We start from the raw sequence: 99,564 nt of genomic DNA on the forward strand, positions 1-99,564 counted from the left end.
GCGATGCCGTGCGAGCGCTGGGCTGGTATCGGCAGTTCCGTGAGATTGTCTTGATGTTCGCCATCACCAACATAGAACCGCTGTGTGAGCCGCTGTGACCGTGACTCAGCATCTATTCAACACAGCATTTCGCTCATGTCCTCATTCAGACGAGAGGAGATCCCTTGGAGGGCGTCAAGAATCCCGGAGCTATCAGGCATATTACAGCCATTACATGGGGGAGTCAAAAGTATTCACGACGAACAGTGAGGAGCTTATCGGGACAGCCGAAGGAAATGAGGATCGTTAGTTGTGCTGCTCTTCCTTTCGCTGTAACTCCGCCTCAATGCGTTCTAATACGGAAGAGGCATGACTCCGATCCTCGGAGTCTCGATCCTTGGAGTCGTCAATCTGCTCCATCTCATGCTCAAGGAAGACAAGCTGGCGGAGAGTGATATCCACATAAAGAATAGGCACCGTGGGTTAATAAAAGCCAGTGAGTCTTTACTCCATATCAAACATCTCCCGCCGCAAGTCTCGTTTCTCAGATTCAGTCCGGGCGTCGTAGTGTTTGTCCAGCGTCGGGATGCTAACGTTCATCCGGTCGCTGATCAGCTCCTTCCGGTGCCCCTCATTGAGCCAATGGGTGATAGCCCCTCGTCGCATAGCGTGGGGCTTGTGAGAGCCGGGACATTGCGCTGCCTTGTTGTATTCTTGGACGGCGACACACTCTGACTGTTCTCGATCGTGGGGACACTCTCCGGTGTAGTGACACGGACGAGTCAGTCGGCGGATGTGGGTTCGGAGATTAGACATTGCCATACGACCATGCTTTGAGGCGAAGAGAGGATTTCGACCGTAGTCGTCTTCCACCTCGATGTGGTTCATCCGAAGATAATCGTCCAGAATTTCGCACACCCAATCGTGGAGATTTACTTCTCGTTCGGCAGGTTGCTTGTTTTTCTGTGGAGTACCTTCGTCGGGATCGTGAGACACCTCAATGTATTTCTCGTTGGAATTGTAGTCGCTAACGTCTAACGACCGAGCGTTTCCGAGACGCATCCCTGTGTCCCATAGCAGAGCAAAGAGAGCGTGGCGAGTCGTTGCGTATTCGAAGTCGTCTAAGTATTCGAGAATCTGGTTAGCTGTTTCTGGTTCGATTTTTTCAGACCGCACTTTTTCATCGGGATCGTTAAGAGCCATGTTTTCAACGACCCACGAGTCGATTAGTCCCATCGAGTTTGTCCACTTGAGGAAGCTTCGTAGAGAACACAGATCATTATAGAGCGTCATTTCATTGACGCCGCCCTCCTCTCGTCGGTGCTGCTTGAAGTCAGAGATGTGGAAGCCGTCTATATCGCAGATGTTGTCGAGGTCAATTTCCTCGCAAAAGTCGAGGAATAGCCCGAGGGATGAGGCGTTGTTGTAGTAGGTGGACTCAGCCCATTCGGGTTTCTTGTCGGTGAGGTATCGGTCGATCGCGCGTTCCGGTTCCATCTGAGTTCGGGATTCGGACATGGTTGAATCGAACCCCGCGATGGTGGCTTGGGAAAGTATGGGTAGCCGGATTCACACTCCTTCGGTGCTGCGCCGGAGTGCGGGCGTAATCGCACGAAGGCGGGCAGGCCGGCGGTTCGAATCCGCCCCAACCCATACGCTTCCTGCGTTTTTTTGAAGGAAACAACGCCCACCACGTCCTGCGATTTTGGGGTCAATCTCCTTCGGGTCACCTGCGGTCGGCGCATCCGCATCGCCGCCTTCTGCCGGTTACAATAAAGGAGAATCGCCGCGATTGTAAAAGTACCGAGCGGGGGTTCTACCGATGCGCGTGATAGCCTTAGCAGATAGAATACGACCTTGCCGCGACGCAGGCCCAGTTACGCCATGAGTCGGTGAAGACTACGCTGAAATACGACAATGTCCCGGTTGAAGACCGGCAGGATGCGCTTGATAATATGGGCTGATACCCTAATCTGATTCTCGCGCCGCCAAAGATGACTACAGAGACCAGATGTTGAGAGCGACTTCAGCGAGTTCAGAGGTTCGTTCTTGGATAGTATCGAGATTCCAGTTTTCGTAGGTCTCTGCGACAGAGCGAGTCATAGCGATGTCCGACGTGGTGTACTCACTCTTTTTTGTCTCAAAGGAGTCGTTACTCGCTCGAATGTTCTTGTCTGATTCAAGAAGAGTGAGGTTCCCGAGCCGGTCCCGGTGCTGTTCGAACGTCGCCTGAGTAGTGTTCAGCGCGGTAACCCACGCACTATGGCGGGTTGCGGTGTAGGCGGAGCGAGGTGCTATGTGTTCGATGTCGTAGTCCCCCATCCGGTCCACGTTCCCGCTGTAATGGACTTCCTCGATTCGTTTGAGCATATACTTTGTCCGGTTATTGAGCTTGACCCGTTTGTTCTCGATACCAGCCGTAAATTCGGCATCACTCGGGTACTTGCCACGGAGGTATCCTCGCATCTCTTCCACGGGGTCGCTTTCATCGAAAACTGTCGAACAGAGTTCAGAGTAGATACGGTCCAGTTGTCCACCAGTCGCGTAGTTAGCGACCTTCCAACGGACCAAGAATCGCTCAAGAACACCGAGTGCTTCCATAACCTTGTTCGGATTGTTGAACTCCCGAAAGATGCGCAGAAGGAGCGTACGAGCCTGAACGGACTTGATGTGGTGAAGGTGTGTCAGTTTCTCGTTAATGGCCTCGTTTCCTCCGTCGTCGTACCGGTCAATATCTGCGTTGATTATTTGTAGATACAGCTCCGATTGGTTTGCTGCGTCAGCCAGATAGGATTCAAGCGAGAGGTCATCTGATTCGCGAACGTCGCTAATGATTCCTTGAAAAGTGTCGAAGAGTTTGTAGTCGGAAACGTCGTCGGGATAGTCTGGAGCCGGTGCCGACATGATATAGTGACGGAAGAACCGGCTTGGCTTGTTGAGATACGGAACCGTGTTGTCAACGGTCGTCTGCCACGACTGCTTGACCGCCTCGTAATCAACATCGTCATTTTGTGCGGCAATACTGAAGATATGGTTCTTCATAAGGTCAACCGAGGAGAGTTCCAGCCCCCGCTCGTTCAGAGTCTCGAACAGCCGGAACGCCGACTGCTCCTCGGTACACTCGATTGAAACGAGGGTGACTGAACTCAACAGCCGCTTCCGGAGTGTGTCTGTCTCCTCTACGGTTAGACCGTGAATCCGCGAGCCGAAAAATTCGAGCGCCTCGTTCAGGGTTTCGTTGTCAACCTGACCGAAGTTACAGTTGAGTATCGCTGAGAACGGGTCGTTGTCGTATCGGCTGAGAGTGAGGTTTTGATACTCCTGCTGGTCAAGGTCCTGCTCGAACAGGCACTCATTACGAATCGCGTCGGCCTGCCCACTCTCTCCCTCATCAAGGTACTTCTGACGCATTATGGCGAGCATTGTGAGGATAGTCGCCATGCGCTGTTGCCCGTCAACAACTTCGAGCCGGTCCAGTTCGTTCAGTCCCGAGGAGCGTTCGATGACGACGATAGAACCGAGGAAGTGCGTTTTGCCCTCGTCGAGCGCTTGGAGGTCTTCCCATAGGGCACGCCATTGCTCCTCTCCCCACGAATACTGGCGTTGGTAGTCCGGAACAGTGTAGCGGTAGTTCCGGGAAAGAACGCTCTGGATGGTATCCTCGTTAGCAGAGATACCGAGACTTCCGCTCATAGTCTTTTGAATACAAGTCCCAATAATAGGTATTTCTGTTGAATATTCTCTTAGAAAGGCACTTTACGTTCCTGACACTACTCTGAATCTCTGACGTTGTGGTTTCAGAGGTTCAGAGAGTATTCAGGCCGCGGAATCTCAGAACAAGTACGCGTTACTGTTCCGGAACGACGAACTCCGTCTTGATTTCACCGTCTCGCTCGAAGTTAGCGAACTTCGCCTCCGGGTCCATGCGAAAGAGGCGAATGTAGTGATACAGGTCCTGTGACGACGAAGCAGAATTAACCCATAGCACGACTCCCGCGATACCCGCAAGAAGACCGTCAAAGACGAACATAGCACCTATCGAGATGAGTCCAATCACAACGAACGGTGCGATAAGCATCAACATGTTCTTCCAGACCGGAATTCCGGTTGAGAGTGCGACTACGCGAGGATTTTTGACGGGCCACATCTCGTCAAATCCGAAGTCCGGGTTCAGATTCAGATACTTGGCAACCTCGTAGTGTATTAGCTCGTGAATTGGCGTCACGATACCATAGAGCAGGACAGCGAGTCCCACCACAGCTATGGCAACACCCGCAACGAGAGTTGGAAGAATTGAAAATCCTATACTCGCGGCGAAGTTGAGCCAAACCCCGAGGTATGCTTCGGCACCGACTGAGATTGGCTGGACAGTACTGATTCCGAACAGTCCTGCCAGTAACAGCCCAAGGACAAGAACGGCGCGGTCACTTCGGTTGTACTCTTCTGGTTCCGTATGACCAGTGGGGGGCCAGTTTTCCGGCATATGTAAATTAGTCATCAACTCAATAAATAATTTGCGACGACATACCACGATTTTGCGTAGATTGAATCCGATTTTACGTATGCTAACACGCTATCGTGCTGGCAAAATTGGATAGAAAGAGAGTGCCCGATGAACGGTACAACAGTCAGAATACTTCGAGGTAGTCCTCAACACCCCCACGCACCTCTCCGGTCAGGCCGGAGTAATTTTGACAGAATGATAGCACTGAGCCAAGGTTTGTTGGGAGCTGAGTTCGTTCCTCCAACTCCTCAATTTCTTGTCGAGATTCATCGGTATCTTCATCGGTCACAGCGGGCTGGTCAGCCTTTGAGGTGCGTCGCATCAGAGGGGCGGTCTCCTACATTGCCAAGGAAATTATACCACATCGCGCTGGAAGCCATATCCTGAGTTTGGAGGCCAAAAAAAAGAGACTGGGGAGACGTTGGAACTGCGCAGTCGAACTTGACAATCATCGTCTAATTGAATAGATAAGAGTATATTCAACTAATCCTTTTTTACTCTCCTATCACTACAATCCAGCAGACTGTTCGGCTGACGCAGATGCCCCACGCGCGTACTATATTTTGCTGCTATTATTACTCAGCTTTGAACGTTGTCGTGTTGACACTATTTGGCCCGAAATCGGAGGAAAAGACGTTCTACGAGGAGTCTACGGTATCGGCCGAACTGGAGAGTGATTCACAGAGGATGATGAAGGCAGCGCTCACGGCGTTTGAACCTCTAGTGGAGAGTAGAGCGTCTGCGGCTGAACTCTCTTTTCCATGCTCACACCGTCTCAGCCGCCATTTTCGGTCGATTAAGTGTTAGATACTCAGCGTTCAAAGCTGAGTTATTACATACTACAATATTGTGTTTCTACCGCTGTTAGAATTGACATGCTGTCCTCGATAACGCCGCCGGTACAATACGTTTAGAGATAGTATATTACTCTGTAACAGTTAGAACTAACAGACTATTCTTACCGCTGTTAGAGTTAACATGCTGTCTTTGATAACCCAGCTGTATCTAACGCTACGATAGTTATCAGTCAGTCCAATCAAACCTAAAATGAGATATTCTTCAAGGTACAGATGCTCTCTTACGATGTGAGCTATCAATCATGCCTCACTCTCAGATGATTAACGGAAGGTTGAGAATATGTTTTTCTCATGACAAGAAATCCAATCTAAGCAGCCCCAGCCGGCTCTTGTTGGCGTTGAGAATGTACCATGTAGCTCGCACCATATTCAAAAAGAATTGTCTCACGTCCCGCACAGCGTCTCTCAAGAAAATTATATTTTAAGACGTTGAGAGCCGCTTCAATATAGAATATACTAATCGAAGTAGAATATCAATCATAACAAAACATGCGTACTATTTGGGTATGGCCTCCATCAACTACTACGACTCTCCGGCAGCGTTATCGAGGAAACCATCGCGAGTTGGCAAGCAGAGTTCACCGCAGGACATATCATGGTCGCAGGGAACAGTACGTTCATGCCCGTTTCGCTGGATGAGCTGGAATCTCATCTCTTCAAATGCGCCGACATAATCCGTGATGCTGTTGACCCGACCGATTATAAAGAGTACATCTTGCCGCTCGTCTACTACAAATCTATCTCTGACGAGTTCGAGAAGCAGTACGCTGAGAACGTCAAGGAGTACGGCGAGGACTTTGCGCGTCAAAACGACCTGTATAGTATTCCTATCGTTCCTGAGGGCTACATGTGGGACGACGTGCGCGCTGTCTCAGACAACATTGACCAAGCCCTGAACGAAGCGTTCGATGCGCTGACTGAGGAGAACCCTGAACTCACGGGCGTCTTCCGGGCTGACTATATTGACGCTGACGCACTCGACGACGACCGACTCGGGAAGCTCGTTGAGCATCTGAACACATACGACCTTGACCGAGACAGCATCCCGCCGGACATGCTCGGGGAGGCGTACATGGACTTGGTGCGCCACTTCGCAGAGGAGGAAGGCAAGTCCGGGGGCCAGTTCTTCACTCCCCCGCACATAGTCAATCTCTGCGTCCGGCTGGTCGATGAGTTTGAGGACGGGATGACATTCCACGACCCCACAGTTGGCTCAGGTGGGATGCTAATTGAGGCCGCTCGATACTACCGCGAGGAGCAGGGTGGCGACCCGACGAAAATGACGTTCACCGGGCAAGAAATCAACCCGGACATTGCGGCCATCGCTAAAATGAATCTTTCCATCCATGGGTTGGATGGCGAGATAGAGCGAGAAGACTCTCTTTCGAGTCCCGCCTTCACCGACGACGAGGCGAACGAACTCACGCGCTTCGACCGTGTTCTCGCTAACTTCCCCTTCTCGGCTGATTGGGCGAAAGACGACCTCCAAGACGACCCATACGGACGTTTCGACTGGCACGAGAAATTGCCGCGTGCCGACCGAGGCGACTACGCCTTCATTATGTCTATGGCGAAGCAGCTCAAGCGTCCCGACCGCGATAACGCAGGGGGAAAGGCCGCTATCGTCATCCCTCACGGCGTGCTGTTCCGCAAGCACGAGTCTCGGTACCGGAAGCATATGCTAGAAGAAGATATCGTAGAGGCCATCGTGGGGCTTCCCGAGAACCTGTTCCAGAACAACTCGATTCCCTCTGCTGTTCTCGTATTGAACAGGGACAAGCCAGCCGAGCGTGAGGATGAAGTTCAGTTCATTCACGCTGCCGACGAGGATTTCTACGAAGAACTGTCGAACCAAAACGAACTCACCGAGGACGGACTTGACCACATCATCGAGAACTTCCGTGGGTGGACGACCGAAGAGCGCGTGAGCCGGACGGTGTCGCTTGATGAGATTCGAGAGAACGACTACAATCTTAACATCGCGCTATACGTTGATACCACGGAACCGGAAGAGGATATTGACGTGAAGGAAGAACTGGCGAAGTTACGCGATTTACAGGCCGAACGCGACGAGATAGAGGCGAAGATGAGTCAGCATATGGAGGCGTTGGACTATGAGTGAGGACGCTACGTTAAACGAGTTTGTCGAAGCAGAGCTCGATTCCTCTGAACCAGAGGCAGAGGATTTGGCTCGGAAGACAGTCTGCGGTATTCCACCACAGGATTGGACTGTCGCAAGATTAGGCGAAATGGTTCGTGTAGTTAGTGGGAACTCTCTACCTACGGAGTATCAGAACGGGAAGGAAGGCGAACATCCAGTTTACAAAGTTTCTGATATGAACGCTATCGGAAATCAAAAGTACGTCACTAACACTTCGAACCGCCTATCAAAAAAAGATTTAGAAGAAATAAATCACACTCTCTATCCAGAAGGAACAACAATTCTCCCCAAGGTCGGAGCCGCGCTTTTGACAAACAAGCGGAGAATGCTTACTGAACCCTCCTCATTCGATAACAACGTGATGGGATGGATTCCAGACGAAATCAATCCAGAGTTCCTCTACTATGTATCTTGTATGATTGACATGAAGGCAGTCGCACAAAAGGGGGCTGTCCCCTCAATTAGTATGGCTATCGCCAAATCTCTCAAACTTCCTTCTCCACCACTCCCCGAACAGCGCAAAATCGCCACCGTTCTCTACACCGTTGACCAAGCGATTGAAAAAGCGGAGGAGATTGATACACAGCTACACCGAGTAAAGAAGGGAGCTAAACAGAGATTATTCACTTTCGGAATTAACAAAGAGGAGACTCAAAGCCACCATATTGGCGACTTCCCGGAGAGTTGGAAGTTCGACAAAATCTCGAATTTAGCAGAGATTGAACGCGGTAACACGCCTCGAACATCCCACGATGAGTACTACGGAGGGGATATTACGTGGGTGACTCCCGATGACCTCTCCGACCTAAATGAGGACGGAAATGGAAAATACATCTCTGATTCAGGTCGGAAACTCACACCAGACGGTTTGGAAAGTTCTTCCCTCACAGTTGTTGAGCCGGATTCTGTTATGTTCACGAGTCGTTCGTACGGAATAGGACGGACGGCTATCTGTACCGTTCCGGCGGCTACTAATCAGGGAATTACCGCGTTTGATTGTGGTGAAACTCTGGATACCGAGTTTTTCTACTACTACCTCAACTACATAATGGATTACGTAGTCTCAATAAGTGGGGGCAGTACCTTCCCTGAAATCAGCAAGAGCGCGACTGGGAACATCGACGTACCTGTTCCCGGAATGGACGAACAGAAAGAAATTGCTTCTATACTTTCGCAGTTCGATGAGCAAATCCTACATAACAGAGAAGTGATGAGTCAACTCAAACAACTCAAGAGCGGTCTATCTCAAGACCTTTTCGCAGGAACTGTCCGAACAACCGACACTAACATAGAGGTGCCCGAGGAAATCGCCAAGTATGGTTAGCATCCCATCCGAGGGCGGTGTCGAACGGTCGCTTCTCTCGTGGCTTGACGGCCTCGGTTGGGAGACACACGGACAAGATGGCGGGCGAGGTGCGAACGTTCTCGATGAAGCGTACGAGCGCGACAGTCACGAGGTCATATACTGGAACCTCCTTGCCGAGCAGGTCGTCGCGTTGAACGAGGACGTGACAGAGGGGAACGTGGATAAATTCGTTTCCTCGCTCCGCCGTGACCTTGACTCGGACAACCTGGTGGACGGTAATCGCGCGTTTCATCAGTTGCTCACTAAGGGGAAGAAATTCAACGTCCAACGCGATAAGGGCGCAACAGAGACGGTCATCGTAGACCTCATCGACCACGACAGCCCCGAAAACAACCGCTTCCACGCGGTCAATCAGTTTTCTGTCTCCCGAGAGACGACCATCCGGCCCGATGTGACTCTGTTCGTCAACGGGATTCCCCTCGTAACGATGGAGCTGAAAAGTCTCGCGCAGGATAACGACTGGCACGACGCCGTTCGTGACCTGTTGGAGTACGAGGAGGACGCACCCCGCCTGTTCATCCCCGGTCTGTTCAACGTCGCCGCCGACACGATGGAGTTACGATACGGCGCGGTTGGCGCTCCGAAAGAGTTCTACGAACCGTGGAACGACGCTGTAGATGAATTCAAGGACGACAACGCGATGAGGCAAGCGGTACGGGCACTCTGTAATCCCGATACGCTTCTTGACCTCGTGAAGAACTTCGTCTTCTACGAGCGTCGAGCTGGAGGAGACGCCAAAATCGTCCCGAGATACTATCAGTACTACGCTGTCAACCGCATCCTCGATAGAGTCCGAGAGGGTGAAGACAAGCGCGGCCTCATCTGGCACACACAAGGGTCGGGGAAGTCGTTCACGATGCTGTATGCCGCCGAGAACTTGTTGTCGCGGCCAAATATAGCTCGGAACCCGCAGGTCTTCGTCATCGTGGATACTGACAAGCTGAACTCGCAGATGCGCGACCAGCTTGCCAACCTCTCGTTGTCACAATGGACGAAAGCTGAGAGCATCGACCACCTCCAGCGCCTTATCGAGGAAGGAAGCAGTCAACTCGTCCTCACGACTATCCAGAAGTTCGAGGACGTAGACCCCGACATACAGGGGAACGATGAGGTCATCATCATGAGCGACGAGGCGCACCGCTTCATGGAAGCCGACCTCGGGAGCCGAATTAAGGCCGCCTTCACGAACTACTCTCACTTCGGATTCACCGGCACTCCCGTTCGAGAGGGAGACCGACCAGAAGACCGGAACACGTTTGACGAGTTCTCTCCTGAGAACGAGAAGTACCTTCACTACTACTCGGTCAAGCAGGGTATTGACGACGGGCTGATTCTTCCAGTCTACTTCACACTCCGACACAAGATGGAGTGGGATATTGACGAGGCAGGGCTTGACGAAGAGTTTGAGCAAGAGTTCCGCGGAATGACGACCGATGAGAAGCGCGAGGCTATCCGAGAGAACGTCACGGCAACGACGCTGGCGGAACTGGAACCGCGCGTTGACCGTGCCGTCGAGGAAATTGACACTCACTACGATACGCAAGTCTCCCCGAACGGATGGAAGGGGATGGTCGTCACACCAAGTCGACGCTCGGCGGCGATGTATGGGGAACGACTCACCGAGCTGCGAGGTGAAGAGGAGGTGGAAGTTCTCTATACCTCAACGAAAGACGATTCCGACCTGATTCAGCAGTTCCACACGGACTCAGAAGAGCGCGACAGCATCGTCAAGGAATTCAAAGAGGAGGGGAATCCGAAACTCTTCGTTGTCCACAATATGCTCCTCACGGGCTTCGACGCACCAATCCTCAAGACAATATATCTCGACCGAAATCTCAAGAATCACAGCCTCCTCCAAGCAATCGCTCGGACAAACCGTCCTGCCGACGGCAAGGAGAACGGTGAGATTGTCGACTTCCAAGGCGTCTTCGAGAACATTGACGAAGCGCTTGATTACGACGCCGAGACGAAAGCGTACGCCGCCCGCGACAAGGACGAACTCTACGATGACCTCGTTGAGCAGGTTGAGCGGGTGATGGATATTTTCGAGGGCATTGACAAGGACGATACGCAAGAGGCGACCTCAGCGGCCATCGAACGCATCAGCACACATCCCGAGCGCAGAGAGTTCAAGCAAGGTTTCCGCCGACTCCAGAACCTCTACGAAGCCGTCGCACCAGATGGGCGACTCGTAAGTGAGGGTATTGAGCGCGACTACAAATGGCTTAGTCGCATCCACGTTGCGTTCAAACGCACAACCTCGGGCGACGACGACCCCGAAAAGAAGATGCGAGAGAAGACGCGAGAGATAATCAACAAGCACGTCGATATTTCTGAGATTAAGCGTGATTTTCCGACGTACAAGCTCGGCGAAGATTATCTCGAAGACGTTGAGGGGATAGATAATCCCGGTGTGAAAGCCGCGCAAGTGGCCCACGCCACGCGTGAACACCTACATCCGCGAGAGAATCAGAATCCCAGATACAAACGGTTGAGCGAGCGCGTGACAGACATCGTTGAGCGGTGGCAGGGTGAAGAGATGAGCGACCCAGAAGCCGTTGAGGCCCTGAAGTCTGTCGAGGGCGAGGTGTTATCAGTCAAAGCCGAAGCCGATAAGGGGGCGAGGGAGGCCGCAGAGTTCGCTATCTATACGCACCTGACTGAGGAGACGCCCGACGCAATAGAGTCTGAAGAGCAGGCTGAACAAGTCGCAGAAGAGATTGTCTCACAATTCCGCGAACGTGTTGACCGAAGTTATGCTGGGTGGAAGACCAACCCGCAGACAATCTCGGAGATAATGCGAATTCTGTTAGACGTACTGGTAAAACAATACGACCTCGGTCATCTCATCAAGGATAGCGACGGCTTCGTAGACGCAATCCGCGGCTACCTAATTCAGAATCATGGCTAAAACCCAACAGCAAGAGGTTGACCTGTTGGGCGAGACAGTCGAGTACGACGTTCGGCGGAGCTCAGACGCGACTAAGCCGCGTATCGACGTGGATATTCACGGTGTGACTGTCGTGATTCCTGACGCCGCCGACGTTCGACCGAAGGAGATTCTCCGCGAGAACGGCGCATGGGTCATGGAAAAACAGCGGGACTTCGAGAGACACCGAGAGCGGATTCCAGACCGCACGTTCGAAGCCGGCGAGGCGTTCCCGCTTCTCGGCACGAACCGTGAACTCGTCATTGAGCCAGCTCGGAGTCACACTATCACCGACGATAAGATTCGACTCAGGAAAAGCACGGTCGAACAGTCCACGGTCGAGCAGGTACTCGAAAACGTCTATCGGAGAGAAGCCCGTGACCACTTCTCTGACCGTGCGAGCCACTACGCGGAACAGATGGACGTTGAGTACGACCAGATACAGGTGAGAAATCAGAAAACTCGGTGGGGTTCCTGTTCCACGACAGGGACCATTAGCCTGAACTGGCGATTGATGTTGGCACCGCCCGAAATAGTTGACTACATTATTGTCCACGAACTCGCGCATCTCCGAGAAGCTAACCACGACGAAGAGTTCTGGTCACTCGTTGCTGAGCATGACTCGAAATATGACTCTCATGCGAGGTGGCTGGATGAAAACGGTACTCAATTGATTTTTTCGGGTGAGGACGTTTGATTGTGTCATATCACATAATAACAGCTAAAAACTGGATTATGATAGAATGTGTGGTAATATGCTCAAAAATAACATAGAAAAGCACAAATGTAGTATTTATGAATTAGATATACCAGATAGGTGAACCACACAACAAGATTCTTTATTTAAGATTCATATGCTCTAAATCAGGATGGGGGGACCAGAACTATTTGAGCCATTTGAGACAACTATGCCGAAGCAGTTAGCAGACACTACAGGGTTTGTGAAGGCGGGCCGGAGGCATGTAGAAGCAGGACCAGTACGCTGCCAGAATGGAACAGATGTAATCGCAATGCTGGTCGAGGAGGACCAAGCAATAATCTTATCAAAATTTGCTATCGCTAATCATTACTTGGATTATGTGTATGATTTAGATGTAAAAGAAGAAATATCAGATGAGTATATAAAAATATACAAAGATAATAGTACTTTGAATAAGTATGAATCTGATGGAATTGTCAGAGGCTGTCAATTTGAGGCGAAAATTAGTAATATAACTAGAGACGGCCTTGGAATCGTTACTGGCCCTCTTAATAATAGAACTGAGATTGGTCCCGTTACAGGCGGAAAGGGAACAAAAGTACAATTAGAGTACATTGGCAACGGTTGCGCATACTGTTATGATGATTCAATAAAGGCACCAAACTATTCTCAGTGGTGTAGGATAGCACCTACAGGACTATTTGACGGGTTTCAATTTCAAGCTGAAATTAGTAGCATAGATGATTCCACGATGGGTAGTGTAAGTGGCCCAAATGGGAGTCAAATTAAAATTGGTCCCATAGTTGGGGAAATTGGACAGGAAGTCAAGTTAGAATATATAGGGAACGGTCATGCGTATTGTCACGACAAAGCCTTCCAAGCAGAAGATTATGCTAGTCGGCTGAACATATCCGCCGAAAAATACGATGAGTTATCTATTGATAAGGGAGAGGTGTATACTGGTCGAGTTCTCTCCGCTCATCAGAGCCATATCACCGTTAAACTGACTGAGAGCGGTATTCATACTCATATACAGAGTACAGAGAATGAAGAAGGGGAGATAGTAGACGTGCGTATTACGGGTTTCACACATCAGGCAACTACAGGCGAATTAGTAGAAACAGACATCTCCGATAATGGAAGTGGGGGACAAAATAGGTCTGCTGATTCGAAAAGTGGTAGGGAAGCGGAACAAAATGGAGAAGTTGATACGAGCAAGACAGAGTCTAATGTTACTGAAGGAGTCACAAGAAAAACAACCAATGAGTCAACCGATAAGGATAGCTCCAACACACGATATGAAAGTGAAAAAGATACGGCAACCTCAAAACGAGGAGAAGCAACATCTACAGACTCAGATAATAGCAGTAATATAGACGAACTTCGAAAGATAGCGATTCAGGATGCTGTAGAAGAAGTCACTAATGAATCATCAGCCGTCCGGCAGAATACTGCTACATACAATCGGTCACAGGCAGTAAAAGAGTATGTCAAGTCACGAGCAGATGGAGTCTGTGAGGGGTGTCATGAGCCTGCCCCGTTCACAAGTAAAACCGGAGAGCCATATCTTCACGCACATCATATCCACGAACTGAGCGATGGCGGCTCAGACACTCCAGACACCGTCATAGCTCTTTGTCCAAACTGTCACTACCGAGTCCACCACGGCAAAGATGGAAAAAAGTACAACAAAGAACTCCTGAGAATCGTTCAAAGTAAGGAGAACAGCAGCGCATAGATTATTTCATATTTCTCAACTCTGTTTGTCACCGATAACGCCCGCCACGAATCTGGTAGCTGCTCTCTCATATTTCTGTCAGTTTATTAAATTACTTACATATATGCGATAGATTAGAAAGCCAATACGAGAGCAGAGTCTCACCCGATATGCGATTAATCCATAATATGGCATAGATTTAACATGCTATGTTACTCTCATGTTAGTGACTGTCCTGCTACCGGAAAAATTCCATTAAGAAGCTATGGATATTGACCTTCCCTCTGACAACAACAGGCCAGAGAACGACTCTGTCTTCGGTGGGCGTATAGACCTCTACGAGGCCTACTGGCTCTACGTGGACGGTGTACGGTACGTCGGGCCGGTATTGAAACAGTCTGAGGCCACAAAGGACGACGAAGACCGCTCTCCACTCGCCCGCCACTACAACCATTTTTACGAAAAGAAAGAGGAACACAAAAAGAAATGCCGCGACCTTCCCAAAGGTCTTCGAAAATATAAGCAACACTTCGAGGAGCCGCGGGGCAATGTAGTCAAGGTACCCAGAGACCGGCTGAACGACCTTGGGATTAATTGGGAAGAAGGGGATGACCCAATTTGGCTCCCTCCGGAATATGAGCTGCCAGCGGTCTGGGAAAACGGCCTTGAGAATATGGGCCAATCAGAACTCCGAGAACTCGTCAGAAAGCTCCGTTCCGAGAATGACGAGTTACGTGACCAGCGCGACGAGCTAAAGGAGAAGTTGGCAGAGGTCCGTCGGTCACTCTCTGTGTACCTCGATAAGGAGCAGAGAAACGAGAAAGAAGATGCTATCACCGATTCGGTGGTGACCTGCGAAGACTGTGGGGCCACTTTTGAGAATAAAGCGGGATTACACGGCCACAAGTCACATTGTGACGCCACAGAGTCGACTGTAGATGCTGGAGACTTGGAACAGCTCGCTGAAGAATTGCCAGAGCTAAGTGACCATCAGTCATCGGAAGGCCATGGCAACGCTACTCCTGAAGAAGAGCTGGAAAATCTTAACCATCTGTTGAAAGGTAGTCTTTGATTGGAGAATTTGACTGTTGTAGTAGATATTAGACACATGGCGATACCGTCCGCGGGAAGGGTGCCGGGACAGTCGTTCTGTCTCCACATTTAGGACCCACTATCAGCCAGTATATTTCCAAACGCAATACTTGTATTCACTTCCTGCCTTGTTCTTTCATTGCTTCTGACGTGTCGAGATATGAAGATTTAAAACCTTGGAGTGTCTTATGTATGGTGGAGGCAAAATTTCTGTTTGGCGGACTCCGTTACCCTCACCATCCGGTCTATAACATGCGAGTACGCATGTCAACTGAATGGTCTATTGAGACTTAGTGAGTTGCGGGACTGTCTCTGATGTGTAAGTGGCAGCTGTACTTCTACTGTGTATCACTACAGTACTACTACAACACACCACACACGCCACGCACTATGTTATGGTGCGAGAATCGCAAGATAGCACCGGGGTAGTACAGTCAAGTAGACTAATGCGTATATAAAAGAATACTCCTCACTCAGAGATTCGGCTCTCCGACAAAGCACCAACGCGGCGAGAAGTCACTTTTCGCTTGAACTGACTCCAGCTCACAGACACAATGAGTAAATCATCCAGTAACAACTCCACGAATAGCACTTCAACTACGTACATCCCTGACGCATGGGACGACGTTCCGTGCGTCCAGTACGGGTTTCCCGAAGGCGAAGGACCAGTCCGCGCTCCGAAGCTCTCTACCATTTTTGAACCTATCCCCGAAAGCGCAGAGACTGCCAGTCCGGTGTACATCTTGACACGCGACCAGTATGAGCGACAAGATGGCTTTGAGAGCGGCTACGAAGTTGCGGGTGATTACACATCAATCGCTACCGAACTCCAAGATGAGTGTGAAGCTGACAACCGCGTCCTCTATCCAGTCCATATTGAGAGCGACGTGTATCATGAAGAGGGACCAGCTACTCTCATCAACTGGTTCCGTAAGTTCACCGAAGACTATCTTGATGTGCCATTTCACACCTGTAAACTGTTCTTTTCTGGTAATCGGTCGATTCACGTTCATGTCCCCCGGCTTGTCTCTGGTGAAGACCAACGGAAGCAACTCAAGGAACTGGCTGAGAGATTCTGTACCGAGGAAGAGGCGGAACTGGACTGCGGCCTGTACTATGCCAAGCGAATGTTCCGGCTTCCCGGTGTCGAACACTCGAAAAGGACTCTACCGAAGGTTAAAATCCAGCCGGAGTGGGACCACGAAAGAATTGTACGGGAGGCCAGCACAACCGCGTCAGAGACACCTGAGTCGTACGAGGCTGTTCTTCGTCGGGTGTTCGCTACACAGCCGTCGCTAACAATTGACGCTCCACAGACGAGTCTTGACCCGCCTCATGACCTGTTCAGAGTCTTCGATAGCGATGAAACTGTACTGGAACTTGAGACTGGGGAGCAAAGCATAGAGACACCGCTCATAGAACAACAAGAGTATCCTGAGAACCAAGCGGAGGTAATTAGATGGTGCCAGTACAACGCTAAAGAGTTCTCACCGTACGCGCTCGCCAAGGGAAACTCACGGAGCGTTGCGGCTCTGAAAGTGAAAGGCGGAGCCTTCACCCGTGATAATGTACGTAACGGAGCGACACTGGTCCCCGCATACTTCTACGGGGCACGAGGATGTGCCGGTGAGAAGTTCACAAAAGAAGACGAACACGCTCCACTCCAACTATCGGGCCACGACTCCGAGAAGTGGGACTACGAGGCCGGCGACGACGTAGTCATTATTGGCGGTCAAAGCCGGAACTCTCGCATCTTCCGCGTGGAGTCACGGCAAGCGACCGTTGTGGGGCACGCTCTGACAGGGGATGACGCAAGCCGGCAAGCCGCGCTGGACTTTCTTGAGGATGAAGGATATGAAGTTGGAGAGGCTGGTACCAGCGAGAAGGGCGAACTCTCAAAGACCGTTGGGCCGCGAAAACGCGCCGGCCACAGCCCATCGGTTCAGGTGCCACACACAGAAGCCGCCGTACTCCAACAGCAGGCCGAACAAGACGGTATTGAGACGTTGTCACATATGGAGCGATGGAGAGTCGCCTGTCGCGTTCTCAACTGGGGATGGGAGCCAGCGTGGGAGTGGTTCGAAAACCAATTCGAGGGTAACTTCGACTCAGATATTACTCGGGAGCAGTTCCAGAGTGTCATTAAAACGTACCCCGATGACTACGACCACGTGGAGGTACCAAGTAAGACGTGACATAGGAAGTAATCTGTAGTATGCTCTGAAGTATTGGTTTAGCTATTACCGTGACCGTATGTTATCTTGCTATTCCCTTTCTACTTCACTATACCACACACGCACGCACTATGTTATAGTTGCGAGAATCGCATGACAGCAGTTGTATGGTCGTTCACAGGAGGAGGTTTAGTATATAAGAGATATGGATTCAGACAGTCTTGGAGTGACATCTTACAAACGGTCATATTATTTATACTATTGTGTCGGTGTGATTCCACACAAAATCTGGTGAGACTTAGACAATTTTCTGCGCGGCTGGCTACTAAAGAGACCGGGTAGGGGGTCGGTCTAATGTTCTAACCCACAACTATTACTATTGGACATCTCCATACTGCCCGTTTCAAAACACACGTCCGTTAGAAATTTGCGCGCGATGCTACTCACTTGTCTGGAATCCACCAAACCGTATTCCGACCTCCTATCTCTTTCGCAGTTAATCGGCCTTCCTCACGGAGTGATGAAAGACGCTTATATGTCGCACTCCGTTTAATCGGCAGCTGTTCGGTTACTTCCGCAGTCGAAAGGACTGGGTCGTCCGTATCTTCAAACAGTTGTAAGATTTCGGTATCGGTCGCTCGCGGCTTTCGGCCAGATTTTGAACCATCACTCATGGCCTGCTCTTGGTCTCGAAGGGTCTAAGTAACTACTGTCTAAGGGACTAATCTTAATTACGCGCACGCTAAGACCCGTATTCGGTGGTTTTAAGTATTTACCGTCTAAGGTAGTAACACGAAGGACGCTCGTCTCTCGGGGCGTTGTGGTTCTGAAAACGCCCGGTGCGCCAACACCGGACGAGTGGCCTTCTGGGTCACAGAACGCCATGATAGACTACGACACCGCCGTTGAAAACGTCACCGCTGTTGAACAGACGCCGCTCGCCGAGCAGGCCGGGGAGCAAACAAAGCTGGAAGCCATCGGGAACTCGCCTGCCTTCCCGATGCTAACCGTTGAGAGTAACACGAAGGTCATCCCCAACGGCTCGCAGAGTTGCCTAATCGGGCCGAGAGTTCCTCGCGCCGGCTGCTTCGGGGTGAGCCAATGAGCGACCATAAGAACGACGAGCGCACCGTGCGCTGTCCGGTCGAAGGCTGTGACAGCACGCCGCTCGCCCGAGGTGTTAATCTACACATCCTACGGTCGAGTGGTGACGGCCACGGACCACAGGGTGAAGTTCCGGACCACATCTCGCTGGACGACTTAGAGACCGTCGGCGAGCGCGAAGTCGAGATGGACTATCCCGAGGAGCGCCACACCGAGAAGCACGCGAGGCTCTGCCCATACTGTTCGGAGACCTTTTCGGGGATTTCCGGGCTAATGATTCACTTGGGGCAAACTGCCGGTCGAAAGAACCACCCCAAGAACCCGAAGGAGCGACACAAGGCCGAGGATTTCCCCCGCGTCGAGGTGGACTCCGAGGGAAATGTGGAAACGGCAGTTGAGTCTACGGAAGGTACTTCGACTGATAGCCTCGATAACGCCGCCGTTCCCAAGGCCCGAGTGTTCTCCTTGCTTGCCGAACTTGTCGCCGATGGTGAGGCAGAGACAGCCCATCGAGTGCGCCGCGCCCTTATCGGAGACGACAACACGGTCAATCCCGGTCGGAAGGAACAGCCATACTCAGACCTGTTTGATGCCCTGCTCGCACAGGGCCGCGCAGAGGTAACTGACAGCGTCATCAGCGCCGCTCTTGAAAATGAGGGAGTGATGGTCGCCTGTCGCGGAGAGTCGGCGCTCCTCTCAGCAGAGCAAGCCCGCGGTGTTGCGGCTCAGTTGGAGGGGTTCAGCAGGAGGGAGTACTGGGGAGACGATGACATTTTGGCCCTCATCAGGTTCCTGCGTCACAGCGTAGATGTTCTCAACCGCGACGAGACGCAGCGGGGGCTACACGAAGAGTTTGAAAATTGGAGATGAGTAGGTGACTTGAGTTAGTGTAGCTACGACAGTTATTTCTTGAAAAGTTCTAATTTAAAAGCCATCTTACGACGGTAACCGCTGACATTTCTTCTATTATATCCTAATCCATATTGAATAGTTCTCGGCGAACCTCTCGTTTTTCTCCCTCTGTTCGCTGGTCGTAGTGTTCTTCGAGAACGTCGGGAGAGACATCCATTCGGTCGGACACCAGCTCCTTCGAGTGACCTTCGTTAAGCCAGTAGGTGATAGCCGACCGGCGGATGGAGTGAGGCTTCACACCTTCAGGGCATTTGGCAGCCTTATCCCACTCGGTTGCTTCGCAGGTTTCTATCTCTCGGTCGATGGGACACTCGTTCGTGTAGCAGCACGGTCGCGTCATCCCTCTTATTTGACGACGTAGCGTCGTTCGAGCCGGTCTACCTTTGCTGGTAGTCAGCAATGGTTTTCGCCCGGCGTTATCGGTGAGGCCATTGCGAGGTCCAGCAATATAGTCGTCAGTTATCTCGGCGACCCAATCATGGAGGTTTACTTCTCGTTCGGAGTCTTTGTCGTTTTTCAGCGGCGTCCCTCGGTCTTTATTCAGAGATTCGGTACTACCGGGTCCGGGGCGGTGGTGAAGCTCAACGTAGGCTTCGGCGGAATGGTAGTCGTCTAAATCAAGCGAACGGATTGCTCCGATTCGAAGCCCGGCGTCCCACATGATGGCGAACAGAACGTGTGGATATGTGGCATACTCATACTTGTCGAGATAGTTGAGTATCTGCTCCGCAGCCTCGGGGTCGATGGTTTCGGTACGGGAAGCGCGACCTCGGTCGGGGAGCATGATGTTTTCCGAGAGGTCGTCAACGAGACCTTTGGATTCGCACCACTTGATGAAGGTCCGAAGCGCCACCATCACGTTGTAAAGCGTGGTGTCAGCAACACCATCGTCGTCCCGCCTGTTCATCTTGAAGTCGGAGATGTCGAACTGGTCGATGTCTCCAATGTGGTCGATGTGAGATTGGTAGTCACACCACTCTGTGAAGGAGCCGAGGTTCGACTGGTAGTTGTAGATAGTCGAATCTGAGAGGTTTGCTTTGCGTTCTTGGATGTACCGTTCGACTGCTTCTTCCGGGGTGAACTTCCGTGCCATTGTTGGGTCCCCGGCAGTTGCGCGGGTCAGCGGTCTACCCTCGGTGACGACGCTCAAGCGTGGAGCGTTCTGCGTTGCGGTGCGCCGCGGAGGGCGGTGAAACCGCCCGACTGCGGCGAGGTCGGCGGTTCGAATCCGCCCCAACCCATGCGTCTTCCTGCGGTTTCTGAAGTAGACAGCCTTCGCTGTGTCATTCAGTCTGGGGAGATAGCTCTCTTTCCAGCTATCTGTGTTCAGTGTACTGGGTCGGTCAGGCCCTTCGATCAAAATAAGTCTGTAATTCTTGTCAGCACAAAGTCACAAACCGACAGTAACAACCAATGATCGGTCACAGCCGCCATGGTCCTCTATCAGCTAGCAAACGTGGCTCTGTTGAATGCTTCTAAAGACGAAGTGGATATCGTACTGTCGCAAACGCCCAGTTCATTCAGCACCCTCTGCGAGGGGCGTAGCTATCCCGAGCAGATCCGCGCTCGCATTCCAGAGACGCTGCGCCGCATAGGTGCCCTGTGCCGGAGCGGACGGCTGTGTCGGCCGTTGATCGCTGAAGTATCGTCCAGAGATCGTCGCTGTCCGCGGCGAGAGGGCGGGCACCAGAATCTCGGCCGCCCCCTCGGCAACGCTCGTGACGATCGGGAGACCGTCGAGCGCTTCGAGGACGCGGGGGATCGGTCCAGGGAGGAACCGACTGAACCCACTTCCCGGGATCGCACCGGGATGGATGCTATTCGAGACAACGTCTCGGTCGGCGGCGTCGAGCCGTCTAGCGAGTTCACTCGAGAAGAGAATATTCGCGAGCTTCGAGTGGCTGTACGCCCACATGCCGGAGTACTCGTCGAGCGTCTGAACCCGCGAGAGGTCCAGTGACGTCCCCTGGTGCGCGGCCGAGGCCGTCGTGACGATTCGACTGCCGGCGGTGAGATGGTCGAGCAGCTCCGCGGTCAACAGGTACGGGCTGAGGTGATTGACGTGGAACGTGTACTCGACGCCGAGGTCGGTGAGCCGCCCGCTTCGGAAGAAGCCGCCCGCGTTGTTGATGAGGAGGTCAAGGCCGTCAGTCGTCCGGCGGACGGTCGCGGCCAGTTCTCGGACGGCGTCGGGGTCAGCGAAATCGGCCCGAACGAACTGACCGTCTGACCCGAGCGCGTCGAGTTCGTTCACGACCGCCGCCCCGGCCTCCTGATCGCGACCGTGGACGATGACATCGGCACCGAGACGCCCCAACGCGAGCGCCGCAGCGCGGCCGATGCCGCTCGTCGAACCGGTCACGAGCGCTCGCGTTTCGGAACAGTCCACGTCCGCAACGCCCGCGATAGCTTCGGGCTGCGTAGTCATACGAACCATTCGTCCTATAGGCACTTGAGGCCGTCTGCCCGGGGGCTGGCGACACGTCCGCGATCATGTTGAACTTCATCGCGGTCGGGGTGGTGGGGTGGCTGGTCCAGAACCCGTTCCGCGGCGAAGGCAACGCGGCCCCGAACACGGAGCGAATTCCGGAGTACGTCTCCCTACCCGGCGTCGTGTTCGACAGTTCCGGCTTCTCGATCGTCGGGTCCGGAATCGCGCTCGCGACCGTCGTCGTGATCTCCGTCGTGGTGGAGCGCAGCCGATTCGGATACGACATGGTGACGAGCGGCCACCAGGAGTCGGCGGCGACGTACTCGGGCGTCGACGCCGAACGGACCGTCGTCTCGACGATGACCCTCTCGGAGGTGGTGGCGGGAATCGCCGGCGCGGTGTTCGCAATTATGATCCAAGGCTGCTACACCGACCTGAGCGGCATCGGGACGTACGGGTTCGACGCGATCGCCGTGAGCCTGCTCGCCGCGAACAACCCGATCGGCATCGTCCCGGCAGGACTACTTTTCGGCGGCCTCGAGTCCGCCGGGTCCCACATCGGGATCTACACCGACGTTCCGGTACAGCTCATCGACGGGGTCATCGGGCTCGTCATCCTCTTCGTCGCCGTGCCGGAACTGTTCCGGACGGCCGCCGTGCGGACCGGGGTAGGGGGTGACCGCCGATGAGTCTCGCGGGCTACGCAGACGGCAACCGACTCCGGATCGGGGGCGGTGCCGCCCTCGTCGCCGCGGCCGTCGCGGTGGCCGTCGCGCTGGATCTACCGATCGGCGAGATCGTCACGATCGGGTTCGTGGAGCGCTCGCTTCAAGCCGCGACACCGATCGCGCTGACGGCCATCGGCGGTCTCTACGCCGAGAAGAGCGGCGTCTTCAACATCGGCGTCGAGGGGTTCATGATCTTCGGGGCGGCGACCGCGGCGACGACGATGTGGATCATCAGCGGGGGCGATCCGGGGCAGAGCGATATCTGGCTCGCGATCCTCGCCTCGGTGCTGGTCGGTCTCGCGTTCGCAGTGCTGTTCGCGGTCCTGTTGATCAGATACGAGGCGGACCAGATCGTCGCCGGGTTGGCGCTCTGGTTCGTCGGGCTCGGCTTCGGGCCGTTCATGGCGGTGCTCGTCTGGGACAGCCGAAACAGCCCGAGCCTCGAGAGCATCGACAACCTGGCTATCCCCGTGCTCACAGACGTCCCCGTGCTCGGGCGGATCCTCTTCGACGCGTCACCGCTCGTGATGATCACGGCCGTCGTGGCCGTGGCCGCGTGGAAGTTCCTCAACGACACGAGGTACGGATACTGGAGCCAAGCGGCCGGGGAGAACCCGGAAGCGCTCGACACGGCCGGCGTCGACCTGACGCGTGTTCGATACGCGGCAGTGATCTTCTCCGGCGTCATGGCCGGCCTCGGCGGCGCGGTACTGCTCGCACAGGCGGGGTCGTTCACCGGCACCGGTGACACGATGGTCAGCGGCCGCGGCTGGATCGGCATCGTCGCCTACCTGTTCGGGAACTACAACCCGCTCGGAGCGGCCGCCGCAGCGCTCGTGTTCGGGGCTTGAACATGTTACAGATCCAGCTACAGACGGTCGGCATCAACGTCCCGAACAGGCTGGTTAATCTGTTCCCGTACGCCGGCGTGATCCTCGTCCTGACGATCTGGGGCTCCACGCGGACCCCCTCCGCCGTCGGCGAGACGTACGAGAGCGAGGAGTGAGCACCGACGGGCGAGTGCCCGTTCTCGGTGTCTGATCACGGTTATTACCACGGTCGAGACCGGAGGCGCGAGGCCGACATTCGCTCATAAACACTACCCGAGTGCTGCGTCTTGGTTCACGTTCAGTTACATTTCTATAGGGGACTTATTACTATGTAATTATATATCTAACAGTAAGGCGTCACATGAGTGAGAAAGTGAACTCAATCCGCATTTTACATGTCGACGATGATCCCGACCTTGCGGAATTGGTCAGTACCTATCTCCGAAGAGAGGACAGTCATTTCGAGGTCGTATCCGCGGGGAGCGCGAGTGACGGACTCGACACACTCGCTGAAACGGACATCGACTGCGTTGTTTCCGACTACGACATGCCGGAGCGGAACGGGATCGAACTTCTCGAAGCCGTTCGCGAGCGGGACGCCGATCTTCCATTTATACTGTTCACGGCGAAAGGAAGCGAGGACATCGCGAGCGATGCGATTTCGGCGGGCGTTACGGATTATTTACAGAAGGGAGTCGGCACCGATTAGTACGCCGTTCTGGCCAATCGGATCCGAAACGTCGTCGACAAGTGGCGAGCCGAGCGGGAGGCCGAACGGACCAAGCGGCGCCTCGAGGCGATCGCCGAAAACTCAAGCGACGCCATCCTCACCGTCGACTCCACGAACACGATCCAGTTCGTAAACCAAGCGACCGAAGACCTGTTCGGGTACGACCCGGAGACCCTCAGAGGCGACTCGCTGTTCACCTTGATACCGGAGCGGTACCGAGACGGCCACCGGCAGGGAATGGAGCGGTTCCTGGAGACGAACGACCGGTCGCTGGACTGGACGGCGATCGAATTCTCCGCCCAGCATCGAGAGGGACACGAGGTGCCGGTCTCGATATCGTTCAGCACGTTCAAGGAGGGCGGCGAACGCAAGTTCGTCGGCGTTCTCCGAGACATCTCGGAGCGTGTTCGGATGGAAGACGAACTCCGAGAGCGAGAACGGCGGTTCCGGCAGATGGCCGAGAACATCCAGGAAATGGTCTGGATGACCGACCCGACGAAGGGAGAAGTGCTCTACGTCAACCCCGCGTACGAGGAGATTTGGGGCCGGTCGCCCGACGCGCTGTACGAGGACCCGCAGTCATTTGCGGACGCCATCCATCCGGAGGACCGAGACCGAGTCGAAGAGATCCTCGATCCGCAGTCGACTGGCTCCTACGAGGAGGAGTACCGCATCGTCCGGCCGAACGGAGAGACGCGATGGGTGTACGACCGGGCCGTTCCGGTGAAAAACGAGGCCGGAGAAGTGTATCGGACCGTCGGTATCGCCTCGGATATAACTGAGCGGCGAGAACGCGAGCGTGAGTTTGATCGCGTCGTCGAACTCCTCGATCACACGGAACGGGTCGCCGATGTCGGCGGCTGGGAGGTCGACCCGAAGACGGGAGACGCGTTCTGGTCCGACCACCTGTTCGAGCTCATCGGCTGGGAGGGCGACCGAGCGCCCTCACTGGAGGACATCGCCGACATCTACGTCGAGGAAGACCGGCCGAGGGTTGAAGCCGCGGTCGAAAACGCACTTACTCACGGGGAATCGTTCGCGATAGAGGCCCGCCTCCAGCGGTCTAACGGCGAGGATCGGTGGATGGAGATCCGCGGCGACCCTCACGTCGAAAACGGTGAAGTCACGACGCTCCGAGGGGCCGTTCACGACATTACTGAGCGGAAGCAACGAGAGCGGGCGCTTCACGAACTGTACGACGTCACTTCGGACCCGGATCTGTCGTTCGACGAGAAAGTACAAGCGCTTCTGCGGCTCGGTCGGAGGGAGTTAGGAACCGAGTACGGGACCCTCTCGAGCATTCACGACGACGAATACGTCTTCGAGTTCGTCGACACGGACCGTGAGACGATCCAGCCCGGCGACGTAGTTCCGGTCTCGGCGACGAACTGTGAACTAGTAGCGAGCACCAGACAGACGGTCGTGATCGGCGACGTCGAACGGGATGCGCCCGAGGAGACCGGCCGGGCGGGATTCACCGAGTGGGGGATTTCGTCGTACATCGGAGCCCCGGTGTTCGACACCGGTGACGTGTACGGGACGTTCTGTTTCTACGACACTGCGGCCCGGGCCGATCGGTTCACGGACTGGGAGGAGACGCTGGTTGACCTGATGAGCAACTGGGTGACGGTGGAACTCCAGCGAAAGCGGACGACGGAACAGCTCCGAGATCAGAACGAGCAGTTGAGCCAGTTCGCGTCGATAGTTTCGCACGACCTACGGAACCCCCTGAACGTCGCGAAGGGCCGACTGGAGTTGGTACGAGAGGAGGACGACGGTGAGCATATCGACGCGGTGCGCCGGTCTCACGAGCGGATGCAGGACTTGATCGACGATCTGCTTGCGCTCGCTCGCGTCGGAGAACAGATGGGCGAGTTAGAGCGAGTGAACCCGGCGGATGTAGCCAGCGATTGCTGGCGGACAGTCGCTACCACTGAGGCGACGCTCAGAACGGCTATCAGCCGGAGTGTTCGTGCCGATGAAAGTCGGTTTCGCCAGTTGTTCGAAAATCTCATCAGTAACGCGATCGAGCACGGAGGCGAGGACGTGACGGTTACCGTCGGGGAACTGGACGACGGGTTCTACGTCGAAGACACCGGTGTGGGGATTCCGGAAGAGAACCGTGACAGCGTGTTCGAACCCAGCTACTCCACCACGCGAAACGGGACCGGCTTCGGACTACACATCGTGAATCAGGTGGTGAAAGCACACGGATGGGACATCCGGGTGACTACCGGAGCTCGGGACGGCGCCCGGTTCGAAGTCACGGGCGTCGAGTTCAGTTCGGAGTGACCCGTCGCGGGTTCAGCTCCCGAGGCGTCGCCCCGCGACGCGGAGCGGCACGGCCTCTCAGGACTGCTGGTTGGGGAAGACCATCACCGGTACGGCCGCCTCTCGGATGAGTCGGTTCCCGGGGTCGCCCGCCAGCGTCTGCTTCCACGTGTCCATGTCGCGCGGCGTGAAGGCGACCACCGTCGCCGCGGTCATCTCGACCGCGTCGACGAGCGCCTCCGTGACCTCGCGCGCTTCGAGCGTCACCCACTCGAACTCGAGGTCGCGGCGATAGAGGATGTCCGAGAACGTTTCGTAGGTCGCCCCGGCGAACTGGTCTCGACCGGTCTTGATCGTCGTCTCGGCGTCGGTCCCCCGCGTGACGTGTGTCACGATGAGCGTGGTCCCCGCGTCGAGATGCGGCCGGATCGCACGCGCCGTCGCCTCCGCGTCTTCGGGACTCGCTATCGGGACGAGAATGCGTTCGAAGAGCTCGTCGTTCACAACGGAACTGTCTCCCAGACGAACATAACTCGTGGGGGACGTTCCCGAGGTGCGGCTCTCCGTGTGCGGCGGGCACCGACACCCCAGTCGGACTCAGTTGACCTCGATGATCTCCACGTCGAACGTCAGCGTTTCGCCGGCGAGGCGGGGGTTGAAGTCCACCCGAACGATCTCCTCGTCGACGTGAACGACCTCTCCCTGACTCCCGTTCTGAGCCTCGAGATACGAGCCCTCCTCCGGCGTCTGTCCGCCGAGCATCTCTCTGAGCTCCGCGGTCTCGAACTCCTGGACGTGTTCCTCGCTGGGTTCGCCGTAGGCCTTCTCCGGCGGGATCGTCAGCGTCTCCGTGTCTCCCGCCTCTAAGCCGATCAGTCCCTCCTCCATCCCCTCGATGACCTGCTCGGCCCCGATTTCGACCGTCAACGGCGTGTACTCTCTGTCGGGTTGCGCTTCGGCGAGCCCCGCCTCCTCGGCGACGGACTGCCGGGTGGTGTCGAACACTGTTTCGTCGTCGAGTCGGCCCGTATACTCGATCGTCACGGAATCGCCGGTATCGATCGTCATACGCGTTCGAACAGCGCCGCACGGAAAGTCTGTGGCATTGCGCGACAGGAGCCGGTGCGGCACAGTGCGGCGTCGCCGTGTCGGCGGTCAGGGCGGGCGCCGACGGGTGGCTCGCTTCGTCACTGCGATCCGACCGACCGCCGGAGCGCGCGCTGTGCGCGGTACAGCGTGTACGCAACGGAGACCCCGACGAAGACTACCGCCGCACCGACGGCAGCGAGCACCGGACCGGACGCCGGCTCCTTCAGGTCGTCGCCCGTGCCGCAGTTTCCGCAGCCGTCGTCGCCGCAGTTCCCACACCCCGGCGCGTCCGTCGAGTCGTCGTCCGCCGAGTCGGCCGTCGATCCGCCCCGGTCGGCCGCGGTGGCCTCGTCTGCGTCGGGGGTGGCACTCGTCTCGTCCGGTTCGCGAGAGACGCCGTCCGGCCGCGTCTCGCTCGGCGTTTCGTCCGGGCCGTCGTCCGTGGCGACCGGCCCGGCGGTCACTTCGACCGAGTCCGTGGCCTCGCCACCCGAGTCGTCGGGCTCGTCGAACAGGTGCGGCGCGTGCGAGCGGAGCGCCTCCAGCCCAGCCTCGATCTCTTCGCGGTCCTGGTGGCCCACCGCGAACTCGGACAGCTCGTCGACCATCTCGCGGGCGCGCTCGGATCGGTCGTTCTCGACGTAACTCCGGGCGGCGTCGAACATTGCTCGGCCGAGCCAGTGTGCGAACACCGGGTTCTCGTACCGGTCTTCGAGCGCTTCGAGGCGTTCGAGCTTCGTCTCGCCCGCGTCGATGTCGCCGTCGAAGAATGACGCGCGCGCGGAGAAGAACGCCGCCACCGCCGCCCACGTCGCACTCGACGGCGTCGAGAGTCGCTCGTGGTGCGCGGCCGTCTCGCTCGCCCAGTGTTCGACCCGACTGATGTCGGCCGCCTCGAAGCCGGCGCGCGCGGCGTTCGCCGTCGCGACCGGGAGCCAGCGGGTGATCGACTCCTCCCGGGCCGGGTACCGGTCGGCGAGCGCTTCGATCCGACCGATCCGGTCCTCGATCGCTTCGACGTCCGTCCGCTTGGCGTCGGCGTTCGTTCGGCCGGCGAGGACGCCGGCCAGGCCGGCGGCGACGTCGCCGTCCGGGTGGGTTCGAAACAGCTCCTCCGCGCGGGCGACGCGGTCACCTTCGACCGCCGAATCGGGATGGTCGTCGCCCGTGTCGGCGCCGGCGTTGCGGCCCAGCGGCACGTCAGCGGTCTCCTCGCTCTCGGGTTCCTCGCCGAGGTACAGTTCCGCGTGAGCGTACGCCCGCAACAGCGCGGCCGCGACGTCCGGCTCGGGATGCGCGTCGTACAGCGTTTCGAGACGGTCAACCAGGGGTTCGATCCGATCGCGACGATCCCCTTTCCCGTTCGCGTGGATCGTCTCGGCGGTCGCCCGAGCCAGCGGCGCCGCGATCGCCGGCTCGGGGCGGCGGTCGTACAGCGTTTGGATTCGGTCTCGGTACGCCTCGATGCGGCCGGGGTCGATCGCGGTCTCGTAGAGGTCGTCACGGTCCCGCACGCTCGTCGCGTTCGCGAGGGCGTTCGCGAGGTGGACCGCCGTGTCGTTGGCTCCGCCGTGGCCGCGGAGCCGGTCCAGCCGCGCGATCGTCTCGGCCTCAGCGTCGAACGCTCCGCGTTCGCCGTAGGCGTCGGCGAGCGCGACGAGGGCGTCGGTCAATCGCGCGTGATCGTCCGGGCTCCTCTCGGCCGGTTCCGTCGCGGCGATCGCCTCGACGCGTCGCTCTAGCTCGTCGACAGACCGTGTGTCGCTGGCTACCATATGTGTTGACTTACCCTTGGCGTCTTCCGACGTAAACGCTCGCCTTCGAGCGTGGCGTCACCTGCTGTCGTTTTCCCCGCGCGTCCCGCTCCGTGCTGCCGAGCAGTTTCCGGTCGTCAGGCACTAGCGCTGGCTGCGTCGGCACTCCGCTTGAGCCTGATAATGAGACTAATCAGGAAGGTCCCTATCATCACCAAGAGCACGTTGACGGCCCCTCGGATTGCCGGCGCCGGGAGCGAAGTGGCGGTGGCGCCCTGTATAACGCTCACCGTCCCCACACAGATCAGCACGGCGATCACGTAGGTGACGGTGGCATCGAGGACGGTCCCGTGCGTTAACCGACGCGCCCGGATCGCCTGTCCGAACGAGACCCCGTAAACGGTGAACGCACCCGCCGCGGTCGCGACGATCACCTCCGCGACCACCGTCGGTCCGAGCCAGACAACGAGCGGGAACTGGATTAAGGCGAGCAGCATGAATCCAGTCTCGATCCGTCGGGCCGTCGACAGCGAGATCCGGGTTCCCTCGGTCGATGTCGCGGGCTGAGCGTAGTACAGTTCTCGGAGTGACAAGGCGAGGAAGACGGCAAAGAACAACTGTGAAAGGAGTCTGAACGCGACGAGAACCGTTCCAACTGCCGGGCGAATCGTCTCGGCCAGCAACAGCGCCGAGAACACTCCACCGACGGCCGTCGACAACGCGACGTACCGCCACACGAGCGTGTCATGCGGTTCGTGTCGCGCTGTTACCAGCGCGTACCGCGCCGTTCCGAGGCACGCGGCCAGCACGAGGACGAGGGCGACGAACCGAGTGACGCTGACCCCGAGTACCGGTGACGAGGTACTAACGACCGCTGGTCCCGGCTCTAACGCGCTCGACCCGAGAGTCGCCGTCATCAGTTCGTTCCCGCCACGTTCGACGACGCGGTCACGCATTGCTGGTCACGATAACAAGTCTCGTTTGAACGCTGCCACAGAGGCGTATCGCTCCATCTTCGCTGTTCTCAGCGACTTCAGCAAGACTGTGGACAGTCCTTCGGGGATACCGGTCACGACGTCTCGCGTGTGAACGGTCCCGTCGTCGCGGGTCGGCGCGGCGCCCGTCAGTAGCTCGTGCCCGATCATACCGAGCCCGTAGATGTCGGTCGCAGTGTCGACCCCGCCGAATCGGTCGGGAGCGACGTGTTCCGGTGCCGCGTACGAGTCGGGTATCTCGGAGAACGTAGTCTCCGGCCCGAACACTTCCCGCAGTCCCCAGTCGCTGACCCGCGGAAAGGCCCACGCGTCAGGGTCTTCGACGGCGTTGACCGCAGTAATCACGCCCGGCCACATCGCACCGTGAAGCACGCCCGCAGCGTGTGCGTACTGAACCGCGTCGGCGATCTGTAACAGAATCCACCTGGCTTCAGCCGGTGAGACCGGCGTCTCTCTCTCGGTGAGGAGCCCCGGTGCGCCCCGCTCAGAGACGAGCCACGGTACGGGGCGCGTTCCGGCGTCGACGACGCGTGCGACAGCGTCATGATCGTCGATCCGACGCCACCGCTCGATCGCGTCCCGAAAGGCGTCGTCATGCATACCGCTGGCGATCACACCCCGGCGGCACGTCGCGGTGAATTCGCGCCCGCTCGTCGCGAATTGGATGCGCTCGGCGTCTGAATCGCCGGCTGCTTCAGCAGCCTCTCTTGACCTGTGTTCGGTCAGCGATCGGTCGAGTCGGGGTGGCTTCGCAGGGGGCTCGTTTGGGGGATGTCCGGGCGTCGGCGACGCGTCCTCGCCGTCCGCGGAGCCGGTCGACTCCTCTCGGTCCGCCGCGACGGCGGGTTCGGTCGGTGAGATCGCTTCGTCCCCTTCGTCCGCGATCACTGACCCGCCGGATTCGAACTCGGGGGGTTGATAGCCGGCGACAGTCCGGATGGCAAGTGACTCGTCAATCAACCCGGCTTCGACCGCCCCGTCGATGATCTCGGCGACCGCCTCCTGGTTGTGGTCGTCGAGCACCGCGAGAGTTCGAAGCGCGACCGACCGGGCCGCTGGATCGCGAAGCGCTCGTCGGAACCGTCCGGCACAGGCGTCGACGAGTTCGGGCGTCTCCGCGGACACGAATCGAAGTGCCCACGACGCGGCTCGTTGAACTTCCTCGTCGTCGTGCTCGAGCTGCGCCACGACCCGCGCGGTCCGCGCGGCGTCGAACGATTCGGGATCTGTGAGCGCCGCCTCGAGCAGCTCGTTCGGGTCCGGCGTCAAGTCCGTTCGGTCCATGATGATACTCTACCCAACAGCACGTCGTCACGTGGTCTGCTCAACCTGAGAGAGTCACGCTAATAAATCACGCTACATCACCCACGGTCCGCTCGATCTCCACCAAACGACTTCGGGGGTCGAAGACCAAGGTGTACCGACATGAGTGTTCCGCCCGCTACTGTCGAACGAACCTCCGGCGACCCGTTGATCGTACACGTCAGTGATATCCACGGCTACCTCACGGACGCTCGAAGCGCGCTGCTCGCCGTCGGTGACTCCGGGCAGTATCCGGACCTCGTACGGGCCGATGAGTCTGACCGGCTCCACTGGGCGGACAACGATTACGTACTCGTGGTCAACGGCGACGTGATCGACCGGGGGCCGGCGAACGAGGAGTGTCTCGAGATGGTCTGGCGACTCCAAGAGGAAGCCCCGCCCGGGCGGGTCCGATACCAGTTAGGGAATCACGAGTTGGCTATTCTGCTCCCGTCGTTCGTCCGGTGGCCGGGTGCGTATTCCACCGGCCTCGACGCGGCGGACCGGCGCGAGTTTCTCCGGCGAGCCAGCGAGGGAGCTGTCACGGCCGCCTTCGAGGGATATCAGTATCGCTACAGTCACGCCGGACAGAACGAACCGTTCGACGTGACGAGGGTAAACGACGTAGTCCGGAACGCCGCGAGCGAGCTGTTGGCCGTCGACGGCGACGACAGAACGGTACAGAAGCGGCTCGAACGACGACACGGCCGCGTGTTCGCTCTCGGCAGCGACGGCGGCCGTGGCCCCGATGCCGGGCTCTGCTGGCTGGACTTCACGCACCTGGATCCGTCGGCCCCACCACAGATCGTCGGCCACACGAAGCGAGTCGACCCCGTTCGGAACGGCAACGTGGTCTGCGGGAATATCATCCGGATGAACCACCGCTCGGCAGGGGGCGAGGGCGTCCTGATCGAGAGCGCTGATTCGCTGGAGGTCGTCCGCCGAAAACCCGACGGGTCCGTCTCCGTCTCATCGGTCTGACCGGCGCGCGCCGCGCTGTAGCGGGCGATCGGCGCAGGTGGACCCGCTCCGCGTCTGTGCGTGACAACGCCCGCTGCGGCGACTGCCCAGTTCTACCGGTGTACGGGGCGAGCGCCGCGACGCGCGGCCCCGAGACCGTCCACGGGGCCGAAAGCGTCGACGGTGCGTTTCGGATACGGCTGAAGTGATCAGTCGTCCCCGATGGTGGCCTCAGCGTCGTCCGGTTCAGGTCCCGGTTCGGAGCCGCCGGGGTCCGGCGTCCCGCGAACGTCGCCCGCACGCCACGTCCCGCGTCGGAACCACAGCCACGCGATGACCGCCCCGGCGACGTTCGAGGCGAAGAACGCGATCCAGATGCCCCGGACGTCGGGCTGGCCGAGGAACCACAGGTCGGTCGGGAGTATGCCCTGCGAGGCCACGTAGGAAACGGGCAGCCGGATGACGGCGAGCGCCGTGATAGAGATGGCGGCGGCGATCAGGGTCTTCCCGGCGCCGCGGAAGCCGCCCGTGAACGCCCGCTGGATCCCGATGAACCCGAACGAGAGCGCGACGTACCGGAGGAACTGCGCACCGACATCGAGCACGGCCGGGTCGTCGGTGAACACCGAGACGATTGGTGTCGGGACGAAGAAGATGGCGACGCCGACGACGCCGAGGATCCCGAACAGTCCCTTCGCGGCCACGTAGTTGGCCTCCTGTGCGCGGTCGTACTTGCCGGCCCCGACGTTCTGCCCGGTCATCGTCTCGACGCCGCGCGCGACGGCGATCGCGGGGAGGAAGATGACGGAGAACACCCGCGTTCCGATACCGAACGCGGCGACGACCGAGGTCGAGAACAGCCCCACGACAATCAGCAGGGCGTTGATCGAGAGCGCCCGACCGGTCCCCTCGATCGACGCCGGGACGCCGATTCGGAGGATCTTCCGGAGATACTGGAGGTCGGGCTTCATATCGGCGACGTTGATCTGAATCCCTCGCGTTCCCGACAGCATGATGTAGAGGCCGACGAGCATCGCCAGCGCCCGCGAGAAGATTGTGGCGATAGCGGCGCCCTGAATTCCGAGTTCCGGGAACGCGATCGGGCCAACCGCCCAACCGTTGATCAGGAACGGGTCGAGGATCACGTTGATGACGACCGTCCCGAACATGACGAGCATCGGCGTGATCGTGTCGCCCGCGCCGCGCATCAGCGAGATGAACACGAAGAATCCGAACATGAACGGCAAGCCCAGCGCGACCACCTGCATGTACGCCGTCGCGCCGGGGAGGACTTCGGGCGAGGCGCCGAGGAACGCGAGGAACTCCTCGACGAACGGATACCCGATCGCTCCGAAGATGACCGAGGCGATGAACGCGAACGAGACCGTCTGCGAGGCCGCATACTCGGCTTTTTCCGTCTCCTCGGCGCCAGTGTGCTGGGCGACGAGGACGCTCCCGGCGACCGAGAGCCCCATCCCGAGCGAGATGAGCAGGAACACCATCGGGAACGCGAAGGAGATAGCCGCCAGCGCCTCCGTCGAGTACTGGCCGAGCCAGAACGTGTCCGCCAGGTTGTAGGCGGTCTGCATCAGGTTCGTAATGACGATGGGAAGCGAAAGGAAAAACAGCGGTTTGACGATGCCGCCCTCCGTCAGGTTGAGCTCCTCTTGGCCTTTGAAGAAGCTCACGCGACCACCTCCGATCGGGGCTGCCAGCCGAGGTGGAGTTCCAGCGTGTTTTCGAGCATCCGACGCGTGTCGTCAAGCGACTCACCGAGCGCCACGTGTCGGGCGTGTGCGCCGTTGATCGTCGTCGTGACGAGCCTGGCGACTTCGTCCGGGTCAGTCTCGGCGAAGTGTCCGCCGTCGACACCGTCGGCGACGATCTCCCTGACGACCTCGCACACGATGTCGTCGAGTTCGAGGAACCGTTCCCGGTACAGTTCCTGGAAGGGTGCTTGGGCTTTCAGCTCCATCATCGCCACGGGGAAGCCGTCGGCGGCGGGATCCGACGGTGTGAAGGCGTGGTCGAGGAACGCTGTGAGCCGGTCGCGCGGGTCGGTCGCCTCGAACGTGAGTTTCGTCTTGAACCGCTCGATCAGGTCGTCGAGGAACGCGTTCAGCAACTCCGCTTTCGTGTCGAAGTGGTAGTGGATCGCGGCGGTGGTCATCGACGCCTCGTCGGCGATTTTCTGTACCGTGAGGCCGGCGTACCCGTGCTCACACAGCACCGAATTCGTCGCGTCGATGATCTCGGATTTTGTCTCCGATCCCATTTCGTTCTGTCTCAACTTACTAACTGATTAGTTAAGGGCCTTCTGATGCGACGGCGGAGCCGAGGAGTCGGTCGCTGCGACTGCGAGAGTCGAGTGGATCGGTGTCGTGTGCGGCGTCACATCGCCGAGGCCGACCTTCGGTGTGATCCAGGACCCGGCGCCGACCGGCGGAGCGGCTAGAAGCGCGTCCGGTACGCTGTCGCCGTTGAACTCCGACAGCGCTCGACAGACCGGACCGCGTCGTACGCGTTTCCCGTCGATCGCGTTCCGCGCGTCACCCAGGCCACTCACCGGCGGCGTGACAGAAACCGTGTCAAACTTCACGTCGTGTCGCCGCAATCGTTCGCTCGACATGAATCCGGAGCTGATGGGGGTGGGGGTCGCACCGAGTCTCGTCGGCGTCGCGCCGGTGGGGACCTGAGCCTCTCCGGGCCGACGTCCCCGACCACCCCGCTGGGGCCGGTGGGACGGGCGCTCCTCTTTGCCGGCCTCGCCGGGATACGACTCAGTCTCGGCCCCGATCGGTAAGTCCCGCCGGTCGTCTCTGGACCGGCGTGAGACGGGCCGCCCGGTCGTCGGGAGGTATGTGTCGAGAGCGGACGGACTACGCACCCGGCGAACGCCCCTAACGGCGAAGTGACTCACTGTTCAGCGGGGGCCCACCGGTGAAGTCTCGGCCGACGGTCGCGTGGGCCCTCGGAGTTGTCGGGCAATAGATCGAAGCGAGAACCGAACGAGTGCTTGTGTGTCTACGACACATTTCTGCCGAATGTTTAATCCAGCTAACCGCGAACTGGTGGACGGAAAGAGAGTCGCACGCTCCCTTTCCCCCCCTAATGACCGACAGCTCGGCGCCGCTCGGACAGTGCCCGAGCTGCGACCGCGAGATCCCCGCGGCGTGGAAGATCATTGAGTACGATCACGGGGACGGGAATACGGGTGTCTTCGCGGAGTGTCCGGACTGCGATGCGGTGGTGAAACCACGGTAGGCCGGTCCGCTCCCTCGACGTAGTCGGGGAGTTCCGGTCTCGGAGACGGCTTGGTCTCAGATCGCGACCTCACAGACGCGTCTCAGAGAAATGGAGTGGCCCCCCCGCCCGTGTGTGCGTGAACGATGAAAATCGGCACGTCGTTCATCGCTGGTCCCGTTAGCTTATGTACAATTCGCACAATACAGTCTCGACGCCGGCGAGACGACCGGCAGAGATGACCTCACCGTGCGACGATCGACGCCGCGGGACCTCGCCGTGACGGAGACGAATCTCGCCAACGACGAGAAGAGCCGCCGGCGCACGGGATGAGCGGGCCTGTTCAAGCCGGTGGTTCCAGTCGCCCTCCGTTCCAGCGCACCGGCGGATTCGTGACTTCCGGGTCGACCGTTAGCCGCTGGGCGACGCGATGACTTCGGACGACATCACCGCACCCAAAGCGCTACTCGACGTGCTCTTGGAACAGGGACTCGGGGTCGGCCTCCATTTCTGCCTCGACGTCAGCGGACAGTTCGCCGACCGAGAGTTCGTCGAGCGCCTCCTTGAGCTCCTCGGCCCGTGGGAGGGCGAGTATTTTGCAACTCACGGCGTCCCCAGCCGTTTTAATGAGGGTGTCGAACCCGAACACGTACTCCTGCGTCGTCGCGAGATCCAGCATTATCGGATCGACGATAGCCGACGCGAAGTCGTGGACGAACTCCGGAGGGGTATGCTGGTTCGACGTGCCGAGCACGTTCGCCCACCCGTCGACGAATCCGCTGATCATGATATTGCTGATCTCTTCGATCGCGCTCTCGTGAATTCCGTCGAATCCGTCGGTGACCGCTCCGGTACCCATCGCCTCTGCGATTGTTTCGGCGGAGGGCTCGTCGAACAGGACAAGGACGTAGCCGGTGGGGAGGCCGGTTAGCTTCGCAACGACGCCCACCTGCTGCTCGTCACCGAGTCGCGGTCCGATCTGTTCGACCTGAAGGAAGCTCATGCGGCTGACCGTAACCGACGTGTCGATCCCGGTCATCATCGTTATGCTGTCGCCTGCGGTGTCGCCGCCCTTCGCGGCCATTCGGCTGAACACCTGGAGCTTGTCCAGCGGTATCGGCGTCGACTCGCTGGTGAGCCGGGTATCGAGAATATGCCTGAACGACGCCTCCTCGAGGAATACGTACGCCGTCGTTTCGACGACTGCGCTCGACGTTTCGAACGTTGTGTTCACCGTCAGCACCTGATTCGACGCCTGATCGATCGGCGTCGCGTCCGGGATGATGTCCGTCCCGCCTCCCGTCAGGTACGTCGGTGGGCGCTGATCGATAGCCTGGTTCAGATAGTCCGCCCACCCGTCGATGAACCCGCTAAGCATGATGTTTCCGAGTTCCGTGAGCCGCGATTCGAGACCGATCGCCTCGGCGCCGTCACCGGGAAGGCTCTTCGCGAGCGTCCTCGCGCCCGCCTCGTTGAAGACGAGCAGTGCTGTCCCAGCGATACCCCCGGAGAATTCGCTCGAAATGCCGATGAGATCCTGATTGTGAAGGTCAGCGATGATATCTCGACGCCGGAGGAGATCGATGCTCGTCGCTTCGACCGTCGGCCGGACACCGGTCAACTGTCCGAGTGAGTTCGCGGCCTGTTTCGACCCGTCATGAGCGAGGCGATTAAACTCTCCGAGGGCGTTAACCTCAATCTTCATATATGGTATGTTAATTGACAAGGCAGCATTTTAACACTTACCCCGGCGTTCCGCACCGCGGAAGCGAACCCTGAGAGCTCCTCGAACGGTGACGCGTTATACGGGCGCCGAGTGAAGGCAGCATCGGTAACCGCAGCATCGATGAACGCGAAGCGGCCACCCTCGGCAGTTCGTTCGGAGTGACGCGTCGTCCGCTGCGGAGATTCACTGTGCGTCGGAGAATCCGTAGGCTTTCACTCTCTGAACTCCACCGTGTAGCCGTTGTCGCGGAGCGCCTCGACGAGTTCGTCTCCGCGCTCGATCGTGAACTCGTGGAACGAGTTGTCCGGGCTGTCCGCCGAGTACAGCTCCGAGTCGATGTTGTCCGGGACCTCGTTCTGATGGGTGTCCTCCTGGACGACGACCGGCTGACTGGGAACCCGGGTAGAACTGCTTTCCTCTGTCATTTGAACATATCTTGTTACAGGTGTTCGGATATTTGAATTTCGATCCGGGTTCGGATCGGGACCGGCGTCCCCACGAACGAATACGGCCGGATCGGTGCCGACGGCGGACGGGTCGACCAGAGCCGTCGACTCCGAGAGCGAGAGCTGCCGGAGCCGGTGCGCGTCACCCGACACTTTTCGTGGGGGCTCGTGTCGTGTGACGTATGGACGTTGATCGGGCCCGCGGTGTCCTCTGTGGGATCGCCTGTGGCGACGCGCTCGGTCGGCCGGTCGAGTTCATGTCCGCGTCCGGGATCCGTACCGGTCACGGGCGACTCGACGAGATGGTCGGCCACGGAACGTGGAACCAGCCCGCCGGGACGATCACGGACGACACCGAGCAGGCGCTGTGTATCGCGCGGAGCCTCGTCGAGCGGGGAGAGTTCGATCCGGCGGACATCGCGGAGCGGTTCGTCGCGTGGTACGACAGCGACCCGTTCGACATCGGCCGGATGACGATGAAGTCGTTGAGCCGACTCAAGCACGGCGGCGAGTGGGACGAGGCGGGCCGGCACGTCTGGGAACACAGCCCGGAGGGGCAGAACGCCGGGAACGGGAGCGTGATGCGGTGCGCGCCGCTCGCAGTTCCGTACGCGGCGGACCGAGAGCGACTCGTCGAGGTGAGCCGGGATTCGTCGCGGATCACGCACGCCGATCCGCGGTGTACGTACGGGTGCGGGATCCTGAACCTCACGGTGGCTGGGCTCCTCGACGACGCGGACGCGCCGTTACGGGATGCGCTCGACTACGTGGGTACGGACGCACCCGCTGAACTCGTCACGGCGCTTCGGCCGCTCGCTCGGGGAGACTCGCTCGACGACCTGGAGACGTCGGGCTACGTCGTTCATTCGCTACGGACGGCACTCCACGACGGGCTGTCCGCCGAGAGCGCCGAGGAGGCAATCGTGACCGCGGTCAATCGCGGCGGAGACGCCGATACGATCGGGGCGATCGCGGGTGCGGTCGCGGGTGCGCGGTTCGGCGCATCGACGCTTCCCGATCGGTGGCTCGACGCCGTCGGCGAGGCTGACGAACTCGAACGGATAGCGGACCGGCTCGTGGAGACGGCGTAATCCCTCTCTTGGCGTTCGACAGGGACGGACGGTGAACCGGCGGCTCACACGTCGCCAGCGGAACGGAACGTCCGGGGGCAGGTCGTCGCGCAACGGGCGGCGAATCGGCGCCGGGTCGGCGGCCGAGGGACGCACCAACTGACTTATAATACAGCAAAAAGTGAATCAGGGCACGGAGGACCGAGTGTGTCACAGGAGTTTCTGATCCCACTCGTCGCCGGCATCATCGGACTCGGCGTCCTCGCGCAGATCCTCGCCGCTCGGCTCCGCGTCCCGAGTATCATCTTCTTTCTGCTCGTCGGGGTGACGATCGGTCGACCGGGGCTCGGGATCGTGACGAGCGAGAGCTTCGGCGACTCGCTCCCGGCGATCGTCGGGCTCGCGGTCGCGATCATCGTCTTCGAGGGGGCGTTCCACCTCGAGTTCGCGCGCATTCGGCAGGCGCCCCGGGCGGCGGTCCGACTCGTCACGGTCGGGGCCGGCATCGCACTGGTCGGGACCGCGGTGGCCGTCCGGGTCCTCGAAGGGCTCCCGTGGGAGCTCTCGTTCGTGATCGGGGCGCTGCTCGTCGCCACCGGCCCGACGGTCATCTCCCCGATCCTCGAGGTGGTCCCCGTCCGCGATCAGGTCGCAGCCGTCCTGGAGACGGAGGGGATCGTCAACGACGTGACGGCGGCGATCACGGCGGTCGTGCTCTTCGAGACGGTGAACCCGACTGTCGCGGGCGAGGGACTGATTCAGGGGTTCGCGCTCCGCCTCGGAGAGGGGCTGCTCGTCGGCCTCATCGTCGCGGGCATCCTCTACTACCTGCTCCGGTACGTCGACCTGTCGCCCGGGGCCGCGCCGCGGAACGCACGGCTGCTCGCCCTCGCCGGCGCGCTCGCCGCGTACGCGGGGGCGAACCAGCTGGCGAGCGAGGCCGGCGTCGCCGCCGCCGCCACCGCCGGACTGGCGCTCGGGAACGTGGACATCCCATACAAGGAGGAGATAACCGACTTCAAGGGCGACATCACGCTGCTCGTGCTGGCGTTCGTGTTCATCGCGCTTGCCGCGCAGCTCCCCCCCGCGGCGATATTCGACGTGGGGCTCGCGGGGCTCGGCGTGGTCGTCGTGGTCGCGGTGGTGATCCGGCCGCTGCTCGTGTTCGTCTCGACCGTCGGCGACCGGTTCACCCTCTCCGAGCGGCTGTTCATCAGCGCGATCGGGCCGCGCGGGATCATCCCCGCGTCGGTCGCGACGCTGTTCGCCACCGAGCTTCGGGCGGCCGCCACAGAGCTCAACGACCCCGCGCTGGCGCAGCAGGCGGACCTGCTGATCGGGACGGTGTTCCTCGTCATCTTCGTGACCGCCCTCGTCCAAGGCGGGCTGGCGCGGTACATCGCACAGTACCTCAACGTGATACCCATGAGAGTCATCATCGTCGGAGGCGGACAGGTGGGCCGCGCGCTCGCCGAGCGCCTCGAAGACCGCGGCGAAAACGTCGTCATCATCGAGGAAGATGAGGCGACGGTCGAATCGCTCCGCAACGACGGCTTCGCCGCCGTGATCGGCGACGGGACGGACACGGAGGTGTTGCGCAAGTCCGGCGCGGAGAACGCCAAGATCCTCGTCGCGGCCACCGGAGACGACGACACGAACCTGCTCGTCGCGCAGCTCTCGAAGACGAACTTCGGCGTCGAGAAGATCCTCGCGAAGGCGAACAACTCCGACAACGTCGACGCGTTCGAAGACCTAGGCGTGGGTACGATCTCGGCCGCGATGTCGGCCGCGTGGGCCATCGACAATCAGATCGAGCGACCGGACCTCGCCCACTGGATGACCGACATCGGGGAGACCGGCGATGTCCAACAGATCGAGGTCACCAACGAGGAACTGATCGGTAAGGCCGTCCGCGAGGTGGGTCCGATGCTCCCCGACGGCTGCCTCATCGCCGTTCTCAGCGACGGCGACAGCGAGTCGGTCGCGGTGCCGAGCGCGGACACGGTGGTAAACCGCGGCGACCACGTCACGCTGCTCGGTCGACGCGAGGCCGTCCGAGAGGGAATGGAGTTGGTTCAGCCCGACTGAGCCGGGGTGGGAGACGATGCGCCTCCGCGCTCGGCGAGACTCACACGGAAGAGAAGTACGACTGGCCGAACCGGAGGAGGTCGCGGTCGAACTCCTCCGGGTCGTCGACCCGGAAGTGAAAGAGTCGGTTCCGCATGTCGCCGATTTCGAGCACGAGCTCGCGGATCACGTCCTGCTGGTCGTCGAAGATCGGCTCGAACTCCGCCCAGTGGATGGAGATGAACTGGGCGTAGTGCGCGTAGCTACAGTGGTGGACTGACGCCGGCGTCGGCAGCGGGTGGTCCTTGTCGAACGTCGCGGCCAGCTCGTCTGACAGCGCGTCGCCGAACGCCCGCGCGAGGAGCTCGCGAAGCCGCATCTCGATCGACTCGATCAGCAGGAACGGTTCGAGCATCCGCTTCAGCCGCGTCAGGAGGTCGTAGTCGGTCAGGATCTGCCACGCCTCGCCCCCGTCGACGACGATGTACGTGTGCTCCGCGAGCGCGTCGAACACCGCGAGGACGGTCTCGTCCTCGCTGACCGTGTGCGCGTCCTCGATGGCCGCCCCGACCGATATCTTGTCCAGCGTCTTGTGGCCCACGTCCAGCTGGTGGAACGCGAGCAGCGTCCGGACGACGGATCGGTAGGTGACAATCCCGACGAGCTCGCCGTCGCGTTCGACGCCGACCTGCGTGTAGTCGTTCTCGAACATCCGGCGGAGGGCCGTTTCGAGCTCGAGGTCGTACTGGACGGTCCGGAGTCGGTTGTCGATCGGGAGGTCTGCGATAGTGTACATGATGCTGTCGTGTCGTCGCGGGGGGAGCTACGCGCCTCCGCGCGGTCGTGTCACCGCTCCGCTCACGGGTGACGCCGGAGTTCGGAGTCGATGTACGAGGCGAGCGAGACCCGGGTCGCCGCCGCGGCGCTCTCGCGATCGGTCGTCGCGCGGGCGTACATCGCGCCGTTGACAGTCGCCAAGACGTGCTCTGCGACCCGCGACGGGTCGACGTCGCGAAACGTCCCCTCGTCGATGCCGCGCTCGACGATATCCCGGATGGCGGCCGCTAACCGGTCGTCGATCCGCGTGAACTGCTCGCGGAACACCTCGTTCGTCACGGCCTGCGACCGGAGCTCGACCAAGACGGCCTGGAGCTGGCGCTGCTCCTCGTCCGGTTGGAGCGGCAGGAGCTTCTCGATGACGTGTTCGAGGTCGGCCGTCGGCTCGTCGCCGGTCTCGGTCGCGACGGTCGCTTCGAACCTGTCGACGGCGAACTCGAGAAACGTTGCCAGGAGCTCGTCTTTGGCGTCGTAGTGGTAGTAGATGGCGGCCTTGGACTTGCCGAGTTCGGCGGCGATCCGCGAGATCGACAGCCCGGCGTAGCCGTGTTCGAGCAGCGCTCGGTAGGTCGCCTCCATGATCTCCGCTTCGGCGGCGCTCCAGTCCCGCTCGGGTGCGTCGGCGGCCATCGTCACTCGTCTCCCCGCTCGTCGACCCGTCCGGTGCCGGCGTCGTCGAGGGCTTCGAACTCGGTCGTACACCAGTGACAGAACCCGATGTCCGGGTCGACAGGCTTCCCGCAGGCGGGACAGGTCGGCGATTCGTCCGCCTCCGTCTCTCCCGCCGCATCGCTCGCCCGAGCGTCGTCGGACCGACGCTCGGCGTTCGCGACGAGGTACGCGTCGAGGACGCTGATACCGGTGACGAGGACGAGCGGGAGCAGCGAGAACGGGTCCACGAGCGTCCCCGAACTCACGGCGGACAGCGTCGATTCGGGGACGAACAGGACCGTCGCGGCGAAGCTGGCCGAGAGCCACCCGAGGGCGCGGACCCAACGCCGGAGGTACAGGTGGCCAAGCCCGGTGGCCAACGTCCCCAACAGGGCGGCGAGCAGCGGATTCTTTCGGAGCGAAACGCGTGCCATACTAAATACTGAACGTTCGGTAGGTAAAAGTGCTTCGTCCGCGTCTCTGGGTGTGTGCCGAGAGCGCTTTCCGCGGTCTCAAAATCTTCCACCTGCCAGAAGTCCCGTCATACGGCGCTAGAGGCGGCTTCCGAACACCGACGGGGAGCCGTCCCCTTCGACGCCAAACGCGGACGAAAGGTTGATACTTACCGAACGTTCAGTAGGAGTTACGGGCGAACCGACGCCCGCGTTCGACCAATGACCCGCAATCCCCGATCCGCCGACGAATCGACGAAACCGTGGCACGACCGCCAGCTCGCTCACTGGGACGAGTCGGCCCTCTACGAGGCCGTCACCGAGGCCGTCTCGAACGCCACCGGGACGGCCCGCTCGACGGTCGCGTCCCGGTACGACCGCGCGCACGCGGCGGCCCTCAGCCGACTGTTCGGCGAGGGCGACGGGGAGGCGACGCCCTCGACCGGGGTGGTCAAGTTCGTTCTCTCGGAGTGTGTCGTCTCGGTCCACAGCAGCGGACGGATCTCGGCCAGCCCCGCCGACGAGACGCCCGCCGCGGACGGCTGAGACGTCGCGGAGCAGCCGTGGCACCGAGTCGCTCGCGCCAATACGCTCTTTTCGCTGGTCACCCACCGGTCCGGACGGGCGACCGGAGGCGATGGTCGGCCGTTACCGCTCGACGCTGTCGGTCCCTGTTCCTGAAGGGATTTGAGGCGCCGGCGGGACCGAGACATCGAATCGTGAGCGGAGTCGGCGGGAAGACGGCGCCGGTCACCGGTGCGGGCTCGGGCATCGGCCGCGCCTCGGCGCTGCGCTTCGCCGAGGAGGCGGCGAGCGTCATGGTGGCGGACATCGCGACGACCGAGAGGCCTGACCGACTCCGTCGACGGCGGACAGCCCGCGGACTGAGTCGTCTCGCCCGCGTTGCCCGCGTCGCCCGCGTCACCAGTCGCGAGACACCGGCGTCTCGCTCGCGTCGACGTTCGACAGCAGCCACGCCGCGGCCGCCGAGAGCGCGTCGTCGTCGGTGGCGGTCACCTTCAGCCGGTTGTGGTCCGCCTCGCGATCGGGGTAACAGCCGACGGCGACATCGAACCGGTCCATCGCCTCCCGCAGCGCGGGCACGATGTTCGACTCCGGTTCGACGGTGTACAGGAACCGGGAGCGGCGGTCCCCGGCGAACTCGTCGGCGACCGTCTCGAAGGTCGCCTTCAGCTCGTCCGGGATGCCGGGCAGGACGTAGACGTTCTCGACCACGCAGCCGGGCGCGAGCCCCGCGTCGGTCACCAGCGGGCGGCTCCCCTCGGGGACCGCCGCTTCGGCCTCGACGTCGACGTCGAACTCGCGGTCGGGGACCCGCTCGCGGATCGCCGCCAGCCGGCGCTCGACGGACTCGCGCGTGAGGTCGGTGACGGCCATTTCGCGGTCGAACGCGTCCGCGACCGCCTCCACCGTCACGTCGTCGGGGGTGCTGCCGATGCCGCCGGTGACGATTACGGCGTCGAAGTCCGCGGCGTACTCCCGGACTCGGTCGGCGATCTCTCCCCTGTCGTCGGGGATCGAGAGGATCCGTGCCACGGCGACGCCGCGCTCGCTCAGTTCGGCGGCGAGCCAGTTGGCGTTCGTGTTCACCGTGTCGCCCGAGAGCAGTTCGTCACCCACCGTGATCAGCGCGACCTCCATCAGCATCTCCTACGGTCGGGCGACGGATGTACGTTTCCCGCACCTGAAGGCGCCGCGGTAAGTCCCGACGGAAGCCACCAGAAGGGCTAACTACGCGATCCGTGTACCTCGACGCATGGCCCTCCACGCAGTCGAAAACGTCGAGAAAGCGCTCGGTGTCACTCGAGCGTTTCTGACGCCCGTCACCGTGCGCCGCTGGCTGAAGCTCGCGGTCGTCGTGTTCTTCGTCGGCGGTGGCGTGAGCTTCCCGACGACACAGTTCAGCACGTCGGCTCCGACGGGAGAGGTTTCTCCCGGCGAAATTCCCTCCGGGCTCCCGGTCGAGCTGCTGACGCTCGCAGCCGCGGTCGTCGCCGTCGGCCTCCTGCTCCTCGGGCTGTTCGGCCTGGTCGGAGCGGTCATGGAGTTCGTGCTGATCGAGTCGCTCTGTACCGGCGAGGTGTCGCTCCGACGCCACTGGCGCCGACGCTGGCGGCAGGGGATCCCCCTGTTCGGGTTCCGAGTCGCGATCGGACTCCCGGTGCTCGCGCTGTTCGGCGGCTGGGTCGCACTGCTCGCCGTTCCCGTCCTGACCGGGCGCGACCCCGCGCACTCCGCCACGGCGTTCCTCGTCGGGCTCCCGGTGCTGGCTCTCATCAGCGCCGGGTACGCGTTGGTCTCGGGGTTCACGACCGCGTTCGTCGTGCCGCTCATGATTCAGTCGGACTCGGGCGTCGTCGCGGCGTGGCGTCGCCTCTGGCCGTCGGTCAGGGCGGCGTGGAAACAGTACCTGGCGTACGTCGCGGTCGCGTTCCTGTTGACGGTCGCCACCGGGGTCGTCGTCTCGATCGCGTTCGCGCTCGTCGCGTTCGCGCTCCTCGTCCCCCTCCTCGTCGCGGTCGCGATCGTACACGCGACCGTCTCGGTGACGTCGCCGCTCGGACTCGCCCTCCTCGTCCCGCTCGCGGTGCTGTTCGGCGTCGCGTTGCTCGTCGTTGGGACGCTCTCACAGGTCCCCGTCGTGACGTACCTCCGGTACTACGCGCTGCTCGTGCTCGGCGACATCGAGGAGTCGTTCGACATCCTCGTCGACGGGCGGCCGTCGACCGAGGATCGGTGACGAGGTCGCTCCCCCGGCACCGAGCGTCGAGCGACTCCGCTTCGGGGCCGCTCGCATGCGAGAGCCCCGGGTCGGTGGAACGGATCGAGCACTTCGCCGACCGCGTCCGCGTGATCGCCGCCGCGCGTGCGTCTCACGCTCTCGGGCCGGGTGCCGGAGCGGGCCCCGCCCGAGGCGCCTCGGAGGACGGCTCCGAGTAGGCGATGACGGTCAGAACAGCGACTCCAGCTCCCCGTCGCTATCCATCAGCTCGGTGAAGCGGTCCTCGCTCTCGTCGGTGATCTCGCCCAGATTCTGTTGCGCCTCGACCGCGACCTGCTGAAGCTCCTTCACTCGCGGGACGTTCGTCACGCCGCCGAGCAGGACGAGCCCCGCGACGGTTCCCTCGCCGCGTCGCGGGTAGTCGCCGCCGCGGACCTCCATCGACCCGGTCTGTTCCTCGAGCCACTTGCGACCGTGCTCGATGCCCTTCCGGTTGAGATACTCCGGCGGCCCGGCGACGACGAGCAGCGCCCGCTCCGTCCCGCTCACCTCACACGGCAGAGTGAGCCGACCGAGCGTCGCCTTCCGGACGAGGCTCGTGATCCGATTGGTGGCCTCCGTGCTGTCGATCCCCTCGTTCGAATCGTTGCCGAACCGCGAGAGCAACCCCGACCGCTTCGGTTCGTCGACCTCGACGTCGGCGTACCCCAGCGACGAGATGCCGCCGCCCTTGAGCGTGTTGATGATCTCGGAGGAGTCGACCACGCTCTCGGCGACGTCGCTCCCCTCGGTGATTTCGCCGGCGCTGAAGAGCACGCCGAACCGCTGGACCAACTCCCTGTTGATCGCGTCGAACCCTTCTCCGACGGACTCGCCCGAACTGCGCCACGCGTCGTTGTCGAACAGCATGAGGTTGTCCACCTCGTCGACGAACGTCTTGAGCGAGCGGGCGGCGTTCAGCGTGTAGATCCCGCCCTCGTCGCTGCCGGGGAGGATGCCGAGCCCGTAGACGGGTTCGGTGTAGATCCGTTTGAGGTTCTTCGCGATCACGGGTGCGCCACCCGATCCCGTCCCGCCGCCCAGCCCCGCAACGACGAGGAACGCGTCGATCTCGTGGACCGGCACCGAGTCGAGCGCCCCCTGGATCTCGTCGATGTCCTCCTCGGCCACTTCCGCGCCCAGTTCGTTGTCCGCGCCCACCCCGTGGCCCTTGACCCGCGATTGCCCGATCAGGATCCGGCGGTCCTCCGGGAGGCGGTCGATCCCGTTGAGGTCCGCCTTCGCCGTGTTGACGGCGATCGCTCCCCGAACGATGTCTGCGCCCGTCTGTGCGTCGTAGGCCAGGAACTCGTCGACTACCTTCCCACCTGCCTGTCCGACCCCGATCAATGCGAGTTTCACGTGAACACACCACATGTATCTACGCGGGTCGGACTGATAAAGGTTAGAAGCCGCCTCAGCGTAGCGTGAGCGACTGCTTCCCCGGTACAGGAAGCCGCGGTGTTCACAGGCGGGAGTGGCGTCACGAGTCGTCGTCCGCGGACGCGTCGGAGTCACGCCGTTCGGTCGACGGATCGGCACTGACGCTCGGACCGTCGGCAGGAGTCGCCCCGGTGTCGTCGTCGCCGCCTTCGTTACGAGCCTGCTTGAGTGCGTCGACGGCGCTGTCCGTCGATTCGACCCGGGTTTCGGTCACGCCGCTCGGATCGAGTTTCGGCTCCGCTGCGGCCTCGGTGCCAGTTTCGTCGGCGGCCGAGCCGTCGGTCTCGTCGGCGGCCGGGGTATCGACCTCGGCGTTCGCGTGTGGGTCCCCGTCTCCGTCGGCGTCGGCGTCGCCGTCGCCGTCGCCGTCGCCGCCGAGGCCGAGCCACGATCTGAGTGTGTCAAGCAGTCCCATCGTTAGTAGTGTTTAAACAGGGCCGCGCGAACGTCGTCTTTGGTGCGCGCGGTCTCAACGCTCCCGTCCGGCAGTTCGACCTCGTAGCGGGCGTCGCCGTCGGCCGAGTCCCACTTGTCGCTGTGCGTTTCGAGCAGGCTCAACATCGCGTTGAGCTGACCGTCGTCTCCGGCTTGGTCGCCGGCGTCGGACTCGGCGGCGGTATCACTCTCGTCGCCGCCGTCCTCGGCGTTGTCGTGGTCCGCTTCGGAACTACCGTCGTCGTCGTCGTGGTCCGCTTCGGAACCGCCCTCGGCGGAGTCGGTGTCTGCTCCGGAGCCACCGTCGTGGTCGGCGTCGGGTAACTCGACGTCGACCGGCGCGAACGGGGCCGTGTAGCGCCGTTCGGCGACGTCGAGGATCGCCGTCACGAGCTCTCCCTTGGTCATGCTGCTGCGGCCCGAGACGTCGTACTCCGCAGCGATGCTGTACAGGTCCATCGGGTCGTCCGGGTTTGCGTCGCTGTGGCGGCGATTACGCTCGCGAAGCCGCGCTTCGAGCCGCTCCCGCGGAAACCCGCCGTCGTCGTCGTCGGCCTCCGATCGGTTGGTATCGACCGCCGCCCGGCGGTCGGGGTCGTCGACGGCGTCGGCGAGGTCGAGGAGGTAGGCCACGGTGTCGGGCAGTGTGACCGAGGTGTATCTGTCGGCGTGCGCGTCGGTGAGCTCTTCGCGCAGCGCGGCGATGCGGTCGCGTTGGTCGTCAGTGATGTCAATCGATGGCATGGGTCAGGACTCCTCGTGGAACCGCCGGAGCGCGTCGTCCCAGCTCTCGACGACCGTCCGATCGCCGGAGTGATCGGCCTCGACGCCGACGTAGCCGCACGCCTCGCACGCGAGCGCCTCGACGCCCGCCAGCGTGAACGCGGTCAGGCTGTCGCCACACCGTGGACAGTCCGGCTCCACTGTTGATCAGTTGAACCTCAGTCGCGGAGTTGTTAAGGACTAGGGTCGGGGGGAACAATGATTACAGTCGGGGCGGAACGCTCCCGTATGAGCGAGGCGACCGACTCGAACCAACTCCTCCGGTACTACCGACGATACATCGGCGACCCCGACCGGACCGTCGACGTGTACGCCGGGTTCGGCCTCTTCTTCGTCGGACTGGTCGCGGGTGCCGTCAGCGTCGTGGTGTTCCTCTACAGCGCGACGTTGCCGGCGGCCTCGTCGTCCTCGTACGCGATCCGCGAGGTCGCCGGCGTCGCCAGCGCGGTCGGATTCCCGGCGCTGCTGCTCGGAATCGTTGTCCTGCTGCCGGTCGACAAGCGGATGCTGTACGTCGCCGCCGCGGGCTCGGTGATCGACCTCGTCGCGGTCGGCCTCTTCGTATGGGCCTACCCGCAGGACTGGAACGTGACCGTGCCGCCGGACTACAGCGCGCAGGTCATCGCCCTCTACAGCGTCGGTATCGCGCTCGTGGTCGCCGCGACCGGCGCGGCCCTCGTCGCCCACCGGGTCGAGCGCGCGGTCGACGAGACGGGCGAGGCCGAGTCGACCGAAGCGGACGCTGAGGAGACGGAGACCGTCAGCGACGAGCAGGTACGGTCCGACATCGACAGCGCGCTCGACGACGCGGAGCTCTCGTGGGGCGGCGTCAGCCGCACGGAGACGCGACGGCTGAACCTCGACACGAGCGCCATCGATGACATCGACAGCGAGAATCTGCCGGACTCCGGGATCGAGACCCGGACCAGCGACGGCAACGTCTCCGACGCGGTCTCACAGCTACAGGGCCTTCAGGGCGGGGAGGTCGAGACCGCGAGCGGCGAGGGGACCGACGACCAGGCGGCCGCGCTCCGGGAGCTCCGCGAACAGCAGCGCGAGGAGGAGGAGGCCGAGGCGGCCGGCGAGGGGCTCATCGACCGGATCCGCGGGCTGTTCTAGGCATCCTGTCTTCCTACGAAAACTTATGTGGATTCGCTTTGAGGTTGGCGTATGGCCAAGGGACTTGACGTTGGCACGATGAATATTCTCTCCGCGCGTCAGGAAGGCGCAGAAACCGTCTTCGTGCAACAGCGGAACTCGTTCGTCGAGATCGAGTACAGCGACATGGCCGAGCAGATGCTCTCCCGGAGCGAGGTCCTCCACATCCGAAAAGACGATCAGGTGTACGTCGTCGGCGACGACGCGCTCAACTTCGCGAACATCTTCAACCAAGAGACCCGTCGCCCGATGCAACACGGGATCCTCTCGAGCGACGAGTCCTCGGCGATCCCGATGATCAAGCTCATCACGGAGCAGGTCGTCGGCGAGCCGTCGCGGCACAACGAGCGGCTCTACTACTCCAGTCCGGCCGACCCCATCGACTCGGACCTCTCGACGCTGTATCACGAGAAAACGCTGGAGTCGATGCTCGGCGACATGGGGTACGACCCGGAGCCGATCAACGAGGGTATGGCGGTCATCTACTCCGAGCTGGCAGACAACAACTTCACCGGGCTGGGAATCAGCTTCGGCGCGGGGATGACCAACGTCTGTCTGGCGTACTACGCGGTTCCGGTCATGAAGTTCTCCATCGCCCGCGGCGGCGACTGGGTCGACGAGCAGACCGCTCAGGCGACCGGGACGCCGGTCGACAAGGTGACCTCGATCAAAGAGGACGACTTCGAGCTGGACTTCCGGACAGACGTGGGGGGCGTCGAGGGGGCGCTCGCCATCTACTACGAGAACCTGCTCGACTACGTGATAGAGAACATCACCAGCGAGGTCGACGAGGAGGACATCGAGGAGGGCCTCGACGTTCCGGTCGTCGTCACGGGCGGGACCTCGAGCCCCAACGGCTTCGAAGATCTGTTCGCCGACCACCTCGAAGACGCGAACATCCCGTTCTCCATCAGCGGCGTCCACTCGCCGGACGAGCCGATGTACAGCGTCGCCAGCGGGGCCCTCGTGGCCGCCCGCTCCGAAGAGGAAGAGGAAGCCGAAGAACAGGAGGTCGAAGAGCCCGCCGCCGAGGAGTAGCGCCGCCGCGGCTTTTTTTTAGGCGTGTCCGAGAGCGCGCAGACTGGAGTCCGCGCGTACTGACGGCTGCGCCGTCGTGCACTGCTCACGCTCGGGTACGTGAACCTCCCCGATCCGATCCAAATTATAATGAGGAATCGGGTCGTCGGTCGTGAGGTGACACGCGACACCACGCGCCGCGCGGTCCTCGCGAGCGTCCTCGCGGCCGGCAGCGCCGGACTGGCGGCGAGCGACGCGGCCGACCTCCTCGACTCGTTCGCCCCGCTGTCGGGCGAGGCGTGGGACGCCGCCGACCGGTCCCTCCCGGAGACCGTCGAGAGCCCGCACGGGGCGGCGACGGTCGCCCGCGACGAGTTCGGCGTCCCGCAGATCGAGGCGGACGAGGAGCCCGCGGCGTACTTCGCGGTCGGCTACTGTCAGGCGTTCGACCGGCTGTTCGCGATGGATCTCCAGCGGCGGGTGATGCGCGGCCGGCTCTCGGAGGTGATCGGGGAGGCGACGCTCGACAGCGACGAGTTCAACGTCGCGATGGGGTTCGCCGACGCCGCCGCGGCCACGTGGGACGCGGTCGCCGAGACGCGCGCCGGGCCCCTCGTCGAGGCGTTCGCAGACGGCGTTAACGCCGCGAGGGAGGACCTACCGCTCCCGCTGGAGTTCGAGCTGATCGGCTACGAGCCCGAGCCGTGGACCCCTGTCGACTCGATGCTGATGGAAAAGCAGATCTCGTGGACGCTCACGGGGAGCTTCGCCGAACTACGGCGCGCGCTCGTCGCCGACCGCCTCGGATCCGAGCGCGCCGAGACGCTGTTTCCGACGCGGTACGACCACGACGACCCGATCCTCGACGGGACCGAGACGCGGCTCTCCGAGGGGAGGGGCGCCGAGAGCCTTCGCGGGGCGGGCGAGCGCGCGCCGAACCTAGAGGCGACCTCGAACGTTGGGGGCGGCGCCGACCCCGTCGACCCCGAACTGACCGACTGGCTCTCCGGCTTCGAGTCGCCGACGGGGGTCGGCTCGAACAGCTGGGTCGTCTCCGGAGAGCACGCCGCGAGCGGGAGCCCGATCGTCGCGTACGACCCGCACCTCTCGCTTCAGGCGCCCCCGCTGTGGTACGAGCAGTCGGTCGACACCCCCGAGCGGTCGGTGCGGGGCGCGACGTTCTCGGGCGTCCCGTTCGTCATCGCGGGCGCGAACGACCGCGGCACGTGGTCGTTCACCAACCTCGGCGCCGACGTGCTGGACTGCTACCGGTACGATATCGACGAGGCGGGCGACCGCTACGAGTACGACGGGGAGTGGCGCCCCTTCGAAGTCGACGAGCGCGAGACGATCCCGGTCGCCGGGGGCGAGGACCGGGAGGTCCGGGTGCGGCGAACCGTCCACGGCCCCCTGATAGAACGCGAGGATCAGACGGTCGGCGTCGCGTGGACCGGCCACACCGCGACGCGCACCACCGTCGCCATCGAGGCGTACGGACGCAGCGAGGGGATCGACGACCTGCTCGACGCGACGCGCAACTTCGATCTCCCCACGCAGAACCTCGTGTACGCCGACGCCGACGGCCGCACGCTCTACTTCGCGACCGGGAAACTTCCGATCCGCCGCACCGACGGCGAGGTCGTCGACGGCGACCGGGTGTTCGACGGCTCCGCCGGCGAGGGGGAGTGGGCGGGGTTCGAGCCGTTCGGTGAATCGTCGTGGGAGGGGTTCGTCCCCTTCGCGGAGAAGCCGCACGCGATCGACCCCGACGCGCTGTCGACCGCCAACCAGCGCCCGATCGACGACCCGATCCACTACGTCGGCGTCGACTACGCGACCCCGTACCGCGGCGCCCGGATCGCCGACCGTCTCGAGGGGACGATCGACGGGGGGGAGGGGTCGACCGACCCCGACTTCCACCGCGCCCTCCAGAACGACGTGCGCGACGGGCGCGGCCCGGAACTCGTCCCCGAACTGGTCGCCGCGGTCCGCGACCGCGACGACCCCGATCCGCCGCTCGTCGACGCCGCGGACGCCCTCGACGAGTGGAACTACCGAATGCGACGGGACTCCCGGGCCGCGCTGCTGTTCGCCCGGTACCTGCCGAAGTTCCGCGAGCGCGTCTTCGAGCCCGCCTTCTCCGACGGCGGCCTCGGCGAGTCCTACTACCCGAGCGACTGGACGCTCGCGCGGCTCCCCGACGACGACCCACTGTTCGAGGGGCGCTCGCGCGGCGACCTCGCGGCCGCGGCCCTCCACGACGCGCTCGACGAGATCGGCGAGGAGGGTTGGGAGACGTACGGCGACTACAACACCACGCGGGCGATGACCCACCCCCTCGGCGGCGAGGCGGCGTTCCTGAACTACGACGAACTGTCCGCTGACGGCTCGCCCGCGACGGTGAAGAACTACCGCGTCGAGTCCGCGGTCGGGTCGAGCTGGCGGATGGTGGTGCGCCCGGGGACCGACGCGACCGCGGTCCTCCCGGGCGGGAACTCCGGGGACTACTTCTCGGAACACTACGACGACCAGCTCCGGCGCTGGCTGGGTAACGACCAGCGCCCGATGCCGCTCGGCGCGGGCGGCGAACCGGCGGTTCGGTTCGACCCCCCGACGGAGGGGTCGCAGTGAGCGACGCGCCGTCCCCGAACGACGCGCCGGCCCCCGACGACTCCTTGCCCCTCCTCGGACGCGTCCGGACGGAGCCGCGCTCTCACGCGGTCGCGCTCGTCGCCGCGCTGGGAGTCGGCGTCGCGCTCGCGACGGTCCACTGGCTCGGGCTGATCGCCGCCGGCGCGCTCGCGTCGCTCGTCGCGCCGACGGTCCGGCGGGGCGTCGCGTACGCGCTCGGTGCGGGTATCGTCGCGCTCGCGGCGTTCGCGGTCGGTCTCGGTTCCGCGGCCGCCGCGGTGCCGGGGATGCGTCCGGTCGTCTACCTCACGGTCGGCGAGGGACTGGCGCTCCCCCTGTTCGGGTCGCTCGCGCGCGCCGTCGTCTCGTGACTCAGTCCAGCCGCTCCACGTCGGTCACGGTCTCGTCGGTCTCGACGTCGCCCGTGTTGCGCGTCTCGGTGGGTTCGAACAGCAGGATCTCGGCCTCCGGCTCGGCGACGGGGCGGTGGTCCGTCCCGCGCGGGACGACCGTGAGCTCGCCTTCCTCCAGCACGACATTGTCCGCCTCGCGGAACTCGATCCGGAGCCGCCCGGAGTGAACGAAGAACAGCTCGTCGGCGTCCGCGTGGCTGTGCCAGACGAACTCGCCGTCCGCCTTCGCGAGCTTGACCGCCTGTCCGTTGAGTTCGCCCGCGAGCCGCGGGGACCACGTCTCCCCGAACGAGCCGAACGCCTCGGCGAGGGCAACCTTCTCCATACCGCCGATCGGCGGCGGAGCGGGAAAGTCGCTGTCCCCGGCCCGAGAGCTATATACCCCTCCGGAGCCGTCCGGTGTGGCGGATACGTCTCATATAAGCGTTTACGGGAGGTGTCGCCGTGCCGCGACACATGGCAGCGATTCACGCGGACGAGGGGAGCGATCCGATCCGGGCGGCGCGGGCCGCGCTCCGCGTCGAGCGGCGCCGGGTCGTCGACGAGCGCGAGGCGTTCCGGGCGTTCCGGAGCCGCGTGTCGTCGATTCCGGGCGAGAGCGGGGGCACCGGTCCCGCGGACGCCTCCGCGCCCGGCGGGTTCGCCGGCGTCGCCGACGCGATGCGCAGTGCGGTCGGCGACTGGGCGGGCGGTCGCGGCGACGCGGCCGCGGCCCCCGGCTCTCGGCTCGTTACGGTCAGGGACGCGTATCGCGCCACGGTGATGTCGGTCCCGCACTACGCCGAGGAGTACGACGACACCTACGAGCGGAGCGTCGCCGAGGAGTTCGGCCCCGAGCTGGCGTACGCGCTCACCCGGACGGACTGCTTCCGCGAGGAGTACAAGCGGTCGGTGCTGAGCGCCGCCGAAACCGCGGTCCAGGAGCGCGAGGCGTTCCTCGACGCCGTGGAGTCGGAGCTGGAGTCGATCGATCGCGCGGCGTCCCGCCTCGACCCGATCCGGTCCGAGATCGCGGCGATCGACGATGAACTCGGCGACGAGGGGGACGACGCGGCGGCCGGGTTCGGCGCGCTCGACGCCTGCCGGACCCGGACCGCGGCGCTCCGCGACGACTGCGACCGGATCGCCGCGCGCCGCCAGCGCGTGCTCGCCGAGCACACGCGCCGGCTCGCGCTCGACGGCGACCTCGACCTCCCGGGGTACTGCTACCAGGACCTCGACGTCACGTATCCGGTGTTGGCGGCGGTCGGCGCCGTGGGCGACCGGCTCGAGGCGCTCAGAGAGCGGATCGAGCGGGCGATGGCGCTGGCTCGGTGACCGGTCGCCCCGCCGGCTCACCGCCGCCGGGACCCGGTAACATCCGTGTCCGCGCCGATTCAAGTCGGTCCGGGACCTACGGGGTAACATGACCGACGGACCCGACTCGACAGACGGCGAAACCGGCGACGGCCCCGCGCCGACGCCCGGAATCCACCACGTGACCTGCGTGGCCGGCGACCCGCAGCGGAACCTCGACTTCTGGGCCGAGACGCTCGGCCTCCGGCTCGTGAAGCGCTCGATCAATCAGGACGCCCCCGGGACGTACCACTTCTTCTACGGCGACGCGGAGGGGACGCCCGGCACTAGCATGACATTCTTCCCGTGGACGGAGCTCCCGGAGGGCGAGGTCGGCGCCGGTCAGGTCTCGCGCACCGCGCTCCGGGTGCCCGAGGGGAGCCTCGACTACTGGGAGGACCGGTTCGACGAGCGCGGCGTCGACTACGACGCCCGCGAGGAGCGGTTCGGCGAGGCGGTCCTCCCCTTCCGCGACCCCGACGGGCTCCCCGTCGAGCTGGTCGCGGTCGAGGTTCCCGACGACGATCCGACGACGGCGTGGACCGCGTTCGTCCCCGAGTCGGCCGCGATCCGCGGGTTCCACTCCGTGACGCTGTGGCTCGGCGACGCCGAGCGGACCGAACGGCTCCTCCGGACGATGGGGCTGACGGCGGCCGAGACGGAGGCGGACGACGCGGCCGGGAACGAGCGGACTCGCTTCGCGGCTGGCGGCCCGGTCGGGAAGTACGTCGACGTCGTCGAGACGGACCGACAGGGGAGCTCCGGCCGCGGCACGGTCCACCACGTCGCGTTCCAGACACCGACCGACGCCGACCAGTCCGGGATGCGCGACGCGGTCGCGTCGATGGGGCTGCGCCCAACTCAGCAGATCGACCGCCACTGGTTCCGCTCGGTCTACTTCCGGGAGTTCGCGGGCGTCCTCTTCGAGCTCGCCACCGCCGACCCCGGCTACGCGAGCGACGAGCCGCTCGACGCGCTCGGCGAGCGGCTGGTGTTGCCCGGGGAGTTCGAGGGGCGGCGCGAGGCCATCGAGGCCGAGCTCCCCGCCGTGTCCCCCGGCCCGACGGGAAGTTCGCGGCGAACCGCGCTGACTGAGCGGGCGCGGCGAGTCCGTCGCCCTCTCGGCCCCCGTGCCCCCGACCGCCGCGGACCGATCCTTCTAATCGCGCGCGGCCGAACGGTCGCCCATGAGCGAGGACCTCGGCACGCCGGTGTTGGACGACCACCTCCACCTCGACCCCCGACACGGCCGCGGGATCGAGGCCGTCGAGGAGTTCGTCCGGCTCGGCGGCACCCACCTGCTCGTGGTGAACAAGCCCTCGTGGCTGCTGGGCGTCGAGCCGGACGAGCCGGACGACTTCCGGGCCGTCTTCGAGGAGACGCTGGAGACGGTCGCGGCCGCGTCGGAGGTCTTACCAGGGCGCGCGTGGCCCGTCCTCGGTGTCCACCCCGGGCTGATCAGCCGGCTCATCGACGAGCGCGACTTCTCCCCCGAGGCGGCCCGCGACCTCATGCGGGGCGGGCTGGAGGTCGCGAGCGAGTACGTCGCGGAGGGCGACGCGCTCGCGTTGAAGTCCGGCCGCCCACACTACGACGTGAGCGACGCGGTCTGGGAGGCGTCGAACGCGGTCACGCGGCGGGCGTTCGAACTCGGCGCGGAGGTCGACTGCGCGGTCCAGCTCCACACCGAGGCCACGGAGGACCTGACCGACCTCGCCGCAGTCGCCGAGGAGTCGGGACTGGACCCGTCGCGCGTCGTCAAACACTACGCCGCGGGCGAACTCGCCGGCGTCACGCCGAGCGTGATGAGCGACAAGGATCGCCTGGAGCGCGCGGCCGAGGCGGGCGAGCCGTTCCTGATGGAGACCGACTTCGTCGACGACCCGGACCGTCCGGGCATGGTCCTCGGGCCGAAGACCGTCCCGCGCCGGGTGCGCTGGCTGCTGGAGGCGGGACACGACGAGGCGGTCCGCCGGGCGCACGTCGAGACTCCCCGGGCCGTGTACGGGATCGACACCGAAGCGACGCTGGAACGCGAGTCCTGAATCCGAGGATTCACGCGAGTGAGACGGTCTCTCGGGCGGCGATCGATAGGAAAGGCATTTGAGTTGGCCGGGCGACGTACGGGACATGACCGACGACGACGCCGTTGAAACGTTCTATACCGACGAACGCTGGCAGAACTGGCTCGACAGGCTGGCCGAAGAGGAGATCGACCCCGAGAACGAGGACTCCGCGCGGCTCCTCCTGAACCTTCAGGACGACGCCGCGATCGCCGTGGTGAAGGTGCTGGCCGCGTTCGACGAGGACCGCATCGACGAGGACCGCGCCGTCGAGGAGGTCCGCGACATCCGCGACATCGTCCTCGCTGACGTCGAGTTCGACGACGAGGACAAGGTGATGCTGATCGACGGCGTCCAGACCTCGCTCGTCCCCGTCTTCTACGCGGCCGAGGAGTATCTCGTCGGCGGCGTCGTCGACGGCGACGTGAGTGAGTTCGTCCGCGCGGCCGCCGAGGCCGAGGAGGGCGACGACCTTGACGCCGCGCTCGGCTACGTCGTTCAGGCCGGGACGCGCGTCATCGACGGCGAGACGCTCGACATCGAACTCGTCGAGGACTTGGAGTACGGCCTCGTCTCCGAGTGGGTCAACGGGCTCGACTCCCTCCAGTCGGCCATCGAGGACCCGGAAGTCGTCGAGGAAGAGGACTGACGGCGTCGAACCGGACCGGCATCGACGGCGTCAGACGGGTTTACGCACACTTCTGCGGGCCACGCGGATCGGGTCAGAACACTGCCCGAGCGGGCTGTAACTGTTCGGAGAGAGTCGCCCTCGTTCGAACGGGCGTCGACGCGTGGTCGGACAGTGGTTTCGACGGGTTCTACGGACGAGTCCGACGGAACGCGGCTACGGGACCCCAAAATATAATTCTCTGCGTCTCGAAATAGTAAGCAAACAGTAAAGTAAATATTTTTGGTAAGTTTTTTGCTCGTCGATTCCTTTTCTATTCTCGGACTGAGGCCGAAACAACCGACCGAAAGGTCAGGGAACGCCAAAAATATCACTTCCACAAAACGATGACCGAGACCCAATACGCGGGGACTATCGACTGGGGCGAGTACTGGGACGGAGCCGATGAGGCGGTGCGCGAGGACACGGGGCCGAGCGCGGACCTCGTCGCGGAGCCGTTCGTCGAGTTTCTGGACGCCAATTTCCGCGACGGCCCGGACGCGTACGCCGATGTCGGATGCGGGCCCGGCGACCTCGCGTTCGAGGTCGCGGAGCGCTACCCGGACACGACCGTCGTCGGGTACGACGCCGCCGAGGCGGTCCTCGCGGCGAACCGCGAACGCGCACGCGAAGCCGACCGCGAGGTCGCCTTCGAGCGGGCGGTCCTTCCGGAGTTCGACCCTGACCGCCGGTTCGACGTGGTCTCCTGTCTGTTCACGCTGTGCTACGTGGCGGACATCGCACGGGCAATAGAACGCCTCTACGGCGCGGTGGAACCCGGCGGGGGTCTCGTCTTCAACTACCACAACCGGCTCGCGCGGGCCCATTACAACCGGATCGCGGAAGCGCCGCACGAACACCTCGGCGAGGACGCCGTGTGGGACCCCGAGCGCTTCACCGATCGGTTCGGACTCGTTCTCGCGGGCGAGAACTTGCTTTCGTACGAACGCATCCACGAGGTGTTGGGGACGTGGCCGCAGAGCGTGTTCTCGCTGGCCGACGACGCCGAGCCGTACGCCGCCCACCGGTACGAACCCCTCGTGTACGTCCCGAAGTGACGGGACCCGAGACGGTGCGACGGTAGACGCGTTTTTGAACGCGCGACGCGTCTGCCTCGTATGGTCTCTCCCGCGGCCGGACTTGCGATCGCGCTGCTCGTCGTCTGGACGGCCAGCGCCTTCGCTCCGTTCGTGCCCAGCGGCGTCCTCGCGGCGCTGACCGTCCTCGCCTACGCGTACACCACCGGCTTCGCCGAGCCGGGGCTCGCCGTCCTGGTCGCGCTCGTCGCCGTCTCGCTGCTCGCCTCCGCCGTCGACCTGGTGTCCGGCATGGTCTCCGGGCGGCTCGGCGGCGCGTCGACCCGGACCGTCGTCGCCGGGACGCTGGTCGGCATCGCGTTGCTGATCCCGCTGGGACCGATCGGACTCGTCGTCGGGCTGGCCGGGACCGTCTTCGTCGTCGCCCTCTACGGGAACGGTGACGACCCCGAGGCGGCCGCCCGGCAGGCGGCGTACGCGGCCGTCGGCGTCCTCGGCAGCGCGTTCGTCCAAGCCGTCATGCTGGCGAGCGTCGCGGTCGTGTTCGCGCTCGCCGTATGGTGAGGCGTTACGACCCGCAGCCCCCGGTCAGGCGGCGACGGAGAACAACAGCAGGTTGTGCGCCGCGGGGCCGAGCCCCATCGCGGCGACGAACCCGAGGAGGAGGTAGCCCTCTCCCGGAGTCTCCCGGACGTATGCGGCGAACAGCCAGACCACGGCGCTCGCGACCGCGAGCTTCACGAGGAGGAACAGCCACCCGTCGCCGATCACCGGAAGCGAGGGCAGTCCGCCGATCTCTAAGAGGATCCGCGACACCGGCGTGCGCTCGCCGAAGCCGAGCTGCGTCGTCCCGACCGCGGTCGAGACGCCGTCGAGCGCGTGCCCGAACACGGCGAGCGCGCCGACGCCGCCGGTGACCGCGACCTCCGGCCGGAAGCGGGTCAGCCCGAGCCAAGCGCCCCCGGCGATCGGAACGGTGAGCCCGAGCGCGACGGCCGACCAGCGCGCGCCGACGGGGGAGAGTCCGGCCCCGACCGCGGCCGCGACGACGGGGACGAGGAGGGCGGCGCCGGCGGTCGCGAGCGTGCCCCCGACCCGTTCGGGACGGGCGGCGTCGGCGGCGAGCCACGCCGCGCCCGCCAGCGACCCGACGGTGAGGTAGACGGTCGGCGAGCCCGCAAGCGGCGCGATCAGGGGCGGGAGCGCGTCGACGACGTAGAGGACGTGCGCGGCGGAGCCGAGCGCCATCCACGGCGCGAGCGCGAGCACCCGGCGACCGGTGACGGCGGGGCGGCGGCGGCGAAGCGCGGCGACGACCCCGCCGGTCGCGAGCAGGACGGCGAGGAGGTGCGGGAGGGGCGGCAGGGTCGTGCCGGCCGGGAGGAGGCCGCCGACCATCAGACGGACAGCACGGGCTGGCTCGCGTACAGGAGGACATACTCCGCCGCCTTCCCCAGCACCTCGCCGGGGTCGCCGGAGACCGGCTCGCGCGGGACCACGATGAAGTCCGACTCCAACTCCTCCGCGGTGTCGAGGACGACGCTTCCCGGGTGGACGGTCTTCACCGACGTGGAGAAGCCGTAGGCGATCGAGTTGCTGTGGGGGACCCCGGCCGTCTCCGCGCGGCGGGCGACGGAGTCGGTGAACGCCTCGGAGTCGTCGGCCACCTCGCTCTCGTCGACCACGCCGTGGTCGATGGCGCGGACGACCTCCTCGTCGAGGACGTACAGCGCGTGGACGCTCGCGTCGTACTCCGCCGCGAGTGCGATGGCGTAATCGACCGCCTCGTGAGACTCCTCGCTGCCGTCGACGGGCACGAGGACGAGGTCGATGTCGAGATCGGTCATACCCGGGTCGTCGGCGGGGGAGGTCAAAAAGCCCGCCCCAACGGCCTCGGCGGCCGCGAGCGAGCGAGAGTCACTCCCCGCCGCGGAACGGCTCCAGCGACGGCGTCCAGTCGTACTCGCGGTAGCGGATCTCGGGCGTCGCGTCCGCGTCGATCACCCCGTACCGCCGGAGCCGCTCTCGGATCCCGCTCCTCCCGCCGAAGTCCCCGCGGTACCACAGCATGAGCCGCGGGACGCGGGCGGTGCCGTCCGCGACGACCGTCTCGCCTCGCAGGTACGTCTCGGCGGCGTGGTCGAGCGCCTCGTCGACGGTCGCCGGGTCGTAGGCGAAGACGGCCGGACAGGCGGTGGCGCCGCAGTTGACCGCGAAGTGGATCCGCGGGTCGGGATCGGCGACGCGGTGCCGGCGGACGAACGCCGAGGGGAACGGGTCCGGCAGGTATCCCAGCCCGTACTTCCACTTCGAGCGGCGTAAGATTCCGTGTTCGATCTCGTCGAGGCTCAGGTCGGCGCCGGCGACGGAGACGACGGACGCGGCGAAGAAGCGGCGCCGGTTCGACAGCCGCGTCGGGTCGTCGAGGAGGGCGTCCCCGGTGGCGGCGTTGTAGACGTTGATCCAGAACGCCAGCTGCTCCGCGGCGTCGAGGGCGTCCAGCGCGGCCGGCGGCAGCGCGTCGAGCCGTCGTCGGGCCGCGTCGACGTCGCCGTCCGTTCGGACGGCCCGGAGGAACTCCCGCGCGGCGTCGACCGGAGCGGGCTCCGCGGCCGCGCCGCTCGCAGCTTCGACGGGCGAGCCGGCGGTCCCGCTCCGTTCGGTCATACTGCGTGAACGAGTGTCATTGACCTATATTTGTCCCGGTTCCGCGCGCGGCGCGCCACACCGACTCCCCGTTTATGCGGCGGGAGCGCGTAGCGGGCGCCATGAGCGACACTCGGACGTCCGCCGAGGCGGTCCCCGACTTCGAGTTGCCGAACGCGGGAGCGGGTCCCGACCGATTTTCACTGTCGGCCGCGGCCGCGGACCCCGACACCGACGCGATCGTCCTCCTGTTCCAGCGCGACTACCACTGCGGGAACTGCCGGAAGCAGGTCCGAGCGATCGCCGACCGGTACGACGAGTTCGAGGCACTGAACGCGACGGTCGTCTCCGTGCTCCCCGAGCCGGTGGGCCGAGCGCGGTCGTGGCAGGACTCGTACGACCTCCCGTTCCCGCTGCTCGCCGACCCCGAGACCGACGTGAGCGACGCGTACGACCAGCCCGTGCGGTTCGGGGTCCTCGGCTCGCTCCACGACCTCGTCGGGCGGATGCCGGTGGCGATGATTCTCGACGCTCGCGGCGGCGAACCGGTCGTCGCGTACGCGTACGAGGGTCGGATGCCCGCCGACCGCCCCGAGATCGACGACCTGCTGGCCGAGGTCCGCGGGCTGGGCGACGACTGACCGATGGACCGGCGCGTCCCGGCCGCCCTCTGGCGGCTCTCGCGGCCGTCGCAGGTCGCGCTGATCGGCTTAGTGTACGCGCTCGGCGTCGCGATGGCGTACGGCCGGGGGTACGGCGAGACGGGGGGCGCAGCGCGGCTCGGACTCGGGCTCGCGGCGCTGATACCGGTCGCCGCGAGCGTCCACTACGCTAACGAATACGCCGACGTCGAAACGGACGCGCTCACCGACCGCACCCCGTTCTCGGGCGGGAGCGGCGCGCTGGTCGAGACCGACCTCCCGCGGAGGATCGCGCTGCGCGGTGCGGTCGCCGCCGGCGGGCTCGGCGTCACCCTGACCGGCCTCGGGGTCGCGAGCGAGGCGACCGGGCTCGCCGAGGCGGCGCTCCTGCCGCCGACAGCGGCCGCCCTCCTCGCGGGGATCCTCGTCGTCGGCTGGCAGTACTCCGTCGGTCCACTCCGGCTCGCGTGGAACGGGCTGGGCGCGCCGGCGAACGCGCTCCTCGGCGGCGTCGCGCTCCCGCTGTACGGGTTCGCGGTCGTCGCCGGCGAGGTCACCGCCGCCGCCGCGCTCGCGACGCTTCCGTTCGGCGCCACGGTGTTCGTGAACCTCCTGGAGACGACGTGGCCCGACCGCCGGGCGGACGCCGCGGTCGGGAAGCGGACGCTCGCGACGCGCTGGTCGCCCCGGCGGCTCCGGGCCGCGTACGCGCTGGGGGGCGCGACGGCGGCCGTCGCGACCGCCGCCCTCGTCGGGCGAGCGCTCCCGCCGGTCGTGGCCGCGGCGACGCTGCTCCCGCTCGTCGGGCTCGCCCCCGGCTACCGACGGTTCACGCGGCGCGAGGAGCCGCTGCCCGCGGTGGCGACGATGGTCGCGATGGCGGCGACGACGACGGTCGCGTGGGGGTTCGTCGCGCTCTGGGTCCGGCCGGGCGCGTAGGGGGCTCGGGGTCGGAGCGGACGCGTGGCGGAGTCAGGGGAATCGGTCGCGCCGTTCTCAGTACCTTGAGAGCTCTCGCTGGCCGGCCTCGCGACGCTCGGCCGGCGGGACGTTGGTCGCGACGATCTCGTCGACGGCGCCGCGGCTCTCGGCGTCGCTGTTAATCGCGCGGGTTGCGTCCTCGCGGTCGACGCGGAACCCCGCGTCGACGTAGGCGTCGTACATCACGCCGCTGTTCGAGAGCACGACCCACACGCCGGCGTCGTCGAGGTCGGCGGCCACGTCGAGCAGGCGCCGCTGGTCCTCGCGGTCGAACCCGGACGCGCTGTACTCGTTGAAGTTCGCGGTCGCGCTCATCGGCTCGTAGGGGGGATCGAAGTAGACGAGGTCGCCCGGCTCGGCGGCGTCGAGGACGTACGCGAAGTCGCCCTGCCGGACCTCGACGTCGGCGAGCAGGTCGCTCGCGCGCCGGATCCGGTCGCGCTGGACCCAGTCGGGGTCGGCGTACCGACCGATCGGGACGTTGAACCCGCCGTCGGCGTTCTCGCGGTAGAGGCCGTTGTAACAGGTCCGGTTGAGGTACAAGAGCAGGGCGGCCTCCGCCAGCGGGTCGAACTCGCCCTCGTACGGCCGGCGGTTGAACCGCGCGCGCTGCTGGTAGTAGTACGAGTCCACGTCCCGGCCGCGCGCCGTCTCCTCGGCGTACGGGAGGGTCGGGTCGGGGTCGCTCTCGGGGTCGTCGAACGACGCGAGCCGGGCGATCAGCTCCTCGGGGCGGTCGCGAACCTGCTCGTAGAAGTTCACCAGCCGCGGGTTCGCGTCGTTGACCGTCGCGCGGGCGGGCTCTAAGTCGAAGAAGACGGCCCCGCCGCCGACGAACGGCTCGTGGTACCGGCCGAACTGGGCCGGGAAGCGGGCGTACAGCTGGTCGAGCAGCTGCCGCTTCCCGCCGGCCCACTTCAGGATCGGCTCGGCCATCGCTGTCGGGTGTCGCCCGCGCCCGGGGATAAACGTCTCGGGCCGCGTCCGCGGCAGTCGCTCTCGGGCCGCCACGCGCGCTCGACCGTCCCGCCGGAACCGCCGACAGAGCGGTCAGCCGTCGGAGCGATCGGTCGGCGGAGCGGTCAGTCGTCGGAGGGCTCGCCGTCCGGCATCGGGAGGTCGTCGACGTGAGCCGCGGCCTCCTCGAAGTTCGGGCCGGGTTCGATGGTCCCGGCCTCGCGGTCCCACTCGATGTAGCCGGCCGCCTCCAGCGCCGGGAGGTGCGTCTCGCGGAGTTCGGCGGCGATCTCTTCGGCCCGCCCGCGCACGCGGAGGTCCGCGACGGTCTCGACGGCCTCGTCTGCGAGACCGGCGACCACGCGCCTGCGCTCCGGCACCGCGACGACGACCGTCGGATCGGTGGTGGGTGTGTCGAGTGTCATCGTGTCTGTCCGTATCTACGGAAGTCGGTGGAGCGGAATAAAAGCACCGCCGACCCGTCGCACCACCGGAATCGCCGCCGGGGAGACGAGCCGCCCGCCGCCGAGACCGCGACCGCCGTCCGTCTCTGTCGAGGCCCCGGCGATCGGAGTCGTCGACGCGGACGACGGGACTCCTCACAGAAATATGAGAAGTGTACCAACGAGTAGCATGGTACGACTTACACCGCATTAACGACCGTTTCAGTTGATTTACGGATATGTGACATGGTACCGTTTCTCAAAACCTATTTGGAAAGTGAAAGTTTTTAATCGCCCGAGCGTGTACAGTGAGATATGTATCAAGGCTACATCACGCCGGCCGAGGAACACCGACCGATCGGCTCGGGCTCGCCGCCGGGCAGCCGCTCGCCGCTGGGGACGCTCGCGTTCCTCGCGCTCGTCGTCGCACCGTTCGTCGCGTTTTCCTACCCCGTCGCGACCGTCGCGGTCCTGACCGGCACCGTCGCGCTCGCCGTCCTCTCGCGGTCCGTCCTGCGGACCCTGCGCCGGCGCAGCGGTCGGGTCCAGACGTTCACGCTCCCCGGGCTGGGGACCGTCGAGTACCGCATCACGACGAACTGACGCCGCCGCTCGGCGCGCCGTCGAACCGCTTCACAAACCGACCACTTCTCCGGTGACAGCGCCTCGGACCGGCCGACGCCGTCTCCGCCCTCTCAGATCCGATACGCGACGCGCTCGCCGACGTCGAGCCCGTTCGCGATTGCGGCGTGGAGCCGTCCCTCGCCCGCGACCCAGTCGCCGAGCAGGTACAGCCCCGCGTCGCGGGCCGAGTCGACAGGGCCGCCGTCAACGCCCGCCTCGGGGAGCGCATAGCGCCACCCCTGGTGGTCCGTCCACGCGGGGTCGGCCAGCCGGTCGTCGCCGATGATGTCGGCGGCGTGGTCGGCGAGCGCGGCGACGTTCCCCGCGGGGTCGTCTTCGTAGTGCTCGGTCGACCACGCGCCGTTCGCCTGGACGACGAGCAGCGTCTCGCCGTCCGGGACGTGCCCGGCCTTACACTCCTCGCGCGAGATCCACCCGACCGCGTGCTCCTTGTCGGTGTTCACGAGCGCGTAGTAGGGCACGTCGAGCTCGAACGGGTAGCGCAACACCGCGGTCCAGACGCTGCCGTACTCGACCCCGCCGACAGCGTCGACCAGCGTCTCGCGGAGCGGGTCGTCCCACTCAGCCGTCCGGAGCAGCTCCGCGGTCTGGGGGGCCGGCGGGTTCATGAGGAGGCGGTCGAACGGCCCGTGCGTCTCGCCGTCCGCGTCGTCGAGTTCCCACGCGTCCTCGGCGCTCGTCCGTCGAACCGTCTCGACCCGGGTGCGCCGGTGGACCGTGGCGTCCGTGCGGCCGAACAGCCGCTTCGCGATCTGTGTAAGCCCCCGCCGGTAGCTCCACTTGTGCTCGTCGGCGTCGCGGCCCGGGGACACCGCCCCGTCGACGTCGAAGGTGTACACCGGCTCCGTCACCTCGACGAGCCCCTCGTCGTCGAGCGTCTCGGTGATCAGCTCGACGACGCGGTCGTCGTCGCTCTTCAGGTAGTTCGCCCCGTAGTCGTACGTGAGGTCGTCGTGGCGGCGGGTCGCCGCGCGCCCACAGAGGCCGCCCGACTTCTCCAGCACGGTCGCGTCCGCCTCCGGCACGGTCCGGTCGATGACGAACGCCGCCGCGGCCGCCCCCGCGCCCGCGCCGACGATGCCTACGTCTGTCACACCGATCGTTGGGGCCGGGCCCACTTAACCGGTCGCGTGCGGCGCCTCCGATGGCGCGAGACGGGCTCAGCCGTCGTCCGGTCCGACGACCATGACCGGGACGTCGGCGCCGCGCCGGACGCGGGCCGGGACCGGGTCGGGACGGAGGAGCCGGTCGAGCCCGGTCCGGCGCGCGGAGCCGACAACCACGAGGTCGGCGTCGTGCGCGGCGGCGAAGTCGACCGCCTCCCGGTGGGTGGTCCCGTAGCGGAACCACTTCTCGACGTCGACGCCGACCGCGGCGCCCGCGTCCTCGGCGGCCTCGACGAGCTCCTCGCCGGTCCGCTCGCGGCGCTCGACGACCACGTCCCACGCCTCTACCGTGTCGACGACGTACAGCGCGTCGACGACCGCTCCGTGCGTCGCCGCGAGGTCGACGGCCGTCGACACCGCCGCCCGTCCGGCCGGATCGTCGGTCGCGACGACCAGCACGCGCTCGAAGCGTCCCGTCGCTGCGGCGTCGGCGTCCGGAGACACGGCCGCGGTCTCGCCCGTCGCGTCGGTGGCGTCGATATCGGTGGACATGGATTGCGAAGAGGGTCGGATAGCTACCGACCTGTTGTTTGGATTTCGGTAATCTTTGGCCGTTCTTAACATTTTTCGACAGGGTAGACGATTATCATAATTTATTCGCCGGGCGGCCGCGGACCGACCCCAACGACGCGTTTTAGTCGGCGAGCGCGGTGGGTGGAAACGAGACGGCCGCAGCGGGTCGGCGGGAAGTCGACGGGGAGTCGGCAGCGCGCCGCGGTCCGACGAGGGACGGAGACCACATGACACAGACCGACAGCACGCGGACGACGGACGACGATGGCTGAGGACGAGTCGGCGGAGGCGGCCGCCGAGGAGGGGGCGGCGGGCGGCGTCGACTACGCCGCGCGCGCGGCCGACATTCTCGGGTTCTCGCGATGGTGGCAGATCGCCGCTGCGGCCGGGATGATGGCGGCGGTGAGCCCATACCAGTACGTCTGGTCGTCGATCGAGCAGCCGCTCGCGAACAGCCTCGACATCGCGCTGCCGGCGCTGGGCGCGGTGTTCTCGTTTTACGTGGTGTTCCAGTCGCTCTCGCAGTTCCCCGCGGGCAAGTGGCGAGACAGCCGCGGCCCGGGGACGCTCACGTTCCTCGCGGCGATCCTCGCCGGCGGCGGGTACATCGGACTGGCGTACGCGACGAGCCTCTGGCAGCTGTACCTCCTGTACTCGCTCGGCGCGGTCGGCGTCGGCATCGTGTACACCGTCGCGGTCAACACCGCGGTCAAGTGGTTCCCCGACCGCACGGGGCTGACGACCGGCGTCGGGACGATGGCGTTCGCGGCCGGAAGCGCCCTCGTCGTCCCGTACGTCCGGGCGAACGCGACCGTGGCGGGGTACGGCGACGTGCTCCGCAACATCGGGATCGGAATCTTACTCGTGACGCTCGTCGGGTCGTTCCTCCTCCGTGACCCGCCGAAAGACTGGCTGGACCGGACGGACGACGCCGACGGCGGGGACGGCGACGAGGGGCTCGCGGCGTCGATCCGCGGCCGCGACTACTCGACGCGCGAGATGCTCTCGACGTGGCAGTTCTGGCTGCTGTACGCGATGTTCATCGCGATGGCGAGCGCGGACCTCCTCGTGATCGCCAACGTGGTCCGGTTCGCGGAGAACTTCGGGCTCGCGGCGCTGATCGCGACGCTCTCCGCGACGCTCCTCCCCATCGCCGCCGGGGTGTCGCGGCTGATCCTCGGCGAGGCGACCGACCGGTTCAGCCGCAAGCGCGTGATGGCGGGCTCGTTCCTCCTCGCCGGGCTGTTCCGGGTCGGGCTGGTGGCCGCCGGCGAGGCCGGTAACGGCGCGGTCTTCGTCGCGTTCGTCCTCGGCGCGATGTTCTTCTCCTCGCCGCTGTACGTCTACTTCCCGTCCCTGCTGGCCGACTACTACGGCTCGGCCAACTCCTCCGGCAACTACGCGGTCCTGTACACCGCGAAGGTCGGCGGCGGCGTCTTCTCCGGCACCGTCGCCGGCTACCTCGTCGCGACGCTCGGCTGGACGCCGACGTTCGCCCTCGGCGGCGCGCTCGCGGTCGCCGCGGGACTGGCGGTGTTCGTCCTCCGGCCGCCGAGCGGCTCGGGGCTGGAAGCTGCCGAGTCGGCGGCGGCGGACTGACCGGGGCCGCCGTCGGTCCCGGCTCCTGTTCCGGGCCGGCTACGCTCCCGTCCGCGCCGCGCGACGGACCCCGAGCGACCAGAGCCCGACCGCGACACCCCCGGCCGCGAGCGCCGCGTTGACGCCGGCCGGTTCGAGGCCGAAGGGCGTGAACGCGGGCGCCACGGCGGCGTGGAGCAGGAACCCGACGCCGAACGCGGCGGCGGTTCGACGCGGCCCCCACGCCGGCGAATCGGGCCGTCGCTCCGTCGCGGCGGAGACGCGGTCGCCGGAGGCGACGACGAGGTGGCCGACGGCAAACACGACCCCGAGGGCGACCGAGCCGGCGAGGTCGACGGGGACGCTCGTCGCGAAGGCGCGGTACCAGTAGACGTGCGCGAGGCGTGCGGCCGCGCCGAGCGCCAGCGCGAGTCCGATGTCGACGACGGCGGCCGCGGCGCGGCGGGGGGTCACGGGAGCGTTCCGACCACGGCGTAGAAGGGGTCCTGACCCGGGCGCTCCGCGATCCGGTCCGTCACGTCGAAGCCGCCGGCGTCGAGGTACCGCTCGACGAGGTCGGCGCGCTCGTCCATCGAGGCGGCCCGCCACGCGCGGACGGCCTTCGTCGGGAACATCCGGTTCGAGAAGCTGACGACTATCGTTCCGCCGGGCGCGAGGACCCGGGCGAACTCCTCGAACACGGGGCCGGGGTACTGGAGGTACTGGACCGACAGCGCACAGCAGACGGCGTCGAACGCGTCGTCGGCGAACGGGAGCGACTGATCTTGGTTGAAGTTGCGCACGACGAACTCGTCGAGCCGGTCGTTCTCGGCCAGCTCGGCCTCGTTGAGCCCGTGACCGACCACGCGCTGGTAGTCGGTGTCGGGCAGGTGCGAGACCCAACTGCTCATCGCGTCGAGGACGCGGTCGCCGGGATCGGTCACGGACGCGTACAGCGCGGTCAGCCGGTCGAGGAACGCGTCGTCGGCGTGGGTGACGAACCGCGGGTCGGCGTAGAACGTCCCGTCGGGGCGGTCGTCCCGCTTGCGCCGGTCGCGGTCCGAGAGGACGGTCGTCACGATATCGGATCGAGGGGCGCGGGGAGTAAGAGGGCGTCGCCCCCACCGGACGGCTTTTGCTCGACGGGACTTTACCGGCTGGTAATGGATTCCGCCGCCGCGGCCGACCGCGACCTCTTCCCCGCGCCTCGCTCCGAGGTCTTTCGAGATCAGGGCAAGTTCCGCACGCGATTCAACTTCCCCGGGCGGAACCTCCCGGACCACGACGACCACGGGTACGGCCCGCTCTCGACGGTCGTCGAGTCGTTCATGGACCCCGGCACGCTGATCCGGATGCACCAGCACCGCGACGAGGAGATCGTCTCGTGGGTGCCCGCGGGGGTGATGCGCCACGACGACCGCGAGGGGAACGAACTCGTCACCGACGCGGAGCACCTCCTCGTGATGAACGCCGGATCGGGCTTCTGGCACGCCGAGGAGACACTCGCGGACGACCCGCCGCTCCGGATGCTCCAGATATTCGTTCGCCCGCACGACCTCGGTCTGGAGCCCGGGATCCAGCACGGCCCGCTCCCGGACCCCGAACCGGACGAGTGGCGTCGCGTGTTCGCGCCCGCGGGGTCGGACCACCCGTTCACCGTGCGCAACGCGGTCGACTGCTACGACGTTCGGCTCGACGCCGGCGCGGGCGCGACGCTCCCCGACGTCGAGGGGCGGGACGCCTACGTGTACGTCTTCGAGGGGTCGGCCGAGGTCGGCGACGCCGCGCTCTCGGAGACGGAGAGCGCCCTGTGGACCGGCGAGGGCGCCCCGCCGACCGTGACCGCGGGCGACCAGGGCGCGACCGTCGTGGCGTTCCTCGTCGACCCCGACGCGTCGGTGACGCGGCAGGGGACGATCGGGCGGTAGCGACGGCGGCAGGGAAACGGGTTTCACCGGGGGGCGCGACGCCTCCGTATGACCCAGTCGCGGACCGTCGAGCTGGAGGGGCACCTCATCGACAGCGGGACGATGCAGCGCTGCTTCGGCGCGGTGATGGACCTTGGCGGCTCGTTCGACGTCGAGCGGTTCGATGTCGGGAAACACGAGACCGAGGAGTCGTACTGCCGGCTGGCCGTCTCGGCCGACGACCCCGAGACGCTGCGCGCGATCCTCCACGAGCTCCACCAGAACGGCGCGGTCTTGGAGGACCCGTCCGACGTGGAGCTCGTCCCCGCGCCCGCGGACAAGGTGGTGCCGCCGAACTTCTACTCGACGACGAACCACCCGACCGAGGTGCTGTACGACGGCGAGTGGATCGACGTGGAGGGGATCGAGATGGACTGCGCGCTGGTGGTGGAACCCGAGCCGGCAGCGGACGCCGGCGAGGGAGACCGAGCGGACGCATCGGACGCGGGCAACGACGGGGCGGCGCGCGCCCGCACCAAGACGCTCAGCGCGGTTGAGGCGGGCGACCTCATCGCGACCGACCAGTCCGGGATCCGGGTGAACCCGCCGGAGCGCCCCCGGAGCGGCGGCGGCGCGTTCGGCTTCATGCAGGGCGGCGTCTCCGCGGAGCGCCCCTCCGAGTCGACGATCCGTGAGGTCGCCGCGGAGCTCCGCGCCGTCGAGGCGGACGGCGGGACCGTGATGGTGGTCGTCGGCCCCGCGGTGATCCACTCCGGCGCGGGCGACGCGCTCGCCGACCTCGTCGCGGGGGGCTACGTCGACGCGCTCTCCGCGGGCAACGGCTTCGCCACCCACGACCTGGAGCGCTCGATCTACGGCACCTCGCTCGGGATGGACGTTGAGACGCTCGAACACCCGCGGAAGGGACACAAACACCACATCTGGACCATCTCGGAGATCATCCGCGCCGGCGGGATCGAGGCAGCCGTCGAGGACGGGGTCGTCACGGAGGGGGTGATGTACGAGTGCGTCGAGAACGGCGTCGACACCGTCCTCGCGGGGTCGATCCGCGACGACGGCCCCCTGCCGGACACGATCACGGACGCGGTCGAGGCGCAGGACGCGATCCGCGAGCAGGCCCGCGACGCCGACATCGTGCTCATGCTCGCCACGCTGCTCCACTCCGTCGCGGTCGGCAACTGCCTCCCGTCGACGACGAAGACCGTCTGCGTCGACATCAACCCCGCCACGGTCACCCAGCTGCTCGACCGCGGCTCGGCGCAGGCGGTCGGCATGGTCACCGACATCGGCACGTTCGTCCCGACGCTCGCGGAGTACGTGCTGGAGGGCGAGGAGGGTGGAGGCGCGGAGACCGGGGGCGACGAGTCGGCGGGCGACGGGAGCGGAGGTTCCGCGGAGGGCGACGCGTGACACCCGAAATCCGGCCCTACGACCGCGAGCGCGACGCCGACGGGCTCTACGCGGCGAAGGTGGCCTTCGAGCGCGGCCTCGGCGAGAGCACCGGCGGCGACGGGAAGGCGGCCGCCTACGCGGAGAAGCTCACCGACACGTACCGCGAGCGGTGGCTCGACTGGGTCGACCGCTGCGTCGCCGACGACCCCCGGTGCGTGACCGTCGCGGTCGACGGGAGCGCCGACGGGCCCGGTGACGAAGCGGCGGCCGACGGCGCCGTCGTCGGCTACGTCTTCGTCCTCCCAGAGCGGCTGGCGATGATATGGGACGCGGCGGTGCTGAACGAGCTCTACGTCGCGCCCGAGCACCGCGGGACCGGCGTCGCCGACGACCTGCTGGGCGCCGCGCTCGACCTCGCGGCCGACCAGGAGCTCCCGCTCGACCGACTGGTCCTCGACGTGGACCCGGCGAACGACCGCGCGAGGGGGTTCTACGACCGCCACGGCTTCGAGCCGTGGGGCGAGATGGTCGCGCGGCCGCTGGACGACTCCTGAGGCGGTCGGGACCGGCCGAAGGCGGCCCGGGTCGAGTCCGGCTCCCGAAGCTACAAGCGCGTCCGCCCGCTCTCGTCGGGCGTGATACAGATCGGCATCGTCGGCTGCGGCGTCATCGGGAACCGCCTCGCGGGCGTCATAGCGGACCACGACCGGTTCGAGCTGGCGGCCGCCTGCGACCTCGACGCCGACCGCGCCGCGTCGCTCGCGGCCGACCACGGGACCGACCGCACCGCGACGACGACGGACCACGAGGCGCTCGTCGAGACGGACGGCCTCGACGCCGTCTACGTCGGCGTCCCGCCGCTCGCGCACCGGGAGGTTGTCGCCGACGCGCTCGCGGCCGGCAAACACGTGATCTGCGAGAAGCCCATCGCGGCGGACGCGGAGACGGGCCGCGAGCTCGTCGCGCTCGCCGAGGAGACCGACCGCGTCACGGCCGTGAACCTCCCGTTCCGCTACACCCCCGGCTTCGTCCGGCTCCGGGAGGCGGTCGAAGCGGGTGAGGTCGGCGACCCGCGTCGGGTCGAACTTCGGTTCCGGTTCCCCGAGTGGCCCCGCGAGTGGCAGGACGTGGCGTGGCTGGAGTCGCGCGAGCAGGGCGGCCCGCTCCGGGAGGTGGGGACGCACTTCCTGTTCGGCGTCCGTGAGCTGTTCGGCCCGGTCGAGACCGTCTCGGCGGACGTGGGGTACTCCGGACCCGACACCTATGAGGACGACGCGGTCGCGACGTTCCGGGCCGGCGGGGTCCGCGGGACGCTCGACCTGCTGTGCGACCATGAGGGTGAGGAAGAGAACAGCGTCACCGTCGTCGGCGACGAGGCGTCGCTGTCGCTGACGGAGTGGTACCGGCTCGTTCGCGACCGCGGCCGCGAGACCGAGGCGACGCTCGTCGACGAGCGCGGCGACAGCGTGCGCGCGCTCCTGACTGAGTTCGCGAGCGCGCTCGACGGCGACGACGGCGACCTCGTCTCGTTCGCGGAGGCGACCCGCGTTCAGGAAGTGCTCGACGCGATCCACGCCTCCGAGGGCGACTCGGTCCGGCCGGGAGCGAACGCCGGCGGACGGTAAGGTCGGCTCCGACCGGTGGCGGGTGCCGGCGGACGATGGAATCCGCCGTCGCCGCCCGCGGCGCAACGCGGAGTCGCCGCCGGCAGAGTCGCAGACCGGGAACGCCCGACAGGAATTATGTGTCCGTCGGACGCATCTCCGCGTATGAGCTACCTCGTTGCGACCGACGGATCGACGGAGGGGGACGAGGCGGTCCGGTACGCGGCGCGACAGGCGGTCGCGTTCTACGAGACGCTGGAGATCGCCCACGTGTTAACGCCGGACTCGGAACTGGTCGACGGCACGATCATCCTCCCGGGCGAGGACGCGGCCGTCGAGGCCGGGCAGGGGGTCTTGGACAGCGCCCGCGCCATCGCCGAGGAGGCGGTCGACGAGCCGATCACCGTGGAGACCCAACTGCTCACGGGCCGGCCGGCCGACGCGATCACCGAGTACGCGGCCGAAGAGACGGTCGACGCGATCTACGTCGGTCACCGCGGGCTCTCCGAGGAGCGCGAGCAGGTCGTGGGCAGCGTCGCCAAGAGCGTCGTCGACAAGGCGGACGTGCCAGTGACGGTGATCCGGTAGGTGTCAGCCGGAATAAACGAGCGAGCGCGCTCGAGGCGGTCGAAATCCGGGGTTTCGGCCGGCTGCCGGTCGTCACAGGCGCCGGAAAGAACCGCCATTATCGGACGTTCAAAGCGGGCTTAGGCCATACTACGGGTGATGTCCGAAGACGTACTCGTCACGGCGGACTGGGTCGAAGAGCGCCTCGACACCTTTCAGGACGACGACGCCGACCACCGGCTCGTCGAGATCAACAACCCGACCGTCACCGACGAGTCGGAGTACACGCCCTACGAGGAGGGCCACATACCCGGCGCGTTGAACTTCGAGTGGGACGCGGTCTTCACCGACGAGACGGAGCGCGATATCGTCTCGAAGGCGGACTTCGCGGCGCGAAACGGTGAGGGCGGCATCGACGCCGACACCACCGTCGTCGTGTACGGCGGCGGCCGCGTGCCGAACTGGTTCGCGCTGTTCGGCTACTGGATCTACAAGTACTACGGTCACGACGACATCCGCGTGGTCGACGGCGGGAAGGGGTACTGGGTCGAGAACGACTACCCGCTCTCCACGGAGGAGCCCGACTTCACGCCCCGCGATTACGAGGCCCGCGGTCCCTTCGAGAGCGTCCGCGCGTACAAGGACGACATCGACAAGGCGATCGAGGAGGGGATCCCGATGGTCGACGTCCGCTCGCCCGAGGAGTTCTCCGGCGAGGTCATCGCCCCCGAGGGGCTCAACGAGACCGCCCAGCGCGGCGGTCACATCCCCGGTGCGAGCAGCGTCCCGATCGGCACGACGCTGAACGAGGACGGGACGTTCAAGAGCGCGGACGAGCTCCGCGAGCTGTACAGCGACGCCGGCGTCGACGGCGACGAGTCGACGATCACCTACTGCCGCGTCGGCGAGCGCTCGTCGATCGAGTGGTTCCTCCTCCACGAGCTGCTCGGCTACGACGACGTGCGGAACTACGACGGCTCGTGGACCGAGTGGGGGAACCTCGTCGGCGCGCCGATCGAGACGGGCGAGTAACGCGCGCCAAACTGCCTACCGCGTCGCGGACTTCCACTCCCGTAACCCGAGGCGACCGCCGTTCAGGTCCTCGGCCGGCGCCTCGGTGGCGGCCCAGACGAACAGCGGCGCGACGCTCTCGGGGTCGCGGGCGCGCTCTTTCCCCGTGAGGTCGGTCGCGACGAGCCCGGGGTCGACGACGCCGACCGTCGCGTCGAGGTCGGCGGCGAACCCGCGCGCGACCCCCTCGGCAGCCGCCTTCGACACCGCGTACGCGCCCATCCCGGGCTTCGACTCGGCGGCGACCGCGCCCGACGGGACGAGGACGCGCGCGTCGTCGGTCAGGTGCGGGACGGCCTCGCGGATCGTCGCGAACACGCCGCGCGCGTTCGTGCGCATCGTGTCGTCGTAGTCGGCGTACGTGACCTCGGTCGTCGGCCGCTCGCCCGGCGCGCCGTGGAACACGCCGGCGTTCGCGAACACGACGTCGACCGGGCCGGCCTCGCGGGCGACGCGCTCGAAGAAGCGTTCGAGGTCGAACTCGTCGCGCACGTCGACGCGGTCGCCCCACGCGGTCCCGCCGTCGTCCGCCGGCGAGCCGTCCCCGGCGTCCGCGTCGCCCTCGGCGTCGCCGTCCGGGTCGTCGCCCGCGCCGTTCAGTGCCGCGACGGTCCGATCGACGGCCGCGCCGTCGCGTCCGGAGACGGCGACGAACGCCCCCTCGTCGACGAACGCCTCGGCGACGGCCCGCCCGATCCCACTCGTTGCTCCGGTGATCGCGACCGTCAGATCCATGTGAACGGGAGTACGCGCGTCGGCGACTTAGTGGTATCCACTCCGGCCGCCCCCGCCGCTCCGCTCGCGCGCTCCCGTCGCCGTGGCGGACCGCTGCGATGCCGTCGCGAGCCCCGCCGACCGAACGTGTCAGGGACCTTCCCGCGACGCGTCTGACCGGATTTATACCGGAGCCGTCCCTAGGATGGCGTATGGACGTGGTCCCGGACATCGACGGCGTTGCCGGCGAGTCCGTCGTCGTTATCGGCGGCGGATTCGGCGGACTCTCGACGGCCTGTTACCTCGCGGACGCCGGCGCGGACGTCACGCTGTTGGAAAAGAACGAACAGCTCGGCGGCCGCGCCAGCCGGCTCGAAGTCGACGGCTTCCAGTTCGACATGGGGCCGTCGTGGTACCTGATGCCCGACGTCTTCGAGCGCTTCTTCGGGCACTTCGGGCGGTCGCCGGACGAGTTCTACGAGCTGGAGCGGCTCGACCCACACTACCGCGTGTTCTGGAAGGACGGAGATCAGGTCGACGTGCTGCCGGACCGCGATGCGAACCGGGAGATCTTCGAGTCGTACGAGCCGGGCGCGGGCGAGGCGTTCGACGCGTACCTCGAGGAGTCCAAGCGGACCTACGAGATCGGGATGGAACACTTCGTGTACGAGGACCGCCCGCGGCTGCGCGACTACGTGGACACCGACGTGATGCGCTACTCGTGGGGGCTCTCGCTGCTCGGTAAGATGCAAGGGCACGTCGAGGACTACTTCGACCACCCGAAGCTCCAGCAGCTGATGCAGTACACGCTCGTGTTCCTCGGCGGCTCGCCGACGAACACGCCGGCGCTGTACAACCTGATGAGCCACGTCGACTACAACATGGGCGTCTACTACCCCGACGGCGGGATCGGCGCGGTCGTCGACGGCATCGTCGAACTCGCCGAAGACCTCGGCGTCGACTTCGTCACCGACGCCGAGGTGACGGGGATCGAGGGGCGGTACGGCGCGTTCGCGGTCGACACCGAGAACGGTGAGCGCTACCTCGCCGACCGCGTCGTCTCCGACGCCGACTACGCGCACACCGAACAGGAACTGCTGCCCGAGCGCAAGCGGCAGTACACCGAGGAGTACTGGGAGTCGCGGACGTACGCGCCCTCCGCGTTCCTACTGTACCTCGGCGTCGAGGGCGACGTGCCGAACCTCGAACACCACACGCTCGTCCTCCCGACCGACTGGGACGAACACTTCGAACAGATATTCGACGATCCCGAGTGGCCCGACGACCCCGCCTACTACCTCTGCGTCCCCTCGAAGACCGACGACACGGTGGCGCCGGAGGGCCACAGCAACCTCTTCGCGCTCGTCCCGATCGCGCCCGGGATCCGTGACACCCCCGAGATCCGCAACCGGTACCGCGACCTCGTGATCGACGACATCGCGGAGAACACCGGGACCGACCTCCGCGGCCGGGTCGTCGTCGAGGAGACGTTCTCGGTCGACGACTTCGCGGACCGGTACAACAGCTACGCGGGCAGCGCGCTGGGGCTGGCGCACACGCTCACGCAGACCTCGCTGCTCCGGCCCGGGCATACCTCGGACGCGGTCGACGGGCTGTACTTCACCGGATCGACGACGACGCCCGGTATCGGCGTCCCGATGTGTCTCATCAGCGGGGGGCTGACCGCGGAAGCGATGGCCGGCGACGACGTGTGATCTCCGCCGTGAGCGACCAGAATCGACCGGCGACCGACGGCGAGCGAGCCACCGCCGAGGGCGGGGACCGGCCCGCGAGAAGCGGCGGCGAGGGGCTCCGGTACCTGCTGGTGCTGTCGCGGCCGCGGTTCTGGCTCTACCTCGCCGGGCCGGTCGCCGTCGGCGTCACCTACGGGATCGGCGACGTGAGCGGGCTGTTCACGCCCGTCACGGTCGCGCTCGCGGCGTACTTCCTCGTGCCGGCCAACGTCTTCCTCTACGGCGTCAACGACGTGTTCGACGCCGACATCGACGAGCTGAATCCGAAGAAGGAGGGCCGCGAGGCGCGCTGGCGAGGGAGCCGGTTCGTCTCGGTCGCCGTCGTCGCGTCCGGCGCGCTGGGGCTCGCGACGCTCGCGATCACCCCGCGGGTCGCGTGGCCGTACCTGCTCGGCTTCCTCGCCCTGGCGGTCGGCTACAGCGCGCCGCCGGCCCGGTTCAAGACGACGCCGTTCCTCGACTCGCTGTCGAACGGGTTGTACGTCCTCCCCGGCGCGGCGGCGTACGCGACGGTTGCGGGCGCGCACCCGCCGCTCGCGGCGCTCGCGGGCGCGTGGCTCTGGACGATGGGGATGCACACGTTCTCCGCGATCCCGGACATCGAGCCGGACCGCGCGGCGGGGATCGACACGACCGCGACCGTCCTCGGCGAGGCGCACACGTACGCCTACTGCTTCGGGGTGTGGACCGCCGCGGCCGCCGCGTTCTGGCTCGTCGACCCGCGGCTGGGCGCCCTGCTCGGCGTGTACCCGCTGTTCGTCGCGTGGGTCGCGCGCTCGTCGGTCTCGGTCGACCGCGCGTACTGGTGGTTCCCGGCGCTGAACACCGTCGTCGGCACGCTGCTGTCGATGGGCGGCCTCTGGCGGGTGTACCCGCTCTGGGAGGCGCTACCGTGAGCGACGGCGACCGGGCGGGATCGGCCGGGACGACCGCCGCCGCGACGACCGGCTCTCGGCTCGACGCGCTCCGCGAGCGCGCGCCGGACACGCGTAACGAGGCCGAGGCGCTGCTGGACCGGCTCGTCCGTGAGAACCGCTTCACCATCGCGGTCGTCTTCCCGCTCGTCGGGGCGGTCGCGCTCGTCGGCAGCGCCGAGGGGTGGGTGCCCGAGCCGTTCGCGTTCCACCCGTGGTTCGTGCTGTTCGGCGTGATCGTGATGCGCTCGCCGCTGGTCGTCGGCGTGCTGCCGACGATCGACCGCCGCGCGCTCGGCTGGATCGGCGTCCTAATGGCGTACACGTACCTCATCGAGTCGGTCGGCGTCGCCACCGGGTGGCCGTACGGGGAGTTCGCGTACACGGTCGACCTCGGACCGATGCTCGGCGGGGTCCCGGTCGCGCTTCCCGTCTTCTTCATCCCGCTCGTGATGAACGCCTACCTGCTGTGTCTGCTGCTGCTCGGCCCGCGCGCCGACAGCGTGTGGGTCCGGCTGGCGACGGTGATCCCGGTCGTCGTCGCGATGGACGTCGTGTTGGACCCCGGCGCAGTGTCGCTCGGCTTCTGGAACTTCGGCGGCGGACCGTTCTACGGCGTGCCCCTCTCGAACTACGCCGGGTGGGTGCTGTCGGCGATCGTCGCCGTCGTCACGCTCGACCGCGCCTTCGCGGCGGTCGGGATCCGCGACCGGCTGCGCGACTGCGAGTTCATGCTCGACGACATGGTGAGCTTCGTGATCCTCTGGGGCGGGATCAACGTTTGGTTCGGGAACCTCCTGCCCGCGGCGGTCGCGGCCGCGTTCGGCGTCGGCCTCGTCCGTGCCGACCGGTTCGACACGCGACTGTTCACGGAGTGGCGGCGATAGCGAGCGCCCGGGGCGAGCGCGGCGGCCGTGCGACGCCGCCCCACTCGGTGGCTCTTATATACCGGGGACTCGTTTGCTCGACCGTGACCGACGGCGGCAATCGCGGCGGGCGACCGAACCGGGAGGACCGACGGCGATGAGCGACCTCGCCATCGACTACGGCGACCACGAGCGCGTGTGCGAAGTCGTCGACCGGCTGATGTACTGCGCCGAACACGTCAGCGTCTCCTTCGACGGGTGGGAGGAACCGCACGTGAAGGGGCCGGGACTGTACTTCGCCGTCATCGGCGACAGCGACTACGGGGCGTACGCCGACCCGATGGGGGACAACCGCTGGCCCCGCGACACCGCCCCATCCGTCTTCGACGGGGGCGCGCTCGCGACGGCGGCGGAGTCGGTGAGCGTCGCGCAGGACGGCGGCGTCGTCGTCGCGGTCGACGGCGAGATCGAGGCCCAGATGGTCCGCTTCCGCGACCTGGGCACCCGCGACGAGGAGACCGATCTCGTCGACGACGTGAGCTACGAGCCGTGGATGGGGTCGCGGCACATGAGCGCCATCGAGACCTCGGTCCGCCCGGAGGTCGTGGCGACGGTGACGCTGAGCGAGGAGACCGGCCGCGTCAGCGTCTTCCGCGACGGCGAGGCGAACAGCATGCGGCGCGAGGAGATCGGCGGCCGCTGGCGCGGCGAGTAGCGCGCTTCGCGCCCGGCAGTTAGCACGGGCGCGGCGCTCCCGGAGTCCGGCCCCGAGGCCCCACGGTTAAACCTCGGCCGGGCGAACGACGACGCATGTACGACGAGATACTGGTTCCGACCGACGGGAGCGAGGCGGTCGACCGCGCGCTCGAACACGCGGTCCGGCTCGCGACGGACCACGACGCGACGCTCCACGCGCTGTACGTCGTCGACCGGCGGATCGCGGCCGCCAACTCGGGCGACCTCCACGACGAGGTCGTCGAGGACCTCGAATCGCAGGGCGAGGCCGCCGTCACGGCGGTCGCCGACGCGGCCGCCGAGGCCGGGCTGGACGCCGAGACGCACGTCGCGCACGGGACGCCCGACACGGAGATCGTCGGGTACGCCGACGAGGCCGGCATCGACGTGATCGTGATGAGCCCGGAGGGGAAGTCGCCGCGCGAGCGGATTCGGTCGCTCGGGAGCGTCTCAGACCGCGTCGCCGACGACGCGTCGGTTCCGGTGTTCCTCATCAAGTGACCCGCCCCTCGGAGCGAGTCCGATCGGACCGGAGCCGACCACGGTCGACCGCCGCGCGGCCGAGCCAATTAGGTGGGTGGGGCCGCGACCCGTCGGCATGGAACTCACCGTGCTCGGGTCCGGCAGCGCGATGCCGGTCCCGGACCGCGCGCAGGCCGGCTACCTCCTCGACGACGGCGACCGATCGCTGCTCGTCGACTGCGGCAGCGGCGTCCTCCAGCGGCTCGCGGGGACCGACACGGGCTACGAAGGCGTCTCGACGGTCCTCCTGACCCACCACCACCTCGACCACGTCGCGGCGCTGTTGCCGCTCCTGAAGGCCCGCTGGCTCGCCGGCGAGGAACACCTCGAAGTCGTCGGGCCCGCGGGCACGAAGTCGCTCGTCGACGGCCTGCTCGGCGTTCACGACTACCTCGACGGCCGGATCGACCTCGCCGTCCGCGAGGTGTCGAGCGCGCGCCCGTTCGCCGCCGGCGGGTTCGACGTGACGGCCCGGGAGACGCGCCACTCGATGGACGGGTTCGCCTACCGCTTCTCGCCGCCGAGTTCGGACGCCGCGGCCGCTGACGGCCCGCTCGCGCTCTCCGGAGACACCGAGGCGTTCGCGGGCATGGCGCGGTTCGCGGACGGCGCCGACTGCCTCGTCCACGACTGCTCGTTCCCAGATGACGTCGACGTGTCGAATCACCCGACGCCGACGAGCCTCGGCGAGTCGCTGGCGGACGTCGAGGTCGGGACGCTCCTGCTCTCGCACCTCTACCCGCACACCGGCGGCCGCGAGCGCGAGATGACGGAAAGCGTCCGCGAGGCGGGGTTCGACGGCGAGGTACGGGCCGCGGCCGACGGACTGCGCGTGTCGCTGTGACCGCTGCGCGGACTCGGACCGCAACTGTCGGTCGGCCGCTCACCGGTCTCGACGTAACCGTCGGTCGGCCGCACGTCGGCTTGGACGTAACCGGCAAACGTTACCTATCCGCACGAACGACCCGGATATTTAAGCGCGCGTGGTCGTTCCTGTCTTCCATGGCCGGCCCACTCGCGGACGACTTCGGACGGGAGGTGACGGGGGTGCGGATCTCGCTTACCGACCGGTGTAACTTCGACTGCGTCTACTGTCACAACGAGGGGTTAGGCGATACGCGCGGGCCGATGGAGCCGAGCGACGCGGAGATGAGCGCCGACGACGTGGTCCGGTTCCTCGAGGTCGTTGAGGGATACGGCGTCGACGCTGTGAAGTTCACCGGCGGCGAGCCGATGCTCCGGCAGGACCTGGAGGAGATCATCGAGCGCACGCCAGATTCGATGGAGGTGTCGATGACGACGAACGGCACGTTCCTCCCCGGGCGCGCCGCGGACCTGAAGGCCGCCGGCCTCGACCGCGTCAACGTCTCGCAGGACGCGCTCGACCCGGACGACTTCGCCGAGGTGACGAAGTCCGGCGCCTACGAGCAGGTCCTCGAAGGCGTGAAGGCGGCGGTCGAGGCCGGGCTCGACCCCGTGAAGCTCAACATGGTCGTGTTCACGCACACCGCGGGCTACGTCGAGGAGATGGTCGAGCACGTCGCCGACAACGAGGGGCTCCAGCTCCAGCTCATCCAGTACATGCCGGAGCTGACCGGCAAGCCGGAGTGGAACGTCGACATCGGGCGCGTCCACGACTGGCTTGCCGAGAAGGCGGACCGCGTCGAACACCGCGAGATGCACGACCGGAAGCGCTACTTCGTCGGCGAGGCGAGCGACGACGAGACGGGCGGCATGGTCGAGATCGTCGACCCCGTCGAGAACGAGGACTTTTGCGCCAACTGCGGCCGCGTCCGCGTCACCCACGAGGGGTACCTGAAGGGGTGTCTCAACCGCAACGACGACCTCCGGTCGATGGGCGAGATGACCCGCGAAGAGATCGCGGACACCTTCGAGGAGGTGGTGGCCAATCGGGTTCCTTACTACGGCGAGTACCTCGTCGAGGGCGACGACGGCGAGTACGAACTCAACGAGAAGTACCTCGGGACGCCGCCCGCCGCGGACTGAGGCACGGGCCGATGGGCGCGGAGCGCGCCGCGATCGCCGACGTTCGGAGCGCGCCGCGATCGCCGACGGTCGGCGCGCCGGTCGGGGCCTACTCCGGCGGCTCGTACGGCCGACTGCTCCCATCGTCCGGGAGCCGACGCAGGTACTTCGCGAACAGGTCCGCCACACGGGTGTACGCGTCAAGGACGTGGTCCAGTTCGCCGAACCCGTGCGGCTCGCCCTCGTACCGGCGGAGCTCGTGGCGGGCGTCGTGTTTCTCCAGCTCGGCGACGAGCTGCTCCGACTGGCTGATCGGGACGCGGGCGTCCTCCTCGCCGTGGAGCACCATGAGCGGGTCGTCGATGTCGGGGACAGTCCGGATCGGGCTCGCGTCGCGGTAGGCGTCGAGGTCGGCGACGAAGTCGCCCAGCTCGCGCTTGAGTAGTTGCCACCCCACGTCGTCGGTGTCGTCGACGAACGACTCGTAGTCGTACACGCCGTAGAAGGCGGCGCCGGCGCGGAACCGGTCGCTGTTGCCGAGCGCGTTCACGGTCATCAGCCCGCCGCCGGAGCCGCCGAATATCCCGACGCGGTCGCCGTCGACGGCGTCGTAGCGCGCCGCCGTCGCGTCCGCGGCGCGGATCACGTCGTCGAGGTCGCCGCCGCCCCAGTCGCCGTCGTTCGCCATGCGGAACGCCCGACCGAACCCGTCGGAGCCGCGGTAGTTGGGGCGGACGACCGCGTAGCCGAGCGCCGCGAAGTACGCCGCCCGGTGGTCGAAACCGAAGCCGTCGAAGGCGGTCGGACCGCCGTGCGGCTTCACGAGGAGCGGGACGGAGTCCGGCTCGGCGGCCGACGCGGGCGGGTGGACCACCGCGTTGACCCCGGTCCCGTCGGAGTCGTAGGTGAACGCCTCCGGGGCCGGAAGCCGGTCCGACAGCCCCGCCGTCGCCGTCGGCGTGCGTCGCTCGCCGGTCGCCGCGTCGACCGCGGTCGGCGGCTCGGTCGACGTCTCCCGGACCGACAACACGCGGTCGCCGTCCCACCGCGGTGCGCCGTGGATCGCGTCGCCGGTCGCGAGGGCGGTCGCGTCGGCGGCCGCGTCGGGGTCGGCGCCCGTCCCGGGGCCGGCGTCCGCGAGCGCGCCGTCGACGTCGACCGCGTGGACGTGCGTCCGGCCGCCCGCGGTGGCGGTCACGGCGAGCCTGTCGCCCGCGTCGTTCCACTCGGGCGCCGCGATCTCGGTCTCCGGGACGCCGTAGATCGGCGTCGGCGAGTCGCTCCCGTCGGCCGCGGGTTCGTCGCCGCCGACGCCGTACACCGCGTCGTATCCGCTGCCGTCGTGGACGAACGCGACCGCCTCGTCGTCGCCGGGTCGCGGGCGCGGACAGTCCGTCCGGACGCCCGGTTCGGCGAACAGTTCGGTGACGGCCCCACTGCCGTCGCCACCGAACGGGACGCGGACGAGCGCGGCCTCGTAGTCGAACAGGTCGGCGTGTGCCGACCGCGTCGCGACGACACTGTCGCCCTGCCAGTGCGGGTCGGCGTAGAGGTACTCGCCGGTCGCGATCGCCTCGATCCGGTCGCCGTCGGGGGAGACGACCGCGAGGCTCGCCCGCGAGAAGGCGTCGGTGACGATTGCGATCCCGGGCTCGCCCCACGCGAGGCCGGAGATGCCGCCCTCCAAGTCGGTCAGCACCTCGACCGCGCCGGTGTCGGCGTCGACGGTCGCCAGCTCGGCGTCGCCGGTGACGAAGGCGATCCGGTCGCCGTCGGGGCTCCAGTCGAGCCACCGCGCGTCGGTGCGCCCGTAGCGCATGGCCGACGCCCCCCGGCTCGTGAGCCGGCGGTCCTCGCCGTCGGTCGCCAGCCAGACGTCGGTGGTCAGCTCGCGGTTCTTCGCGTACGCGATCCGCCCGTCGGGTCCGACCGCGGCTTGGACAACGCGGTCTGCGACGGCCATGTCGGCGAGCAGCCCGTCGTAGTCGGTGTCTCTGAGGTCTCGTCGGTACACGCGTGTCACTGCGGTGAGCGAGCACTTGTGCGTATGGCTCCCGGAGGGGGTAGCTCACGAGACGTTGGACTCGTTATCACGGCGCAATTGAACCCTCTCCCGCTGAGAGTCCGCTGAGCGCGTGCCGAACGCAGAACGCAAGCGTTGGTACTCTCCCGTGTTCTGCGGGGCGATCTGCCGTGTGTATCTGGACGGAGACCGTCTCGACGCTTAATTCGCGCAGTGAGAAGCGGGTATCGGGCGTCCACTCGTGCGTCTCGTGCCAGTCTCCCGATTATTCCTGATACTGCGGCACACGGGTGAATAAAAGATATATGACGCCCTTCGTAGATCCCAGTCATGTCTGAGTTCCTCACTCCGCCCCCTGTCGAACCCGGCGATCGGGTCGCGGTCGTCGCGCCGGCGTCGAACGCACCCGAGTCTGCGCGGTTCGTCTACGAACTCGGTCTCGAGCGAATGCGCGACGTTTTCGACCTCGATCCGGTGGAGTATCCGACCGCGACCGCCGACCCGGAGTGGCTTGCGGACAATCCGGAGGCACGCGCCGAGGATGTTATGAACGCATTCCGCGACCCGGACGTCTCAGCCGTGATCGCAAACATCGGAGGCCACGACCAGATCACGATCCTCCCGTATCTCGACGGAGACGTACTCCGTGAACACCCGACCCGGTTCTACGGGTACTCAGACAACACGAACCTGGCCCTGTTCCTCTGGAACCAGGGGATCGTCTCGTACTACGGCGGATCGACGCTGCTCGAATACGCGATGGACGGAGAGATGTTCGATTACACGGAGGAGTACCTGCGGCGTGCGCTCTTCGAGGACTCGATCGGCGACTGGACCGAAGCAGAGGTGTTCACTGACGAGGCCGGGGACTGGGAAGATCCGGAGTCGGTCGAGACTACTCGCGAGATCGAACAATCCGACGGCCGGATCTGGCGCGGCGGTGAAGAGGCGGCCTCGGGTCGGATCTGGGGCGGTTGCTACGCAGTCCTCGTCGAACAGTTCCTCGCCGATCGGTACCTGCCCGACCCCGACGCGCTGACCGGTACTGTCCTCGCGCTAGAGACGAGCGAATTGGTCCCTGACCCGGCCGTCGTCGGTGCGAACCTTCGCGCACTCGGCGAGCGCGGCCTTCTCGAACGATTCGACGGTGTGCTTGTCGGGCGCCCCGCCGCTCGCTCACACATCGAAGAGAATCCGCGAGAGTGGCGGGCGGAGTATCGGGAGCGCCAGCGCGAGGCGATTAGTGACGCGTTCGAGACGTACAATCCGAACGCTCCCGTTGTCTTCAATTGCGAGTTCGGACACACGTACCCGACGTGTCCCATTCCGATCGGCGGTGAGGTCGAAATCGACCCCTCGACCGCATCCGTTCGCCTTCTTTGAGTTCACGGCGGGCTAGAATCCGGTGCCAGATAGATTCTCTGTGTCCAGACGGAATGAGACCGGGGTTCACGCGCAAGGTGTGCCGGCCACCGCTGACCGGGGGTGGTGTACAGGCGCAGGTCATTCTGAGGCCGCAGCTACCTGTTCCACCAACAGTCTTCGACGACGAGGGATCGATCGAGGACGCCGAGGTCCGTGATTCCGCTTTGGCGAGGTTGCGGGCGATGCCGTCCGGGTCGTGGCGGGGGCGAGCGTGCTCGATACTGCTCCGTATCGGTGGTTCGAGAGACGTCGTGTCGACACCGCCGGGCTCGGTATCGTTTCCGTCGCGGTCGACGGTCGATTTCGGATCCTGCCGGACGAGGGTCCCGCCGAGCCGGTTCCGGTCGACGGTCCACGGAGAACCGCACACGGGTAGGCGATCTCGGCGCCGCGTCCAGTGAAAGTCGGATGCGTGCGAGGGACCCGTTAATCTGCTGAACGGGACCCGAACCGCAGTGTCTCGGACGATTTAACGATCCGATCGCAGAGAATCGATCGACCCCAAATTCGGGTGTTTGACAGACGACCCGAGAGCCGACGGGTTCGAAGCGAGCACGGTGGGATTCGAACCCACGGCCATCGGATTAGAAGTCCGACGCTCTATCCTGGCTGAGCTACGTGCCCTCACTCGACTCTGATCCGCCGCGTCTAAAAAACGCCCGCGGTTCGCGGCGGGCCGCTCAGCACCGGCCAACAGCAGACCTAAGTCCGCGAGCGGAGTAGCGACCGGTAATGAACGTCATCGGAACCGTCGGCCTCCCCGGCAGCGGGAAGGGGGAGGCGGCAAACGTGGCCGAGGCGGCTGGCATCTCCGTCGTCGTCATGGGCGACGTGGTCCGCGCCGAGTGTCGCCGCCGCGGGCTCGACCCGGCGCAACACCACGGCCGGATGGCCGGCACGCTCCGCGAGGAGGAGGGCGACGACGCCATCGCCGCTCGGACGCTCCCGCGCATCCGGGAGGCGGCGGCCGAGAGCGAGCGCGGCGAGACCGTCGTCGTCGACGGTCTCCGCTCGACCGTCGAGCTCGAACGCTTCCGCGAGGCGTTCGGCGACGACTTCACGCTCGTCGCGATCCGCGCGCCCTTCGAGCTCCGCGCCGAGCGGCTGGGCGAGCGCGGCCGCGACGACTCCGACTCGGACCTGGCGTCGCTCCGCAGGCGCGACGCCCGCGAGATCGACCTCGGACTCGGCGAGACGTTGGAGCGCGCCGACGTCGAGGTCGACAACACCGACAGCCTCACGGCGTTCCGCGAGCGCGTCCGCGAAGTGCTGGGCGTCGACGGCGAGGGCGCGGACCGCTCGGACGGCGACGCCGCCGAGGCGGCCGAGGCCGGGGGTGACGGCGCGTGATCTACAGCGTCGACGTTCGGATCGAGGTCCCGGTCCACGACACGGAGGTGACCGACCGGGTCGCCGACGCGGTCGAGAACGTCTTCCCGGACGCGGAGCCGGTCCACGAGGACGGGCGGCTCGTCTCCGAGACGCACAGCCTCGACGCGTTCTCCGACGTGCTCCACGAGCAGGAGATCCTCGACACCGCCCGCCGCGTCTTCCGACAGAACCGCACCGACGACGGGTTCGCCTTCTCGTTGAAGAAGCAGGCGGCGCTCGAAGGCGTCGTCAACTTCGCGGTCGGCGATCCGGACGAACTCGGTGAGATCGACGTCGAGGTGCGCGTCCGCGAGCCGGACGTCGAGTCGTTCATCGACTACGTCGCGCCCGAGACCGACGGGGGGCAGCCGGTCGACCCCGTCCGCGAGTACGGCGACCGGTTCGACCCCGAGGACGAGGCGTACTGAGGCGCCGGCCCGGCGCGCCCGTCGCCGCTCTCCCGGCCACTCGGCCCGTCGCTCACTGATCCACCAGTCACTCGGCCGTGGCGCCGGCCGCGGCCCCGCCGACCGCGCCGAAGACGACCGGATAGACGAGCCCCGCGAGCAGCGCCGCCGTGACGAGCGTCGGGGCGACGCTGCCGCCGTCGCCGACGGCGTACCGGAACAGGAAGGCGCCGATCACCGCGAGCGGGAGGTAGCCGACGACGGCGAGCGCGCCGGACTGCGCGCCGGCGACCGGCGTTGCCGCGCCGGCCGCGCGCGCTATCCCGACCCCGGCGACGACGAGCAGCAGCGGCGGCACGGCGTACAGGAACGTCAGCCCGGCGTCGCTCTGCGCGACGAAGTTCACCGAGCGGGCGGCGCCGATCAGCGAGGGCACGTTCACGTCCACGAAGTGCGCGTTGTAGAACACCCAGCCGACGCCGCGCCACACCGAGATGGTGTCGCCGCCGAACAGGTCGGCGAAGAAGTTGATCCCGGAGAGCCCCTCCTCGACCCGGCCGCTCTGCGTGACGTAGACGACCAGGTAGCCGAGGACGTACGAGACCGCGCCCGCGACCGCCCCGACGACCGCGCCGCGGCCGAGGCTCCTTTCCGCCCCTGTCGCGCTCGATCCGCCGCTGGCTGTCGAAGACATGCGCCTAGTATCGTTTCGGCGGGCGTAAGTGTTTGTTGGGTCGGATCGGGACGCGAAACGATCGCGTCGACGGCCGCAGGAGTGCGTCTATCGGCGGACACCGTCGGATCAGGTCGTCGCCTCGCGCCACTCCGACTGCGAGATCGTGTACCGGACCTCGTCGTGGACGGTGCCGTCCGCGTAGACCAGCTCGTTGCGGAGCCGCCCCTCGCGTCGCCCGCCGAGGCGGTCGACGTACCGCTCGATCGCGCGCCGCGACTTCTCGTTGTCGGGGTGGTGCCCCACGGCGACGACATCCAGGTCGAGGTCCGCGAACGCGACCTCGGCAAGCGCGGCGGCGCGCTCGCCGGAGTAGCCGCGGCCCCAGAACCGCTTGCGGAGCCACGTGCCGAGCGTCGCCGTCCGCTTTTCCCAGTCGACCCCGAAGCCGCCGAAGCCGACTATCTCGCCCGCACCGTCCTCCCCCTCGCGGGGGTAGATCACGTACGTCGCCGCCTCGCCGTCCTCGAAGCGCTCGCGCCCGCGTTCGAGGAACTCTAGCGTCTCCTTCTTCGTCTCGTGGGGGTCCCACGTGACGAACTCGGTCACCTCGTCGATGCCGGGATCGGACGAGCAGATCCGATAGCACTCGTCGAGGTCGACGTGTTCGGGACTCCGCACCTCCAGCCGAAGCCGGTCCGTCTCGATGGTCTCGGGGAACACGTCGTGAGGGTCGTCGCCCGCCGAATAAATTCCACCGGCGCCCTGCGACGGGTTGTCACGGGCACCGACCGCCGTCGGTCGTCGAACGCCGTCAGTCGCCGAAGGCGTCGGCGAGGTCGCCGCCGACGCTCGCGATCGCGTCGCGCGCCCGGTCGACCTCCGGCATCGTCATGAACCCGTGGACCATCGCGGGGTAGTTCTCGTATCGGGTCGCGACGCCGTCGGCGACGAGCTGCTCCGCGTACGCCCTCCCGCCGTCCCGGAGCGGGTCGAAGCCCGCTGTGACGACCGTCGCGGGCGCGACGCCGGAGAGGTCGCCGGCGTTGATCGGGTCGGCGTACGGGTTCCGACGGTGGATGTCGCTCCGGTAGTAGGCCGCCGAGAACCACTCGATGTCCGCCCGGGAGAGGACGGTCCCGGCGTGTTCCCGCATCGACTCCTGGTCGGGGTCGACGCCGATCCCCGGGTACAGGAGCGCCTGTCGGGCGATGTCGGGGCCGTCCCGCTCGGCGGCCATGAGGGCGGTCACCGCGGCGAGGGTGCCGCCGGCGGAGTCGCCCGCGACCGCGAGGTCGCCGGTCCCGCGGAGCCGCTCGGTCGCGTCCGCGGCCCGCTCGACGGCGGCGTACGCGTCCGCGACCGCGGCCGGGAAGGGGTGTTCAGGCGCGAGCCGGTACTCGACCGAGAGGACGGCGCACCCGCTCTCCCGGGTCAGGTGCCGACAGAGCCAGTCGTGGGTCTCGACGCTGCCGAGGACGAACCCCCCGCCGTGGAAGAAGACGACCGTCGGGTAGGGGGGCTCGGCGGCGGGGAGGTAGAGCCGCGCGTCGAGGTCGCCGACCGTCGCCCGGTCGCCGAGGGCGCGCCGCGCCTCGTCGTCTTCGGGTCCGGGAAGGGTCAGCGACTCGGTTGCGCCCACGCTCGGCGGGTCGCGGTTCCGGATCCGCATCAGCGGGTCGGTCAGGCGACGGAGGAGCTTCAGCCGGTAGCGACCGTGCGGGAGCGGGACCCGCGACTGTCGGGCGGCGACCCGCTCCGCCTGGGGGTCGATCTGTTCGGCGCTCACGGTCCGGAAGTCGTCGCCCCGCCGACAAGACGGTTGCGGCGGGGTCGGCTGTCGGGCGGTCAGTGGGGCCGTCGGGGTCCCGACTCAGCCCGCGACGCCGACCGCCCGCAGCTCCTCGCGGATCGCGTCGCGTTTCACCAGCGCGAAGCCGACACAGATGGTGAGGAAGCCCGCGACCGTCGTCGGGGTGATCCCCTCGTCGAGGACGAGCCAGCCGACGGCGGCCGCGAACACCGGCGCGACGTAGGAGACGAGGTTGATCTCGATCGGGCCGAGCCGGTCGAGCAGGTCGAAGTAGATGAGGAAGCCGATCCCGCTGGCGACGACCGAGAGGTAGCCCAAGGCGAGCAGCGACTCCGTCGTCCAGGTCGCGTCGGCGACCGACTCGCCGAGCGCGAGCGCGAGCAGGTGGGTGAGCCCCGCGCCGAGGAGCATCGACCACGCCTCCATCGTCTCGATGGCGATGTCGGCCTCCGAGGCCCGCGAGAGGACGGAGCCGAGCGCGAACGAGGTCGCCGCGAGCAGCACGAGCAGCTTCGCGACGGTGCCGCCGCCGGTCAGATTGGCGGGGTCGGGGTTCGCGAGGACGACCGCCCCGGCGAGGCCGATCCCGAGGCCGAGCGCGCCGACCGCGGTCAGCCGCTCCGCCGGCAGGAGGGCGCGGGCGAACACCGTGGTCAACACCGGCGAGAGGCTGACGATGACGGCCGCGACGGCGCTCGTCACCGCCGGGTCACTCTCCCCGACGAACAGGAAGGCGTGGTAGGCGGCGATGATGAACACGGCGCCGGAGACGACCTCGAGCCACTGGTCCCGGCCGCGCGGGACCGGGTCGTCGACCGCGTACGCCGCGTACGCGAGCATGACGACGCCGGCGACGTCGAACCGGAACGCCGCGAACAGCACGGGCGGGAAGTACGCCAATCCCGCGTTGATCGCGACGAACGCGGAGCCCCACGCGGCGGCGAGGACGAGGAACAGCGAGAGGTTTCTGAGACGGCTCACGGTCGTCGTCTCCGGCCGGCGAGCCAAAAGGTTCCGGAAACGGTCGCGGTCGCCGGATCCGGTCGACGGGAGGGGGCCGTCAGCGGACCCGGTACCCGTCTGCGTCGCGGGCGACCACGCCCACGTCGGAGAGCCGCCGCAGGGCGTCCGCGACCGTCGACTCGCGCGCGCCGACCTCGTCGGCGACCGCCGCGGGCGTGCCGTCGGTCTCGACCACCGCGGCGATGACGGTCGCGAAGAAGCGGCTGTCGGCCTGCCCGCCGAGCCGCTCGTCGATCTCGGCGAGCGTGTCCTCGACGCGGCCCTGGACCCACCGCTGGGCGAGCGAGAGCTCCCGGTCGAGGTCTTGGAGGCGGGTGAACTCCTCCGCGAGCTCCGCGAGGTCGCCGGTCGTGCCCGACCCGTCGGGGCCCTCGATCGAGAGGTGCGGACAGCGACCGGACATGTCGAGGCTGTTCTTCGCCGGGTACGCGCTCTTCGCGCCGAAGCCGTACGGCGAGACGCTCACCTCCAGCCGGAGGCTGCGCGCGATCCGGAAGTACTTCCGCCGCTGGTCGTCCGTCGTCGACTCGACGAGCCCGGCCTCCTCCAGCTTCCGCAGGTGGTCGATCACCGCCTTCGGGCTCACGTCCAGGTACTCCGAGATCTCCGTGACGTAACACGGCTTGGTGGCGAGAAGCCGGAGGATGCGCCGCCGGTTCTCGTTGCCGAGGAGATCGAGCAGTACCGCGGAGTCCATTAACGTGTGGTTAGCGTCCAGCGGATAAAAGGTTGGCTTCCGTGACCGGTCGCGTTCCGCTCGGAGCGTCAGGGTACGGCGATTCGGTGCGAACGCGGACAGTCTGTGCCGCTCGTGTCCCCCCTTCGCTCGGCGGTAGCCGACGCGTCCGAACGACCCGCCGGGGACGCATCGGCTGTCGCGACCCTCCCGTTTATCACGGTGGAACCGGGAACGTTAGGGGATGAGTTCGGGGGGCAGTTCCGGCGCGAGCGGATCGAGCGGAGGCGGAGAGGGCGGGACCGTGAGCGGCGCGGAGGAGTTCGACTTCGCCACGCCCGCGACCGACCAGTCGTTCGAGAACGCGCTCGCGAAGGCCCGCGACGGCGCTCGGCTGACGGTCGACGACGCCACCGAACTGCTCGCCACCGGCACGGGGGCGGCCGGGATCGACCCCGTCCGCAAGGAGGCGGTGTTAGAGGCCGCCGACCGGCGCCGGCGCGAGGAGGTGGGCGACGAGGTCACCTTCGTCGCCAACCTGAACAACAACGTCACCACCGCGTGTAACACCGGCTGCCTGTTCTGTAACTTCAAGGACTCCGCGCACGCGTTCGAGGCAGACAGCGACGTCGAGCACGCGGGGTTCACCAAGCCGCCCGCCGAGTCGCGCGCGGTCGTCGAAGACGCCCTCGACATGGGGATCTACGAGGTATGCTCCGTCTCGGGGCTCCACCCCGCGTTCGCGCTGAACGAGGAACATCACGAGATCCTCGCCGCGCACGACGACCCCGCGAGCGAGGTGAACTACAAGCCGCCCGAGCGGTACGCGACCGACCCGGGCACCTACGTCGAGCAGTTGGACGCGATGTCGGTCGGCGGCGTCCACCTCCACTCGATGACCCCAGAGGAAGCGTATCACGCCTCTCGGGGCACTGATTGGGAGTACGAGTCTGTGTACCGCGAGCTGGCGGCCGCCGGGCTCGACTCCGCACCGGGCACCGCCGCCGAGATCCTCGTCGACGAGGTCCGCGACGTGATCTGTCCGGGGAAGATCCGCACCGACGACTGGGTGGCGGCGATGGAGGGCGCGGCCGCCGCCGGCCTCGACGTCACCTCGACGATGATGTACGGCCACGTCGAGACGGTCGCGCACCGCGCGCAACACCTGAAGGTGATCCGGGACCTCCAAGACCGCACGGGCGCGATCACGGAGTTCGTTCCGCTCTCCTTCATCCACCAGAACACCCCGCTCTACCGGCGCGGCGTCGTCGACTCCGGCCCCTCGCACGCCGAGGACGAGCTCGTGGTCGCGGTCGCGCGGCTCTTCTTAGACAACGTCGATCACGTCCAGGCGTCGTGGGTGAAGTCGGGCGACGCCCACGGGCTCAAACTCCTCAACTGCGGCGCGGACGACTTCATGGGCACCATCCTCTCGGAGGAGATCACCAGCCGCGCGGGCGGCGAGTACGGCGAGTACCGCTCGTTCGACGACTACGTCGAGATGATCACGGCGATCGGCCGGACCCCGGTCGAGCGCTCGACCGACTACCGGACCCGGCGCCGGATCGACCCCGACGACGGGCCGCACGGCCCGCGTCTCGGCCCCCGCGCCGACGGGACTCCACTGCTCGCGAACCGCTCGTCCGACGGCGGACGCGGCGGCGGCGCGGTCGGAACGCCGCCGGCCGACGCCGACGACTGAACCGGCTCCGACGGATCGGTTAGCGGCCGAACACGTTCCGCCGGACCCCTGACGACTCTCATCGAGTGGGAACCCCCGGTACGCCCTTTGTTATGTCACACGTCACCACGTGTGAGATGACCGCACCCGACGCACAGCCGGTCGGCCGCTCGGGAGAGAGCAACGGCGACGGCCGCGGAGAGAGCCTCGACGCGCCCTCGCTGACGCGCTCCGACGAGCGGCTGTTGGCGTACCTCGACGACGTGGGGACGGACTACCCGGCCTTCGTCGCGAGCAACACGGGACTGTACGCCGACCACGTCGAGTCGCGGCTGGAGGCGCTCGCGGCCGCGGGGCTCGTCGAGCGCGTGACCGGAGAGGCCGTCTACCGTCTCACCGACGCGGGGCGGGCGGCGCTCCGCGACGACTGCCCGCGCTGGTCGGACTGAGGCGGAGGGCGCTCTGCGGGCCGCGGCGCCCGACTACCGCCCGAGTTCCGCGTGCGCCGACGAGAGGTGGCGGGAGCCGAGCGCCGCGAGCAGCGACAGTTCGCCGGCGAGCGCGCAGACCGCGATCGACTCCGCGAGCGCGTCGGCGTTGCTGCCGGCGGGGTCGCCGCCGCCGGCGACGCCGAGGATCTCCAGGCTCGCCTGCTGGGTCGGGAGCTTCGTCCCGCCGCCGACCGTCCCCACTTCGAGACTTGCCAGCGAGACGGAGACGTAGAGGTCGCCGTCGGCGGTCGTCTCGGCGGTCGTGATCGCGTTCGCCCCCTCGACGACCTGCGCCTCGTCCTGCCCGGTGGCGAGGAACATCGCCGCGACCGCGTTGGCGACGTGGGCGTTGAAGCCGAGCGCGCCCGCCTTCGCGGAGCCGACGAGGTTCTTCCGGGTGTTGATCTCAGCGATCGCCTCCGGGGTCGTGTGGAGGCGCTCCTCGACGGTCTCGCGTGGGACCGTCGCGTCGGCGACGACCGAGCGCCCGCGCCCCTCGACGGCGTTGATCGCGGCCGGCTTCTTGTCCGAACAGAGGTTCCCCGACAGCGCGACAAGCGAGGCGTCCGTCTCCGCCTCGATAACGTCGCAGGCCTCTCGGGTCGCGATGGTTGCCATGTTCATCCCCATCGCGTCTTTCGTGTCGTAGCGGAACCGGCAGAACACGTTGTTGCCGACGACGTACGGCGTCACGTCGAGCAGTTCGCCGTGGCTCGTCGTCGACTCCGCGGCCTCGCGCAGCGCGGGGACGTTGTCGCGCAGCCACGCGACGAGCGCCTCGGCCTCGGCGACGCCAGCGACCCGGAAGACGGGCGCGCGCGTCATCCCGCTCTTCGTCACGCGCGCGGTCGCGCCGCCGGCGTCCTCGACGACGGAGCAGCCGCGGTTGATCGACGCGACCAGCGCGCCCTCGGTGGTCGCCAGCGGCAGGTAGCGCTCGGCCGTCCCCGCGCCGCCGTCGACGGTCACCGGACCGGCGACGCCGACGGGGACCTGGACCCCGCCGAGGGTGTTCTCGATGTTCGAGCCGTGGACCGCCGCGGCGTCGAACGCGTACTCGCCGAGCGGGTCGAGGTCGGCGTCGGTCGCCTCCGCGACGAGCAGCCGGCGCGCGGCGGCCGCGGCGTCGGCGTCGGCGTGGTCTTCCAGCTCGTGGAAGCGGAGGTCGCCGTCGCGGACCCGGGTCGCGAGGTCCGCGGGAGTCGGTTGCGACATGCCGCCCTCTCCTCGCGGCGGGCGGTAATTACTGTCGGTTCGGCGGGCCTCCCGACGCGAGCGGGGCGGACCGACGGGGCGAGCTACCGGCCGACGAACCCCGAGAGCCGCTCGCGGAGCGACTCGCCGCCGAGCTTGAGGTAGTAGGCGTCCCCCCCGTCCTCGTAGTAGTCGTCGATGCGGCGGATCACCTCGAAGCCGAGGTGCTCGTAGAAGCCGAGCGCCTGCCGGTTGGTCGTGCGGGCGTGACAGGTGACGGACCGGTGGTTCTCCGCGACGTCGGCGATCAGGCGCTCGGCGTGGCCGCGGCCGCGGTGATCGGGGTGAACGGCGAGAAAGAGGATGTAGCCGTCGCGCCGGACGGAGGCGAACGCGACGAGCCGGTCGTTCTCGACGAGGAGGTGGGCGGTCGACCGGCGGTACGCGTCGACGAAGAAGCCGCGTCGCTGTCGGAGGACGCCCTCAGCGGACCGAATCTGCTCTTTGAGCTCCCACGCGGCGGTCGCGTAGTCGGACTCGCCGGGCGGGTCGGTCCGTTTCTCGACGTTGACGCTCACTGCGATGACCTAACACGCGGGCGGAATATAACTCCACCGCCAGCGGGGACCGTTGCGGGCGGTAGCTCCGCTCTCAACGGGTCGGGACCGTATCGAAGGCCGGGTCCGAGGCGGGTCGGTACCCGGACCGCCTGCGGACGCCGGCGCGGGTCGAGCGCTCGACGGAAACGTTTTGTCGCGGTCGCGCGTGGTCGCGATCAATGACCGACGAGTCGTCGGGGGTCGAGCTGCTCCGACGGGCCTTCCTCACCGGCGTCGCCGTCATCGTCCCCGCCGTCATCACGCTGGCCGTGCTCGCGTTCGCGTTCAACGCGGTGTACGACTACCTCGACGCGTTCTCCTCGGCGGTCGTGGCCGTGACGCCGGGAGCCGGACTCCCGGTGATCGGCGCGGTCTCCCGCGAGACCGCGATCGAGGTCGCGACGCCGGTCGTGTTCGTGGCCGCGATCCTCCTCGTGGGCGCCGGCGTCGAGTCCTCGCGGTACGGCGAGCGCGCGGTCGACTACGTCGACGACGCGGTCGAGCGGGTCCCGGGCGTCGGCTCCGTCTACCAGGGGTTCCGACAGATGAGCGACGCGATGCTCGACTCGGAGGGCGGGAACTTCCGCGAGGTCGTCCTCGTCGAGTTCCCGACCGAGGAGACGTACACGCTCGCGTTCGTCACGAGCGAGACCCCCGACGTCATCGCGGACCACGCGGACGGCGAGGGCGACGGGATGCGAACGCTGTTCATGCCGATGGCCCCGAACCCGGTGATGGGCGGCCACGTCGTCTTCGTCCCCGACCGCCGGGTCGTCGACGTCGAACTGACCGTCGACGAGGGGATCCGCGCGCTGGTCACGAGCGGGGTCGCGCTGGAGGAGGTCGCGGCCGACCTCGACGACGTCGACCCGGATGACCTCCGCCCCGGCGCGCCGGAGCGGACCATCGACGCCCGGTTCCCGGCGGACGGGCGACCGGAGAACGCGGAGGAGCCCCGCGACGAGAGCGGCGGAGAGGGTCGAAAGGGCGGTGGAGAGAGCCACAAGACCGGCGGAGAGAGCCGCGAGGGCGGCCGAAGCGTGGACGAGCGATGACCTACGAGCTCCGCGACCACACCGCCGACGTCGCCGTCGAGGCGACCGCCGAGACCCCCTCGGCGCTGTTCGCCGCGGTCGCCGACGGACTTACGGCCGCGAGCGCGGAGTCCGTTCCGGCGACGGGCGGCGAGCGGTTCGAGCTAACGGTCACCGCCGAGAGCCGCGAGGCGCTGCTGTTCGACTACCTCGACCGGCTGATATACGAGCGCGACGTGCGGCTCGTGCTCCCGGCCGATCACCGCTGTACGGTCGCCGAACCGGACGACGGGAACGGCGAGGACGACCCCGCGGAGCCGGGCGAGTGGCGGCTCGCGGCCAGCGCGCGCGGCGTCCCGCTCGGCGCGGTGGCCGCCCGAGAGATCAAGGCCGTCACCTACTCCGAGATGGCTCTCGAACGCCGCGGCGACGAGTGGTACGCGTACGTCGTGTTCGACGTGTGAGGCCGTGCCTCCCGCCTCGGAGCCGGCCGTGAGGAACCATTATAGTCATCGGGGATATTGTTAACATATGTCACGCTCAGAGCGGAGCGACGGGATCGGATCGACGGTGACGGAGCGGCGGTGGCGCGCGGGGGCGAGCGGCGGGCTCGTGGCCGGCGCCGCGATGGGCGCCGTGTTACACTTCGGTCTCGGGCTCATGCCGACGATCGGCGCGCTGGTCGGGGTAGAGACGGTCCTCGTCGGGTGGGCCGTCCACCTGTTCAACAGCGCGCTGTTCGGTGCGCTGTTCGTCGCCGTCTTCGACCGCCCCTTCTTCGCGGAGCTCCGGGGAGATGTCGGCGGGTGCCTCTCGCTCGGCGTCGTCCACTCCGCGCTGCTGGGCGTGCTCACCGGCGGCCTGCTGTTGCCGGCCGCGATCGCGATCGAGGGCGCGACCGCGCTGCCGGTGCCGACGCTCCCGGTGCCGGGACTGACGGCCAGCTTCGAGTTCGGCGCGGTCATCGCGGTCGCGCACCTGCTGTACGGGCTCGTCCTCGGCCGAGTCTTCGCCGCGTTCACGCTCGCCGAGGGCGCGATCGGCTGGCTCCCGATCGACCCGCTCGACCAGTAGGCGGTCGCGGTCGGGCGACGGGCGTCAATCTCGACGGACTCGCTCGCGTCGCCGCCCGCTGACGCAACGCCCTTGCCTCCCCGCGTCGAACGCCGGGTATGACAACGCGCGAGTTCGATGGGATCCGACTGGAGAAGGTGCGCGAGCACGTCTGGGAGGTCCCCCGCGAGGGCGACATGAACGTCCCCGCCCGGGTCCTCGCCAGCGAGTCGCTGCTCGAGGAGATTGGCGACGACGACTCGCTCCAGCAGTTGAAAAACGCCACTCACCTTCCCGGCATCGTCGAGCCCGCGCTCTGTATGCCCGACGGGCACCAGGGGTACGGCTTCCCGGTCGGCGGCGTGGGGGCTATCGACGCCCGAACCGGCTGTATTTCGCCGGGAGCGGTCGGCTATGACATCAACTGCGGCGTCAGAATGGTGCGAACGAATCTCACCTACGACGACGTGCGCGGCCGGGAGGAGGAGCTGGTCGACGCGCTGTTCGAGGCCGTCCCGTCGGGACTGGGCGGCGGCGGCGTGATAGACGGCGACGCCGACGCGATCGAGGGCGCGCTCGAACGGGGCGTCGAGTGGGCGGTCGAGGAGGGGTACGGGATCGAGAGCGACCTCGCGCGCTGCGAGGACGAGGGGCGTCGCCCCGACGCCCGGCCGGAGTACGTCTCCCAGAAGGCGATGGACCGCGGCCGGAACCAGATGGGGTCGCTCGGTTCGGGCAACCACTTCCTGGAGGTCCAGCGCGTCACCGACGTGTTCCGCGGGGACGTGGCCGAGGCGTACGGCCTCGAAGCGGACGGCATCGTCGTCTTAATCCACTGCGGGAGCCGCGGGCTGGGCCACCAGACCTGTAACGACTACCTCCGGCGGATCGAGCAGGAGCACGACGGCCTGCTCGCCGAGCTCCCCGACAAGGAGCTCGCGGCCGCGCCGGCCGGCTCCGACCTGGCCGACGAGTACTACGGCGCGATGGGCGCGTGCATCAACTTCGCGTGGGTGAACCGCCAGCTGATCACGCATCAGGCGCGCGAGACGTTCGGCCAGGTGTTCGACGCCGACCCGATCGAGGACCTCGGGATGGAGCTGCTGTACGACGTGGCGCACAACATCGCCAAGAAGGAGACCCACGAGGTCGGCGTCGACGCCGAGGGGCGCCCCGCCGTCGGCGACGCGGCCGTCGACCGAGCGGAGCGCGAGCTGTACGTCCACCGCAAGGGCGCGACGCGGGCATTCCCCGCCGGCAACGGGGACGTGCCCGAGGCGTACCGCGGGGTCGGCCAGCCCGTCATCATCCCCGGCAGCATGGGCGCGGGCTCGTACGTCCTCCGCGGCGGCGAGGAGTCGATGGGCGCCTCGTTCGGCTCGACCGCCCACGGCGCGGGGCGGCTGATGAGCCGCACGCAGGCGAAACAGGAGTTCTGGGGCGGCGACGTACAGGACGACCTCAAAGACGGCCAACAGATCTACGTGAAGGCGCAGTCCGGTGCCACCATCGCCGAGGAGGCCCCCGGCGTCTACAAGGACATCGACGAGGTGATCCGCGTGAGCGACGAGCTCGGCATCGGCGACAAGGTCGCCCGCACGTTCCCGGTCTGTAACATCAAGGGGTGACGACGGGCC

The 99,564-nt window shown here is 65.6% G+C and carries 94 protein-coding genes, 1 tRNA gene and 6 pseudogenes; 57 read left to right on the forward strand and 44 right to left on the reverse strand.

Translation table 11 applies throughout. The annotated features are described in order from the left end of the window. Positions 1 to 98 (forward strand): annotated as a pseudogene (locus tag EXE41_RS10050) (IS5/IS1182 family transposase); the annotation flags it as partial. Positions 99 to 483: 385 nt separating this feature from the next. On the opposite strand, the gene EXE41_RS10060 reads toward EXE41_RS10050, so the two are convergent. Continuing rightward, positions 484 to 1,476: a tyrosine-type recombinase/integrase gene (locus EXE41_RS10060; protein ID WP_199240870.1), complete on the reverse strand. Its 993-nt coding sequence runs from the start codon at positions 1,474 to 1,476 to the stop codon at positions 484 to 486. A gap of 350 nt (positions 1,477 to 1,826) precedes the next feature. On the opposite strand from EXE41_RS10060, the pseudogene EXE41_RS19620 reads away from it, so the two are divergent. Continuing rightward, positions 1,827 to 1,943, forward strand: a pseudogene (locus tag EXE41_RS19620) (integrase); the annotation flags it as partial. 34 nt (positions 1,944 to 1,977) lie between these two features. On the opposite strand, the gene EXE41_RS10070 reads toward EXE41_RS19620, so the two are convergent. The 3 genes from EXE41_RS10070 to EXE41_RS19465 form a co-directional block, all read right to left on the reverse strand. Then, positions 1,978 to 3,672, reverse strand: coding sequence for a DUF262 domain-containing protein (locus tag EXE41_RS10070; RefSeq protein WP_137690924.1), 1,695 nt, complete (start codon positions 3,670 to 3,672; stop codon positions 1,978 to 1,980). 154 nt (positions 3,673 to 3,826) lie between these two features. Continuing rightward, on the reverse strand, positions 3,827 to 4,462 hold the full coding sequence (locus tag EXE41_RS10075) for a DUF3267 domain-containing protein (RefSeq protein WP_158294409.1): 636 nt from the start codon (positions 4,460 to 4,462) through the stop codon (positions 3,827 to 3,829). A gap of 145 nt (positions 4,463 to 4,607) precedes the next feature. Then, positions 4,608 to 4,805, reverse strand: a complete 198-nt coding sequence (locus EXE41_RS19465; RefSeq protein WP_206750859.1) for a hypothetical protein — start codon at positions 4,803 to 4,805, stop codon at positions 4,608 to 4,610. 1,154 nt (positions 4,806 to 5,959) lie between these two features. On the opposite strand from EXE41_RS19465, the gene EXE41_RS10080 reads away from it, so the two are divergent. From EXE41_RS10080 to EXE41_RS10125, 9 genes are all read left to right on the forward strand, one after another. Beyond that, positions 5,960 to 7,462, forward strand: coding sequence for a class I SAM-dependent DNA methyltransferase (locus tag EXE41_RS10080; protein ID WP_137690926.1), 1,503 nt, complete (start codon positions 5,960 to 5,962; stop codon positions 7,460 to 7,462). Next, complete coding sequence (locus EXE41_RS10085) at positions 7,455 to 8,825, forward strand: restriction endonuclease subunit S (protein ID WP_137690927.1); 1,371 nt, start codon at positions 7,455 to 7,457, stop codon at positions 8,823 to 8,825. Before EXE41_RS10080 ends, EXE41_RS10085 begins: the two co-directional genes overlap by 8 nt. Next, complete coding sequence (locus EXE41_RS10090; protein WP_137690928.1) at positions 8,818 to 11,778, forward strand: type I restriction endonuclease subunit R; 2,961 nt, start codon at positions 8,818 to 8,820, stop codon at positions 11,776 to 11,778. The genes EXE41_RS10085 and EXE41_RS10090 overlap by 8 nt, the downstream gene beginning before the upstream one ends. Next, the gene (locus tag EXE41_RS10095; protein ID WP_137690929.1) at positions 11,771 to 12,493 is read left to right on the forward strand and encodes a M48 family metallopeptidase; all 723 of its coding nucleotides are present in this window, start codon (positions 11,771 to 11,773) and stop codon (positions 12,491 to 12,493) included. Before EXE41_RS10090 ends, EXE41_RS10095 begins: the two co-directional genes overlap by 8 nt. A gap of 172 nt (positions 12,494 to 12,665) precedes the next feature. Continuing rightward, on the forward strand, positions 12,666 to 14,234 hold the full coding sequence (locus EXE41_RS10100) for an HNH endonuclease (RefSeq protein ID WP_137690930.1): 1,569 nt from the start codon (positions 12,666 to 12,668) through the stop codon (positions 14,232 to 14,234). A gap of 244 nt (positions 14,235 to 14,478) precedes the next feature. After that, positions 14,479 to 15,285 carry a hypothetical protein gene (locus EXE41_RS10105; RefSeq protein ID WP_137690931.1) on the forward strand — a complete coding sequence of 269 codons (807 nt, stop codon included), beginning with the start codon at positions 14,479 to 14,481 and terminating at the stop codon, positions 15,283 to 15,285. A gap of 754 nt (positions 15,286 to 16,039) precedes the next feature. Further along, on the forward strand, positions 16,040 to 17,500 hold the full coding sequence (locus EXE41_RS10110) for a hypothetical protein (protein ID WP_137690972.1): 1,461 nt from the start codon (positions 16,040 to 16,042) through the stop codon (positions 17,498 to 17,500). A gap of 862 nt (positions 17,501 to 18,362) precedes the next feature. Further along, positions 18,363 to 18,584: a hypothetical protein gene (locus tag EXE41_RS10120; RefSeq protein ID WP_137690933.1), complete on the forward strand. Its 222-nt coding sequence runs from the start codon at positions 18,363 to 18,365 to the stop codon at positions 18,582 to 18,584. Then, positions 18,581 to 19,453 carry a hypothetical protein gene (locus EXE41_RS10125; RefSeq protein WP_137690934.1) on the forward strand — a complete coding sequence of 291 codons (873 nt, stop codon included), beginning with the start codon at positions 18,581 to 18,583 and terminating at the stop codon, positions 19,451 to 19,453. Before EXE41_RS10120 ends, EXE41_RS10125 begins: the two co-directional genes overlap by 4 nt. A 103-nt stretch (positions 19,454 to 19,556) precedes the next feature. Here EXE41_RS10125 and EXE41_RS10130 read toward each other — a convergent pair whose 3' ends face one another. Together EXE41_RS10130 and EXE41_RS10135 are read right to left on the reverse strand one after the other, a co-directional pair. After that, complete coding sequence (locus EXE41_RS10130) at positions 19,557 to 20,588, reverse strand: site-specific integrase (protein ID WP_137690935.1); 1,032 nt, start codon at positions 20,586 to 20,588, stop codon at positions 19,557 to 19,559. Between the two features lie 423 nt (positions 20,589 to 21,011). Next, positions 21,012 to 21,923 carry an SDR family NAD(P)-dependent oxidoreductase gene (locus EXE41_RS10135; RefSeq protein ID WP_086219278.1) on the reverse strand — a complete coding sequence of 304 codons (912 nt, stop codon included), beginning with the start codon at positions 21,921 to 21,923 and terminating at the stop codon, positions 21,012 to 21,014. Between the two features lie 59 nt (positions 21,924 to 21,982). On the opposite strand from EXE41_RS10135, the pseudogene EXE41_RS10140 reads away from it, so the two are divergent. The 4 genes and pseudogenes from EXE41_RS10140 to EXE41_RS10155 form a co-directional block, all read left to right on the forward strand. Beyond that, positions 21,983 to 22,615: pseudogene (locus tag EXE41_RS10140) on the forward strand (ABC transporter permease); the annotation flags it as partial. Continuing rightward, positions 22,612 to 23,660: pseudogene (locus tag EXE41_RS10145) on the forward strand (ABC transporter permease). The pseudogenes EXE41_RS10140 and EXE41_RS10145, both read left to right, overlap by 4 nt. A 185-nt stretch (positions 23,661 to 23,845) precedes the next feature. Further along, positions 23,846 to 24,193, forward strand: coding sequence for a response regulator (locus EXE41_RS10150; protein ID WP_137690936.1), 348 nt, complete (start codon positions 23,846 to 23,848; stop codon positions 24,191 to 24,193). Between the two features lie 21 nt (positions 24,194 to 24,214). Further along, a complete protein-coding gene (locus tag EXE41_RS10155; RefSeq protein WP_256370417.1) occupies positions 24,215 to 26,506 on the forward strand; it encodes a PAS domain S-box protein in 2,292 nt (763 codons plus the stop codon). A 57-nt stretch (positions 26,507 to 26,563) separates the two neighbouring features. Here the strand turns inward: EXE41_RS10155 and EXE41_RS10160 are convergent, their stop codons facing one another. From EXE41_RS10160 to EXE41_RS10180, 5 genes are all read right to left on the reverse strand, one after another. Continuing rightward, positions 26,564 to 26,989 carry a universal stress protein gene (locus tag EXE41_RS10160; RefSeq protein WP_049931046.1) on the reverse strand — a complete coding sequence of 142 codons (426 nt, stop codon included), beginning with the start codon at positions 26,987 to 26,989 and terminating at the stop codon, positions 26,564 to 26,566. A gap of 93 nt (positions 26,990 to 27,082) precedes the next feature. Continuing rightward, complete coding sequence (locus EXE41_RS10165) at positions 27,083 to 27,529, reverse strand: peptidylprolyl isomerase (protein ID WP_049931060.1); 447 nt, start codon at positions 27,527 to 27,529, stop codon at positions 27,083 to 27,085. A 143-nt stretch (positions 27,530 to 27,672) separates the two neighbouring features. Continuing rightward, positions 27,673 to 29,349 (reverse strand): hypothetical protein, encoded by a 1,677-nt coding sequence (locus EXE41_RS10170; RefSeq protein WP_094519733.1) that lies wholly within the window; start codon positions 29,347 to 29,349, stop codon positions 27,673 to 27,675. Positions 29,350 to 29,465: 116 nt separating this feature from the next. Further along, positions 29,466 to 30,284, reverse strand: a complete 819-nt coding sequence (locus EXE41_RS10175; RefSeq protein ID WP_137690938.1) for a hypothetical protein — start codon at positions 30,282 to 30,284, stop codon at positions 29,466 to 29,468. Positions 30,285 to 30,290: 6 nt separating this feature from the next. After that, entirely contained in the window at positions 30,291 to 31,346 is a 1,056-nt protein-coding gene (locus EXE41_RS10180) for a hypothetical protein (protein WP_158294410.1), read from the reverse strand. A 402-nt stretch (positions 31,347 to 31,748) separates the two neighbouring features. Between EXE41_RS10180 and EXE41_RS10185 the strand changes: the two genes are divergently transcribed. Then, positions 31,749 to 32,606, forward strand: coding sequence for a metallophosphoesterase (locus tag EXE41_RS10185; protein WP_094552470.1), 858 nt, complete (start codon positions 31,749 to 31,751; stop codon positions 32,604 to 32,606). Between the two features lie 188 nt (positions 32,607 to 32,794). Here the strand turns inward: EXE41_RS10185 and EXE41_RS10190 are convergent, their stop codons facing one another. The 5 genes from EXE41_RS10190 to EXE41_RS10210 all read right to left on the reverse strand — a co-directional run bounded on the left by EXE41_RS10190 (position 32,795) and on the right by EXE41_RS10210 (position 37,979). After that, positions 32,795 to 34,273: an MATE family efflux transporter gene (locus EXE41_RS10190; RefSeq protein ID WP_094520667.1), complete on the reverse strand. Its 1,479-nt coding sequence runs from the start codon at positions 34,271 to 34,273 to the stop codon at positions 32,795 to 32,797. Beyond that, on the reverse strand, positions 34,270 to 34,860 hold the full coding sequence (locus tag EXE41_RS10195) for a TetR/AcrR family transcriptional regulator (RefSeq protein WP_137690939.1): 591 nt from the start codon (positions 34,858 to 34,860) through the stop codon (positions 34,270 to 34,272). Before EXE41_RS10195 ends, EXE41_RS10190 begins: the two co-directional genes overlap by 4 nt. 27 nt (positions 34,861 to 34,887) lie before the next feature. Next, positions 34,888 to 35,184, reverse strand: coding sequence for a hypothetical protein (locus tag EXE41_RS10200; RefSeq protein ID WP_137690940.1), 297 nt, complete (start codon positions 35,182 to 35,184; stop codon positions 34,888 to 34,890). Between the two features lie 1,107 nt (positions 35,185 to 36,291). Then, positions 36,292 to 37,533 (reverse strand): chemotaxis protein CheC, encoded by a 1,242-nt coding sequence (locus EXE41_RS10205; protein WP_049931030.1) that lies wholly within the window; start codon positions 37,531 to 37,533, stop codon positions 36,292 to 36,294. Positions 37,534 to 37,766: 233 nt separating this feature from the next. After that, complete coding sequence (locus EXE41_RS10210) at positions 37,767 to 37,979, reverse strand: hypothetical protein (RefSeq protein ID WP_049931028.1); 213 nt, start codon at positions 37,977 to 37,979, stop codon at positions 37,767 to 37,769. Between the two features lie 203 nt (positions 37,980 to 38,182). Between EXE41_RS10210 and EXE41_RS10215 the strand changes: the two genes are divergently transcribed. Both EXE41_RS10215 and EXE41_RS10220 read left to right on the forward strand, forming a co-directional pair. After that, complete coding sequence (locus EXE41_RS10215; protein ID WP_049931026.1) at positions 38,183 to 39,091, forward strand: ADP-ribosylglycohydrolase family protein; 909 nt, start codon at positions 38,183 to 38,185, stop codon at positions 39,089 to 39,091. Between the two features lie 186 nt (positions 39,092 to 39,277). Continuing rightward, the gene (locus tag EXE41_RS10220) at positions 39,278 to 41,158 is read left to right on the forward strand and encodes a cation:proton antiporter (RefSeq protein ID WP_137690941.1); all 1,881 of its coding nucleotides are present in this window, start codon (positions 39,278 to 39,280) and stop codon (positions 41,156 to 41,158) included. 40 nt (positions 41,159 to 41,198) lie between these two features. Here the strand turns inward: EXE41_RS10220 and EXE41_RS10225 are convergent, their stop codons facing one another. From EXE41_RS10225 to EXE41_RS10235, 3 genes are all read right to left on the reverse strand, one after another. After that, positions 41,199 to 41,933 (reverse strand): CBS domain-containing protein, encoded by a 735-nt coding sequence (locus EXE41_RS10225; protein WP_137690942.1) that lies wholly within the window; start codon positions 41,931 to 41,933, stop codon positions 41,199 to 41,201. Between the two features lie 62 nt (positions 41,934 to 41,995). Continuing rightward, a complete protein-coding gene (locus EXE41_RS10230) occupies positions 41,996 to 42,604 on the reverse strand; it encodes a TetR/AcrR family transcriptional regulator (protein WP_086216449.1) in 609 nt (202 codons plus the stop codon). A 2-nt stretch (positions 42,605 to 42,606) separates the two neighbouring features. Then, the gene (locus EXE41_RS10235) at positions 42,607 to 43,059 is read right to left on the reverse strand and encodes a zinc ribbon domain-containing protein (protein WP_086216450.1); all 453 of its coding nucleotides are present in this window, start codon (positions 43,057 to 43,059) and stop codon (positions 42,607 to 42,609) included. A gap of 240 nt (positions 43,060 to 43,299) precedes the next feature. On the opposite strand from EXE41_RS10235, the gene EXE41_RS10240 reads away from it, so the two are divergent. Both EXE41_RS10240 and EXE41_RS19625 read left to right on the forward strand, forming a co-directional pair. After that, positions 43,300 to 43,623 carry a HalOD1 output domain-containing protein gene (locus EXE41_RS10240; protein ID WP_137690943.1) on the forward strand — a complete coding sequence of 108 codons (324 nt, stop codon included), beginning with the start codon at positions 43,300 to 43,302 and terminating at the stop codon, positions 43,621 to 43,623. 173 nt (positions 43,624 to 43,796) lie between these two features. Beyond that, positions 43,797 to 43,913, forward strand: a pseudogene (locus tag EXE41_RS19625) (short chain dehydrogenase); the annotation flags it as partial. 85 nt (positions 43,914 to 43,998) lie between these two features. Here EXE41_RS19625 and EXE41_RS10245 read toward each other — a convergent pair. Continuing rightward, positions 43,999 to 44,739 carry a molybdopterin-binding protein gene (locus EXE41_RS10245; protein ID WP_086216452.1) on the reverse strand — a complete coding sequence of 247 codons (741 nt, stop codon included), beginning with the start codon at positions 44,737 to 44,739 and terminating at the stop codon, positions 43,999 to 44,001. Between the two features lie 115 nt (positions 44,740 to 44,854). On the opposite strand from EXE41_RS10245, the gene EXE41_RS10250 reads away from it, so the two are divergent. After that, positions 44,855 to 45,838: a hypothetical protein gene (locus EXE41_RS10250; RefSeq protein WP_086216453.1), complete on the forward strand. Its 984-nt coding sequence runs from the start codon at positions 44,855 to 44,857 to the stop codon at positions 45,836 to 45,838. A 210-nt stretch (positions 45,839 to 46,048) separates the two neighbouring features. On the opposite strand, the gene EXE41_RS10255 is transcribed toward EXE41_RS10250, so the two are convergent. The 4 genes from EXE41_RS10255 to EXE41_RS10270 form a co-directional block, all read right to left on the reverse strand. Continuing rightward, positions 46,049 to 47,221 carry a tubulin/FtsZ family protein gene (locus tag EXE41_RS10255; RefSeq protein ID WP_080508569.1) on the reverse strand — a complete coding sequence of 391 codons (1,173 nt, stop codon included), beginning with the start codon at positions 47,219 to 47,221 and terminating at the stop codon, positions 46,049 to 46,051. A 121-nt stretch (positions 47,222 to 47,342) separates the two neighbouring features. Beyond that, complete coding sequence (locus EXE41_RS10260; RefSeq protein WP_137690944.1) at positions 47,343 to 47,717, reverse strand: hypothetical protein; 375 nt, start codon at positions 47,715 to 47,717, stop codon at positions 47,343 to 47,345. A 2-nt stretch (positions 47,718 to 47,719) separates the two neighbouring features. Continuing rightward, on the reverse strand, positions 47,720 to 48,481 hold the full coding sequence (locus EXE41_RS10265) for a Rho termination factor N-terminal domain-containing protein (protein ID WP_137690945.1): 762 nt from the start codon (positions 48,479 to 48,481) through the stop codon (positions 47,720 to 47,722). 3 nt (positions 48,482 to 48,484) lie between these two features. Then, on the reverse strand, positions 48,485 to 48,661 hold the full coding sequence (locus EXE41_RS10270) for a zf-TFIIB domain-containing protein (protein ID WP_080508566.1): 177 nt from the start codon (positions 48,659 to 48,661) through the stop codon (positions 48,485 to 48,487). Positions 48,662 to 48,748: 87 nt separating this feature from the next. Between EXE41_RS10270 and EXE41_RS10275 the strand changes: the two genes are divergently transcribed. The 4 genes from EXE41_RS10275 (at position 48,749) to EXE41_RS10290 (ending at position 53,697) form a co-directional block, all read left to right on the forward strand. After that, positions 48,749 to 49,639 carry a permease gene (locus tag EXE41_RS10275; protein WP_137690946.1) on the forward strand — a complete coding sequence of 297 codons (891 nt, stop codon included), beginning with the start codon at positions 48,749 to 48,751 and terminating at the stop codon, positions 49,637 to 49,639. A 51-nt stretch (positions 49,640 to 49,690) separates the two neighbouring features. After that, positions 49,691 to 50,716 (forward strand): cell division protein FtsA, encoded by a 1,026-nt coding sequence (locus EXE41_RS10280; protein ID WP_049931005.1) that lies wholly within the window; start codon positions 49,691 to 49,693, stop codon positions 50,714 to 50,716. A gap of 156 nt (positions 50,717 to 50,872) precedes the next feature. Then, on the forward strand, positions 50,873 to 53,326 hold the full coding sequence (locus EXE41_RS10285; RefSeq protein WP_137690947.1) for a penicillin acylase family protein: 2,454 nt from the start codon (positions 50,873 to 50,875) through the stop codon (positions 53,324 to 53,326). Next, positions 53,323 to 53,697 (forward strand): hypothetical protein, encoded by a 375-nt coding sequence (locus EXE41_RS10290; protein WP_394348110.1) that lies wholly within the window; start codon positions 53,323 to 53,325, stop codon positions 53,695 to 53,697. The genes EXE41_RS10285 and EXE41_RS10290 overlap by 4 nt, the downstream gene beginning before the upstream one ends. Position 53,698: 1 nt before the next feature. On the opposite strand, the gene EXE41_RS10295 is transcribed toward EXE41_RS10290, so the two are convergent. Then, on the reverse strand, positions 53,699 to 54,064 hold the full coding sequence (locus tag EXE41_RS10295) for a cupin domain-containing protein (protein ID WP_137690948.1): 366 nt from the start codon (positions 54,062 to 54,064) through the stop codon (positions 53,699 to 53,701). A 131-nt stretch (positions 54,065 to 54,195) separates the two neighbouring features. On the opposite strand from EXE41_RS10295, the gene EXE41_RS10300 reads away from it, so the two are divergent. The 6 genes and pseudogenes from EXE41_RS10300 to EXE41_RS10325 all read left to right on the forward strand — a co-directional run bounded on the left by EXE41_RS10300 (position 54,196) and on the right by EXE41_RS10325 (position 59,405). After that, positions 54,196 to 55,056: a hypothetical protein gene (locus EXE41_RS10300; RefSeq protein ID WP_137690949.1), complete on the forward strand. Its 861-nt coding sequence runs from the start codon at positions 54,196 to 54,198 to the stop codon at positions 55,054 to 55,056. 88 nt (positions 55,057 to 55,144) lie between these two features. Then, positions 55,145 to 56,169, forward strand: a pseudogene (locus tag EXE41_RS10305) (VOC family protein). Positions 56,170 to 56,261: 92 nt separating this feature from the next. Beyond that, complete coding sequence (locus EXE41_RS10310) at positions 56,262 to 57,119, forward strand: TatD family hydrolase (protein ID WP_137690950.1); 858 nt, start codon at positions 56,262 to 56,264, stop codon at positions 57,117 to 57,119. Positions 57,120 to 57,204: 85 nt separating this feature from the next. Continuing rightward, positions 57,205 to 57,786, forward strand: coding sequence for a DUF2150 family protein (locus EXE41_RS10315; RefSeq protein WP_049930992.1), 582 nt, complete (start codon positions 57,205 to 57,207; stop codon positions 57,784 to 57,786). A gap of 365 nt (positions 57,787 to 58,151) precedes the next feature. Then, a complete protein-coding gene (locus tag EXE41_RS10320; RefSeq protein ID WP_137690951.1) occupies positions 58,152 to 58,862 on the forward strand; it encodes a trans-aconitate 2-methyltransferase in 711 nt (236 codons plus the stop codon). Positions 58,863 to 58,922: 60 nt separating this feature from the next. After that, on the forward strand, positions 58,923 to 59,405 hold the full coding sequence (locus EXE41_RS10325) for a DUF456 domain-containing protein (protein ID WP_137690952.1): 483 nt from the start codon (positions 58,923 to 58,925) through the stop codon (positions 59,403 to 59,405). A gap of 24 nt (positions 59,406 to 59,429) precedes the next feature. Here the strand turns inward: EXE41_RS10325 and EXE41_RS10330 are convergent, their stop codons facing one another. The 3 genes from EXE41_RS10330 to EXE41_RS10340 form a co-directional block, all read right to left on the reverse strand. Beyond that, positions 59,430 to 60,239 carry a DUF63 family protein gene (locus EXE41_RS10330; protein WP_137690953.1) on the reverse strand — a complete coding sequence of 270 codons (810 nt, stop codon included), beginning with the start codon at positions 60,237 to 60,239 and terminating at the stop codon, positions 59,430 to 59,432. Further along, positions 60,239 to 60,688, reverse strand: a complete 450-nt coding sequence (locus tag EXE41_RS10335; RefSeq protein ID WP_049930984.1) for a universal stress protein — start codon at positions 60,686 to 60,688, stop codon at positions 60,239 to 60,241. The genes EXE41_RS10330 and EXE41_RS10335 overlap by 1 nt, the downstream gene beginning before the upstream one ends. 70 nt (positions 60,689 to 60,758) lie before the next feature. Beyond that, positions 60,759 to 61,508, reverse strand: coding sequence for a DUF547 domain-containing protein (locus tag EXE41_RS10340; protein ID WP_086216462.1), 750 nt, complete (start codon positions 61,506 to 61,508; stop codon positions 60,759 to 60,761). A 101-nt stretch (positions 61,509 to 61,609) separates the two neighbouring features. Here EXE41_RS10340 and EXE41_RS10345 point away from each other — a divergent pair, with 101 nt between their 5' ends. Further along, entirely contained in the window at positions 61,610 to 62,128 is a 519-nt protein-coding gene (locus EXE41_RS10345; protein ID WP_086216463.1) for a peroxiredoxin, read from the forward strand. Positions 62,129 to 62,131: 3 nt separating this feature from the next. Further along, on the forward strand, positions 62,132 to 63,067 hold the full coding sequence (locus EXE41_RS10350; protein WP_137690954.1) for a prenyltransferase: 936 nt from the start codon (positions 62,132 to 62,134) through the stop codon (positions 63,065 to 63,067). A gap of 57 nt (positions 63,068 to 63,124) precedes the next feature. On the opposite strand, the gene EXE41_RS10355 is transcribed toward EXE41_RS10350, so the two are convergent. Together EXE41_RS10355 and EXE41_RS10360 are read right to left on the reverse strand one after the other, a co-directional pair. Continuing rightward, positions 63,125 to 64,045, reverse strand: coding sequence for a Dam family site-specific DNA-(adenine-N6)-methyltransferase (locus tag EXE41_RS10355; RefSeq protein ID WP_094592570.1), 921 nt, complete (start codon positions 64,043 to 64,045; stop codon positions 63,125 to 63,127). A gap of 146 nt (positions 64,046 to 64,191) precedes the next feature. After that, positions 64,192 to 64,491: a hypothetical protein gene (locus tag EXE41_RS10360; protein ID WP_137690955.1), complete on the reverse strand. Its 300-nt coding sequence runs from the start codon at positions 64,489 to 64,491 to the stop codon at positions 64,192 to 64,194. A gap of 333 nt (positions 64,492 to 64,824) precedes the next feature. Between EXE41_RS10360 and EXE41_RS10365 the strand changes: the two genes are divergently transcribed. Further along, positions 64,825 to 65,112 (forward strand): hypothetical protein, encoded by a 288-nt coding sequence (locus tag EXE41_RS10365; RefSeq protein WP_049930974.1) that lies wholly within the window; start codon positions 64,825 to 64,827, stop codon positions 65,110 to 65,112. Positions 65,113 to 65,204: 92 nt separating this feature from the next. On the opposite strand, the gene EXE41_RS10370 is transcribed toward EXE41_RS10365, so the two are convergent. Together EXE41_RS10370 and EXE41_RS10375 are read right to left on the reverse strand one after the other, a co-directional pair. Then, positions 65,205 to 66,248: an NAD(P)/FAD-dependent oxidoreductase gene (locus EXE41_RS10370; protein WP_137690956.1), complete on the reverse strand. Its 1,044-nt coding sequence runs from the start codon at positions 66,246 to 66,248 to the stop codon at positions 65,205 to 65,207. Positions 66,249 to 66,314: 66 nt separating this feature from the next. Next, positions 66,315 to 66,812: a universal stress protein gene (locus tag EXE41_RS10375; RefSeq protein ID WP_137690957.1), complete on the reverse strand. Its 498-nt coding sequence runs from the start codon at positions 66,810 to 66,812 to the stop codon at positions 66,315 to 66,317. Positions 66,813 to 67,097: 285 nt separating this feature from the next. On the opposite strand from EXE41_RS10375, the gene EXE41_RS10380 reads away from it, so the two are divergent. Then, positions 67,098 to 68,432: an OFA family MFS transporter gene (locus tag EXE41_RS10380; RefSeq protein ID WP_089308562.1), complete on the forward strand. Its 1,335-nt coding sequence runs from the start codon at positions 67,098 to 67,100 to the stop codon at positions 68,430 to 68,432. 39 nt (positions 68,433 to 68,471) lie between these two features. On the opposite strand, the gene EXE41_RS10385 is transcribed toward EXE41_RS10380, so the two are convergent. Further along, positions 68,472 to 68,885, reverse strand: a complete 414-nt coding sequence (locus EXE41_RS10385; protein WP_086216973.1) for a hypothetical protein — start codon at positions 68,883 to 68,885, stop codon at positions 68,472 to 68,474. Continuing rightward, complete coding sequence (locus tag EXE41_RS10390) at positions 68,882 to 69,490, reverse strand: class I SAM-dependent methyltransferase (RefSeq protein ID WP_086216974.1); 609 nt, start codon at positions 69,488 to 69,490, stop codon at positions 68,882 to 68,884. The genes EXE41_RS10385 and EXE41_RS10390 overlap by 4 nt, the downstream gene beginning before the upstream one ends. A gap of 84 nt (positions 69,491 to 69,574) precedes the next feature. On the opposite strand from EXE41_RS10390, the gene EXE41_RS10395 reads away from it, so the two are divergent. From EXE41_RS10395 to EXE41_RS10420, 6 genes are all read left to right on the forward strand, one after another. After that, entirely contained in the window at positions 69,575 to 70,339 is a 765-nt protein-coding gene (locus tag EXE41_RS10395; RefSeq protein ID WP_137690958.1) for a pirin family protein, read from the forward strand. A 48-nt stretch (positions 70,340 to 70,387) separates the two neighbouring features. After that, complete coding sequence (locus EXE41_RS10400) at positions 70,388 to 71,749, forward strand: TIGR00300 family protein (protein WP_137690959.1); 1,362 nt, start codon at positions 70,388 to 70,390, stop codon at positions 71,747 to 71,749. Then, on the forward strand, positions 71,746 to 72,285 hold the full coding sequence (locus tag EXE41_RS10405; RefSeq protein WP_137690960.1) for a GNAT family N-acetyltransferase: 540 nt from the start codon (positions 71,746 to 71,748) through the stop codon (positions 72,283 to 72,285). Before EXE41_RS10400 ends, EXE41_RS10405 begins: the two co-directional genes overlap by 4 nt. Positions 72,286 to 72,366: 81 nt before the next feature. Beyond that, positions 72,367 to 73,356: a Gfo/Idh/MocA family protein gene (locus tag EXE41_RS10410; RefSeq protein WP_094520726.1), complete on the forward strand. Its 990-nt coding sequence runs from the start codon at positions 72,367 to 72,369 to the stop codon at positions 73,354 to 73,356. A 144-nt stretch (positions 73,357 to 73,500) separates the two neighbouring features. Continuing rightward, the gene (locus EXE41_RS10415; RefSeq protein WP_049930953.1) at positions 73,501 to 73,923 is read left to right on the forward strand and encodes a universal stress protein; all 423 of its coding nucleotides are present in this window, start codon (positions 73,501 to 73,503) and stop codon (positions 73,921 to 73,923) included. A gap of 138 nt (positions 73,924 to 74,061) precedes the next feature. Next, complete coding sequence (locus tag EXE41_RS10420) at positions 74,062 to 74,934, forward strand: sulfurtransferase (RefSeq protein WP_049930951.1); 873 nt, start codon at positions 74,062 to 74,064, stop codon at positions 74,932 to 74,934. 15 nt (positions 74,935 to 74,949) lie between these two features. Here the strand turns inward: EXE41_RS10420 and EXE41_RS10425 are convergent, their stop codons facing one another. Next, positions 74,950 to 75,708: an SDR family oxidoreductase gene (locus EXE41_RS10425; RefSeq protein ID WP_086216932.1), complete on the reverse strand. Its 759-nt coding sequence runs from the start codon at positions 75,706 to 75,708 to the stop codon at positions 74,950 to 74,952. A 191-nt stretch (positions 75,709 to 75,899) separates the two neighbouring features. Here EXE41_RS10425 and EXE41_RS10430 point away from each other — a divergent pair, with 191 nt between their 5' ends. From EXE41_RS10430 to moaA, 7 genes are all read left to right on the forward strand, one after another. Continuing rightward, positions 75,900 to 77,402: an NAD(P)/FAD-dependent oxidoreductase gene (locus EXE41_RS10430; RefSeq protein ID WP_086216931.1), complete on the forward strand. Its 1,503-nt coding sequence runs from the start codon at positions 75,900 to 75,902 to the stop codon at positions 77,400 to 77,402. Beyond that, on the forward strand, positions 77,399 to 78,337 hold the full coding sequence (locus EXE41_RS10435) for a prenyltransferase (protein WP_094583375.1): 939 nt from the start codon (positions 77,399 to 77,401) through the stop codon (positions 78,335 to 78,337). Before EXE41_RS10430 ends, EXE41_RS10435 begins: the two co-directional genes overlap by 4 nt. Next, positions 78,334 to 79,242, forward strand: a complete 909-nt coding sequence (cruF, locus tag EXE41_RS10440) for a bisanhydrobacterioruberin hydratase (protein ID WP_137690961.1) — start codon at positions 78,334 to 78,336, stop codon at positions 79,240 to 79,242. The genes EXE41_RS10435 and cruF overlap by 4 nt, the downstream gene beginning before the upstream one ends. A 136-nt stretch (positions 79,243 to 79,378) precedes the next feature. Then, a complete protein-coding gene (locus EXE41_RS10445; RefSeq protein WP_049931055.1) occupies positions 79,379 to 79,936 on the forward strand; it encodes a diadenylate cyclase in 558 nt (185 codons plus the stop codon). 95 nt (positions 79,937 to 80,031) lie between these two features. Further along, positions 80,032 to 80,457, forward strand: a complete 426-nt coding sequence (locus tag EXE41_RS10450; RefSeq protein WP_137690962.1) for a universal stress protein — start codon at positions 80,032 to 80,034, stop codon at positions 80,455 to 80,457. 97 nt (positions 80,458 to 80,554) lie between these two features. After that, on the forward strand, positions 80,555 to 81,322 hold the full coding sequence (locus EXE41_RS10455) for an MBL fold metallo-hydrolase (protein WP_049930940.1): 768 nt from the start codon (positions 80,555 to 80,557) through the stop codon (positions 81,320 to 81,322). Positions 81,323 to 81,480: 158 nt separating this feature from the next. After that, positions 81,481 to 82,485, forward strand: a complete 1,005-nt coding sequence (gene moaA / locus EXE41_RS10460; protein ID WP_049930938.1) for a GTP 3',8-cyclase MoaA — start codon at positions 81,481 to 81,483, stop codon at positions 82,483 to 82,485. An 88-nt stretch (positions 82,486 to 82,573) separates the two neighbouring features. Here moaA and EXE41_RS10465 read toward each other — a convergent pair whose 3' ends face one another. After that, positions 82,574 to 84,478 carry a prolyl oligopeptidase family serine peptidase gene (locus tag EXE41_RS10465; protein ID WP_137690963.1) on the reverse strand — a complete coding sequence of 635 codons (1,905 nt, stop codon included), beginning with the start codon at positions 84,476 to 84,478 and terminating at the stop codon, positions 82,574 to 82,576. Between the two features lie 339 nt (positions 84,479 to 84,817). On the opposite strand from EXE41_RS10465, the gene EXE41_RS10470 reads away from it, so the two are divergent. Further along, positions 84,818 to 85,870, forward strand: a complete 1,053-nt coding sequence (locus EXE41_RS10470) for a S66 peptidase family protein (protein WP_137690964.1) — start codon at positions 84,818 to 84,820, stop codon at positions 85,868 to 85,870. 591 nt (positions 85,871 to 86,461) lie between these two features. On the opposite strand, the gene EXE41_RS10475 is transcribed toward EXE41_RS10470, so the two are convergent. After that, positions 86,462 to 86,536 (reverse strand) — tRNA-Arg (locus EXE41_RS10475). Between the two features lie 108 nt (positions 86,537 to 86,644). Here EXE41_RS10475 and EXE41_RS10480 point away from each other — a divergent pair. Beyond that, positions 86,645 to 87,262 (forward strand): AAA family ATPase, encoded by a 618-nt coding sequence (locus EXE41_RS10480; RefSeq protein WP_137690965.1) that lies wholly within the window; start codon positions 86,645 to 86,647, stop codon positions 87,260 to 87,262. Then, positions 87,259 to 87,711: an RNA-binding domain-containing protein gene (locus EXE41_RS10485; protein ID WP_049930931.1), complete on the forward strand. Its 453-nt coding sequence runs from the start codon at positions 87,259 to 87,261 to the stop codon at positions 87,709 to 87,711. Before EXE41_RS10480 ends, EXE41_RS10485 begins: the two co-directional genes overlap by 4 nt. Positions 87,712 to 87,778: 67 nt before the next feature. Here EXE41_RS10485 and EXE41_RS10490 read toward each other — a convergent pair whose 3' ends face one another. From EXE41_RS10490 to EXE41_RS10510, 5 genes are all read right to left on the reverse strand, one after another. After that, positions 87,779 to 88,384: a transporter gene (locus tag EXE41_RS10490; protein ID WP_137690966.1), complete on the reverse strand. Its 606-nt coding sequence runs from the start codon at positions 88,382 to 88,384 to the stop codon at positions 87,779 to 87,781. 108 nt (positions 88,385 to 88,492) lie between these two features. After that, entirely contained in the window at positions 88,493 to 89,086 is a 594-nt protein-coding gene (locus EXE41_RS10495) for a GNAT family N-acetyltransferase (protein WP_137690967.1), read from the reverse strand. 91 nt (positions 89,087 to 89,177) lie between these two features. Continuing rightward, positions 89,178 to 90,152, reverse strand: a complete 975-nt coding sequence (locus tag EXE41_RS10500) for an alpha/beta hydrolase (RefSeq protein WP_049930926.1) — start codon at positions 90,150 to 90,152, stop codon at positions 89,178 to 89,180. Between the two features lie 84 nt (positions 90,153 to 90,236). Next, entirely contained in the window at positions 90,237 to 91,157 is a 921-nt protein-coding gene (locus EXE41_RS10505; RefSeq protein WP_049930924.1) for a DMT family transporter, read from the reverse strand. Positions 91,158 to 91,236: 79 nt separating this feature from the next. After that, a complete protein-coding gene (locus EXE41_RS10510) occupies positions 91,237 to 91,896 on the reverse strand; it encodes an ArsR family transcriptional regulator (RefSeq protein WP_049930922.1) in 660 nt (219 codons plus the stop codon). A 223-nt stretch (positions 91,897 to 92,119) separates the two neighbouring features. Here EXE41_RS10510 and cofH point away from each other — a divergent pair, with 223 nt between their 5' ends. Next, on the forward strand, positions 92,120 to 93,577 hold the full coding sequence (gene cofH, locus EXE41_RS10515; protein WP_137690968.1) for a 7,8-didemethyl-8-hydroxy-5-deazariboflavin synthase subunit CofH: 1,458 nt from the start codon (positions 92,120 to 92,122) through the stop codon (positions 93,575 to 93,577). A gap of 116 nt (positions 93,578 to 93,693) precedes the next feature. Beyond that, on the forward strand, positions 93,694 to 94,005 hold the full coding sequence (locus EXE41_RS10520) for a DUF2250 domain-containing protein (protein ID WP_086216884.1): 312 nt from the start codon (positions 93,694 to 93,696) through the stop codon (positions 94,003 to 94,005). 33 nt (positions 94,006 to 94,038) lie between these two features. On the opposite strand, the gene hmgA is transcribed toward EXE41_RS10520, so the two are convergent. Beyond that, positions 94,039 to 95,262, reverse strand: a complete 1,224-nt coding sequence (gene hmgA, locus EXE41_RS10525) for a hydroxymethylglutaryl-CoA reductase (NADPH) (RefSeq protein WP_137690969.1) — start codon at positions 95,260 to 95,262, stop codon at positions 94,039 to 94,041. A gap of 83 nt (positions 95,263 to 95,345) precedes the next feature. Continuing rightward, the gene (locus EXE41_RS10530) at positions 95,346 to 95,819 is read right to left on the reverse strand and encodes a GNAT family N-acetyltransferase (RefSeq protein ID WP_086216885.1); all 474 of its coding nucleotides are present in this window, start codon (positions 95,817 to 95,819) and stop codon (positions 95,346 to 95,348) included. Between the two features lie 200 nt (positions 95,820 to 96,019). Here EXE41_RS10530 and EXE41_RS10535 point away from each other — a divergent pair, with 200 nt between their 5' ends. From EXE41_RS10535 to EXE41_RS10550, 4 genes are all read left to right on the forward strand, one after another. Further along, a complete protein-coding gene (locus tag EXE41_RS10535) occupies positions 96,020 to 96,895 on the forward strand; it encodes a DUF502 domain-containing protein (RefSeq protein WP_086216886.1) in 876 nt (291 codons plus the stop codon). Continuing rightward, on the forward strand, positions 96,892 to 97,338 hold the full coding sequence (locus EXE41_RS10540) for an archease (protein WP_049930913.1): 447 nt from the start codon (positions 96,892 to 96,894) through the stop codon (positions 97,336 to 97,338). Before EXE41_RS10535 ends, EXE41_RS10540 begins: the two co-directional genes overlap by 4 nt. A gap of 67 nt (positions 97,339 to 97,405) precedes the next feature. Beyond that, positions 97,406 to 97,948 (forward strand): hypothetical protein, encoded by a 543-nt coding sequence (locus EXE41_RS10545; protein ID WP_137690970.1) that lies wholly within the window; start codon positions 97,406 to 97,408, stop codon positions 97,946 to 97,948. Between the two features lie 98 nt (positions 97,949 to 98,046). Beyond that, positions 98,047 to 99,555, forward strand: a complete 1,509-nt coding sequence (locus EXE41_RS10550; protein ID WP_137690971.1) for an RtcB family protein — start codon at positions 98,047 to 98,049, stop codon at positions 99,553 to 99,555. Positions 99,556 to 99,564 lie beyond the last annotated feature (9 nt).

The organism is Halorubrum sp. SD690R, assembly GCF_005435035.1.
Lineage (GTDB): Archaea > Halobacteriota > Halobacteria > Halobacteriales > Haloferacaceae > Halorubrum > Halorubrum ezzemoulense.

Excerpts from the sequence above, each read along its gene's own strand:
- EXE41_RS10185 (WP_094552470.1), top strand. The coding sequence starts at position 31,749 with ATGAGTGTTCCGCCCGCTACTGTCGAACGAACCTCCGGCGACCCGTTG.
- EXE41_RS10340 (WP_086216462.1), bottom strand. The coding sequence starts at position 61,508 with ATGACCGAACGGAGCGGGACCGCCGGCTCGCCCGTCGAAGCTGCGAGC.
- EXE41_RS10395 (WP_137690958.1), top strand. The coding sequence starts at position 69,575 with ATGGATTCCGCCGCCGCGGCCGACCGCGACCTCTTCCCCGCGCCTCGC.
- EXE41_RS10300 (WP_137690949.1), top strand. The coding sequence starts at position 54,196 with ATGGCAGCGATTCACGCGGACGAGGGGAGCGATCCGATCCGGGCGGCG.
- EXE41_RS10225 (WP_137690942.1), bottom strand. The coding sequence starts at position 41,933 with ATGTACACTATCGCAGACCTCCCGATCGACAACCGACTCCGGACCGTC.
- EXE41_RS10380 (WP_089308562.1), top strand. The coding sequence starts at position 67,098 with ATGGCTGAGGACGAGTCGGCGGAGGCGGCCGCCGAGGAGGGGGCGGCG.
- EXE41_RS10245 (WP_086216452.1), bottom strand. The coding sequence starts at position 44,739 with ATGGAGGTCGCGCTGATCACGGTGGGTGACGAACTGCTCTCGGGCGAC.
- EXE41_RS10360 (WP_137690955.1), bottom strand. The coding sequence starts at position 64,491 with ATGACACTCGACACACCCACCACCGATCCGACGGTCGTCGTCGCGGTG.
- EXE41_RS10550 (WP_137690971.1), top strand. The coding sequence starts at position 98,047 with ATGACAACGCGCGAGTTCGATGGGATCCGACTGGAGAAGGTGCGCGAG.
- EXE41_RS10275 (WP_137690946.1), top strand. The coding sequence starts at position 48,749 with ATGAGCGAGGCGACCGACTCGAACCAACTCCTCCGGTACTACCGACGA.
- EXE41_RS10195 (WP_137690939.1), bottom strand. The coding sequence starts at position 34,860 with ATGGGATCGGAGACAAAATCCGAGATCATCGACGCGACGAATTCGGTG.
- EXE41_RS10075 (WP_158294409.1), bottom strand. The coding sequence starts at position 4,462 with ATGCCGGAAAACTGGCCCCCCACTGGTCATACGGAACCAGAAGAGTAC.
- EXE41_RS10345 (WP_086216463.1), top strand. The coding sequence starts at position 61,610 with ATGAGCGACACTCGGACGTCCGCCGAGGCGGTCCCCGACTTCGAGTTG.
- EXE41_RS10400 (WP_137690959.1), top strand. The coding sequence starts at position 70,388 with ATGACCCAGTCGCGGACCGTCGAGCTGGAGGGGCACCTCATCGACAGC.
- EXE41_RS10450 (WP_137690962.1), top strand. The coding sequence starts at position 80,032 with ATGTACGACGAGATACTGGTTCCGACCGACGGGAGCGAGGCGGTCGAC.
- EXE41_RS10280 (WP_049931005.1), top strand. The coding sequence starts at position 49,691 with ATGGCCAAGGGACTTGACGTTGGCACGATGAATATTCTCTCCGCGCGT.
- EXE41_RS10335 (WP_049930984.1), bottom strand. The coding sequence starts at position 60,688 with ATGACCGATCTCGACATCGACCTCGTCCTCGTGCCCGTCGACGGCAGC.
- EXE41_RS10215 (WP_049931026.1), top strand. The coding sequence starts at position 38,183 with ATGGACGTTGATCGGGCCCGCGGTGTCCTCTGTGGGATCGCCTGTGGC.
- EXE41_RS10260 (WP_137690944.1), bottom strand. The coding sequence starts at position 47,717 with ATGGGACTGCTTGACACACTCAGATCGTGGCTCGGCCTCGGCGGCGAC.
- hmgA (WP_137690969.1), bottom strand. The coding sequence starts at position 95,262 with ATGTCGCAACCGACTCCCGCGGACCTCGCGACCCGGGTCCGCGACGGC.
- EXE41_RS10295 (WP_137690948.1), bottom strand. The coding sequence starts at position 54,064 with ATGGAGAAGGTTGCCCTCGCCGAGGCGTTCGGCTCGTTCGGGGAGACG.
- EXE41_RS10230 (WP_086216449.1), bottom strand. The coding sequence starts at position 42,604 with ATGGCCGCCGACGCACCCGAGCGGGACTGGAGCGCCGCCGAAGCGGAG.
- EXE41_RS10170 (WP_094519733.1), bottom strand. The coding sequence starts at position 29,349 with ATGGTAGCCAGCGACACACGGTCTGTCGACGAGCTAGAGCGACGCGTC.
- cofH (WP_137690968.1), top strand. The coding sequence starts at position 92,120 with ATGAGTTCGGGGGGCAGTTCCGGCGCGAGCGGATCGAGCGGAGGCGGA.
- EXE41_RS10150 (WP_137690936.1), top strand. The coding sequence starts at position 23,846 with ATGAGTGAGAAAGTGAACTCAATCCGCATTTTACATGTCGACGATGAT.
- EXE41_RS10425 (WP_086216932.1), bottom strand. The coding sequence starts at position 75,708 with ATGGATCTGACGGTCGCGATCACCGGAGCAACGAGTGGGATCGGGCGG.
- EXE41_RS10250 (WP_086216453.1), top strand. The coding sequence starts at position 44,855 with ATGGCCCTCCACGCAGTCGAAAACGTCGAGAAAGCGCTCGGTGTCACT.
- EXE41_RS10455 (WP_049930940.1), top strand. The coding sequence starts at position 80,555 with ATGGAACTCACCGTGCTCGGGTCCGGCAGCGCGATGCCGGTCCCGGAC.
- EXE41_RS10095 (WP_137690929.1), top strand. The coding sequence starts at position 11,771 with ATGGCTAAAACCCAACAGCAAGAGGTTGACCTGTTGGGCGAGACAGTC.
- EXE41_RS10430 (WP_086216931.1), top strand. The coding sequence starts at position 75,900 with ATGGACGTGGTCCCGGACATCGACGGCGTTGCCGGCGAGTCCGTCGTC.
- EXE41_RS10355 (WP_094592570.1), bottom strand. The coding sequence starts at position 64,045 with ATGGCCGAGCCGATCCTGAAGTGGGCCGGCGGGAAGCGGCAGCTGCTC.
- EXE41_RS10085 (WP_137690927.1), top strand. The coding sequence starts at position 7,455 with ATGAGTGAGGACGCTACGTTAAACGAGTTTGTCGAAGCAGAGCTCGAT.
- moaA (WP_049930938.1), top strand. The coding sequence starts at position 81,481 with ATGGCCGGCCCACTCGCGGACGACTTCGGACGGGAGGTGACGGGGGTG.
- EXE41_RS10105 (WP_137690931.1), top strand. The coding sequence starts at position 14,479 with ATGGATATTGACCTTCCCTCTGACAACAACAGGCCAGAGAACGACTCT.
- EXE41_RS10330 (WP_137690953.1), bottom strand. The coding sequence starts at position 60,239 with ATGGTCGGCGGCCTCCTCCCGGCCGGCACGACCCTGCCGCCCCTCCCG.
- EXE41_RS10545 (WP_137690970.1), top strand. The coding sequence starts at position 97,406 with ATGTCACGCTCAGAGCGGAGCGACGGGATCGGATCGACGGTGACGGAG.
- EXE41_RS10070 (WP_137690924.1), bottom strand. The coding sequence starts at position 3,672 with ATGAGCGGAAGTCTCGGTATCTCTGCTAACGAGGATACCATCCAGAGC.
- EXE41_RS10060 (WP_199240870.1), bottom strand. The coding sequence starts at position 1,476 with ATGGAACCGGAACGCGCGATCGACCGATACCTCACCGACAAGAAACCC.
- EXE41_RS10100 (WP_137690930.1), top strand. The coding sequence starts at position 12,666 with ATGGGGGGACCAGAACTATTTGAGCCATTTGAGACAACTATGCCGAAG.
- EXE41_RS10235 (WP_086216450.1), bottom strand. The coding sequence starts at position 43,059 with ATGGCACGCGTTTCGCTCCGAAAGAATCCGCTGCTCGCCGCCCTGTTG.
- EXE41_RS10240 (WP_137690943.1), top strand. The coding sequence starts at position 43,300 with ATGACCCGCAATCCCCGATCCGCCGACGAATCGACGAAACCGTGGCAC.
- EXE41_RS10490 (WP_137690966.1), bottom strand. The coding sequence starts at position 88,384 with ATGTCTTCGACAGCCAGCGGCGGATCGAGCGCGACAGGGGCGGAAAGG.
- EXE41_RS10445 (WP_049931055.1), top strand. The coding sequence starts at position 79,379 with ATGAGCGACCTCGCCATCGACTACGGCGACCACGAGCGCGTGTGCGAA.
- EXE41_RS10125 (WP_137690934.1), top strand. The coding sequence starts at position 18,581 with ATGAGCGACCATAAGAACGACGAGCGCACCGTGCGCTGTCCGGTCGAA.
- EXE41_RS10535 (WP_086216886.1), top strand. The coding sequence starts at position 96,020 with ATGACCGACGAGTCGTCGGGGGTCGAGCTGCTCCGACGGGCCTTCCTC.
- EXE41_RS10315 (WP_049930992.1), top strand. The coding sequence starts at position 57,205 with ATGACCGACGACGACGCCGTTGAAACGTTCTATACCGACGAACGCTGG.
- EXE41_RS10310 (WP_137690950.1), top strand. The coding sequence starts at position 56,262 with ATGAGCGAGGACCTCGGCACGCCGGTGTTGGACGACCACCTCCACCTC.
- EXE41_RS10540 (WP_049930913.1), top strand. The coding sequence starts at position 96,892 with ATGACCTACGAGCTCCGCGACCACACCGCCGACGTCGCCGTCGAGGCG.
- EXE41_RS10210 (WP_049931028.1), bottom strand. The coding sequence starts at position 37,979 with ATGACAGAGGAAAGCAGTTCTACCCGGGTTCCCAGTCAGCCGGTCGTC.
- EXE41_RS10320 (WP_137690951.1), top strand. The coding sequence starts at position 58,152 with ATGACCGAGACCCAATACGCGGGGACTATCGACTGGGGCGAGTACTGG.
- EXE41_RS10325 (WP_137690952.1), top strand. The coding sequence starts at position 58,923 with ATGGTCTCTCCCGCGGCCGGACTTGCGATCGCGCTGCTCGTCGTCTGG.
- EXE41_RS10480 (WP_137690965.1), top strand. The coding sequence starts at position 86,645 with ATGAACGTCATCGGAACCGTCGGCCTCCCCGGCAGCGGGAAGGGGGAG.
- EXE41_RS10510 (WP_049930922.1), bottom strand. The coding sequence starts at position 91,896 with ATGGACTCCGCGGTACTGCTCGATCTCCTCGGCAACGAGAACCGGCGG.
- EXE41_RS10350 (WP_137690954.1), top strand. The coding sequence starts at position 62,132 with ATGGACCGGCGCGTCCCGGCCGCCCTCTGGCGGCTCTCGCGGCCGTCG.
- EXE41_RS10420 (WP_049930951.1), top strand. The coding sequence starts at position 74,062 with ATGTCCGAAGACGTACTCGTCACGGCGGACTGGGTCGAAGAGCGCCTC.
- EXE41_RS10135 (WP_086219278.1), bottom strand. The coding sequence starts at position 21,923 with ATGACTACGCAGCCCGAAGCTATCGCGGGCGTTGCGGACGTGGACTGT.
- EXE41_RS10365 (WP_049930974.1), top strand. The coding sequence starts at position 64,825 with ATGTATCAAGGCTACATCACGCCGGCCGAGGAACACCGACCGATCGGC.
- EXE41_RS10090 (WP_137690928.1), top strand. The coding sequence starts at position 8,818 with ATGGTTAGCATCCCATCCGAGGGCGGTGTCGAACGGTCGCTTCTCTCG.
- EXE41_RS10130 (WP_137690935.1), bottom strand. The coding sequence starts at position 20,588 with ATGGCACGGAAGTTCACCCCGGAAGAAGCAGTCGAACGGTACATCCAA.
- EXE41_RS10265 (WP_137690945.1), bottom strand. The coding sequence starts at position 48,481 with ATGCCATCGATTGACATCACTGACGACCAACGCGACCGCATCGCCGCG.
- EXE41_RS10080 (WP_137690926.1), top strand. The coding sequence starts at position 5,960 with ATGCCCGTTTCGCTGGATGAGCTGGAATCTCATCTCTTCAAATGCGCC.
- EXE41_RS10520 (WP_086216884.1), top strand. The coding sequence starts at position 93,694 with ATGACCGCACCCGACGCACAGCCGGTCGGCCGCTCGGGAGAGAGCAAC.
- EXE41_RS19465 (WP_206750859.1), bottom strand. The coding sequence starts at position 4,805 with ATGCGACGCACCTCAAAGGCTGACCAGCCCGCTGTGACCGATGAAGAT.
- EXE41_RS10205 (WP_049931030.1), bottom strand. The coding sequence starts at position 37,533 with ATGAAGATTGAGGTTAACGCCCTCGGAGAGTTTAATCGCCTCGCTCAT.
- EXE41_RS10120 (WP_137690933.1), top strand. The coding sequence starts at position 18,363 with ATGATAGACTACGACACCGCCGTTGAAAACGTCACCGCTGTTGAACAG.
- EXE41_RS10415 (WP_049930953.1), top strand. The coding sequence starts at position 73,501 with ATGAGCTACCTCGTTGCGACCGACGGATCGACGGAGGGGGACGAGGCG.
- EXE41_RS10470 (WP_137690964.1), top strand. The coding sequence starts at position 84,818 with ATGTCTGAGTTCCTCACTCCGCCCCCTGTCGAACCCGGCGATCGGGTC.
- EXE41_RS10175 (WP_137690938.1), bottom strand. The coding sequence starts at position 30,284 with ATGCGTGACCGCGTCGTCGAACGTGGCGGGAACGAACTGATGACGGCG.
- EXE41_RS10375 (WP_137690957.1), bottom strand. The coding sequence starts at position 66,812 with ATGTCCACCGATATCGACGCCACCGACGCGACGGGCGAGACCGCGGCC.